The sequence below is a fragment of the Pseudothioclava arenosa genome, assembly GCF_002358085.1.
In the GTDB taxonomy this organism is placed as follows: Bacteria; Pseudomonadota; Alphaproteobacteria; order Rhodobacterales; family Rhodobacteraceae; genus Pseudothioclava; species Pseudothioclava arenosa.
Window position 1 is genome coordinate 219,093 of sequence record NZ_NTJD01000003.1, and the last position, 110,748, is coordinate 329,840.

Below are 110,748 nucleotides of genomic sequence, written 5' to 3' on the forward strand. Positions count from 1 at the left end.
CCGAAGAGCGTTATGTGCAGATCTACGGCCACCCAAGCGCCGAGGAAGAGGGTGTCACCGTCGCGCTGATGTACAAATACACCTTCTGCCCGGTCACGCTGGAAGTGCCGCTGGGCACCACGGTGCGCTGGGTCAATGTCGACAAGCGCACCTCGCATTCGACCTGGTTCCGCGACGAGGGCCAGCCCGAGAGCGAGCGCCTCTTTCCCGAGGAAACCGCCGAGCAGACCTTCGATGTGCCGGGCGAGTGGGGCTATCTTTGCGGCCCGCATTGGGAAAGCCACGACATGATCGGCAAGGTGATCGTGCTGCCGCAATAGCGGGCAGGTCCATCAATCTCCTTTTTGCGGCGCTGAATCACATAAGTTTGACTTCCGTCAATATATGGGCGCGCCCGTTTTGGCAGAGTCGACGCATGACGCTGCCGAAAGAAAAAGGAGATTGGCATGGGTAACATCGGGACAGTTACGCTTGTCGGCGCCGGCCCCGGCGATCCCGAGCTCCTGACGCTGAAGGCGGCGCGCCTGATTCAGAGTGCCGAAGTGGTGGTGTTCGATCGGCTTGTGGCCCCTGAAATCCTGGCGATGATCCCGGCTGATGCCGAGCGCGTCGATGTCGGCAAGCGCACCCATCACCACCCCGTGCCGCAAGAAGAAATCAACGAGATTCTCGTGCGTTACGCGCAGGCCGGGCGCAATGTGATCCGGCTGAAAGGCGGCGATCCGTTCATCTTCGGGCGTGGCTGCGAGGAAACCGCGCGGCTGGCCGAGGCGGGCGTGCCCTTTGCCGTCGTGCCCGGCATCACCGCCGCGCAGGGCGCCTCGGCCTCGACTGGCGTGCCGCTGACGCATCGCGGAATCGCGCGCTCGGTGCGCTACATCACCGGCCACTGCAAGGCCGACGAGATGCTGAATCTGGACTGGGCCGGGCTGGCCGATCCGGAGACCACGCTGGTCTTCTACATGGGCAAGGCGACGATCCGTTTCATCGCGCAAAAGCTGATGGCGCATGGGATGGCGGGGGCGACGCCGGTGATGGCGGTGGCCTCGGCCACGACCTCGCAGGAACGGCGCCTCAGCTCGCAGCTCGACCAGATCGAGGGCGACATGGCCGAGGCGGGGCTGGAAAGCCCGGTGATCTTCATCATCGGCGAGGTGGCCGCGCTGGCCGATCGCACCACGCCCTTTCGCCTGATCGCCGAAGCGCGCGCGCAACGCCTTCAGGAGCGCTGCCATGCCTGATCCACGCGCCCTGGCGTCGATGCTCGCGCTGGTGCTGGCAATGCCCGCCGCGGCCGAGGGGATCGACGCCGAGAAGCAGCATGAGCTTGAACATCTGGTGCTGCAGGATTGCGGCTCGTGCCACGGGCTGACCCGCAAGGGCGGCCTTGGCAGCCCGCTCACCCGCGAGGCGCTGGAGGGGATGGACCGGCAGGTGATCGCCGAGATTATCCTCGACGGAATGCCCGGCACGGCGATGCCGCCCTGGCGCCCGCTGATGACCGAAGAAGAAGCCTATTGGATCGCCGATTACCTGCTGGAGACCGAAGAATGACCCGTCTGGCCGCCCTGTTCCTGTGTTCCGCCCTGGCGATGCCCGCGCTGGCCGACGATCTGCGCGCAACCGGCGATCTGGGCGTCGTGGTCGAGCGCGCGACCGGCTCGGTGCTGATCGTCGATCAATCCGAACATGCCGCCATCGGCCGCATCGAGGGCTTGGGCGACCTGTCGCATGCCTCGCTGGTGTTCTCGTCCGACGAGCGGTTCGCCTATGTCTTCGGCCGCGATGGCGGGCTGACCAAGATCGACATCCTGACCCAGAAAATCGTCAACCGCGTCGTGCAGGCGGGCAATTCGATCGGCGGCGCGATTTCCGACGATGGCAAGCTGGTGGCAGTGGCGAATTACGAGCCGGGCGGGGTCAAGATTTTCGACGCCGACACGCTGGCCGAGCTTTATCACATCCCCGCCGAGGGCAAGGCGCTGGGCCTTGAAGACGCGCCGGGCCGCCGTTTTGTCTTTTCGGTCTGGGAAACCGGCGAGAGCAAGATCGTCGATTTCTCGGGCGCCGAGCCCAAGGTCACCACGCTCGAAAACATCGGCGCCGAGCCCTATGACGCGCTGGTCACCGATGACGGGCGCACCTATATCGCCGGGCTTTTCGGCGAGGACGGGCTGAGCGCGATCGACCTCTGGGCCGAGGTGCCCGAGGCGAAAAAGATCCTGCCCCATTACGGGCGCGGTCAGGAGGAAATGCCGGTCTACAAGATGCCGCATCTCGAAGGCTGGGCGAAGGCGGGCGACCAGATCGTGCTGCCCGCCGTGCATCACCACGAGGTGCTCTGGATCGACTCGCGCTCGCTGGAGGAAACCGGGCGCACGCAGGTGCATGGCCAGCCGGTCTTTGCGATGGCGCGGCCGGGCGGGCGGCATGTCTGGGTGAACTTCGCCCATCCCGATAACGACACCGTGCAGGTCATCGACACGATGAGCCACGAAATCATCGGCGAGATGGTTCCGGGCCCGGCGGTCCTGCACATGGAATTCACCTCGCGCGGCACCGAAGCCTGGGTCTCGGTGCGCGACGCGAACAAGGTGGTGATTTACGACACGACCAGCCTTCAACCCATCGGCGAGATCGCGGCCGAGAGCCCCTCGGGGATCTTCTTCACCGCGCGCGCCCACAGACTGGGACTTTGATTTGATATGACGCTCCTGACGCCGCTTGACCTGAAAGTCCTCGATGAGTTCCAGCGCGATTTGCCACTGGTTTCGCGCCCCTTCGCGGCCATGGCCGAAAAGATCGGCGTCACGGAAGATGTGCTGCTGGCCGATCTGGGCCGGTTGCGGGCCGCGGGCACGATGGCCCGGGTCGGCGCGACCTGTCGGCCGAATACGGTGGGCGTCTCGACGCTTGCTGCGATTGCCGCGCCGGACTGGCAGGTCGAGGAGGTGGCGCAGATCGTTGGCGCTGAACCCGGCGTCAACCATTCCTACCTGCGCGAGGACGAGTGGAACATCTGGCTGGTGGCGACCGCCCCCGATGCCGAGGAACTCGCTGCGATGCTCGCGCGGATTTCCGAGCGCACCGGGCTGCGTGTGCTCAGCCTGCCGCTGAAACGCGCTTTCAACGTCGATCTCGGCTTCAAGCTGGCCGGGCCGCGCCACACGCTCAAGCTTGATCAGCCCGCCGATACCTCGGTGATCGAGCCGGGCGACCGCGCGTTGTTGCAATGTCTGACCGACGGCCTGCCGCTGGTCTCGCAGCCTTTCGCCGAGATCGGCGCTCGGCTTGGCATGTCCGAGGCGCAGGTGCTCGCGCGGATCGAGGTGCTGCTGGGCGCGCGGATCATCACGCGTCTGGGCGTGATCGTGCGCCACCGCGCGCTGGGCTGGCGCTCGAACGCGATGGTCGCGTGGAAACTGCCGCCCGAGCGGATCGAGGCTGCTGGCAATGCGCTGATCCGTCATCCGGGCGTGACGCTGTGCTATGAGCGCCACCTCTCCGAAGGTTGGGAAAACGCGCTGTTCTGCATGGTGCATGCGAAAAGCCGCTCGGAGGCGCTGGCCGCGATCGAAAGCGCGCGCCAACTGCCCGAGATGGAAGGCGCCGAACCGCGCATCCTGTTCTCGGTGCGCTGCTTCAAGCAGACCGGCGCGATGATCGACCGCAAGCCTGTGCTGGAGGCTGCCGAATGAGACGCGCGCCGCTGCCCGACGATGCGCTTGATGCGACCGATCGTGCGATCCTGAACGCGCTGCAAGAGGGATTCCCGATTGCCGAGCGCCCCTTTGCCGAGGCCGGCGCCGAATTCGGCCTTTCGGAAGAGGCGCTGATCGACCGGCTGGCCCATCTGCGCGAGATCGGCGCGATCACCCGTTTCGGCCCGTTTTTCGACGCGGTGGCGATGGGCGGCGCGTTCTGCCTCTGCGCGATGGAGGTGCCGCGCGCGCGTTTCGACGAAGTCATGACTTTGGTCAATGAGCATCCCGAGGTCGCCCATAATTATGAACGCGATCACCGGCTGAACATGTGGTTCGTTCTCGCGGCGGAAACGCCCGAAGGGATCACCTCTATCGCCGATCAGATCGAGCAGGAAACGGGGCTGACCGTGTTTCGGTTTCCCAAGCTCAAAGAGTTCTTCGTGGGCTTCAGGGTTGCGGTATGAGCATTGACGACATCGACAGACGGGTGATTGCCGCGACCCAGGCAGGGTTGCCGCTGTGCCCGCGCCCCTATGCGCAGATCGCGCGCCAGATCGGCATCGACGAGGCGGAGTTGCGCGCGCGCATGGCCGCGATGCTGGAACGCGGCGTGATCCGGCGGATCGCGCTGGCGCCCAACCATTACGCGCTCGGCATGGTCGCCAACGGCATGTCGGTCTGGGATGTCGAGGATGCGCAGGCCGAGGCGCTGGGCGAAAAGGTCGGCGCGCTTGAATTCGTCTCGCACAGCTACCTGCGCCCGCGCGCCGAAGGCTGGCCCTACAACATGTTCGCGATGGTCCACGGGTCCAGCCGCGAGGAAGTCGAGCGCAAACGCGCCGAAATCGCCGCTCTGCTTGGCCCTGCGTGCCGCGCGAGCGATATTCTCTATTCCACGCGCATCCTGAAAAAGACCGGGCTGCGTCTCAGAGGGGAGGGCTGAGCCCATGTTCCGCCTCACGCAATACATGCGCGAACTGATCCATCCGACGCCGGTGCGCCGCCGCGAAGGCCCGGTGAAGCCGGTGGTGATCTGGAACCTCACGCGGCGTTGCAACCTCAAGTGCCGCCATTGCTACACCACCTCGGCGGATGTGCATTTTCCGGGCGAACTGAGCCATGAGCAGGCGATGGGGGTGCTTGACGACCTGAAGGCCTTCGGCATTCCCGCGCTGATCCTGTCCGGCGGCGAGCCGCTGTCGCGTTTCGATTTCTTTGAGCTGGCCGAGCGCGCCAAGGAACTGAACTTCCGCCATCTTTCGCTGTCCACCAACGGTACGCTGATTGATGCCTCGAACGCGCAGCGCATCGCCGATCTGGGGTTTGACTACGTCGGTATCTCTCTCGACGGGATCGGCAAGACCAACGACTGGTTCCGCGGCCTCGACGGCGCCTATGACGCGGCGCTGACCGGCGTGCGCGAGCTGCTGAAACGCGACGTGAAGGTGGGGCTGCGCTTTACCATCACCGAGGATAACGCCCACCATCTGCCCGAAATGATGGACCTGTGCGACCGCGAGGGCGTCGACAAGTTCTATCTTTCGCATCTGGTCTATGCGGGGCGCGGCGACAAGCATCGCGGCGACGATACCGAACACAAACGCACCCGCGAGGCGATGGACGAACTGCTCGACCGCGCCTGGGTCGCCGTGGCCGAGGATATGCCGCTGGAAATCGTCACCGGCAATAACGACGCCGACGCGGTCTATTTCCTGCGCTGGGTGGAAAAGAACTTCCCCGAGAAGGCCGATCATATCCGCGCCCATCTCGAAGCCTGGGGCGGCAACAGCTCGGGGCTGGGCGTGGCCAATATCGACACGCTCGGCAAGGTGCATCCCGATACCTACTGGTCGGATTACACCGTGGGTTCGGTCAAGACGACGCCCTTCTCGCAGCTCTGGACGGGCGAAGACCCGATGCTGGCCACGCTGCGCCAGCGTCCGCGCCCGCTCAAGGGCCGCTGCGGCGCCTGCGCCTATAAATCGGTCTGCGGCGGCAACACCCGTATCCGCGCCCTGCAACTGACGGGCGACCCCTGGGCCGAGGATCCGGCCTGCTATCTCGGCGCGTCCGAAATCGGCATCGAGGCCGAGGCCGAGCGCGTCGCCCTCACCCCCTTCCGTGGAAAGAGCCATGACCCCGAACACCGTTTCTTCTGACCGCCCCGCCGTTTCGATGCGCCAGAAGCAACCCCGCTTTCATCGAGCTGCAAATACTCCCGCCGGAGGCTTCCTCGGCATGGTGCTTGCGGCCACGATGGGGCTTGGAGCGCCCGCCGCGGCCGAGCCCGATGCCAAGGCGCTCTTTGCCGAGCATTGCGCCGAATGCCACGCCGAGAACCGCCTTGGCGGCGTCGGCCCCGCGCTGATCCCCGAGACGCTCGGGCGGATGTGGGGGCCCAAGCTCGAAGCGGTGATCGCAGACGGTCGTCCGGCCACGCAGATGCCCGCCTTCGCGGAAACCCTCGCCACCGATCAGATCGCCGCCATTGCGCGCTATCTCGAAGAACCGCTGCCCGAAACCCCGCGCTGGAGCGTCGAGGATGCGATGGCCACGCGCGAATTGTCGGCCGAGTACAAGCCCGCCGATGCCCCCGTCTTCACCGCCGACCCGATGAACATCACGCTGGTGGTGGAAACCGGCGACCACCATGTCTCGGTGCTTGATGGCGACACGTTCGAGGTGCTCAACCGCTTTCCGACGCCTTTCGCCGTGCATGGCGGGCCGAAATTCTCGCCCGACGGGCGCTATGTCTTCGTGATGAGCCGCGACGGTTGGGTGCAGAAATACGATATCTGGTCGCTGCAGATCGTCGGGCAGGTGCGCGCGGGCCTGAACAGCCGCAACATCGCCATGTCGGGCGATGGCAAATGGCTGGCGGTCGCGAATTACCTGCCGCAGACGCTGACCATCCTCTCGACCGAGGATCTGAGCGTGCAGAAGGTGATCGACGTCACCGGGCCCGATGGCACGCCGTCGCGCGTCTCGGCGGTCTATCAGGCGCCGCCGCGCGAAAGCTTCGTGCTGGCGCTCAAGGATGTGCCGCAGGTCTGGGAGGTGTTCTACGGCGCCAACCCGCCGCAGATGGGCTTTGCCCATGACTACCGGATGGAGCCGCCGGTCAAGCCTGAGCCCTTCCCGGTGCGCAAGATCACCGTCTCCGATATCATGGACGATTTCTTTTTCGACCTCGATTACGAGCACCTGATCGGCGCCTCGCGCGATGGCGAGCATGGCATCGTGCTCGACATGGTGATCGGGCAGGAGGTGGCCAATCTCGACCTGCCGGGCATGCCGCATCTGGGCTCCGGGATCACCTGGCCCTGGCATGACACCACGGTGATGGCGACGCCGCATCTCAAGGGCAACACGATCTCGGTGATCGACATGGAAAGCTGGAAGACGGTCAAGGAAATCGAGACCCTCGGCCCGGGCTTCTTCATGCGCTCGCATTCGACCTCGCCCTATGTCTGGGCGGATGTGTTCTTTGGCCCGAACAAGGACAAGATGCATATCATCGACAAGGAGAGCCTCGAGATCGTGAAAACGCTCGATCCGGCGCCGGGTAAGGTGGTGGCGCATGTCGAGTTCACCAAGGATGGCGAGGAGGCGCTGGTCTCGATCTGGGAGGATGACGGCGCGGTCATCGTCTATGACGCCAAGACGCTCGAAGAGATCAAGCGGCTGCCGATGCGCAAGCCCTCGGGGAAATACAATGTCTGGAACAAGATCAGCTTCGAAGCCGGCACCAGCCACTGAGGCCGGGGCTGAGGGCAGAAAAGGGCAGGGGCCGCGGATTTCGCGGCTCGCGCTCCTGCTTTACCCGTTCGCGGCGGGGGCGGTGGCGATCAACCTGTTCATGCTGGGGCTGATGTGGCAATTCATCGGCCTGCCCGCGATCCCGCCGATGACGGCGCTGTACTGGTCGATCCCGCTGGGCGTGCCCGCGACCTTCCTCTTTGCGCGCTGGGTCAAGGGGCTGATCGACGAGGCCGAGGGCCGCAAGCGATAGGCCCGCGCCGCGTTCAGTCGCGCGCGGCGACCTTGCCGCCATCCTCGACGCGGTTGCCCGGATAGGCCACCACCACATCGCCCGCGGAAAGCCCTTCGGTGATCTGGGCCGTCGCGCTGTTGCGCTGGCCTACCTCAACGGGGGTCAGAACGGCGCGTCCCTCGATCACGCGAAACACCGCCCAGTCCGCGCCTTCGCGAAACAGAGCGGATTGCGGGATTTGCAGCACGTCCTCCGCCTCCCAGACGGTGATCTTTGCATAGACGCGGAACTGGTCGCCCAGGCCCGCAGCGGCGCCGTTCGGTTCATCCAGATCCAGTTTCAGCCGCACGCGCTGCTCGTCGATGCCAAGCGCCGAGGTGCGGGTGAAGGCCGCGGGCTCGATCCGGCGCAACGTCGCGGCCAGAGGCGCACCGCCCCAGCGCTCGATCGTGGCGCTTGCGCCCTGTGCAAGCTTGACGGCATCGGCCGAGAGCAGGTCGACCTCAATCTCGAGGTCCTTCAGATCGCCCAGCCGCATCAGCTCTTCGCCCGCCCCGACAAGGCGCGCGGATTCGTCCGCGATCGTCAGCACCGTGCCCGAGATCGGCGCGGCGAGGCGCACACAGCAATCGCCCGTGGCCGCGCTGACCGCCTCGGGCGACAAGAGCTGCGCCTGCGCCTTGGCGAGCGTGGCATGGGCGAGGTCGAGATCGGCGCGGGCGGCGGCGCGGGTCGCCTCGGCGGTGTCGAGCGTCTGCGCCGAGGCCTCGAGCGCGCGCGACGACAGCGTGCCGCGCGACGCAAGCTCGGTGTTGCGCACATGGTCCGAGCGGGCGAAGGCAAGGCTTGCCTCGGCCCGCGCGAGATTGGCGCCCGCGGCCTGCACGGCGGCTTCGGCTTCGGTCACGGCCGCCTCGGCCTGCGCGCGCGAGCGGGCATCCAGAAGGGCAGGTTCGGCGGGCCGGATCTCGGCCAGGACCGAGTTGCCGCGCTCGACCGCATCGCCCACCTCGACGCTCACCCGCGACAGCGTGCCCGCGATCGGGGCGGTGACAAGATAAGGATCGCGCACGCGGGTAACGCCCTCGGCCTCGACGGTGATCCGCATCGGCGCGCGCGAGGCGGTGGCCAGATCGACCAGCACCGGCTCGGGGCGGAAGGCCCAGGCCGCCAGACCGCCGATGGCCAGCAGCGTCAGCGCGGGAAGGGCAAGGCGTTTCAGATCCATCTCGGTTCCTTTCAGTCACGCGCCTTGAGCGCCTGAACGATGTCGATGCGGTCCAGCCGACGGCGCACCGCCAGCGTCGAGACCAGCGCCGCCGCCAGCGCGATCAGCGAGGCGGTGGCATAGGTGGCGCGCTCGATCACGAGGGGCAGCGCCACGAGGTCGGTGGTGAAGGCCTGTGTCATCAGCGCGGCAAAGCCGTAGCCCGCGATCCAGCCCAGCGGGATCGCCGCCAGCGTCAGCGCCGCGGTCTCGCCTATCAGCACCATGCCGACCTCGGAGCGATGAAAGCCCAGAACGCGCAGCGAGGCCAGCTCATGCGCGCGCTCCGACAGCCGGATGCGCGCGGCATTATAGACCACGCCGACCGTGATCAGAACGCCCAGCGTGGTGTAGACGATCACCGAGATCAGCACGTTTTCCCCGATCGTCGCTTCGAACTGTTCACGCACCGCGTCCCAGGCGGTCAGCCCGGCGATCTCGGGGCGGCGCTTGGCCTCGGCGTAAAGCGCGGGCAGGGCGGGCGCGTCGACCAAGAGGTCGATCCGGTTCACCTGCGGCACCTGCCGCATCAGCGCAAACAACGCAGGCCGCGCCATATAGGCCTCCTGGCCGATGGTCTGGCGGATGGTGGCGGCGAGCGGCAGCTCCCATGTCTCGCGGGGCGGGGCGAGCGCCTCGACGCGCAGCCTGTCACCGGTGCGCAGCCCGAGCTTGTCGGCCAGCCCCTCGGGCAGCACCAGCCCCGCGTCGGGCAGGGCGACGGCGCGGCCTTCGTCGTCGATCAGCCGCGAGAGGGTCGCGCCTTCGGAAAAGGCGGTGATCGAGGTCAGCTCTTCGCGGGGCCCGACGACAAGGCGCACCGGCAAGGAAAAACTGCCCTCCGCCACCAGCACGCCGGGCAGATGCACGGCATCAAGCAGCGCGCGATCGGTCTGCGCCTGGCTCAGCGTCAGCGTCACGTTCTGGCGGTTGGCCTGATAGAAGACCTCGTCGGTCATCAGCGCCATCGCGTCCGACAGGAAGAACGAGGCGATCAGCACCGAGACCGAGGCCGAGACGCCGAACAGCGTGATCGCCGCGCGGCCGGGCCAGCGGGTGATGCCGCGCAGGATCATCATCGTGGTCTGGCGCAGGCGCAGCGCCGTGCCCAGCCCATCCACGAGCCCGCGGCGGAAGCTGGGCGGCGCGGGCGGCAGCATCGCGATCGCGGGCGAAAGCCTGACGCTCGCGCCGACGGCCCGCCAGGCCCCCGCCAGCACGGTCAGCGCCGCCAGCGCCGCCGAAAGTGCGAAGGGCCAGCTCGAGGGGTTGTAGATCAGCACCGGCAGGCGGAAGAACTCGGCATACATGCGCGTCATGCCAAGGCTCAGCCGCGCGCCCGCGCCCCAGCCGATAAGCGTGCCGATCAGCCCGATGCCGAGGCTCAGCTTCAGGTAATGCGCGGTGATCGCGGCGGTGGTGTAGCCCACCGCCTTCAGGAGCCCGATCTGCTGGCGCTCCAGCGCGATCAGCCGCGACAGCACCATGTTCACGAGGAAGGCCGAGACGGCGAGGAAGATCGGCGGCAGCACCAGCGCCATCGTGCCGAGCTGGTCGATCTCGGAGGCGAGGAAGGCATGGCTGATCTGGCCGTCGCGGTCATGCGCCCCCGCGCCGCCGAACCGCGCGAGCCGGTCGTCGAGCGCGTCGATCACCGCCTGCGCATTGGCCCCGCGCGTCAGCCCCACCATCAGCGCATTGAACGCGCCCTGCATGTCGGCTGCGCCCGCCAGCGCCTCTTCGCCCATCCAGATCACGCCATAGCGGCGGTCGTCGGGCATCATCTGGCCCGGCCCGATCGTATAGACGAACTCGGGCGATAGCACATGGCCGGTGACCAGAAGGCTGCGCCGGGTGCCCCGGATCACCGCCTCGATCTGCGCGCCGGGCATCAGCTCATGCGCCTCGGCGAAGGGGGCGTAAAGCGCCACCTCGTCGGGATGCAGCGCCGAGGGCAGCCGCCCCGTCACCAGAAGCGGCAGGTTCAGCGCGGGCTCGCCCGAGGCTGGCAGCGAGAGGACCCGCGCCGAGACCGGCTCGTCCATTTCGGGCAGGCCGATCAGCGCCGCCGCCTCGACCCGCGCGGTCAGGCTTGCCACCCCCTCGATCTCGGCCAGCTCGGGCAGGAGCGTCCGGGGCGCGCGCGTCAGCGTGGCGAAGACATCGGCAAAGCGCTGGCGCTCGTAATAGGTGTCGCGCGATTGCGCGAGCGAGCTTTGCAGCCCTTCGCCCAGCACCAGCACCATCACCCCGCAGGCCAGCACCGCGGCAATCGCCAGCACCTGCGCCCAGAGCCTGCGCAGGTCGCGGATCAGCTTGCGGTCAAGCACGCTTACCATGTGACCTCCGCAGGCAGGATCGGGGCCTCGTTGACCTCTTCGCGCGCGACCAGCCCGTCGGAGATATGGATCACCCGGTCGGCGATGCGGCGGATGCCGACGTTATGGGTGATGATCGCGGTGGCGGTGCCCAGCTCGCGGTTGACCTGATGCAGCGCCTCCAGCACCTGCACGCCGGTGGTGCTGTCGAGCGCGCCGGTGGGCTCGTCGCACAGCAGCAATTCCGGGCGCTTGGCGATGGCGCGGGCGATGGCCACGCGCTGTTGCTCGCCACCCGAAAGCTCAGCGGGGAAATGGTCGAGCCGATGGCCCAGGCCCACCCGTTCCAGCGCCTCTTCAGGGCGCATGGGGGCGCGCGAAATCTCGGTCACCAGCGCCACGTTTTCACGCGCGGTCAGCGCGGGCATCAGGTTGTAGAACTGAAAGACGAAGCCGACATGCTCGCGGCGGAACTGCGTCAGTGCGCGTTCCGAGGCATGGGTCAAGTCATGCTCGCGAAACTGCACCGTGCCCGAGCTTGGCCGGTCGAGCGCGCCAAGGATGTTCAAAAGCGTCGATTTCCCCGAGCCCGACGCGCCCAGAAGCACGACCATCTCGCCCTCGTGAAGCTCGACGCTGACGCCGCGCAGCGCCTGCACCTCGACGGAACCGGTGCGATAGATGCGCGTCACATCCTTCGCGACAAGCACGGGGGCGCTGGACAATGAGCGGGCGGGCGGAGCCATGGCGAAGCCTTGATCGTCTCGGTCGCGGACATCCTAACGCGGCGGCGGCGAAACGCCATGATCTTGCGCAAGCCGCGCCGCTGTAGGATGGTCGCGCGACGGAGGTGCGCGATGCCGATCAAGAACCGACTGGCCGAATGGCTGCCCGAGATCACCGCCTGGCGGCATGATTTCCATGCTCATCCCGAGCTGCTCTACGAGGTGCATCGCACCGCCGCGCGGGTGGCGGAGCTGTTGCGCGGCTTTGGTTGCGACGAGGTGGTCGAGGGCATCGGGCGCACCGGCGTTGTCGGCGTGATCCGCGGGCAAGGGGGCGGCGCGGGCCGCGTCGTGGGGCTGCGCGCCGATATGGATGCGCTGCCGATCGAGGAGGCGACCAATCTGCCCTATCGCTCGACCGTGACCGGCATGATGCATGCCTGCGGCCATGACGGGCACAGCTCGATGCTGCTGGCGGCGGCGCGCTATCTGGCCGAGACGCGGGCTTTCGATGGCACTGTCGTGGTGATCTTCCAGCCCGCCGAAGAGGGCGGCGCGGGCGCGCGCGAGATGCTGCGCGACGGGCTGATGGAGCGCTTCGGCATCGACGAGGTCTATGCGCTGCACAACATGCCGGGGATCCCGGTGGGGCAATTCGCGATCCGCCCCGGCGCGATCATGGCGGCGGCGGACCAGTTCGACATCGTGATCGAGGGCAAGGGCGGGCATGCCGCGATGCCGCAGCTTTGCGTCGATCCGGTGGTGGCCGCGTCGCATGTGATCCTGGCGCTGCAATCCATCGCGAGCCGCGTGGTCGACCCGCTGGCGCAGGTGGTGGTCTCGGTCTGCACGGTAAAAACCTCGTCCGAGGCGCATAACGTGATCCCGGCGCGGGTGAGCCTGCGCGGCACGGTGCGCACGATGGATACCGGCGTGCAGGACGCGATCGAGGCGCGGCTGGTGCAGATTGTCGAGACCACGGCGCTCGCACATGGCTGCCGGGCCGAGGTGGACTATCGCCGCGGCTATCCGGTGACGATGAACGACCCGGTGGCGACCGAGGCGGCGGTGGCGGTGGCCGAAGCGATATCGGGCGCGCCGGTGCCGTGCGACACCGCGCCCCTGATGGGGGCCGAGGATTTCAGCTTCATGCTGAACGAGCGCCCCGGCGCCTACATGTTCCTTGGAAATGGCGATACGGCGGCGCTGCATCACCCCGCCTATGTCTTCGACGATCAGGCGCTTCCCTATGGCGCGAGCTGGCTGATCGGCATGGCCGAGGCGCGGCTGGCGCGCTGATCGGCGCAAGGGAAAAGCCCGGCCGCAAGCGGGCCGGGCAGGCTGGGAGCATCTTGTGCGAAGCGCCCGGAGGAAACCTAGCGCATCACCATCACGGCGCAGGGCGCATGGCGCACCACGCGCGAGGCGGTCGAGCCGATCAGGTAGTCGCCGATGCCCGGACGGTGCGAGGCGATAACGACGCAATCGGCACCGGCTTCACGGGCATATTCGATGATCTCATGGGCGGCCTGCCCCTGACGGATCACCGCGACGCCGTTCTCGAACTCGTTGGCCGAGCGTTCGAGATTGGCCGCGATCGCGCGTTTCAGCTCGGCGTGATAGCCCTCGGGCATGTAGCTCATGGCGAAGCCCGGCACCTCGTCCATCACATGGAGCACGGTCACGCGTGCACCGGGCGCCGACAGCGCCCGCGCGACATTGAGCGCGGCATCGGGGTTGTGTTCGTCATCGAGGGCAAGCGGGACGATAATATTGGAATACATCGCGGAACTCCTTTTCTTACCTGATTCATCGCGCCAATTCGCAGCCTGCGCCTTGATGCAAGTCAGGTTGGTTGATGGTTGAGCCGTTTCAGCAAGGCGGCCTGCGCGACCAGTGCGCCGATCAGCAGGACGGGCGTCAGAAGCGGATCGAAAAAGGCCTGCGAAAAGGCCTCGCCCGGCAGCCAGTAGGCATTGAAATCCGCGGCAAAGCCCATGGTCAACCGGTCGGCCGCCCAATACCACCCGCCCGTCAGCACCAGAAGCGTGATCGCCCGGATCGGCCAGGGCCCGGACAGCGCCGACAGCACCACCATCGGCAGCGCCAGCGGCCAGCTTGCCCGCAGCGCCTCAAGGGCGAAAAGCACGGGCGTGTAGATCAGCGTCGGGCTACCTGCGCGGGGCTGGCCCAGCAGCCCGGCGGCAAAGCCCAGCCGCATGTGCAGCCAGAGGCTGGCCGCCACGATCAGCGCCGAGGCAATCCCGCCCAGAAGCGCCTTGATCAGCCGGGCCGGGGTCATCCGCATCGGCGCTCAGCCCCCGGTGTGGCTCATGTGGCGGCTCATCTGGCCGGCCACGCCCTGACGCGAATAGTCGAAGTCATGGCCCTTCGGCTTGCGCGAGATCGCGCCGCGGATCGCTGCGATCAGGGCGCTGTCATCGCTGGGATGGGCGCGCAGCGGCGCGCGCAGGTCGGCGTTGTCTTCTTGCCCGAGGCACATGAACAGCTCGCCCGTGCAGGTCACCCGCACGCGGTTGCAGCTTTCGCAGAAATTATGCGTGAGCGGCGTGATGAAGCCGATCCGCTGCCCGGTTTCCTCAAGGCGGAAATAGCGCGCCGGGCCGCCGGTGGTCTCGTCGGTCTCGGTCAGGGTGAAGCGCTCGGCCAGCCGTGCGCGCAGCTCGGAAAGTGGCCAGTATTGATCCAGCCGCAGCTCTTCGCCCATGTCGCCCATCGGCATGACCTCGATGAAGGTCAGGTCGTGACCCTCGCCGCCGCACCAGTCGATCAGCGAAAAGAGTTCATCCTCGTTAAAACCCTTCAGCGCGACCGCGTTGATCTTGACGCGCAGCCCTGCGCGTTTCGCCGCCGCGATGCCTTCAAGCACCTGATCGAGCCGCCCCCAGCGGGTAATCTCGGCGAATTTCTCGGGCACCAGCGTGTCGAGCGAGACATTCACGCGCTTCATCCCCAACGCGGCGAGATCCGGCGCAAACCGCGCCAGCTGCGAGCCGTTGGTGGTCAGCGTCAGCTCGCGCAGCGCGCCGCTGTCGAGATGGCGCGACATGCGTTGAAAGAACGTCATGATGTCGCGCCGCACGAGGGGCTCACCGCCGGTGATGCGCAGCTTCTGCACGCCCAGCCCGACAAAGGCCGAACACAGCCGGTCGAGTTCCTCGAGGCTCAGCAATTCCTTTTTCGGCAGGAACTGCATGTGCTCGGCCATGCAATAGGTGCAGCGGAAATCGCAGCGGTCCGTCACCGAAACCCGAAGGTAGGTGATCGGTCGGGCGAAAGGGTCGATGAGCGGCGCGTCTGTCATGGGGTGGCAAGGTAGGGCGCGGCCGGGGCGGGGGCAAGAGGGCGCGGGTGTCGCAGGCGATTGAAGCGCGCGGAGGCTGCGGCTAGGCTGGCCGCAAAACAGGAGGCGGCAATGCGGATCATCTGGCAGGCAGGACTGGGACTGGGCCTCATCGCGCTGGCGGGCTGCGCGGAGCTTGGGCTGGTCGCGAAACCCGAGGCCGTGGCGCCCGCAGTGGCAACGCCCGCCCCGGCTGAGGGTGCGAATACGGCCGAGGCGCTCGATACCACCACCGAGGCCGAGCGCGCCGCGGCGCTTGCCGAACCCGAGCCCGCCGCCGAGACCGAGCTTGGCCGCACCATCGCGAGCCTCGGCGATCCGACCGATCCGGGGTTCTGGATCAAGACGCCTTTGGTCTCTGCCCCCGCGAAGGGTCGTGCCGAGGCGGCCAATGGGCGCTCGGTTCTGGTCGATCTGATCCCGCTCGATGGCGGGGCCGGGGGCAGCCAGATTTCGTTGCCCGCCCTGCGGCTGCTGGAATTGCCGCTGACCGACCTGCCCGAACTGACGCTCTATCGCTTGTGAGGCCCGGATGCTGCGTGAGATCGAGATCCCGCCGCTTTGGCTTGCGCTCTGTGCGGCGCTCGGCTGGGGGGCGTCACGGCTGTGGCAGGTGCCGGTGCCGGGCGGGCAGGCGATCGGGCTGGTGCTGATCTTGCTGGGATGCCTGCTGATGGGGCTGGCCGCGGCGCAGATGCTGCTGGCGCATACCACGGTGATCCCGCGCCGCGATCCCAATGCGCTGGTCACCTCGGGGGCCTTCGCGCTGTCGCGCAACCCGATCTATGTCGCGGATGCGCTGATCCTCGCGGGGCTGCTGCTGTGGTGGCAGATTCTGTGGATGATGTGGCTCGTTCCGGCTTTCATGCTGGTGATAACGTTGCGTTTCATTCGCGGCGAGGAAGCCCGGCTCCGGGCCGGTTTCGGCGCCGAATACGAGAGTTATTGCGCTAACACCCGGCGCTGGATCTAGCGCGCGCAGAAAAATCTTGCTGCATTTGCAAAAGACTTTGCTGGTTTTGGGCGGGAAAACCCCCGGCAATGTCAGGATAAGTCCATGAAAAACATTGGACAATTTAGGGTTTTGCACAGTTTGCAAAGGTATACGATTGCATACCGTTTGGGATGCGACCTTTTAACAAGGTTTCAGAACGCATCGGTGCTTGTGAAACTTTATTGCGCGATGTTATTGAAGCTTTCGCTAATATGGCCCCGACGGGAGAGTTCTGTCCGGAACGGGGTATGAGAAGGGGGAATGGAACGTGAAAATCGGCGCTCCTAAGGAGATTTTCGAGGGCGAGGCGCGTGTCGCCATGACGCCCGACTCGGCGCTGCAGCTGCAGAAACTGGGTCATGAATGCTATATCGAATCCGGCGCGGGTCATCTCGCGGGGCTTGACGACAGCGCCTATGAAAAGGCGGGCGTGACGGTGATCAAGACCGCTGCCGCGCTGTTCAAGGAGGTGGATTTCGTCGTCAAGGTCCGTCCGCCGACCGACACCGAGCTGAAGCGTCTGAAGGAAGGCCAGACGCTGATCTCGTTCTTCTACCCGGCGCAGAACACCGAGCTGCTGGAGCAGGCTAAGGCCACCGGCGCGAGCGTCATCGCGATGGATATGGTGCCGCGGATCTCGCGTGCGCAGAAGATGGACGCGCTGTCGTCGATGGCGAACATCGCGGGCTACCGCGCGGTGATCGAGGCGGGCAACAACTTCGGCCGCTTCTTCACCGGTCAGGTGACGGCTGCGGGCAAGGTGCCGCCGGCCAAGGTGCTGGTTGTGGGCGCGGGCGTGGCCGGTCTGGCCGCGATCGGGGCTTCGACCTCGCTCGGCGCGATCACCTACGCGTTCGACGTGCGTCCCGAAGTGGCCGAACAGATTGAATCGATGGGCGCCGAGTTCGTCTATCTCGACTTCGCCGAAGAGCAGACCGATGGCGCCGCCACCGGTGGCTATGCCGCGCCCTCGAGCCCGGAATTCCGCGAAGCGCAGCTCAAGAAGTTCCGCGAACTGGCCCCCGAGGTCGATATCGTCATCACCACCGCCCTGATCCCCGGCCGCGACGCGCCGATCCTGTGGACCAAGGACATGGTCGAGGCGATGAAGCCCGGCTCGGTCATCGTGGACCTTGCCGCCGAGCGTGGCGGCAACTGCGAACTGACCAAGATGGACGAGAAAGTCGTGACCGCGAACCGCGTCACGATCATCGGCTACACCGACTTCCCGTCGCGCATGGCGGCGCAGTCGAGCCAGCTCTATTCGACCAACATCCGCCACATGATGCACGACCTCACGCCGGGCAAGGACGGCGTCGTCAACCACAACATGGAAGACGACGTGATCCGTGGCGCGACCGTGGCCCATCACGGCGAGATCACCTTCCCGCCGCCGCCGCCCAAGATCAAGGCGATCGCGGCGCAGAAGCCGAAGGAAAAGGCCAAGGAGCTGACGCCCGAAGAGATCAAGGCGCGCGACCGCGCCGCCTTCCAGAAGCAGACCCGCAATCAGGTCGCGCTGCTGGGGATCGGGGGCGCATTGCTGCTGGGTGTGGGGCTTGTCGCGCCAGCCAGCTTCATGGCGCACTTCATCGTCTTCGTGCTGTCGTGCTTCGTCGGCTTCCAGGTGATCTGGAACGTCTCGCACTCGCTGCACACGCCGCTGATGGCGGTGACCAACGCGATCTCGTCGATCATCATCCTCGGCGCGCTGCTGCAGATCGGCTCGGGCTCGTGGCTCGTGATCGCGCTGGCGGGGCTGTCGGTCTTCATGGCCGGCATCAACATCTTCGGTGGCTTCATGGTCACCCGGCGCATGCTTGCCATGTTCCAGAAGTCGTAAGAAAGGAAGAGGATCATGGAAATCGGTTTCACCACCGCCGCTTACGTTGTCGCGGCCGTCCTCTTCATCCTGTCGCTCGGCGGTCTGTCGGGGCAGGAAAGCGCCAAGCGCGCCGTCTGGTATGGCATTGTCGGCATGGGGCTGGCTGTGGCCGCGACCCTGCTGGGGCCGGGCTCGGGCCTGTGGATCCTGTCGGCGCTGCTGATCGCCGCGGGTGGCATCATCGGCTGGATCGTCGCCAAGAAGGTCCAGATGACCGAGATGCCGCAGCTGGTTGCCGCGATGCACTCGCTCGTCGGTCTGGCGGCCGTGTTCGTGGGCTACAACGCCTATATCGAGATGGCCCGCGTGGGCGCGATGACCGAAGAGGCGCGCCATGCGCTGACCGGCTTTGCGGCGCTGATCGCGCATAAATCGCCGATCGAGCTGTCGATCCTGCGGGTCGAGCTGTTCCTTGGCGTGTTCATCGGTGCGGTGACCTTCACCGGCTCGGTGATCGCCTATGGCAAGCTGGCGGGCAAGGTCACCTCGAAGGCGATCAAGCTGCCGGGCGGCCATGCGCTGAACGCGGGCGCCGCTCTTGGCTCGCTGGCGATGCTGGTGCTGTTCATGAACGGGGCCGGCGCCTGGACGCTGATCGTGATGACGCTCCTGGCGTTCTTCATCGGCTACCACCTGATCATGGGCATCGGCGGCGCCGATATGCCGGTCGTGGTGTCGATGCTGAACAGCTACTCGGGCTGGGCCGCGGCGGCGATCGGCTTCTCGCTGGGCAACGACCTCTTGATCGTGGTCGGCGCGCTGGTCGGCTCGTCGGGCGCGATCCTCAGCTACATCATGTGCAAGGCGATGAACCGCTCGTTCATCTCGGTGATCCTCGGCGGCTTCGGCGGCACGACGGGCCCGGCGATGGAGGTCGAGGGCGAGCAGATCGCGATCGACGCGCAGGGCGTCGCCGATGCGCTGAACGAGGCCGACAGCATCATCATCATCCCGGGCTACGGCATGGCGGTGGCGCAGGCGCAGAACGCGGTGTCGGAGCTGACCTCGATGCTGCGCGGGCGCGGCAAGAACGTGCGCTTCGCCATCCACCCGGTGGCGGGCCGCCTGCCGGGCCACATGAACGTGCTTCTGGCCGAGGCCAAGGTGCCCTACGACATCGTTCTGGAAATGGACGAGATCAACGACGACTTCCCGGAAACGGACGTCGCCATCGTGATCGGGTCGAACGACATCGTGAACCCGGCCGCGCAGGACGATCCGAACTCGCCGATCGCCGGCATGCCGGTGCTGGAGTGCTGGAAAGCCAAGCAGGTCTTCGTGTCGAAGCGCGGCCAGGGCACCGGCTACTCGGGCATCGAGAACCCGCTGTTCTTCAAGGAAAACACGCGCATGTTCTACGGCGATGCGCGCAAGTCCATGGACGAACTGCTGCACCTGATCCGTACCTGACGGGTCGCGAAACAAGCGAAAGCCCCGGTCCTAGTGCCGGGGCTTTTGCGTTGCAGATCGGGCACGCTTGGCGCGGTGCACCAATGTATGCCGATAAATGCCTGTTATTGCAGGGTTTCCTCGTGTAATTCACGCCTTCACGCTGGCTTTCGCCCCGGAGACGCGCATGGCCCCGAGTTTTGACCACCCGCAGCGCTACGCGCTGGTGAACGAGCTTCACGCCCGGCCCTATCCCAAGATGGGGGTGCCTTCGCATGTGGTTTACGCCGCCTTCAAGGACCCGCGCGATGCCGCCAACCGCGACCGCGCGCGCGACTTTGCACATCTGACCGACCTGCTGACGCGCCACGGTGCGCCGAACCTGCCGACCGAAGGTGCCAGCCATTTCACCGGCCAGATCGGGCGGCACGCGCTGAAATGGGAAAGCCACACCGAATTCGTGACCTATCTGGCCCATGCGCCGGGGATCTCGACGCGCGCCTTTGACCCGGCCGAGGCCGATGTCTTTCCGGCCGATTGGCTGGAGGGCGCACCCGGCGGGCGGATCGCCGCGATCCATATCCGCATCGAGGAACTGCCCGAAGACCCCGAGGCAGTCGGGCCGATGCTCGATGACTGGTTCGTGCCCGAAAGCCTCGTCTGCACCTGGATTCTGGAAGGTGCGGCGGTGGTTGCGGGCGATTTCCGCCTCGATGCCGCCGGGCAGATGCGCTTTGCGCTGTTCGTGCGCAAGGGCACCGGGCAGGGGCGGGTCGGGCGTATCGTGCAGCGCGTCTGCGAACTGGAAACCTATCGCGCGATGTCGATGCTGGGCCTCGGGCGGGCGCGGGCATTGGCCAAGCGCCTGAACGAGCTGGAGCCGCGCCTGTCGGAGCTGGTCGAGGCGATGTCGCAGCCCCATCTCGACCCCGAGCGCACCTTGCACGAGCTTCTGCAGATCTCGGGCGAGCTGGAGACGCTGGCGGTGCAGCATAGCTTTCGCTTTGGGGCGACCGGCGCCTATGAGGCCATCCTGCGCGAGCGGGTCGAGGTGCTGCGCGAGCGGCGGTTCGAGGGGCGGCAGCTGCTTTCGGAATTCATTGCCCGCCGCTATGACCCGGCAGTGCGCACGGTGCATTCGGCCGAGGGACGGCTGCGCACGATGCTCGAACGGGCCGCGCGGACGGCAGAGCTTCTGCGCACCCGCGTCGATGTCGACCGTTCGGCGCAGAACCAGAAGTTGCTGGAAAGCATGGACCGGCGCTCGGACCTGCAGCTGCGATTGCAGCACACGGTCGAGGGGCTCTCGGTGGTGGCGATCAGCTATTACGCGGTCAGCCTTGTCGGCTACCTGATCTATCCGCTGGCCAAGCAGATCGGCGCCAGCAAGGAACTGGTGCTGGCGGGCGCGACCCCTCTGGTGATCTTTGGCGTCTGGCTGATGGTCCGGCAGATCCGCAAGGGGATGGGGCACTGAGGGGCTTGCGCGGAGGGCGCGTTTTACGCTTTCCTGCGGCTTTCTGAGGCCCTTTTATGCCCTATCATTATTCACCGCTCGACCAGAAGAATTCAGCCTGGTTTAACAACGACAACACCCGCCAGTCGCTGACAGGGATTGAGCTTGCCGGGGGGCGGATGCGCGGGCTGACACCCTTCACGCTTGAAATGCGCTATCCGATCACCGCGATTGCCGGCAATAACGGCACCGGCAAGACAACCTTGCTGGCGTTGGCAGCCTGTGCCTTCCATGCCCCGCGCAAGGGGTTCCGGCTGCCGGCGCGTAAAACAGCCTATTACACGTTCCGTGATTTCTTCGTGCAGGCCGAGGGTGAGCTTGGCCCCGAAGGAGTGGAAGTCTGGTATACGATCCGGCACGACAAGTGGCGGGGCGTGGCGCCGGGAGAGGCCAGACAGGTCCGCAAGAAAGCCAAAGGCGGCAAGTGGAATAATTACGACAGCCGCGTCAGCCGCACGGTTGTCTATTTCGGCGTGCAGCGCGTCGTGCCCTATTTCGAGCGCAGCGCGCATGTGTCCTATCGCGGGCGCTTTCAGCCTGCGGCCATGGCGCCCGAAATCCGCAGCCGCATCGCGCAGATTGCCGGGCGGATCATCGGCAAGACCTATGCCGAATTCGAAAGCTTCGAGCATGGAAAATACGCGCTGCCCAAGGTGAAGGTCGGGGCGCAGGGCTATTCCGGGTTCAACATGGGCGCAGGGGAAAGCGCGGTCTTCGAAATCCTGACGGCGCTTTTCGCGGCAGGGCCGGGATGCCTGCTGGTCATCGACGAGATTGAACTGGGACTGCACGAGCGCGCGCAGACGCGTTTGGTCGAAGAACTCAAACTGCTGTATGAAGAGCGTAAATGCCAGATCATCTGCACCACACATGCCCATGCTGTTCTGGCAGCATTGCCGCCCGAGGGGCGAGTGTTCGTGGATAACCCTGCGGGCCAGACGCGGCTTTACCCGGGGATTTCCGCAGATTGCGCCTGCGGCAAGATGGGCCGGGACGGTGCGCAGGAGTTGGATATCTTCGTTGAGGACGAGGTCGCGGCGGCAATCCTGCGCTCGGCCCTTGATGGCGAGTTGCGCGCGCGCAGCAGGATTCTCGAGATCGGCTCGCATGGCAGTCTGAAGCGGGTGATGGCCGCACGGTTCATGGAAGGCAAGAAGGATTGCCTGTGCGTGATGGACGGCGATCAGCGCGCCGGGCATGAGGCGGCGAAAGCGGCGGTCGCCAATCATTGCGACGGAAAATTCGGACAGAAACAGGCCGAAATCCGGGCTTGGGCTAACGTGCGGCTGACCTATTTGCCGGGGACTGGCTGGCCGGAGAAATGGCTGTTCGAACAGGCGCTGGCGCTTGATGAAGATATCGTTGTCGGTTGGAAGACCTCTCCGGCAACATGCTGGGGCATCGAGGAGAATGTGCTGGGTGAGATGTTCGAAACGGCCCTTGCCGCCGGGAAGCACAGCGAATTCCACGCGCTTGCGAAAAGGCTTGAGCTGCCCGAGGCGCAGGTGCGCAGCGATCTGATCGCTGCCCTGCGCGAAACCCTGCCGAAAGAATTCGAGGATCTCGCGGCAAGGGTTCGTGCGTGTCTTGCGTGATCTGGTAGGCCCGGCAGGACTTGAACCCGCAACCAAGGCGTTATGAGCGCCCTGCTCTAACCAATTGAGCTACAGGCCCACCATTGCCTTTCCCCTATCGACGGGGCAGGCGGGCGTCAAGAATCCGCGTGATCGCCCGCACATGCCGTTGCCCCGCGCGCCCCCATGGGGTAACGCTCTGCGCAACCAGAATCCCCATTTCCGGAGAGCTGCCATGAGCGAGAAGAAGAACGGTCTGACCTATGCCGATGCGGGCGTCGATATCGATGCGGGCAATGCGCTGGTCGAACGGATCAAGCCGGCGGCGAAACGCACCAAGCGCTCGGGCGTGATGTCTGGGCTGGGGGGGTTCGGCGCGCTCTTCGATCTCAAGGACGCAGGCTATAGCGACCCGATCCTGGTGGGGGCGACCGATGGCGTGGGCACCAAGCTCCGCATCGCGATCGACACCGGCAATGTCGACACGATCGGCATCGACCTCGTCGCGATGTGCGTGAACGACCTTGTGTGTCAAGGTGCCGAGCCCTTGTTCTTCCTCGACTATTTCGCGACCGGCAAGCTCGATGTCGATCAGGCCACGCGGATCATCAACGGCATCGCCGAGGGCTGCGCGCAATCGGGCTGCGCCCTGATCGGCGGCGAAACCGCCGAGATGCCCGGCATGTATCACAAGGGCGATTTCGACCTCGCGGGCTTTGCCGTGGGCGCGATGGAGCGCGGCACGGACCTGCCCGCTGGCGTGGTCGAAGGCGACGTGCTCTTGGGCCTTGCCTCGAACGGGGTTCATTCGAACGGCTACAGCTTCGTGCGCAAGGTGGTCGAGCTTTCGGGCCTCGGCTGGGACGCGGACTGCCCCTTCGCCGAAGGCTCTCTGGGCGCGGCGCTGCTGGCACCGACGCGGCTTTACGTCACCCAATGCCTCGCCGCAGTGCGCGCGGGCGGCGTGCATGCGCTCGCCCATATCACCGGCGGCGGCCTGACCGAGAACCTGCCGCGCGTCCTGCCCGAAGGCCTTGGCGCGACCATCGACCTCGCCAGCTGGCAATTGCCGCCGGTGTTCCGCTGGCTCGCGGAAACCGCCGACATGGCGGAAGGCGAGCTTCTGAAAACCTTCAACTCGGGCATCGGCATGATCGTCGTGGTCGCGGCCGATCGCGCCGATGAAATCGCGGCACTCCTGGCCGCCGAGGGCGAAACCGTGACCCGCATCGGCACGGTCACCGCGGGCGCGGGCGTGGCCTACACGGGCAAGCTCCTGTGAGCTTGCCGCGCGTCGCGATCCTGATCTCGGGCGGCGGGTCGAACATGCTCCGCCTCGTCGAGGACATGCAGGCGGGCGGCTATGCGACGCCCGTTCTGGTCGCCTCGAACGACCCGGGCGCGGGCGGGCTGGCCAAGGCCGCCGCCCTCGGCGTCGCGACGGCGGCGGTCGACCACAAGCTCTTCGGCAAGGACCGTGCCGCCTTCGAGGCCGAGCTGCTGAAGCCGATCCTTTCCGCCGAACCCGACGTGCTCTGCCTCGCGGGTTTCATGCGCGTGCTCACCCCCGAGTTCGTCACCCGTTTCGCGGGACGGATGCTCAACATCCACCCCTCGCTCCTGCCGAAATACCCGGGCCTGCACACTCACGCCCGCGCGCTTGAGGCGGACGACGCCGAGGCCGGCTGCACCGTCCACGAGGTCACCCCCGTGCTCGACGACGGTCCGATCCTCGGTCAGGGCCGCGTGCCCGTCCTCGCAGGCGACACGCCCGAGACGCTGGCCGCGCGCGTGCTCACCGTCGAGCACCGCCTCTACCCGGCCGTCCTGCGCCGCTACGTGGCGGGCGACCGCAGCCCCGTCCTGCTCTGATCCCCTTCATTTTGCCGAAAATATCCCCGCCGGAGGCTCCCCCGGCCGCCACAGGCACGACCGCGCCTATTTCACGCGGCGTCCAAGGCTTTTCTTTCTGCGCGCGGATGCGTAAAGGAAGAAAACATGACAGCGGGATGACCCCGCGCCAAGGAAGCGTGCATGAAGACCATCACCACCACCGAAGAACTGGCCGCCTTTTGCGAGAAGGCCAAGCAAGAGCCCTACGTCACCCTCGACACCGAATTCCTGCGCGAGCGGACCTATTGGTCCAAGCTGTGCCTCGTGCAGATGGCGCTGCCCAACAAGGGCAAGCAGGAGGGCGAGGCGGTCCTCGTCGATCCGCTGGTCAAGGATCTCTCGCTCGAGCCGCTCTATGACCTGTTCCGCCACCAGGCGACGGTGAAAGTGTTCCACGCGGCGCGGCAAGACCTCGAGATATTCTTCATCGAGGCGGGCGTCTTCCCCGATCCGCTGTTCGACACGCAGATCGCGGCGATGGTCTGTGGCTTTGGCGAGCAGGTCGGCTATGAGACGCTGGTGAAAAAGATCGCGCGGCAGTCGCTGGATAAAACCTCGCGCTTCACCGACTGGTCGCGCCGCCCGCTGACCGAGGCGCAGGCGAAATACGCGATCGCCGATGTGACGCATCTGCGCGTGATCTACGAATTCCTCTCTGCCGAGCTGCAGAAATCGGGCCGCGAGGCCTGGGTCATGGAAGAAGAGCAGATCCTGCTTTCGCCCGAGACCTACATCACCCGCCCGGAAGAGGCCTGGATGCGGGTCAAGACGCGCACCACCTCGGGGCGCTTCCTCGCCATCGTGCGCGAGCTTGCGCGCTTCCGCGAGGGCTATGCGCAAAACCGCAACATCCCGCGCTCGCGCATCTTCAAGGATGACGCGCTGCTGGAGCTGGCCTCGACCAAGCCCACGAGCTTCGAAGAACTGGGCAAGTCGCGGCTCCTGCTGCGCGAGGCGCGCCGGGGCGAGATTGCCGAAGGCATCCTGCAGGCGGTGAAAGAGGGACTGGAGCTGCCGCAGGACGCGCTGCCGAAGGTGTCCGAGGCCAGCACGCATCTGCAGGTGAACACGGCGCTGGCAGATCTGTTGCGCGTGCTTCTGAAGGCGAAAAGCGAAGAGGCGGGCGTGGCCGCCAAGCTGATCGCCAATGCCTCGGATCTGGACCGGATCGCGGCCGGCAAGCGCGATGTCGCGGCCCTGACCGGCTGGCGTCACGAGGTCTTCGGCAAGGACGCGCTGCGGCTTGCGCAGGGCGAGATCGCGCTGACCGCCAAGGGCGGCTCGGTGCGCGTGGTCGGCGTGTGACGGGCGCCGCGCCCGCAAGGTTCTATCTCTCGGGGCGGCTGCTCTGTGCGTCGTCTGACGAGGCGGAGATCGTGGCGCGCCATTTGACCGAACATATCTGCCTGTCGCGGGCCGAGTCGGGCTGTCTTTCGTTCGAGGTCACGCAAGAGGGCGATCCGCTGGTCTGGCGGGTCGAGGAATGTTTCACCGACCGCGCCGCCTTCGAGCTGCACCAAACACGCGCCCGCGCCTCGGACTGGGGCAGGGCGACGTCCGCGATCGCACGCGTCTATGAAAGCTGGGAAGCCCAAGCCGAAGACCCGGGCGCGGAGATCAGCGGCTGACCGAGCGGGCGTTATTCGCGCCTTCGACGACGATCTTGCTGACATCGGTAAGCCGCGCGTTGGTCAGGTAGGCCGCGACGGTCACCTCGCGCGAGGCTTCGGTCAGCACACGGTTCGCGGCGGGCGAGCCGGGCGGGGGTTCGGAAACCACGAAGCGATAGGTCACCACACCGTCTACCGGATAGCCGCTGTTCGCCGCGACCAGCTCGGCATCCCACCAACCCTGCGTCGGCGGCAGGCCCGCAGCCGAGATCACCGCGCCGGAATTGGTCTGCTTGATTTCCAGCCGGGTCACCTGCGCCACCGCGATGCGGTTGTCGCCCGCGGCCTTGGCATAGCCCTCTTCGGGCTCCAGCGTCGTCATCTCTTCTTCGGAATCGCCGAACCAGTTGAACGGGTTGAGCTTCGTCGTCTGCATCCAGCCGCAGCCCGACAGGGCGACCGACAGGGCGAGCATCGCAAGAAGAGGCGTGCGCATGGAATCTCCGTCTCAAACGGCGCCGGATCGCGCCTGCCTCTTGGGTAGCCGATTGCCGGGCTTTTGAAAAGCCGCGACTGGACATCGCCCGCCCGCTGGCGCTAGGCAGGGGCCAAGACAGCACGAAGGAGACCCCCATGGCCAGCGCCGCGTTCGAGGAAATCGCCGAGACCTTCGAATTTCTCGATGATTGGGAGGATCGCTATCGCCACGTGATCGAGCTGGGCAAGGAGCTGCCGCGGCTGGATGATGCGGTGAAGGTGCCTGCGACCAAGGTCGAGGGCTGCGCGAGCCAGGTCTGGCTCCTGCCGCGGATCGAGGGCACGGGGCCTGCGGCGCGCTTCGACTTTCAGGGCGAGTCGGATGCGATGATCGTGCAGGGGCTGATCGCGATCCTGCATGCGCTCTATTCCGGGCTCAGCGTCACCGAGGTGGGGGTGGTGGATGCACCCGCCGAACTGGCGCGGCTTGGCCTGAACGAGCATCTTTCGGCGCAACGCTCGAACGGGCTGCGCGCCATGGTCGAACGCATCCGCAAGCTCGCCAGCGAGGCGGCAGCTGCCTGACAACGGGGGCTGGGTCGCGGGCTTTGCGGACGGAGCTGCCGCCGAGCCATTGGTGGCGAATATCCGAAATGCGAAGTGATGAACCGCTCTATTCGCTTTCATTAAGGCTGATCACCTGTACCAGCTTCGCGTCCCGCGCCGTTGAAGACATCTCTGCGACCAGTAGTCGGGTTAGCCGCACGGACGGGTATCGGATTTTGGGAGCGGGATCTCGATCAGGCAGGTCGCGGGGAGTGTCATCATAGTTAATCGGCGCGTACACCAAGTGACGCGTTGCCATTGAATAGGGTCTCGAGCGATCCGGTTCGGGCAGGTACTTGATAAGTGCCTCAAACATGGGTTTGGACAAAATCAAAGACAGACGAAAGTGGCGCCCGTCCACCTCTGCCTTGAGCGCGGTGTCATAGTTCTGTTCCTCGGAGAATGAGGCGTGGCTCCGGCACGGAAATTTGCGTGCGTCTTCCTGAATGGAGAGTGCGGTTTCTCGATGCGCACGACGTGACCCCAATGCTTCTGCCAGTCCATCAGAGATGGCAGGATGATACTTGGAAGTAACCACGTATTTGTCCTTGAACCTTGGATCATAGGCGTAGGGACTGGGTTCTTTGCTGATGCCGGCTATCACGACCGCTCGTCCTTCGATGGTCGGGAGGTGTGTCGGCGTATGGTCAAATAGGGTCACCGTTGCCGGTGGTATCGCAGCTATGTCGGCGTCGATTTCCCGGATCGTCCTGTTCTTGTCGCTGATCCTCTGCTCGTCTTCAGTCCTCGGGCCCGGTAAGAACGCATCCCGCAAATATCCTCCCCAGCGTTCCTTAGTGGCCTGCTGTTCGGGTTTCGTGAAGCGCGACAAAATCGTGCTCCAGAAACGTCCCTTGTCGGGGCCATCTGTCAATCGAAGGTCTGGGATCTTTCGTGCAGCCAGCTCGCGCTCTCGCAGGAGGGAACTCAATCTCTTTTCATAATCCATGGCTGCATCTTGATTGAAGAATGTAGCAAATTTTGGACATGTGTGATTTGCGTGGCAACCGTTTGTTTGGGCTCAAAGCCGCCGTTCACGGCGTGCCGCGCGAAGGGGCGATTGGGGGATCGGCTCAGGCAGGCACCCGTTCATTGCCAGCCGAATGGCAAACCGATGCCATCTGGTGATCTGTTCGGAATTTCTGGCGAGGGGGGATGGAGCGGGTAGCGGGAATCGAACCCGCGCGTTCAGCTTGGGAAGCTGACAGGCTACCATTACATCATACCCGCAATGGCGTGCGCATCAGGTATGCGAAGCGCCCGCGCTCGTCAAGTCGCCGAATGCGGCTTAGCCGCGCCGCCTGCGCCGCCCGCCGCCCGCGCCGCCGTCTCCGCCCGTGTTGAAGCTGACCTCGGGCAGGGTGACGACCTTGGAGAGCTCGGGGAACGGGTCGGTCGCGTGGGGCAGGGCGTTGGCGGCCACGAAATGCTCCTGAAAGCGGGGCTCGATCGCGGTCTCGATCTTGGTGATGCGCTTGACCTGCCGCTCGATGTGGCGGCGCGCCTTGATCGAGCACAGCGCCATGCGCGCGCCCGTGCCCGCGGCATTCCCCGCCGAGCTGACCTGATCGAGCGGCACATCCGGGATCATCCCCAGAACCATCGCGTGTTTCGGGCTGATATGGGCGCCAAAGGCCCCGGCCAGCACCACGCGATCGACGCGCTCCACGCCCATCTCGTCCATCAAGAGCCGCGCACCCGCGTAAAGTGCCGACTTGGCCAACTGGATCGCGCGGATGTCGCCCTGCGTCACGGTGATGCGCGGGCCGGAGGGGCTGGCGTCGTGGATCACGTATTCATGCGTGCGCCCGGTCGCGGTCATGCGCGGGCTGCCGACCTGCTCGGCCGAGCCGATCAGCCCGGAGGCATCGACGATCCCCGCCATCCGCATCTCGGCCACCGCCTCGATTATCCCCGAACCGCAGATGCCGGTGATCTCGGGCGTGCCGAACTCCGGCGTGTCCGACCAGTGGTCGTTGCCGATGATGCGGAAACGCGGCTCCTTGGTGACAGGGTCGATCTCGATCCGCTCGATCGCGCCGGGCGCGGCGCGCTGGCCCGAGGAAATCTGCGCCCCTTCAAAGGCCGGGCCGGTAGGTGAGGAGCAGGCCAGAACCCGTTGATTATTCCCAAGAATGATCTCGGCATTGGTGCCGACGTCGACGATCAGAGAGAGGTCTTCTCGCGTCTCGGGCGCCTCCGAGAGCGCCACCGCCGCCGCATCCGCCCCGACATGGCCGGCGATCAGCGGCAGGATGTAGACCCGCGCCGCCGGGGCGATGCTGGTCAGCCCGATCTCCGTGGCGGCGAGCGCCAGCGCCTCCGAGGTGGCCAGCGCGAAGGGTGCCTGGCCCAGCTCGACCGGGTCGATGCCCAGCAGCAGATGGTGCATCACCGGATTGCAGACTACCGTCGCCTCGACGATCGCCTCGGGCTCGACGCCCGCCTCTTCGGCCAGGGCGCGCGCCAGATCCGCGAGCGCGGCCTGCACGGCGGCGGTCATCTCGGCCGCGCCGCCCGGATTCATCATCGCATAGCTCACCCGGCTCATCAGGTCTTCGCCAAAGCGGATCTGCGGGTTCATCAGTCCCGAACTCGCCAGCACCGCGCCATCCGTGAGGCTCACCAGATGCCCCGCGATCGTGGTCGAGCCAAGGTCGATCGCCAGCCCGTAAAGCGGCGCCTCGCGCAGCCCCGGCCAAACGGCCAGAACCTGCGGGGGGCGGCCATCGCGCGCGTCATGCACGGCCACGGTCGCCTGCCAGCCGCCCTTGCGCAGCACCGGCTGCAGCGTGCGCAACAGGGCGGGCGCGGCCTCGGCGCCTTCGATGCCCCAGTCGTCTTCGAGCACCCGCGCGAGGCGCTGGAAATCACCCGAGGGCTCGTCCATCCGCGGCTCGGGCACCTCGACGAACACCGCGCGCGTGGCCGGGTCCATCTCCATCGCGCGCTCGGTCGCGGATTTGCGGATCACCTGGCGATGCACCTGGCTTTCGGGCGGCACGTCGATCACCACATCGCTCTGGATGCAGGCCTGGCAGCCCAACCGCCGCCCCGGTTTCAGCCCGCGAATGCGGTCGTACCGCTCTTCCACCGCGTTGATCGGGGAAAGCGCATCGGGCGCGACGCTGAGGCCATGCTTGGGAAACTCCCCCACGCCCGGCGCGACCTGACATTTCGAGCAGATCCCGCGCCCGCCGCAGACCGAATCGAGATCGACCCCGAGCTTGCGCGCCGCCGCCAGCACCGAGGTGCCCTTGGCCACGCGGCCCCGCTTGCCCGAAGGGGTAAAGATCACCAGCGCGTCGTCGCTCATTCAGCTCTCCTGTCCGTTCCGCCCTTTCTAGGACGGGCCGCGCGCAAGGCAAAGACCGCAAGCGACCGCCGACCATGAGAAATCGTCATCAAGATGATGAAGGGCAGGGGGCGCTGCCCCCTCTGGCCTGCGGCCATTCACCCCCGGAGTATTTCGGGCTCAGTGAAAGGGCCCCTTCATTTTGCCGCAAATATCCCGGGGGGAGGCCGCAGGCCGGGGGGCCGCGCCCCCTCGCGCCCTTACCGCCCTTGCCGGCGCGCCATGAAGGCGAGGCGTTCGAAGAGATGGACGTCCTGCTCGTTCTTCAGCAACGCGCCATGCAGTTTCGGCAGCAGGTTCGCGCCCTCGCGTTTCAGATCCTCGGGATTGAGGTCTTCGGCCAGCAGGAGCTTCAGCCAGTCGAGCACCTCGGAGGTCGAGGGTTTCTTTTTCAGCCCCGGCGTTTCGCGGATGTCGTAGAACTCGCTCAGCGCCGCCGAAAGGAGCGCGGGCTTGATGCCGGGGAAGTGGACCTCGACGATGTCGCGCATCACGGCCGCCTCGGGGAACTTGATGTAATGGAAGAAACAGCGGCGCAGGAAGGCGTCGGGCAGTTCCTTTTCGTTATTCGAGGTGATGATGACCACGGGGCGCTGACGGGCGCGGATGGTTTCGCCGGTCTCGTAGACGTGGAACTCCATTTTATCGAGTTCCTGCAAGAGGTCGTTCGGAAACTCGATATCGGCCTTGTCGATCTCGTCGATCAGCAAGACGACCTTTTCGTCGGCCTCGAAGGCGTCCCAGAGCTTGCCCTTGCGAATGTAATTCTTGACGTCATTGACCCGCGCATCGCCCAGCTGGCTGTCGCGCAACCGGCTGACGGCATCGTATTCGTAAAGCCCCTGCTGCGCCTTGGTGGTCGACTTGATGTTCCATTCGACCATGCGCAGCCCGAGCGAGGTGGCGACCTGCTTGGCCAGCTCGGTCTTGCCGGTGCCCGGTTCGCCCTTGACCAGAAGCGGACGCTCCAGCGCCACGGCGGCGTTCACGGCAAGCGTCAGATCGGGCGGGGCAACGTAATCCTTGGTCGATTGGAAGCGCACGGGCAGGTCTCCGTAGGTTGAAGCGGCGCCACCCTAGCGGCGCCCTTCGCCCGCCGCAACCCGGGCGCAATGCGGGCGTTGCGGCAATCGGGGGCGTGACAACCCTCGCGCCATGCGGTATGGGAGCGCCCGAGAGTGCCCGTTTGCAGTTTTGTGATTGAGTGGGGCACATGAGGAAAGGGCGCCGGATGAAAGTCGAAACGTTTCTCCCCGATGATTACCGTCCCGCCGAGGACGAACCCTTCATGAACGAGCGTCAGCTCGAATATTTCCGCCGTAAGCTTCTGGCCTGGAAGGGCGAGCTGCTCGAACAATCCGCGGAGACCCTTGAAGGGCTGGCCGATTCGGCACGCAACGTTCCCGATCTGGCCGACCGCGCCAGCGAAGAGACCGACCGCGCGCTTGAGCTGCGCACCCGCGATCGTCAGCGCAAGCTGGTCGCCAAGATCGACAGCGCGCTGCGCCGCATCGACAATGGCGAATACGGTTATTGCGAAGTGACCGGCGAGCCGATCTCGCTCAAGCGCCTCGATGCGCGTCCGATCGCGACGATGACGCTGGAGGCGCAGGAGCGTCACGAGCGCCGCGAGCGCGTGCATCGCGACGACTGAGCCGCGCGCGGGCGGTTGATTTCGCTCAAGGACATTCCACACCGGCGCCCGCAAGGTGCCGGTGTTGTTGTTTGCGGGAGGGGGCAAAGGTGCTGATCGGCAAGCAGATCACGGTTCTGGGCGCGGGTGTCGCCGGGTTGACGGTGGCGCGTGCGCTCGCGCTGCGTGGAGCCGAGGTGACGGTGCTCGAACAGGCTGAGGCGATCCGCGAGGTGGGCGCCGGGCTGCAGATCTCGCCCAATGGCGCGCGCGTGTTGCATGCGCTGGGTCTTGGCGAGGCGCTGGCCAGGGCCGGGCCGCAGGCCGAAGCGGTCGAGCTGATCGACGGCGAGACCGAAACCTTGGTGGCGCGGCTCGACCTCGCGCGCCATCGCCCTGGCGCGGAATACCGGTTCCTGCATCGCGCGCGGCTGATCGACCTGCTGGCCGAGGGCGCGCGCGAGGCGGGCGTCCATATCCGGCTTTTGCAAAAGATCGACGCGGTCGATCTGTCTGGGCCGAAGCCGCGCCTGACCACGCATCAGGGCGCCACGATCGAATGTGATTTTCTGGTCGGCGCGGATGGGCTGCATTCGGTGCTGCGCAAGGCGCTGAACGGCGATGCGGCGCCCTTCTTTACCCACCAGGTTGCCTGGCGTGCGCTTGTCCCTGCGCGCGAGGACGAGCCGAACCGGGCGCAGGTCTTCATGGGGCCGGGGCGTCATCTGGTCAGCTATCCGCTCGGAAACGGGCTGCGCAACATCGTCGCCATCGAAGAGCGTCGCCGCTGGGTCGAGGAAAGCTGGACGCTGCATGACGATGCGCTGTCTCTGAAAACAGCCTTCGAGAGCTTTGGCCCGACCGTGCAGAACTGGCTCGACGAGGTGGAAAACCCGTGGCTCTGGGGTCTGTTCCGTCACCCCGTGGCCGATCATTGGTACGGGCGCCATTGCGCTATCCTGGGCGACGCCGCCCATCCGACGCTGCCCTTCCTCGCGCAGGGCGCGGTGATGGCGATCGAGGATGCCTGGGTGCTGGCCGAGTGCCTCGCAACCCATGACAGCGAAGAGGCCGCGCTGGCCGCCTATCAGGCCGCGCGCCGCCCGCGCACCGCGGCGATCGTCGAAACCGCGAACCAGAACGCGCGTAATTATCACCTGACCGGGATCAAGCGCATGGTCGCCCATCTGGGGCTGCGGATGGCCTCGCGGATGGCTCCCGCGCAACTTCTTGGCCGCTTCGACTGGGTCTATGGCCATGATGTGACGGCGGGCGCGGAGGGTTAAGCGCGGAGGGGGCGCTGCCCCCGCCCGTTCCGGGCCCCCCGGAGTATTTTTCGCTCGATGAAAGGGGCCGGGCTTTCATTTTGCCCGAAATATCCCGGGGTGAATGGCCGCAGGCCAGAGGGGCCGCGCCCCTCACGCTCAGGCGTCGAGTTCGATCCAGACCGGCACGTGATCCGAGGGTTTCTCGCGGGCGCGGATGTCCTTGTCGATACCCACGTCGCGTAGGAGATCCGCAGCTTGCGGGCTCAGCAGCAGGTGGTCGATGCGGATGCCGTTGTTCCGCTGCCAGGCGCCGGCCTGGTAATCCCAGAACGAGTAATGGCCGGGGCCGGGGACGCGGGTGCGGAAGGCCTCGGTATAGCCGAGGTTCAGGATGCGCCGGAAGGCCGCGCGGCTCTCGGGCAACGCGAGCGCATCTTCGCGCCAGGCTTCGGGTTTTGCGGCATCCTCGTCTTGCGGGATGATGTTGTAATCCCCCGCGAGGATCACCGGCTCTTCGCTGTCCAGCAGTGCCTCGGCATGGGCGCGCATCCGCTCCATCCAGGCGAGTTTGTAGTCGTATTTCGGGCCGGGCGCGGGGTTGCCGTTGGGCAGGTAGAGGCACGCCACACGCAGCGCGCGCTGCCCGATCACGGTGGCCTCGATCCAGCGGGCCTGTTCGTCCGTCTCGTCACCCGGCAGGCCGCGCGTGACGTCTTCAAGCGGCAGGCGCGAGAGGATCGCGACGCCGTTGAAGCTTTTCTGGCCATGGGTTTCGACGCGGTAGCCCATCTCTTCGAAGATTTCGCGCGGGAAACCCTCGTCGACGGATTTGATCTCTTGCAACAGCGCGACATCGGGCTCGGCCTCGCGCAGCCAGTCCTGCAGCGCTTCGAAGCGCGCCTTGATGCCGTTGATGTTGAAGGTCGCGATTTTCATGGGCACACTCCCGGTCAGGGTCGTGACGGGTGTAGCGGTTTTGCCGCGCCCGGAAAAGGGAATGCGGGAGAAAAGCGATGATCGTGCATCAGACATGCCCGGTGCTGCGCATCGAAGACGCGCGCGAAGCCCTTAATTTCTGGTGTGAAACCGCCGGTTTTGCCAAGGATTGGGAGCACCGTTTCGAGCCGGGCTTTCCGCTTTATGTGCAGGTGTCGCGCGGCGGGCTGGTGCTGCATCTGTCGCAGCATCAGGGCGATGCCCCGCCCGGCGGGCTGGTTTTCGTGCGCCTCGAAGGGCTGGCGGCGTTTTGCACCGAATTGCAGCAGGCCGGGCTGGCGGTCGCGATCAGGGATCAGGATTGGGGGCAGGAGATGGAACTGCGCGACCCGTTCGGCAACCGCATCCGCTTTTGCGAGACACCGCCGGCGGGCTGATCACATCGAAAACGAAATCCCGCAGCCGCAGCTCGCGCTCGCATTCGGGTTTTGCACCACGAAGCGCGCGCCGATCAGCTCGTCGGTGAAGTCGATCGTCGCGTTTTCCAGGAACGGCAGCGAGACCGGGTCGATCAGCACGCGCTGGCCCTGACCTTCGAGGATCAGGTCATCCTCTGCGGCGGCCTCTTCGAGCTTGAGGTCATATTGAAACCCCGAGCAGCCGCCGCCCTCGACGGCCACGCGCAGCGCGCGCGGCGCGGCGGCGCCGGTATTGATCTCGGCGAGCCGGGCGAAAGCGCGCGGCGTCACTTGCGGGGGCAGGGCAATGCTCATCACTCACCTGTTCTTTGCGTCACAATCCTATATAGAGGTGGAAAAAGGCGCCACAAGGCGCGCGTTAAGGATGTGAGGGACAGATCCTTGAGTTTGAAACCCTATGCCTGCCATCCGGAGGCAAGCCGCGGGCGCTTGTGTCACGAAAGCTATTCGACCTTTCGCTCGCCGTTTCAGCGCGATCGCGACCGGATCATCCATTCTTCGGCGTTCCGGCGGCTCAAGCACAAGACGCAGGTCTTCGTCGAGCACGAGGGCGATTATTATCGCACCCGGCTGACCCATACGATCGAGGTGGCGCAGGTGGCGCGCACGATCGCGGGGGCCTTGGGGCTGAACACGGATCTGGCCGAGGCGGTGGCGCTGGCACATGACCTTGGGCACCCGCCTTTTGGGCATACCGGCGAGGATGCGCTGGCGCTGCTGATGGAGCCTTACGGCGGGTTCGATCACAACGCGCAGGCGCTGCGCATCGTGACCAAGCTGGAAAAGCATTACGCCGATTTCGACGGGCTCAACCTGACCTGGGAGACGCTGGAGGGTATTGCCAAACACAATGGCCCGGCGATTTCCGACAAGGGCGGCTCGCACAGCTATCCCTCGCGCGACCAGCTGCCCTATGCGCTGGCCGAGGTCGATGCGATGTGGGACTTGGAACTGGACACCAATGCCTCGGCCGAGGCGCAGGTGGCGGCGGTCGCCGATGATGTGGCCTATAACCACCACGATCTGCATGACGGGCTGCGCGCAGGGCTGTTCGACGAGGCCGACCTGATGGAGCTGCCGACGATCGGCGAGTGTTTCCGCGCGGTCGACCAGATCTATCCCGGCCTCGATCCGATGCGGCGCCGCCACGAGGCGCTGCGGCGCGTCTTTGGCGTGATGGTCGAGGATGTGATCGCGGTGGCGCAGAACCGGCTGATCTCGCTCAATCCGCAAAGCGTCGACGACATTCGCGCGATGGAGGGGCCGATCATCCGGTTCTCAAAGCCGCTCTATCAGAACATCAAGGCGATCAAGGGCTTCCTGTTCACGCGGATGTATCGCGCGCCCACCGTGGTGGTCGAGCGCAAGCGCGTGACGCAGATGGTAAACGCGCTGTTCCCGCTGTTCCTTGACCAGCCCGAGCTGCTGCCCGAGGACTGGCACGACGAGGTCGCGCGGGCCCGGGCGAAGGGCAACGAGGGGCGGACCGAGCTGGCGCGGGTCGTGCTGGATTACGTGGCCGGGATGACCGACCGCTTCGCGATCCAGGAATACCACCGCCTCATCGACCCCGATCTGTAAGCGCGGAGCGCAGGGCACAAAAAAAGGGCGCGGAAATTGCGCCCTTTTGTTTGTCTGGCTAGACCTTGGCTCAGCCGCCCATGCGGCGGAAGCTGGTGCGGTTGTCGGGGCCCAGCCCGAGCCAGCCCGCGATCGTCGCCGAAATCTGCGCGACATTGGCCTTGCGCTGGGTCTTGCCCTGCGCCTGTTCCTGCGCGCCGGCTGCGCCGGTCAAGGCGGGCGCATCGGCACGGATCAGTTGATCGGGAACGAGGACGGCGCCGGTGCGGGCGTCCACGATCCGCGCCACGAAGGCGATGTCATAGACGCCGGTGCCGGCGGGTGCCGAGTAGCGCGATTTCATGTTGAGTGCGTGGAATTTCTGCACCACGGCCTCAATGCGGACCGGGGTCGCGCCGCGCAGACCCGAGGCGCCGGCAGAGATGCCCTCTTCGAAGATCGCCTTGACCTGCGCCCGGCGATCGCCCGCGGGCTCCTCGACCCAGACGATATCCGCCTTGGGCACATAGACTGTTTCGCTTTCGGAAACAGTCAGCGTATTCGGCACGGTCACCGAAACGGCTGCGAGCCGGAAATTCGCGGCCGGGGCTGCGACGGGGGTGTAGCTGGTTTCCCAATTGCCGCCGCCACAGGCCGCGAGGCCGAGGGTCGCCGCAATGAGAAGGAGGCTGTTGCGCCGCGTAAGCATGGGCAGGGCACCTTTCACTCAAGAGGAGTTTGGCCGAGTCCTAGCGTAATTTCATTGAAAATACATGGGAATTTTGGGATGTTTCTCCCAAAATGCGAACAATTGACGTGAGGGTCAGCGTCTGTCACGCCGGCGGCAACGGCGCGCCGGCGTCGAGCCCCTGATCCATCATCGCGGCGCGGGCAGATTCGACTCGGGCCCAGATCGCGGGGTCGGTGCTTTCGCCCTGCCAGACGCCGGTCAGCGCGAATGCCACGCGCGGCGCGCGGCGCGCCTGATCTTCGAGCCGGTCGATGACGGCCGCGCCATGCTGCGCGATCAGCTCTTCGAGCGGGCCCGCCGCCAGAAGCCCGACCTGCCAGGGCGTCTCGGCCTTGCGGATCGCGCGCAGCAGGAAGGCCAGCAGCACCTCGGGATGGGCGTCGAGTTCGAAGACGCAGAGGTCCGACCAGGTCGGCTCCTCGGGGTCGCCCTGATCCTCGCGGTGATCGGCGAGCCACAGATCGGCCAGCGCCTCGACGCTGTGCAGGCCCTCGGGCGCACCAGCGGCCTCGGCCAGACGGGTCACCAGATCGGGCGGCAGCGGCGTCACTGCATCATCTCCTTGGTGGCCGAGAGCGTCACGCCCTCGTAATCGCGCACGACCCGGTCGATGTCCCATTGCAGGCGGGTGAGGAAGACGATGTCGCCGTCGTGGTCGGTCGAGATATGCTGCTTGTTGGCGTTCACCAGTTTCTCGACCAGGTCCTTCGGCCCCTGCACCCAGCGCGCCGAGGTGAATTGCGTGGGCTCGAAGCGCACCGGGATGCCGTATTCGATCTCGATCCGCGAGGCGAGCACGTCGAATTGCAGCGCGCCGACGACGCCGACGATGAAGCCCGAGCCGATCGAGGGTTTGAACACCTTGGCCGCGCCCTCTTCGGCGAATTGCATCAGCGCCTTTTCGAGGTGCTTGCCCTTCATCGGGTCGGTCGCGCGCACCGCCTGCAGCAGTTCGGGCGCGAAGCTCGGGATGCCGGTGAAGCGCAGCGTCTCGCCCTCGGTCAGCGCGTCGCCGATGCGCAGTTGCCCGTGGTTCGGGATGCCGATGATGTCGCCGCCCCAGGCCTCGTCGGCCAGTTCACGGTCGGCGGCGAGGAACAGCACCGGGTTCGACACCGCCATCGGTTTCTTGGTGCGCACATGCATCAGCTTCATGCCACGGGTGAAATGCCCCGAGACCATACGCACGAAGGCCACGCGGTCGCGGTGTTTCGGGTCCATGTTGGCCTGCACCTTGAAGACGAAGCCGGTGACCTTTTTTTCGCCCGGCGCCACGGCGCGCTCGGCGGCTTTTTGTACCTGCGGCTCGGGGCCAAACTCGCCGATCCCGTCCATCAGCTCCTTGACGCCGAAGCTGTTGATCGCCGAGCCGAACCAGATCGGGGTCATGTGGCCCTCAAGGAAGGCCTGACGGTCGAAGGTGGGCAGCAGTTCGCGCGCCATCTCCAGCTCTTCGCGCAGCTGCGCGAGCTGGGCGGCGGGCACGTGATCGGCCAGCTTGGGGTCGTCGAGACCGGTGATCTTGATCGATTCCGCGACCTTGTTGCGATCGGCGCGGTCCATGATTTCAAGCCGGTCATGCAGCAGGTCATAGGCGCCGACAAAGTCGCGCCCCATCCCGATCGGCCAGGACACCGGCGCCACGTCGATCGCCAGGTTCTCCTGAATCTCGTCGATGATTTCGAACGTGTCGCGGGATTCGCGGTCCATCTTGTTACAGAAGGTCAGGATCGGCAGATCGCGCAGGCGGCAGACCTCAAAGAGCTTGCGGGTCTGGCTTTCGACGCCCTTCGCCCCGTCGATCACCATGATCGCCGCATCCACCGCCGTCAGCGTGCGATAGGTGTCTTCGGAAAAGTCCGAGTGGCCGGGCGTGTCGACGAGGTTATAGCGGAACCCCTTGTATTCGAAGGACATCGCCGAGGCCGAGACCGAGATGCCCCGGTCCTGTTCGAGCTTCATGAAGTCCGAGCGCGTGCGCCGCGCCTCGCCCTTGGCGCGCACCTGGCCAGCCATCTGGATCGCGCCCCCGAACAGGAGGAACTTTTCCGTCAGCGTGGTTTTTCCGGCGTCGGGGTGCGAGATGATCGCAAAGGTCCGGCGGCGGGCGATTTCGGCGGGCAGGGCGGCGGTCTGGGTCATGGGCGCCCTTTACCGCGCGGGCGCGCGCGGAGCAATGGGCTTGCGTGGGGGCGGCGTGCGCACCTAGTCCTCGCGGGGGCGAAACAGGGTCTCGCGCCCGATCCGGTCGAGCAGGTCACGCCCGGCCTCGGTGCCGAAATGCGGGCGATGGGCCAGGCCCGGCAGTCGCTCGGCGATCTTGCCGCGTAATTCCTCGGGCAAAAGCGATAGCGTCGCCTCGTTCACCATCAGGCTTTCGCAGGGGATGCCCTCGGCATAGATGATCTCGTGATTGTCGAAGACCAGCGCGTAATAATCGACCGTGCCGCCCTCGCGCCGCCAGATATGTTCGCCATCGACCAGATGTTTAGCCTGCACGAGGATTTCGGACGTATCCGCGATGCGACGCGCGCCGCTCCGGTAAAGAAACACCCGGTGATGGGGCGAGACCACCAGATCGCCGTCATTGCCCAGCGTTCCGGCCGAGATCACCACCGGCGCGAAGCTGCCGCGCGCGCGCATCGTGGCCTTCGCCACCAGCCGCAGCGGTTGCGTGCCGGAATCGCGGGTCAGGATGCGGTCGCCGGGCTTCAGCGCCTCGATCGGGCGTTGCGCGCCGCCGGCGAGGGTGATCATCGTGCCCGTGGTGAAGGCTACGCAGACCAGATCGCTCAGCATCACCTCACCGGGTTTCTCGAAGGCCTCGATCAGCGTGTAGTCGATCCGCGCCGCGATCGGCGACAGTGGCATCGCCAGCAGCGCGCCGCTGGCCTCGTGGCGCAAAAGCAGCATGTCGACCGCCTCGCCCTCGGGGTCCATGAAGACATGGCGCGAGACGAAAGCCAGCGCGTCGCCCGGCTCGCCGAAATCCGATCCGGCAGCAAGGCGCGGTGGGCTGGCCTGCGGATCCAGCCAGAGCCGCAGCGCCTGCGCGCCGAGCTCGAGTTGATAGATGTCGCCCGGCTGGCACGCCTCGGCGGGCCCCAGCCCGTCGCCCTGATTGGCCCCGGCCGTGACCCAGAACAGCTCCGCGTCATAGACGTGGATTGGGCGGGGCGGCGGGGAAGGCGGGTGTTCGGACATTTCTACTATTGGCAAAGCGTGGCGATGTGCCCAGAGACACTAGCTCTGTTCCGGTTAAGGAAGCTTTTCGTTTGCGTCAAGAAAGGCCTCGGCCCGCAGGAGCATTTACCGGGGCGGATGCCGGCTGCGTCAGTCCGGGCGCTTGCACCGGCAGGCCGGGCCTGCTATCCGGGGCAAAACGCCTGAGCGATTTGATCGGATAACGCGTGACGCCTGCCCAGACCTCTCCTGCCCCCAGTTCCGCGCCCCGCAAGGCCGAGCCGCCGCGCCTCGAGGTGCAGGGGCTCAAGCGCGTGTTCGACGGGCAGATGGTGGTGGATGACGTGTCCTTCTCGATCCCGGCGGGGCAGGTGACCTGCCTGCTCGGCCCCTCGGGCTGCGGCAAATCGACGACGCTCAGGATGATCGCCGGTGTCGACATGCAGGACGAGGGCAAGATCTTCGTCGATGGCAGCTTGGTCTGCGACACCGTGTTCCGTATCCCGCCCGAGCGCCGCGCCATCGGCCTGATGTTTCAGGATTTCGCGCTGTTCCCGCATCTGTCGGTCGCCGATAACGTGGCTTTCGGGCTCAAGGGCTCCAAGGCCGAAAAGCGCGCGCGCGTCGAAGACCTGCTTGAACGCGTGCACCTCGCCAAGCATATCGACAACTTCCCCCACGCGCTCTCGGGCGGCGAGCAGCAGCGCGTGGCGCTCGCCCGCGCGCTCGCCCCGAGCCCGCGCATCCTGCTGATGGACGAGCCGTTTTCGGGCCTTGACGAGCGTCTGCGCGACGGTATCCGCGACGAGACGCTCGCGCTTCTGAAAGAGGAGGGCACCGCCGTGCTCCTGGTCACGCATGAGCCGCATGAGGCGATGCGCATGGCCGACGAAATCCTCTTGATGCGTGGCGGCAAGATCGTCCAGCGCGGCGCGCCCTACAACCTCTATAACGCGCCGGTGGACCGCGCCGCCGCCGCCTTCTTCAGCGATATCAACGTGCTGCAAAGCACGGTGCAAGGGGCGCTGACGGCGACGCCCTTCGGCGACTTCCTGATGCCGGGCCATCCCGACGGCACGCAGGTCGATATCGTGATCCGCCCGCAGCACCTCAAGATCGACTTCGACCGCAACGGACGTGGCCCGAACCCGACGGTGCAAGACGGCACGCCCGCGCGCGGCGTGGTCGAGCGTGCGCGCTTCATGGGCCGCGAAAGCCTGGTGGAGTTCCGCATGGATTTCGACGGATCGATCCTGCGCGTGACCGTGCCCAATGTGTTCCTGCCGAAACCCGGCACGCCGATGTGGCTGATGATCCGCCGCGATCGCTGCTTCGTGTTCCCGCGCAAATAACCCGCGCTTTCATTTTGCCGGAAATATCCCGGGGGTGAATGGCCGGAGGCCAGAGGGGGCAGCGCCCCCTTACCCCTCTTGCCGCCCGGCGCGACCGCCGCGGCGCTTTTGCAGCCGGGGCGCGCGGTCGGGCAGGGCGTCCATGATCGCGCGGCGCTCAGAAGGCGCCATGCGTGACCAGCCGGTGATCTCGGCGATGCTGCGATAGCAGCCGACACAGATCTTTTCCTCGGGATGGATCGCGCAGAGCTTGACGCAGGGGCTCTCGATCTCGTCGCGTTTCCAGATCTCGTCGCTCATTCGGCGCGCCCCAGATAGCCCAGCCGGTCCAGCGCGCCCTGCAGGATGAACCCCGCCGCGACATGGTCGATACGCTCGGCGCGTTGCTTGCGCGAGAGGTCCGCCTCCAGCATCGCGCGCTCTGCGGCGACGGTTGAGAGCCGTTCGTCCCAGAAAGCGATCGGCAGCGGCGTCAGCTTTTCGAGGTTGCGCGCAAAGGCCCGCGTCGATTGGCAGCGCGGCCCTTCCGAGCCGTCCATGTTCATCGGCAGTCCCAGCACCAGCCCGCAGATCGCGCGCTCCGAGGTGATCTTGAGCAGCGCCTCGGCGTCGAGGGTGAATTTCTGGCGCCGGATCGTCGAAAGCGGCGTCGCGACCGAGCGGAACCCGTCCGAGACCGCGACGCCGATGGTTTTCGTGCCAAGGTCCAGCCCCGCCAGCGCGCCGGTGGCGGGCAGGGCGGCGGCGAATTCCTCGATCGTGGCGCAGATCACTCGGCGATCCCCGCATTGGCGGCGGCTTCACGGACGAGGGCCAGCTCGCCCTCGTTGCCCGCCAGTGCGGATTTGGCCTTGGCGTAGATCTCGGTGGCGCGTTCGGCCTGGCCCAGCGTTGCCAGAGACGACACCGCGCGGCCCCATTCGGCGCCCGAGCCGCCCTCGGACTCGAGCCGGTCCACCAGACCGTTGACCATGCCGAGGATCATCTCCTGGCGTTCTTCCGGGGTCATCTCTTCGGCGGCCTGCACCTGCTCGGCGGTCGGGCCCGGCGCATCGGCGTCACCTGTGCCCGGCCATCCTTCTTCGGCAGCCAGGCGCACGGTTTCGAGCATCTCGGGACGGTCGGCAAAGACCTTCTGCGCTTCGCCCCAGACCGCATCCGCACGCTCGCCCTGACCCAGCAGCTTGAGCCCGGCGATGAGCATCGCCCAGTCTTCGGGCGCGCCGCCTTCGGCCGCCATCTTGTCGTTCAGCGCCGCGAGTTTCGGGCCAAGGATCGCCTGACGCGCCTGCATCATCGGCGCGCGCGCCGCCTGCTGCAGATCGGCGATCGTGGGGGCGCCAGCTTGCGGCTCGGGCGGGGTGTAATTGCGCTCACCCGCGATCCAGGCGAGTTCCCCGATATTGGCCATGATCATCGGCACCCAGGGGTCGTCGGCCTTGGACAGGCGCAGGAGCGTATCCCAGATGTCAAAGGCGCGGTCGCCGCGCGCGTTCTGCGCCATCATCAGGCCCAGATAGTAGAGCGCGAGCCCGTTCTTCGGGTCTTTTTCCAAAGCGGAGGCAAAGGCTTGCTCGGCTTCGGCGGTGATCAACCCGCCCGCCGCGACGACCTGCAATTCGCCGAGCGTGGCGTAATCTTCGGCATCCGCTGCGTCGCCTTTGACCGCGATCAGGCGGCGCTGGGTTTCCCAGCCGGCGCGGAAATTGCCCACGGCCGCCTCGTTGCGGGCCAGCAGTTCAAGTCCGCGGATTTCGTTCGGGCGCTCGGCCACGGCCTGACGCAGACGCTCCATCAGCGCATCCACCTGCGGATCGGCCTCGGGTTGCGGGGCATCGGCGCGCTTGGCGGCGGCGTCTTTCTCGGCCTCGTCCTGCGAGGGGCGGCTTTCATAGATTTCATCGGCCATGGCGAGGCGGCTCGAAACCGGCAGGTCTTCGTAGCCCGGCGCGCCGAGGCGTTGATACAGCAGGAAGGCCCCGCCCATCGTCGCGGCAACAAGCACAAGCCCTGCGATCAGCGCGCCTTGCGGGGCGCGGGGCGCGGCGGCTTCGGCCTTCATCACGCGGTCGGCTTCCAGCATACGGCGCGAGATTTCGAGCTTCGCGCGCTCGGCTTCCTCGGAGCCGACGACACCGCGCGCGGCGTCTTTCTCGATCTCGGCGAGCTGGTCGCGATAGACCTGCAGGTCATAGGCGGCCCCCGAAGTTGCATCGGCGCCCCGGCGCAGCAGCGCGAGGACGAACAGGGCGGCAACAAGTACGACCAGCGCAGTGGTCAAGATCCAGAAAAGCATGGTGTCTCCTACTCCTTGGCGACCCATTTAGGCGGATTGGGCCGGGGGGGGAAGTCTCAACCGCGTGAGCGGGCGCATTGTCGCGGCTCGATGTCGGTTTTTTCCCTCGAATGCCGCTTAGGGGTGGAAATCGAGCGCCGGGCGGGTCCATCAATCAGTAAAGTCCCGCGCTGTCCGGATTCGGCGCAGCCTCGGGGCAGGCGCGCGCAACGGAGGGCCAGATGGGCATGAGACGTTATTCGATGTTTGCCGTGGCACGCGAGGCCTTGCGCTTTCACGCCGGATGGGAACGCGCCTGGAAAAGCCCCGAACCGAAAAGCCATTACGACGTGATCGTCGTCGGCGCGGGCGGGCATGGCCTCGCCACTGCCTATTACCTCGGCAAGGTTCATGGCATCCGCAATGTCGCGGTGATCGAAAAAGGCTGGCTGGGCGGCGGCAACACCGGGCGCAACACCACGATCATCCGCTCGAACTACCTGCAGGACCCGTCAGCGGCGATCTACGAAAAGGCGCGCTCGCTCTACGAGGATCTCTCGCAGGACCTGAATTACAACGTGATGTTCTCGCCGCGCGGGCTTTTGATGCTGGCGCAATCCGAGCATGAACGCCGCGGCTATCAGCGCACCGTCTACGCCAACAACCTGCAAGGCATCGAGACCGAGTGGATCACCCCGCAGAAGGTGAAGGAACTGGTGCCGATCCTGAATATCGAGGGGCCGCGCTACCCGGTTCTGGGCGCGCTGTATCAGGAACGCGGCGGCACCGCGCGCCATGACGCGGTGGCCTGGGGCTATGCGCGGGGCTGCTCGGCGATGGGGATGGACATCATCCAGCAATGCGAAGTCACCGGCGTGCGCACCGAAGGTGGCAAGGTTGTCGGCATCGACACCACCAAGGGCGCGATCGGCTGCTCCAAGCTCGCGATGGTCGTCGCGGGCCATTCGAGCGTGCTGGCCGAGATGGCGGGCTTCCGGCTGCCGATTGAATCGATGGCGCTGCAGGCCTGGGTCTCGGAGCCGATCAAGCCCGCGATCGACGTGGTGGTGATGGCGAACCTCGTGCATGGCTACATGTCGCAATCCGACAAGGGCGAGCTGGTGATCGGCGGCGGCACCGACGGGTTCAACAACTACACTCAGCGCGGCTCGTGGCATCACGTCGAGGAAACCACCCGCGCTCTGGTCGAGACCTTCCCGATCATCTCGCGGCTCAAGATGCTGCGCCAATGGGGCGGCATCGTCGACATGACGGGCGATCGCTCGCCCATTCTGTCGAAAACCCCGGTCGAGAATATCTTTGTCAACTGCGGCTGGGGCACGGGCGGCTTCAAGTCGATTCCGGGGTCGGGCTGGGCGATGGCGGAACTTGTCGCCAAGGGCGAACCGGGGCCGCTGGCCGCCGAATTCGGGCTGATCCGTTTCCGCGAAGGCCGCTTCATCGACGAGAGCGTGGCGGCGGGGGTGGCGCATTGATGTCAGTCGCGCCAGTAATCCCATTTCGCGCCGCCACCCTTGGCGCGATTGTTGGTGTCGTCGGGGGGCGTGCGAAAGCCTCGCCAGACCAGAAGGCTGGCCACTGCGAGCATCCCGCCCAAGATCGCGATACCCCCCCAGAATCCCATGCGCGTCACCTCCGTGCTCAATCCAAGATGGGGACGCACGGCTACCCTGAAAAGGGGCTCGTCGAAGGTTTCATCGAGCTTGAAATACTCCGGGGGAGCCCGCAGGGCGGGGGCGGAGCCCCCTCTTGCCGCGCCCTCTCCATCCGAAAGGTCCGCTGACATGCTGATACTCCATTGTCCCTATTGCGGCGTCGATGCCGAGGAATCCGAGCTCGCCCCGGGCGGCGAGGCGCATCTGAAGCGGTTCGGGCCGGGCTCGTCGGACGAAGACTTCGAGGCCTATATGTTCGCGCGCAAGAACCCCAAGGGCGTGCATTTCGAACGTTGGCGCCATGCCTATGGCTGCGGCAAGTGGTTCCTGGCCGCGCGCTGCACCGCGACGCTTGAGGTGTTCGGCACCTACAAGGCGCAGAACCCGCGCCCGCATCCTGACATCGTCGCTGCCGTGAAGGCGAAGCGACCCGGCTGGGAGGGCTGGAAATGAGCCTGCGTCTGACCAAAGGCGGCCGCCTGATCGACCGCTCGAAACCGCTTGGCTTCCGCTTCAACGGCCAGCCGATGCATGGCTTTGCCGGTGACACGCTGGCCTCGGCGCTTCTGGGCGCGGGGCAGGCGATGGTGGGCCGCTCGTTCAAATATCACCGCCCGCGCGGCATCGTCGCCTCGGGCGTCGAAGAGCCGAACGCGCTGTTGGGTCTGGGCACGGGGGCGCGGTTCGAACCCGACCAGCGCGCCACCACGACCGAACTCTTTGAAGGCGCCACCACCACCAGCCAGAACCACTGGCCGAGCCTCAAGTTCGACGTGGGCGCGATCAACGACAAACTCTACCGGTTGTTCCCGGCGGGGTTCTACTACAAGACCTTCATGTTCCCGCGCTTTGCCTGGAAACATGTCTTCGAGCCGATCGTGCGGCAATCGGCGGGGCTTGGCGAAGTGCCGAAAGATGCCGATGTGGACCGTTACGAGCAGGCCTATGGCTATTGCGACGTGCTGGTCGCGGGTGGCGGTGTCGCGGGTCTTGCGGCGGCGCTTGAGGCCGGACGCAAGGGCCAGCGCGTGATCGTTCTTGAACAGACCCCGCATTGGGGTGGGCGCGCGATGGTCGATGGCGGCCAGATCGACGGCCATGACGCGGCCGACTGGGTCGCGGCGGCGCTGGCCGAGCTGAAGGCGATGGCGAATGTCTCGCTGCGCAACCGCACGATGGTGTCGGGGGTCTTCGATCATGGCTATGTGATCGGCTATCAGCGCGTCGGTGACGCCGAGCCGGGCAGCGACAAGCCGCGCCATCGGCTGTGGCGCATTCGCGCAGGGCAGATCGTGGTCGCGTCGGGCGCGATCGAGCGGCCGATTTCCTTTGCGGGCAATGACCTGCCGGGCGTGATGCTGGCAGGGGCGGTGCGCGATTACATCATGAACTGGGCAGTGGCGCCGGGGCAACGCCTCGTGGTCGTGACCAACAATGACGACGCCTATCGCACCGCTCTGGCCGCGCTCGATGCGGGGCTTGAGGTGGCTGGTGTGGTCGATGCGCGTGAAGCCGCGAGTGGCCCGCTGATCGACGCGGTGAAGGCGCGCGGCGTCCGGGTCTACGAAGGCCACGGGATTGCCAAGGTCAAGGGCCGCGCCGAAGTCACCGGGGTCGAGCTGTGCCGTCAGGCCGGTGAAGGCACGGTGGTGATGGAGCTGGCCTGCGACGCGGTGGCGATGTCGGGCGGCTGGTCTCCGGCGGTGCACCTGTGGTCGCATTGCGGCGGCAAGCTCTTTTGGGACGAGGCGGCGGTGATGTTCCGCCCCGATCATGCCCGCCCGCCGACCGGCGCCGATGGCGAGGCGATGGCGCGGATCGTCGGTGCGGCCGACGGCAAGCTGCGTCTGTGCGAGATCATGGAAGAGTTCGGCCTTGGCGCCGTTGCCGACGAGGAAAGCGCGATCGAGCCGGTCTGGCTGATGCCTGCGCGCGCGCCCGATGCGCTGCGCTTCAAGGCCTTCCTCGATTACCAGAACGACGTGAAAGTCTCCGACGTGCAGCTGGCTGCGCGCGAGGGCTATGAATCGGTCGAACATACCAAGCGCTACACCACGCTCGGCATGGCGACGGATCAAGGTAAGCTGAGCAATATCAATGGCTTGGCGATCCTGTCGGATGCGCTGGGGCGGCCGATCCCGGCCACCGGCACGACCACCTTCCGCCCGCCCTACACGCCGATCAGCTTCGGCGCGATCACCGGCGAGGCGCGCGGCGAGCTGTTCCAGCCGCTGCGGCGCACGCCCATTCAGGGTTGGCACGCGGCGCGCGGCGCGCATTGGGAACCCGTCGGCCAATGGCGCCGCCCCTATTGCTACCCGCGTTCGGGCGAGGCGCATGGCGATGCCGTCAAGCGCGAGATCCTGACCACCCGCGAAAAGGTGGGGATGCTCGACGCCTCAACGCTGGGCAAGATCGTGGTCAAGGGGCCCGATGCGGGGCGCTTCCTCGACATGCTCTACACCAACCTGATGAGCACCCTTCCGGTCGGCAAATGCCGCTACGGGCTGATGTGCAACGAGAACGGCTTCCTGATGGATGACGGGGTGGTGGTGCGTCTGTCGGAAGACAGCTGGCTGTGCCACACCACCTCGGGCGGGGCTGATCGCATCCACGGCTGGATGGAAGACTGGCTGCAATGCGAATGGTGGGACTGGAAGGTTTACACCGCCAACCTCACCGAGCAATTCGCGCAGGTCGCGGTGGTCGGCCCGAAGGCGCGCGCGGTGCTGGAAAAGCTGGGCGGCATGGATGTCTCGAAAGAGGCGCTGCCCTTCATGACCTATGTCGAGGGCGAGCTGGGCGGCTTCCGGGCCCGCGTGTTCCGGATCTCCTTCTCGGGCGAGCTGAGCTATGAAATCGCGGTGCCGACCAGCGAAGGCCTTGCCTTCTGGGAGGCCGTGGCCGAGGCGGGCGCCGAATTCGGCATCACGCCTTACGGCACCGAGGCGCTGCACGTGATGCGCGCCGAGAAGGGCTTCATCATGATCGGCGACGAGACCGACGGTACCGTGATCCCGCAGGATCTGGGGCTGGGCTGGGCGATCTCGAAGAAGAAAGAGGATTATCTCGGCAAGCGCGCGCAGCAACGCTCGTACATGACCGACCCCGATCGCTGGAAGCTGGTGGGGCTGGAAACGCTCGATGGTTCGGTGCTGCCCGATGGCGTCTATGCGGTCGACGCAGGCCACAACGCGAACGGCCAGCGCAATGTGCAGGGCCGCGTGACCTCGACCTATTTCTCGCCGACGCTGGGTAAGGGCATCGCCATGGGCCTCGTGCGGCGTGGGCCGGACCGGATGGGCGAGGTGCTCGACTTCCCGGGCGATAACGGCGCCATCCACAAGGCGCGGATCGTCGATCCGTGCTTCTACGACAAGGAAGGGGAGAAGGCCAATGTCTGAGGCGGTATCCGCGCTGGGCGGGAAATCGGTCAAGGGCTTTGCCGATGTGGCCGAAGCAGGGCTGGTCGGCATGGTCACGATCCGCGCCGATCTGGGCACGAAGGCGCTGGCCAAGGCGCTGAAGGCGCTGGGCCTGCCGGTGCCGGGCCAACGCCGGATCGAAAGCGCCGAGGGGCGCCAGATCGCCTGGATGAGCCCCGACGAGCTTTTGCTGATCTGCGCCTATGCCGAAGCACCCGCGCTGGTCGCGCAGCTCTCGGAGGCGCTGGCGAAAGAGCATGCGCTGGTGGTCGATGTCTCGGACGCGCGCGCGCTGTTCCGGGTGAACGGCACCAAGGCGGATCAGGTGCTGACCAAGCTCTGCCCGGTCGATTTCGCGCTCTTGCCCGACGGAGAGATCCGCCGCACCCGCGCGGCGCAGGTGGCGGTCGCGCTCTGGCGCTCGGACGAGGCCGAGATCTCGCTGATCTGTTTCCGCTCGGTCGCGGGCTATGTGTTTGACCTGCTCGAGGTCTCGGCGCGCAAGGGGGGCGAGCTGTCCTGATCCCTTGCTTGCGGTGCCTGCCGATTTGCGGCAGGGAAGAGGGACCGCAGCAGGAGAGACGCGATGGATTACAGCAAATCGGGCGGGCCGAAACAGGGCAAGAACGCCCCGCGCCACACCGAACACAATATCAAGGGCTCCGAGAAAAACCCCTACGGTGTCCGCGCCCCCAAGGCAGAACTGCTTGCCCGGATGAAGGCGGCGGCGAAAAAGACCGATCCGAAAGGCTGAGGGGGCTTTGCCCCCGCCCGCCTGCGGCGGCCTCCCCCAGAGTATTTCCGGCTCAGTGAAAGGCCGGATCTCTCTTTTCATCGAGCCCAAAATACTCCGGGGGTGAATTGGCCCTCAGGCCAAGAGGGGGCAGCGCCCCTTTCGCCTTTTTTCGATCCGCCCGCCCTTGACCTCTGGCGTGGGCGCGCTTCTATAAGGGTCAACATGCGAACCCATTGAAGGACGAGACTTATGGCTTTCGAACTCCCCGATCTTCCCTATGCCCATGACGCGCTCGAAGCGCTTGGCATGTCGAAAGAGACGCTGGAATACCACCACGACCTGCACCACAAGGCCTATGTCGACAACGGCAACAAGCTGATCGCTGGGACCGAATGGGAAGGCAAGTCGCTCGAAGACATCGTGCGCGGCACCTATCAGGCCGGCGCGGTTGCGCAGAACGGCATCTTCAACAACGCCTCGCAGCATTGGAACCACGCCCAGTTCTGGGAAATGATGGGCCCGGGCGGCAAGGCGATGCCGGGCGAGCTGGACAAGGCGATCGTCGAGAGCTTTGGTTCGGTCGATAAATTCAAGGAAGATTTCGCCGCCGCGGGCGCGGGCCAGTTCGGCTCGGGCTGGTGCTGGCTGGTGAAGGACACCGACGGCGGCCTCAAGGTCACCAAGACCGAAAACGGTGTGAACCCGCTTTGCTTCGGCCAGACCGCGCTTCTGGGCTGCGACGTGTGGGAACACTCCTATTACATCGACTTCCGCAACAAGCGTCCGGCTTACCTGTCGAACTTCCTCGACAAGCTGGTGAACTGGGAAAACGTGGCTTCGCGCCTCTGATCCCGCCCGGAACGACAGTTTCGATGGCCCGCCGCATCCTCGGCGGGCCTTTTGCGTTTTTGGCCCGGCTTCTGGTAAAACCGGGCTCCGACCCCCATCTTGAAGGCTGAAGCAAGACAAGAGGAGGTCGTCATGCTGCTGTCCAAAGGACTCTGGATTGTTGTCGCGGATTCGGAAAAGGCCCTGGTCCTGAAGAACGAGGGGACGGGGCTTGATCCGAAGCTGAGCTTTGTGCGCCGTGAGGAGGCGCCCGAGGTGGTGATCGCCTCGGATGCGCCGGGGCGGCGGGCCGATGTCGGTGCGGGTCAGCGTTCGGCAATGGAGGTGCCCGATTACACGCGTCTCAATGCCGAAGGGTTCATGGCCGATCTGGCCGGGGATCTGGCGCGGGCGCAGGTGAGGGGCGCCTTTGACAAGCTGGTTCTGGTCGCGCCGCCACAGGTTCTGGGGGCTTTGCGCGCGGCGATGCCCGAGGGGCTTGCGGCCCATGTCGTGGCCGAGATCGACAAGACCCTGACCAAGCATCCTCTGCCCGAGATCGGCAAGATCGTCGCGCGGGAAATCGACACGCTCTGATCGTCTCCGCCCCTTTCCTTTCCCGGCGCTTTCGGTCAGCGTGGCGCCGGGAAACCCGGGGCAGGCGTGATGCAAGAATCGACCAAAGGTACGGTGGCGATGGTTCTGGCCTGCGTGGTCTGGGGGCTGTCGGGGCTGTATTACAAGGCGCTCTCCGAGGTGCCGCCGCTTGAGGTTTTGGCGCATCGCACGCTTTGGTCGATGGTGTTTCTGGGCGTGGTGCTCGCGCTCAAGGGGCGGTTGGACGAACTGGTCTCGGCGCTGCGTTCCAGCGCGATCTGGCGGCTTCTGGCCACTGCGGTGCTGATTTCGGTCAACTGGTTCGTGTTCATCTGGTCGGTGCAGGAAGGTCACGCAATCGAGGCTTCCTTCGGCTATTACATCTTTCCGCTGGTCGCGGTGGCGCTGGGCTGGATGGTGATCGGCGAAGAGATGAGCCGGGGGCAATGGGCCTCGGTGGCGCTGGCGGGGACGGGGGTTGCGGTGCTGGGCCTGGGCCTTGGCGTCGCGCCCTGGATCCCGCTGATCCTGGCCACCACCTTTGGCGCCTATGGGCTGATCAAAAAACGCCTCTCGATCGGCTCGGCAGTCTCGGTTCTGGGCGAGACCCTGTTGCTGGCACCGGCGGCTTTTGCGGTGCTCTGGGCGCTGCATGAGGGCTGGATGGGCGACGGGCAGGGCGGGCATTTCGGCCGCGAGATTGGCCAGTCGGTGATGCTGGCGTTTTCGGGCGTGCTGACGGGCGGGCCGCTGATGCTGTTTTCCTATGCCGCGCAGCGGGTGCGGATGGCCACGGTGGGGCTGGTGCAATACCTCAACCCGACGCTGCAATTTGCCGTCGCGGCGCTGGCCTTCGGCGAGCCGGTCACGGTCTGGCACGCGATCGCATTGGGGCTGATCTGGGCCGCGATCGCGATCTATTCGGTGCTGAGCCTGCGCGGGCGGCCCCGCCCCGCGCGGGCCTGATCAGGACAGCGCCTCGGTCAGCCGCGCTTCAAGCGCGGGCACATCGGGCGCGCTGATGACCAGATCCATCAGGCTTGGGTCGGCGAAACCCTCGGCGATCACATGCTCGACGAGGCGGATCAGGGGCTGCCAGTAACCATCCGTATCCAAAAGGAAAATCGGCTTCTTGTGGAGGCCGATCTGGCGCCAGGTCAGGACCTCGAAGAATTCATCCAGCGACCCCGCGCCACCCGGAAGCACTACGATCGCGTCCGAGTTCATGAACATCACCTTTTTGCGCTCGTGCATGTTCTCGGTGACGATGAAGGACGACAGGTCGCGCTTGCCGACCTCGCGCGGAAAGAGATGCTCGGGGATCACGCCGAAGGTCGCGCCGCCCGCAGCCTGCGTCGCGCGGGCGACCTCGCCCATCAGGCCCACATCGCCCGCGCCGTAAACCAGCCGCCAGCCACGCATGGCCAGCATCGCGCCGGTCTCGCGCGCGGCTTCGGTGTAGCTCGGGCGGGCGCCCGCGCGCGAGCCGCAGAAAACACAGACGGAACGCTGGGATTGGGTCATGGGGGCTCCTTATGTCGCATGAGCGGAGTTCTTGAGAGGTGATAGCCGGGTTGCTACTGTGCCTCAAGGCGCGTGACGCCGCGATGACAACGAAACGACAGGGGCGACGCATGAGCAAGCGATCGGGTGGTATGTTCGCAGGGATTGCGACGGGAGTTCTGGCCGTGGTGGCTGTCATTCTGGGATGGCTGGTCTGGAGCGGGCAAAAGCCCGCGCCCGAAGCGATGGCGCCCGAGCCGGTCGCGGCAGTCGCGCCCGAGCCCGAGCCCGCGCCGGTCGAACCGGCCGCAGTGCCCGATGCGACGGCGGAGCCTGCTGTCGAGGTTGCGGCGGACCCGGCGCCCGCGGAGGCGCCCGATCTGGCCGAGACGCAGTTCGATCTGTTGCGCGGGGCGCCCGACGGTGGCCTTGTGGTCGCCGGCACGGCCGAGCCCGGCGCGCTGGTCGAGGTGATGCTGAACGGCGCCAAGATCGGTGAGGTCCGGGCGACCGAGCGGGGCGAGTACTCGATACTTCTGGAGGCGGGCGCTTCGGCGGACGATCGCCTGCTCACGCTGCGCGTCACTGGCGCCGATGGCGTCGCGCGCGAAGGCGCCGAAAGCCTTGTGGTCGAGGCTGGCGGGACTAGCGGCAAGGTTCTGGTCGCGGGGGCCGATGGCGTGCGGGTGCTGGCGGCTGCCGCCGAAACGCTGGTGATCGACACGCTCTCGAATCTGGCGGGAGCAGGGCAGGTGATCGCGGGGCGCGGTGCGCCCGCGGGCGCGGTTCTGCGCGCCTATCTCGACAATGCCGAGGTCGGTCTGGCCGCGCCGGATGCGGAGGGCGCTTGGCAGATCGAGTTGCCCGCTTTTGGTGCCGGCGCGCATCTGTTGCGCGTCGATGCGCTGGATGCGGCGGGCAAGGTGATCGCGCGGGCCGAAACCGAGGTTGAAGGCGTCGCGGCGGAGCCGGACGTGGCGCCCGAAGCCATGCCAGTACCTCTCAGCGCGATGGCCGAGGACCGGCTGGCCGCACGCGCCGAGGCCGAGGCCCAAGGGCTTCAGGCGGTCACGGGCGCGGGATCGGGGGCGACCCGCCCGGCGCTCGACGCCAGCGCCGAGCCTACCGTCGAGTCCACCGTCGAAGCCGCGCCGGACAGCGCAGAGGCGGCTCCCGCCACCATGGCCGAGCCGGGCGCAGACCCGGAGCGGGCCGCGCTGCGCCGGGTCACGATCTCCGAGGGCAACACGCTCTGGGCGATCGCGCGCGAGGCCTATGGCGATGGCTTCTTCTATGTGCGTGTCTTCGAGGCGAACCGCGATCAGATCCGCGACCCCGACCTGATCTATCCGGGGCAGGTCTTCACTTTGCCGCAATAAGCGGGGCTTCGGGGCTGGTCTCGGCCTGCCCGAGCGATTAGGTTGCGCAAGGCCCGGGCAGACCCCCGGGCCTTTTCGATTGCCGATGCCAGCCAAGAGGCCAGCCATGCCCCCCAATACGATCACCGTTTCCGGCAAGATCGACGCGAGCGAACGCGCGCGCAGCCTGCGCACGATCCGCGCCGTTGCCCCCTATCTCTGGCCGCAGGACGCGCCGTGGGTGAAGAAACGCGTGGTTCTGGCACTGGGCGCGCTGGTGCTGGCCAAGGTGATCTCGGTCATGATGCCCTTCCTCTACAAGGCGGCGGTCGATGTGCTGGCGGGCGAAGCCTCGGGCACGATGGCGCTGGCGGTGGGGGCGATCGCGCTGACGGTCGCCTACGGGCTCGCGCGGATCATGACCGTGGGCTTTGGCGAATTGCGCGACGCGATTTTCGTGCGCGTGGCGCAACGCGCGCTGCGGGCGCTGGCGCTTGAGACCTTCACCCATATCCACCGCCTCAGCATGCGCTATCACATCACGCGCAAGACCGGCGGCCTCAGCCGCATCATCGAGCGCGGGGTGAAGGGCGTCGAGTTCCTGCTGCGCTTCATGCTGTTCTCGGTCGGACCGCTGATCCTCGAGCTGACCTTCGTCTCGATCATCTTCCTGATCGTCTTCGACTGGCGCTATGCGCTGGTGGTGCTGGTGACGATTGCGGCCTATGTGGCCTTCACCTTCAAGGTCACTGAATGGCGCGTCTCGATCCGCCGCCAGATGAATGAGGCCGACACCCAGGCCAACCAGAAGGCCATCGACAGCCTGCTGAACTTCGAGACGGTGAAATATTTCAACGCGGCGAAGCGCGAGGCGGAACGCTATGACGCCTCGATGGAGGGCTATGAGGCGATGGCGGTGAAAACCGGGCAGAGCCTCGCGATCCTGAACTTCGGGCAGGCGCTGATCATCTCGACGGGTCTGATCGGGGTGATGGTGATGGCGGCACTGGGCGTGCAGCAGGGCAAGCTGACGGTCGGCGATTTTGTCATGGTGCAGACCTACATGATCCAGATCACCATGCCGCTGGGCTTCCTTGGCACGGTCTATCGCGAAATCCGCCAGGCGCTGGTCGATATGGGCGAGATGTTCGATTTGTTGCATCAACCCGCGGAAATCGAGGATAAACCCGGTGCAAATGCTCTGAAAGTGCAAGGCGGTGCGATCAGCTTCGACAAGGTCGAGTTCCATTACGACCCGTCGCGCCCGATCCTGAAGGGGGTCTCGCTGGAGGTTCCGGCGGGGCAGACGGTGGCGCTTGTCGGGCCCTCGGGCTCGGGGAAATCGACGATCGGGCGACTGATGTTCCGGTTTTACGAGGTCACCGGCGGGGCCATTCGCATCGACGGGCAGGATATTCGCGACGTGACGCAGGACAGCCTGCAGGCCGCGATCGGGGTGGTGCCGCAGGACACGGTGCTGTTCAACGACACGATCCGCTACAACATCGCCTATGGCCGTGATGGCGCGAGCGAGGCCGAGATCATCGCCGCCGCCAAGGCCGCCAAGATCCATGACTTCGTGATGAGCCTGCCCGAGGGCTACAACACCGCCGTGGGCGAGCGCGGGCTGAAGCTGTCGGGCGGTGAAAAGCAGCGCGTGGGCATTGCCCGCACGATCCTGAAAAACCCGCCGATCCTGCTTCTGGACGAGGCGACCTCGGCGCTCGACACCCAGACCGAGCGCGACATCCAGACCAGCCTGAAGGCGATGGGCGAGGGGCGCACGGTGATCACCATCGCGCACCGGCTCTCGACCATCGTCGATGCCGATTGCATCGTGGTGCTGGAAAAGGGCGAGGTGGTCGAGCGTGGCCGCCACGAAGAGCTTCTGGCGCACAAAGGGCGCTATGCGCAGATGTGGGCGCGCCAGTCCGCCGAAGAGGAAGAAGAGGCGGGCGAGGCTGCCGAGTAAGCGGCCAGCCCCCGGAACTGCAAAGGCCCGCGTCATCAGGACGCGGGCCTTTTTGTTACTCGGCCGCCTGCGAGGGGCGGTGTTTCTGTGGCGCGTCGGGCTCGACGGGCCAGAGGATCTCGGTGCCTGCCAGCCGCCGTGCGGCACGCTCCAGCGCAAGGTCGCGCGCCGCCTGGCTGTCGGTCCCCTGCATCAGCGCCGAGAGCGCCTTGACCGAGCGATAGGCCCCCGCGTTGAACCAGACCCGCAGCGCCAGGAGCGCAGGCGTCAGGATCAGCGTCAGCAGTGTCGCGGTGCCAAGGCCAAAGACCACCGCGGTGGCAAGCTGCTTCCACCAAAGCGCGGTCGGGCTGTTCACAGAATAGCCGCCGTTCAGGAAGTCGAGGCTCAGCCCGAACATCATCGGCGACAGCCCCGCCATCGTGGTGATCGTGGTCAGCGCGACCGGGCGCAGGCGCGCCTCGGCGGTGCGGGTGATCGCCTCGAGCTGGGGCATGTAGCGTTGGAATTCCTGGAACGTGTCGATCAGGATGATGTTGTTGTTCACCACGATCCCGGCGAGCGCGACGATGCCAACCCCGGTCATGATGATCGAGAAGGGCTGCCCCATCACCAGCATCCCGACCAGCACCCCCGCCGTCGACAGGATCACCGCCAGCAGCACCAGCACCGAATTGTAGAAGCTGTTGAACTGCGCGAGCAGGATCACGAACATCAAGGCCAGCGCCCCCGAGAAGGCCTTGGCAAGGAAATCGGCGCTTTCGTTCTGCTCGACCAGATCGCCCGACCATTCGGCCTCGACGCCGCGGGGCAGGGTGGCCTCGGTCTTGAGCCACTCGTCGATGCGCGCGATGCGTTCGTTGCCGTTGATCGGCTCGCCCTCCTCGTTCACCAGCCCGTCGCGGACATCGGCCTTGACGTCGTAGAAGCGGGTCTGGTCGACGCGGTCGATCACGTCGCGCTTGGGCACCGGCGTGCGGGTCACGAAATTCGCCAGCGGCACCAGCCCGTTCGCGGTGCGCACCTTCAGCGTGTCGAGGGTCGAGAGCAGGCGGAACTCTTCGGGCAGGCGCACGCGGATCTCGATTTCCTCGTCCGAGCTGTCGACCCGCATCGTGTGCAAGAGGATGCCGCGCGTGACCAGTTGCACCATGCCGCCCACCGTCGCCACATCGGCGCCAAAGCGGCCCGCGCGGGTGACATCGACGTCGATCTCCCAGTCGATGCCGGGCAGGGGGCGGGTGTCTTCGATGGCAAAGACGCCTTCCATCGTCGCCAGATGTGCTGCGACATAGTCGACCGCTTCGGAGATCGCGTCGAAATCGTCGCCCTTCAGCCGCAGCTGGATCGGCTTGCCCTGCGAGGGGCCGCGCGCCTGCGCGAGGAACTCGGCCTTGATGCCTGGGATGGTCTGAATGCGGGCCAGGATGGAGTCCATGATCTGCTGGCCGGTGGCCAGGTCCGGGTGGTCCTTGCGCTCTTCCCAGGGCAGCATTTCGACCTGGATCTGACCGATCGTGTCGCGTGGCGCCACCGCGCCGCCGGTGTTCTGGTTGAGCCCGCCTTCGCCCGCGAAGGAGAACACCGCGCCGACACCCGGCGTGCCGATCACCTCGGCCTCGGCGCGTTTCACCAGCGCGTCCTTTTCGGCAAGGCTCAGGTTCCCGCGCGCGCGGACATAGACGATGCCCTGCTCGACCTCGGTATCGGTAAAGAACTGCGTGCCGTTGTTATGCTTGCCGTACAGGCTGAACACGCCGATCACGAGGCCGATGATGACCGCGAAAGTGACCACGGGCATCACCGGGTTGCCGGTGATGAAGGCGATGACATGGCCGAAGGGGCGGCGGCGATAGCCGGCCTCGACGGGGCGGGGGCCGCGTTTCGGGCGCGCCGCCGTCAGCGTGATCGAGGTCAGGAGCGTCGCGATGACGAACAGCACCACGCCCGGGAGCGAGGCCGCAAAACTGCCCGAGGGCAGGCGTGTGCCGCTGAGATAGCCGGGGTTGAGCGTGAGCATCGCGCCCAGAAACACCAGCGCCGCCGAGGCCAGCGCCAGCGTCACGCGCAGCCAGAGCGGCCAGTTCTCGATGACCTTGGCGCCCTGATCGAGCCTGCGCGAGACGCGCCCCGCGACACCGCCCACGATCGGCACATAGATCAGCGCAACGACAAGGCTCGCCGAGAGCACGAAGATGATCGTGACCGGCAGCATTCCCATGAACTCACCCGGCACGCCCGGCCAGAACAGCATCGGCAAAAAGGCGCAAAGCGTCGTCGCGGTCGACGAGATCACGGGCCAGAACATGCGCTTGGCGGCTTCGGTATAGGCGGCCATCGGGCCTGAACCTTCGGCGATCCGCTTGTCGGCATATTCCACCACCACGATCGCGCCATCGACCAGCATCCCGACCGCAAGGATCAGGCCGAACATCACGATATTCGAGATCGGCACGCCCATCGCACCCAAGAGCAGGAAGGTCAGCAGGAACGAGGTCGGGATCGAGAAGCCGACCAGCAGCGCCGAGCGTGTACCCAGCGTCGCCAGCACCACGATCATCACCAGAGCGATCGCGGTCAGCACCGAGCCTTCGAGCTGGCTGACCATCGCCCCCACCGTGCGCGACTGGTCGAGCGAGATGCCGACCTCGACCGCCTCTTGCAGGGGCAGGGGCCAGTTCGCCTCGGCCTTCGCCATGGTCTCGCGCACGAGGTTGACGGTGTCGATGATGTTGTAGCCCTTGCGTTTGACGACCTGCAGAGCGACCGTCGTGCCGCCGTTGAAACGTGCGGTGCCGGTGCGGTCCTCGAAGGTCAGGCGGATCTCGGCCAGATCGCCCAGCGTCACCACCCGCTCGCCATTGACCTTGACGGGCAGGGCGTAGACATCGGCCGCGCTGTCGAAACTGGCCGGGATTTTCACCGAAAAGGCGCCCGCGTCGGTTTCCACCTCGCCCGCCGCCACCAGCAGGTTGTTCGACTGCACGACATTGATCAGCTCGCCCGCCGTGACGTTGTAGCTTTCCAGCCGGAGCGGGTCGATCACCACCTCGAGCATCTCGTCGCGATGCCCGGCCAGCGAGGCCTCCAGAACCGGCTCAAGCCCCTCAAGTTCGTCTTGCAACTCTTTTGCAAGGCTCAGCAATTTCCGTTCCGGCGCGGCGCCCGACAGGGTCACGATGACAATCGGGAATTCCGAGAAATTGATCTCGTTGATCGAGTATTTCTCGAAGCCGTCGGGGAATTTCCCCTCGGCGGTGTTCATCGCGTCGCGCACATCGGCGATGATCTTCGTCTTGTCCCAGCCGAAGTCGAATTCCAGCATCACGCCCGCGTAATTCTCGCGCGCGACGCCCGACATCTTGTCGAGCCCCTCAAGGTCGGCCAGCTCGGTCTCCATCACCTTGACCAAGAGCTTTTCGGAATCGCTGGCCGAGATGCCGGGGAAGGGCACCGAGACGAAGAGCATCGGGATCTCGATATCGGGCTCGCCCTCTTTCGGCAGGGCGAGATAGGCGGTGAGCCCCGCGATGATTGTCATCGCGATGAAGGCCATAACCATGCGTGCGCGATCGGCGGCCCAGTCGACGATGCCGATCATTGCGCGGCGCCTCCGAAGCCCGGCACATCGGTGGCGGGATGGGCGATGACGGCGGCGCCTTCGGTCACATAATCCTGGCCGACGACGATGACCTCGGCGGTTTCGGGCAGGCCGGCGACCCAGACGCCCTCGCGGGTGTCGCGCAACAGTGTGACGGGGGCAAAGCGCGTGATGCCCTCGACCGCAAGGCGTACGCCAAGCCGCCCGTCGTCATCCAGCGTCAGCGCGGAGGCGGGCAGGAAATGGCCCTTGGTGCCCTCGGCCGCGATCAGCATTTCGAGGGTCTGCCCCTCGCGGATCGAGAGATCGGGGTTGGGCAGTTCGGCCTCGACGCGGAAGGTGCGCGTGGCGCTGTCGGCCGAGCGCGCGACAAAGGTCAGCCGTCCCAGAACCTCTTGGCCGGTGGTCAGTCGCGCGCCGACGCGTGCGCCCGGCGCGACCCGGCCCAGCTCGGTTTCCGGCACGAAGCCCACCAGCTTGATCGGATCGAGCGCGATCACCGTCGCGCACAGCCCGCCCGAAGACAAAAGCGCGCCCAGCTCGGCGCTGTCATCTTCAAGGATGCCCGCGAAAGGGGCGGTGATATTGGCATGGGCCAGCTCCTGCTGGGCGGCGTCCAATGCGGCGGTCGCAGCCTTGAGCGCGGCCTGCGCGCCAGCAGCGGCGGTGTCCGAGCGATAGCCGCCCTGTTGCAGCTTGGTCGCGGCATTGGCGGAAAGTTCGGCCTCTGCCAGCGCGGCCTCGGCCTGCGCCAGCGCGGCAAGGCGGCTGCCCGGATCAAGCTCGCACAGGATATCGCCTGCCGCGACGCTCGCGCCCTTGCGCAGCGGCTCCGAGATCACCCGCGCGCTCGTTTCTGCGCGCATCTCGACGCGCCGCGCCGCCTCGGTCTGGCCGCGCGTCAGCACCCCCTGATCGACCGCCGCCGCAACGGCATGGAGCACCTGCACATCGACGGCGCCCGCGCTTGCCTGCGCGGCCTCGGGGGCGGCTTCGGCCTGCTCCTGTCCGGCGAACCCCATCAGCCGTTCGCGCTCGAATACCAGCAGGTACAGCGCGCTGGTGACCAGAACGGCGTTGACGATGGGGACGATCTTCATCGGGAGCCTCAGTTTCGTTGGGCCGGGGCTGCGGAATGCACCGGGTGTCAGTGAACGATCCGGTTCAAAATACGGGGACAGGGCGGGCCACTCAAGATCATTCTGGGGGATGTGGCAATGCCGCACGGCCTTGGCAGAGCTGACCAAGCCATGTAAGACGGGCGGGACGAGGCGCCCCGACGGGGGGCGCGGCAAGAAAGGCGAGCGACCCGTGAGCGAAATCGACAGCTTCATTGAGGAAGTCACCGAAGAGGTGCGTCGCGACAAGCTTTTCGCCCTGCTCAAGAAATACGGCTGGATCGGCGTCGTGGTGATTCTCGGGATCGTCGGCGGCGCGGCCTATACCGAGTGGTCGCGCACCCAGGCCGAGAACGCCGCGCAGGCCTTCGGCGACCAGCTTCTGGCGGCGGTTCAGGCCGAGAATTCCGTTGCGGCACTTGGCGCGATCGAGGCGAGCGATGCGAACCGCGCGGCGCTGACCGGGCTTTTGCTGGCTGGCGAGGCGCAATCGGCGGGCGATAGCGACGCCGCGTTGGCGGCGTTGAAGACTGTGGCGTCGGATGCCGCGCTGCCGCCCAGCCTGCGCGAGCTTGCGCTGCTGAAATCGGTGATCGTGGCGGGCGCGGGCATGGACCCGTCTGAGCGCGCGGCGGCGCTGGCCGATCTGGCCCGCCCGGGCGCGCCCTATCGGCCGCTCGCGCTGGAACAGCAGGCGCTCCTGGCGCTTGAGGCCGGGGACCGCGAGGGCGCGATCGGGCTCTTGCAGCAGATCTCGGGCGAAGCGGGGATCACGCCGGGCTTGCAACAGCGGGCGACAGAGTTGATGGTGGCGCTGGGGGCTGAACCGGCGGTTCAGTAACCACGCAAGGCCCGGCGGATAACCGGGCGCGGTAAGGCAGGGGGACAGAGGCGGTGAAGCTGATCCACGCGATTGCGGTTCTGGGCATGGCGGCCACGGTCGCGGCCTGTGAGAAAGAAATCATCCTCGAAGGTGACCGGATCGACCCGCGCGATGTGCTCTCGGGGGCCGACATGGCCGAGGCGCCGCCGGTGCCGTTGCAGGTCGCGCTGAGCCTTCCGGGGCAGGTTGCGAATGCCGATTGGCCGCAGCGCGCGGGCGGGCCTTCGCACGCGCTGGTCAATGCCGCGATCGGCGATGGGCTGACGCAGCAATGGGCGGCCTCGATCGGGCAGGGCAGCGACCGTAAGCACAAGGTTTCGGCCTCGCCGGTGGTGGCCTCCGGGCGCATCATGACCCTCGACAGCCGTGCGCGCGTCACCGCGACGGGCGTGAATGGCGCGACGCTCTGGCAGGCCGATCTGACGCCGGCCGCGGACCGTGCCGATGACGCCTCTGGCGGCGGGCTTGCCGCGGCCGATGGCAAGGTTTTCGTGACCACCGGCTTCAGCCAGCTGGTCGCGCTGGATGCGGCCACGGGCAACACGCTCTGGGTGCAGAAATTCGATGCCGCCGTGGGCGGTGCGCCGACGGTTTCCGAAGGCGTGGTCTATGTGGTGGCGCGCGACGCCTCGTCCTGGGCGATCGACGCCAATACCGGCAAGGTGATCTGGCAATTGCCGGGCGTGCCGGGCCGGGCTGCGATGATGGGCGTTTCGGCGCCTGCCGTGACCGACAAGGCGGTGATCTTCCCCTATTCGGGCGGTGAGCTTGCGGCTGCGCTAAAAAAAGGCGGGCTGCCGATGTGGCAAAGCGCCGTTCCGGGCGCGCGTCCGGGCCGGGCCTATGCCAGCATATCGGACCTCACCGGCGATCCGGTGGTGACCGGTGGCACGGTTTATGCGGGCTCGTCGGCGGGCAAGCTCTCGGCGATCGACCTTGAGACCGGCGAGCGGGTCTGGACCGCGACCGAAGGTGCGACCGCGCCGGTGCAGGTTGCGGGCGGCTCGATCTTTGCGGTGACCGACGAAGGACGCCTGGTGCGGCTCTCGGCCTCGGACGGCGCCGAGATATGGGCGGTCGAACTGCCCTATTACGTTAAGGACAAGATCAAGAAGCAACAGCGCATCCATGTGCATTACGGCCCGGTTCTGGCCGGCGGCAAGCTGTTCGTGGCTTCGTCCGATGGGCTCCTGCGGGTCTACGATCCGGCGTCGGGTGCGCAGATCGGCTCCGCCGAGATCCCGGGTGGCGCCGCAGCCGCGCCGGTTGTTGCGGGGCGGACACTCTATGTCGTGACGGCGGCAGGCAAGCTTCTGGCTTTCCGTTAAGGGCCCGAACGTGTAAAGGGGGCGATCCGAATCCCCCTCGCGCCCTCAGGAGGCGAAGATGAGCTTTACGCTGGCCATTGTTGGCCGCCCCAATGTCGGGAAATCGACGCTGTTCAACCGCCTTGTCGGCAAGCGCCTCGCGCTGGTCGATGACACGCCGGGCGTCACCCGTGACCTTCGCGAGGGCGACGCGCGTCTGGGCGACCTGAAATTCATCGTGATCGACTCGGCTGGTCTGGAACTGGCCGAGGATGACAGCCTGCAGGGCCGCATGCGCCGCCTGACCGAGCGCGCCGTGGAAGAGGCCGATATCTGCCTGTTCCTCGTCGATGCGCGCGTGGGCGTGACGCCCGCCGACGAGATTTTCGCCGACATCCTGCGCCGCAAAAACGCGCATGTGATCCTTGCCGCGAACAAGGCCGAGGGCCGCGCGGGCGAGGCCGGTGCGCTCGAAGCCTGGAGCCTCGGGCTGGGCGAGCCCCTGCAAATCTCGGCTGAACATGGCGAGGGGCTTGACGACCTTTACAGCGCGCTTCAGCCGTTGGCCGAGGAATTCGCCGAGAAACGTGCCGCTGACCTGCCCGAGGTCGATGTCGAGATCGAGGAAGACAGCGAGGACGAGGGCGTCTATCAGGCGCCGACCCGTGAAAAGCCGCTGCAACTGGCGGTGATTGGCCGCCCGAACGCGGGCAAGTCGACGCTGATCAACAAGATCCTCGGCGAAGACCGCCTGCTGACTGGCCCCGAAGCCGGGATTACCCGCGATGCGATCTCGGTCACCGCTGATTTCAGCGGCACCCCGATGCGGATCTGGGACACCGCCGGCATGCGGAAGAAGGGCAAGGTCAACGACAAGCTCGAGAAGCTCTCGGTCGCGGACGGTCTGCGCGCGGTGCGTTTTGCCGAAGTGGTCGTGGTGCTGCTCGACGTGAATATCCCGTTTGAAACGCAAGACCTGCGGATCGCGGATTTCGCCGAAACCGAGGGCCGCGCCGTGGTGGTGGCCGCGAATAAATGGGACCTCGAAGAGGACAAGCCCGAAAAGCTCAAGGAGCTGCGCGAGGCGTTTGAGCGCCTGCTGCCGCAGCTGCGCGGCGCGCCGCTGGTCACCGTATCGGCCAAGACAGGTAAGGGGCTTGACCGGCTCCATGCCGCGATCCTGAAGGCGCATGAGGTCTGGAACCGCCGGATCTCGACCGCCAAGCTGAACAACTGGCTCGGCGCCATGACCGAGGCCCATCCGCCGCCCGCGCCGGGTGGCCGCCGGATCAAGCTGCGCTATATCACGCAGGCCAAGACCCGCCCGCCGGCCTTCGTCATCAAGGCGACCCATACCGACAAGATTCCGGAAAGTTATGAGCGCTACCTGATCAACGGGCTGCGGAACGACTTCGATATGCCGGGCACACCGATCCGCATCTACCTGCGCGATCAGGGCAAGACAAACCCTTACAAAGACAAGAAAAAGTCAATCCCGTCGCGGCTCAAGAAACACGTGGACGCGAAGAAACAGGCCGCCCACAAGGCTGCAGCCGCCGCGAAGCGCAGCACCCGGAAGTCCGACGGTTAAGCGCTTGGCGCGCGGCGCTTTTGCGTATTTGCGCCAAGAAGAAACAGCAGAAACAAGAAACCCGCGCCCCGGAGATCGAGGCGCGGGTTTCTTCTTGGATCAAATACGCCCCCGCCAGCGGCGGCGGCGCGCGGTCTCAGGCCAGATCGCCGTTCACGAGGCGCGTCTTGCCGCCGAGATAGGGGTGCAGCGCGGCGGGCAGGGTGACCGAACCGTCTTCTTCCTGGCCGTTTTCAAGCACCGCGATCAGGCAGCGCCCGACCGCCAGCCCCGAGCCGTTCAGCGTCGCCACGAACTCGGGCTTGCCACCGGCGGCGGGTTTGAAGCGGGCGTTCATCCGCCGCGCCTGGAACTGGCCGCAGGTCGAGACCGAGGAGATCTCGCGGTAGGTGTTCTGGCCGGGAAGCCAGACTTCGAGGTCATAGGTTTTTTGCGCGCCAAAGCCCATGTCGCCGGTGCAGAGCACGATCTTGCGATAGGGCAGGTTCAGGCCCTGCAGGACGGCCTCGGCGCAGGTGACCATGCGCTCGTGCTCGGCCAGATGCTGGTCGGCGGCGCAGATCGTCACCATCTCGACCTTCTCGAACTGGTGCTGGCGCAGCATACCGGCGGTGTCCTTGCCGGCCGAGCCCGCCTCGGAGCGGAAGCAGTTGGTATGGGCGACCATGCGGATCGGCAGCACGGCTTCTTCCAGCACCGATTGCGCCGCGAAATTGGTCAGCGTCACCTCGGCGGTCGGAATGAGCCACCAGCCGTTCGTGGTCTGATAGCTGTCCTCGGCGAATTTCGGCAGTTGCCCGGTGCCCAGCATCGCCTCGTCGCGCACCAGCACGGGGGTGATGTTTTCGGTCAGGCCGTGGCTGTCGACATGCAGGTCGAGCATGTATTGCGCCAGCGCCCGGTGGACGCGCGCGACCCCGCGCTTGAGCACCACGAACCGCGCGCCCGAAAGCTTGGCCGCGGTCTCGAAATCCATCTCGGAGCCGACGCCGGAAAGCTGGTAATGTTCTTTCGGATCAAAGCCATAGGCCTTGGGTGTGCCCCAGCGCGAGACCTCTTGGTTGTCGTCCTCGTCGGCGCCATCGGGCACTTCGTCGAGGGGCGCGTTCGGGATCGTCAGCAGCAGGTCGCGTTGTTCGGCATCGAGGCGCGAGGCCTCGGCCTGCATCGCCGAGACTTCCGTTTTCTTCTCGGCGACCAGCGCGCGCAGGCGCTCGAATTCGGCCTCGTCGCCCTTGGCCTTGGCGGCGCCGACCAGCTTCGAGGCGGCGTTCTGATCGGCCTGGGCGGTCTCGGCGGCGTGGATCGCGGCGCGGCGCGCCTCGTCGAGCGCGAGAATCTGCGCCGACATCGGTTCGGCCCCCCGGCGCTTGAGCGCCGCGTCGAAGCTGTCGGGATTTTCACGGATCGCGCGAATGTCGTGCATGTCGGAACCTCTTCTTTGCGCCCCGAGGTGTAGCGCATCGTTTGGGGGCGCGAAAGCCTTGAAAGACAGGGGCGGAGAGTGGCACAAATCAAAGCGGAAAGGCTTGCTCGGGAGCGATTTTTTCGGTAAGTCCAATACATTCAAAAACCGGAATATTATAGGCGTCTCGCCGGCCGGAAGGGAAGGACGATCAGATGAAGCTCAAGCTCCTGCCAGTTGCGCTCTGGGCGCTGTGTGTGCCGATGGCGGCCCATGCCGAAACGACCTTCGTGGCGGAAAAGACCGTCGTGACCGACTGGAAGGCCGTTTACGGCTCGGTCGAGGCCAAGGATACGATCCCGGCGCGCGCGCGTCTGGGCGGCACGTTGGTCGAGCTGAGCGTCTCTGAAGGGGATCAGGTGCAGTCGGGGCAGGTGCTCGGGCAGATCGTCGATGAAAAGATCGCCTTCCAGCTTGGCGCGATCGACGCGCAGCTGGAATCGCTGACCGCGCAGCTGACCAACGCGCAGGCCGAGCTGGCGCGGGCCGAGGCGCTTCTGGATCGCGGCGTGACCACCAAGCAGCGGCTTGATGCGCTGCAGACGCAGGTCGATGTGGTGATGGGGCAGATCGAGGCGCAGAAGGCGCAGCGCCGGGTGATCGAGCAGCAATCGGCCGAAGGTCAGGTGCTGGCGCCGATCTCGGGGCGGGTGCTGGCGGTGCCGGTGGCCAAGGGCGCGGTGGTGATGGCGGGCGAAAGCGTCGCCACGGTGGGCGGCGGCGGGTTCTTCCTGACGCTTGCGGTGCCGGAGCGTCACGCCGCCTCGCTGGTCGAGGGCAACAAGATCACCATCGAGACCCGCGACGGCGACCGGGATGGCACGCTGGCCAAGGTCTATCCGCAGATCGAGAACGGCCGCGTCGTCGCCGATGTCGATGTGCCGGATCTGGATGCGGCTTTCGTGAATGCGCGGGTGCTGGTGCGCCTGCCGATGGGCGCGCGTGAGGCCGTGGAAATCCCCGCAGCGATGATCCGCAGCCATTCGGGGCTGGATTTCGTGCTGGTGCAGGACGGCGCCGAGACCTTTGAACGCGCCGTGGTGCCGGGTGAGCGCCGCATGGTCGAGGGCGTCGAGATGATCGAGGTCCTCTCGGGGCTGACGGGCGGCGAAACGGTGGTGGCCCATGAGCACTGATCACGCAACCGATGGGCAGGACCTGCCCGAGGCGAAGCTCGGCATCGCCGGCAAGCTGACGCGCGCCTTCATCCAGTCGGCGCTGACGCCGCTGATGGTGCTGGCGGCGCTGGCGGTGGGGCTTGTCGCGCTTCTGGCTCTGCCGCGCGAGGAAGAGCCGCAGATCTCGGTGCCGATGGTGGATATCCACATTCAGGCGCCCGGTCTGAAGGCCGAAGACGCGATGAAGCTCGTGACCGAGCCGATGGAGACGATCGTCACCTCGATCAACGAGGTCGAGCATGTCTATTCGCAGACCTCGGACGATTATGCGCTGGTGATGGCGCGGTTTGTCGTGGGCACCTCGTCGGATGCCGCGATCCTGCGCGTGCATGAAAAGGTGCGCGCGAATCTCGACCGCATTCCCACCGGCATCCCCGAGCCGATGATTGTCGGGCGGGGCATTGACGATGTGGCGATCGTGTCGCTGACGCTCTCGGGCAAGGGCGGGCATGACGTGCCCGCGAACGAGCTGACGCGGATCGTGCGCGAATTGCAAACCGAGGTCACCAAGATCGAGAATGTCGGGCTGACCTATATCGTGGGCGAGGGCCGCGAGGCGATCCGGATCGAGCCCGATCCCGAGAAGCTCGCGCTTTATGGCATGACGCTGCAGCAGCTGAGCTACAAGGTCCAGCAGGCCAACCGCGCCTTTTCCACCGGCAACCTGCGCGACAAGGGCGAGCAGATCGCGCTGGTCGTGGGCCAGACGCTGACGGCGCCTTCCGAAATCGGGAACCTGCTGTTGACGGCGCTTGATGGTCGCCCGGTCTATGTGGCCGATGTGGCCAAGGTCTCCTACGTGCCCGACACGACCGAGCATCTGGTGGCCAATGTCTATCGCGACGACACCGGCGCGTTGCAGCGTCATCCGGCGGTAACGCTGGCGATTGCCAAGCGCGCGGGCGCCAATGCCGTGGTCGTGGCCGAGGATATCCTGCACCGGGTCGAGGAGCTGAAAGGCAAGCTGATCCCCGAAGATATCGAGGTTCAGATCACCCGCGATTACGGCGAAACCGCGAACGAAAAGGCCAACGAGCTGCTGTTCCACCTTGGCCTCGCGACGGTCTCGATCATTGCGCTGGTGCTGTTTGCCATCGGCTGGCGCGAGTCGATCGTGGTGGCGATCGTGATCCCGGTGACGATCCTGCTGACGCTGTTTGCTGCGCATATCATGGGCTACACGCTGAACCGCGTGTCCTTGTTCGCGCTGATCTTCTCGATCGGGATTCTGGTCGATGACGCGATCGTGGTGATCGAGAATATCGCGCGGCACTGGGGGCTCAAGACGCCGGGCAACCGGGTGCAAAAGGCGATCACCGCCGTGGCCGAGGTGGGCAACCCCACCATCGTCGCGACGCTGACGGTGGTTGCTGCACTTCTGCCGATGCTCTTCGTGTCGGGGCTGATGGGGCCCTACATGTCGCCGATCCCGGCGAATGCCTCGGCGGCGATGATCTTTTCGTTCTTTGTCGCGGTCATCATCACGCCCTGGCTGATGGTCAAGATCGCTGGCAATGCGCCCTTGCATCACGATGACGAGCATGGCCATGGAGGCAAGCTGGGGGCGCTTTATGCGCGCGTGGCCAAGCCCGTTCTGGCGACCAAGAAGGCCTCGTGGATCTTCTTGCTGGCGACGGTGGTGCTGTCTTTCGGCTCGCTCGGGCTTTTGTATACCAAGCATGTGACGGTTAAGCTCCTGCCCTTCGACAACAAGTCGGAGCTGGCGGTGGTGATCGACCTGCCCGAGGGCGCCTCGGTCGAGGCGACGGATGCGGTGGCGCAGCGCGTGGCGGCGGTGGTGACCCAGTTGCCCGAGGTGCTGACCGTGCAGACCCATGCAGGCACCGCCGCGCCCTTCAACTTCAACGGTCTGGTGCGCCACTACTACCTGCGTAACCAGCCGCATATGGGCGATGTGGCGATCAACCTCGCGCCCAAGGGCGAACGCGACCGCAGCTCGCATGAGATCGCGCTCGAGGTCCGCGAGAAGATCGCCGGCATCGAGATGCCCGAGGGCACGGTGCTGAAAACCGTCGAGCCGCCGCCCGGCCCGCCGGTGATCTCGACGCTCCTGGCCGAGGTCTATGGCCCCGATCCGGAGACCCGCCGTGCCGCCGCGACCAAGATCCGTTCGGCCTTTGAATCGGTGCCCTTCATCGTCGATGTCGACGACAGTTTCGGCACGCAAGCGCGGCGCCTGCGCGCGACGATCAATTCGGACGACCTTGAGTTTTTTGAGGTTTCCGAAGGCGATGTGTTCGACACGCTCGGGCTGCTGAACGGCTCGACCACGGTCGGCTATTCGCATCGCGGCGAGGGGCGTGCGCCGCTGCCGATCGTGATGGAGCGCTCGAAAGGCGCCAAGGTCATGGACGAGGCGACGCTGTCGACGCCGATCCCGGCCAGCCTCCTGCCCGGCGCACGTGGCGTGGTCGAGCTGGGCGACGTGGTTTCGATCCGCGAGGAACGCGCGAGCTTCCCGATCTTCCGCCACAACGGGCGCGAAGCCGAGATGGTGCAGGCCGAGCTTGCGGGCGAATTCGAGGCACCGCTTTACGGCATGATCGCGGTGGGCGACGCGCTCGAGGGCATCGACTGGGCCGAGGGTGAAAAGCCCGTGGTCAGCCTGCACGGCCAGCCCGCCGACGAGGGCCACGTGACGCTGTTGTGGGATGGCGAATGGGAAGTGACCTGGGTCACCTTCCGCGACATGGGGGCGGCCTTTGGCGTGGCGCTCCTGGGGATCTATATCCTCGTGGTCGCGCAATTCGGCTCGTTCCGCCTGCCGCTGGTGATCCTGACGCCGATCCCGCTGACCTTCCTTGGGATCATGGCGGGGCACCTGATCTTTGGCGCGCCGTTCTCGGCGACCTCGATGATCGGCTTCATCGCGCTGGCGGGGATCATCGTGCGCAACTCGATCCTGCTGGTCGATTTCATCCGCCACGCCGATCGCACAGGCAAGTCCGAGATCGACATCCTGATCGAGGCCGGCGCGATCCGCTTCAAGCCGATCCTGCTGACGGCGGTGGCGGCGATGATCGGGGCGGTGGTGATCTTGGCAGACCCGATCTTCCAAGGGCTTGCGATCTCGCTGCTGTTCGGTTTGCTCAGCTCGACGCTGCTGACGGTGCTGGTGATCCCGGCGATCTACCGGATCTTCAAGACCTGATCGGAGCAGCCCTTCGCGACATGAAAAACGCGCCCTCTCGGGGGCGCGTTTTGCTTTGGTGTATCTGCGTTGGGGTAGGGGGCTCGGGCCCGCCGGTTCGCCTAGCGTGGCTGGTAGCCGTGGATCAGGCGGCGCAGCCCCAGAAGCCCGCCGACCATGATCGCGATCAGGGTAACGGGTGCCGAGAAGGCCAGCACCGACATTGCCGACACGCCCTGACCGACCGAGCAGCCCAGAGCGACCGTGCCGCCGATCCCCATCAGCGCGCCGCCCCAGACCTGCCGGCCCAGCTCGCGCGGGTCGTCGCAGGCTTCCCACTGGAACAGCCCGCGAATGGCCGAGCCGATGAAGGCGCCGCCCAGAACCCCCGCGACCAGCCCCACCGAGAAGGTGATGCCGCCCGCCGTCGAGGTCATGAAATAGAGGATCGTGCGCCCGAGCGGTGCGGTGAACGAGGGCGCCTCGACGACGACCTCGCCAAAGCTCTCGGCCGAGAGGTAGCTGGTGGCGACAAGGCACCAGACCACCGCCAGCCCGGCGGCGGCCCCCCAAAGCAGGCGGCGCTTGTCCTGGCGCAGCGGGCCATAGGCGAGCGCCCAGATCAGGAAGGCCGCGGCGATCGGCAGCGCAAAGGTCAGCGGCGGCAGCTCGGTGCGGGTCGACAGCCAATGCGCGATGCCTTGCGGGGTGGTCGCTTCAACCTGTGGGAACAGCATGATCCGCAGCGGCGCGAGTGGCCCCGAGAGCGTGACGAAGGCGAAGATCCCCATCACCACCACCACGACCATCGATCGCAGGTCGCCGCCGCCGAAGCGGGCCAGCGCGCCAAAGCCGCAATTTCCGGCCAGCGCCATGCCATAACCGAACATCAGCCCGCCGAAGATCGAGGCCAGCGGGTTCCATTCGATCATGTGATAAAAGGTGGCGTTGAGATCGGCGAGGCCGGCGGCTTCGGCGAGAAAGGCGCCGCTGATCGCGATCGCCAGCACCACGCCCCAAAGCCGCAGCCGACGCTGGTCGCGGCCGTAGGCGGCGCTTTCCAGCGCGCCCAGCGTGCAGAAATCGCCCAGTCGCGCCGCAAGGCCCAGAACAAGCCCGCCGATCAGCCCGACAAGGGCCGCAAGCACGTCACTCGACAGCGTCTCCATTCCCGTTCTCCCTCAGCCGGTCCGCGCCCGCGCGCCGACTTTCTCCACGGATGCGCGCGCCATAGCTTAGTGCTGTGCGCAAAACATGTCATAAACAAGCGCGACGACGCGCTGGGCGCGTGGGTCGCTGAGCGAATAGTAGATCGCTTTGCCTTCGCGTCGACAAGACACCAGCCCTTCGAGGCGCAGCCGCGCGAGTTGCTGGCTGACCGCCGCCTGGCGCGATTCCAGCAGGTTTTCCAGTTCGGTCACGGATTTTTCGCCCGACGACAGATGACACATGATCATCAGTCGGCCTTCATGGGCCAGTGCCTTGAGCAGGTTGGACGCGTCGCGGGCCCGGCCCAGCAATTCGTCAGCATCAATCACCGAGCATTGCTCGGTTGCGCTATCGACCTGATCGCGCAGGGGCGTATCTCCACCGTCAGGTGCCATCGGACCCGCATTCGCAGTTATATGCGGCGAAGTGTCAGCTTCGCCTTGGGTTAACTGTGCCATAGCACGAACGATTCGCGACCGTAAAGGGCGACGAAAGTGCTCTGTTATTGCGGCTGGGGCAGGTCGGCGCCAGCGGAACGCAGCGCCATTCCCAAGAGTCCCCAGAAGAAATCTTCGCCCGGATAGCCCTCTATGCGGCCGACCTCGCGGGTTCCTTCCAGCAGGATGAAGGTCGGCGTGAACACCGGGCGTGGGCCGATCTCAAGACCGGAATCCCAGTCCGAGCGCAGTTGAACATGCTCAAGCGGCGCCAATTTCCCTTCGGGCGTCTTGGGATAGATCGGCCCGAGGTCGGCATTCCACATCCGGCAATAGGCGCATCCGTCCTGCTCGACCATCAGCAGCCGGAACGGGGCCTCGGCCTGTTCTGCGGGCGTTTCGGGGGCGGCTGCGCCCTGATCGAGCGCGCGTGCGGACAGGGGGCTGAGCGTCAGACCCAGCGACAAGACCACCGCCAATTTTGTCGCGATATCAATTCGCATGATTGACGCACCCCCCTTTACATATAAAGATCGTAATATGTTTTTGGGTGTGGCGCAACGCGCGCTGCAAGGGAGCCCAACGGGAGGATAGATGTTCGTTGACCCGACCTACGGGGGCGCGCTTCTGGCGGGTCTCCTGTCTTTTCTGACGCCCTGCATCCTGCCGATGGTGCCGTTCTACCTGTCTTACATGGCGGGGATCTCGATGGCCGAATTGCGCGGCGGCGGCCAGATCGCCCCGGGTGCGCAGCGGCGCCTGTTCGTGTCTGCCGTGGCCTTTGCGATGGGTGTGACCACGATCTTCATGCTGATGGGGATGGGGGCGACCGCGCTGGGGCAGGCGTTCCGCGCCTGGATGGAGCCGCTGAGCTATGTGGCGGCGGCGGTGCTTGCGCTCTTCGGGCTGCATTTCCTGGGCATCCTGCGTATTCCCTTCCTCTATCGCGAAGCCCGGCTTGAGTCGAAATCCGACCCTAGTACGGTGTTTGGCGCCTATGTGATGGGGCTTGCTTTCGGCTTCGGCTGGACGCCCTGCGTGGGGCCGGCGCTGGCGGCGATCCTGATGGTGGCCGCGGGGAGTGGTGATATCAGCCGCGGCGCGATGCTCCTGTTTTTTTACGGCGTCGGCATGACCGCGCCCTTCATCGTGGCGGCGCTGTTCGCGCGGCCGTTCCTGGGCTGGATGAACCGCCACCGCGCCAAGCTCGCCTATGTCGAGAAGGCGATGGGGGTGATGCTGATCGTCTTCGCGATCCTGATCGCGACCGGCTGGCTGAGCTATCTGGCCGATTTCCTGATCCGGGTAATGCCCTCGTCCGGGACGTTGGGCTGATTTCAAGGGAGAGTATGATGCGGAAATTCCTGATTGCGACGATCGCGGCCCTGTCGATGGCCCTGCCGGGCCTTGCCGCTGAGCTGGGCGAGGACGGGCTGCACAAGGAAAGCTGGATGCGCGAGACCTTTCGCGACATGGCCGAAGACCTTGCCTCGGCCAATGAGGAGGGTAAGCGCCTGATGGTGATCTGGGAGCAGCGCGGCTGCATCTATTGCAAGAAGATGCACGAAGAGGTGTTTCCCGATCCTGAAATCCGCGCCCTGATCGAAGAGCATTACTTCGTCGTGCAGATGAACCTGTTCGGCGATATCGAGGTGACTGACTTCGACGGTGAGACCCTGCCCGAGAAGGATATGGCGATGAAATGGGGGGTGATGTTCACCCCCACGATGATGTTCTTCCCCGAGGAGGTGCCTGAGGGATCGGCCGCCAATCGCGTGGCCGTCGCCCAGATGCCGGGGGCATTTGGTAAGGGAACGACCAAGGCATTGTTCACCTGGGTGCGCGACCATGGCTACGAGAGCGGCGAGAACTTCCAGAAATTCGTCGCGCGGCAGGTCAATCCGCAATAATCCGCCGAGGACTTTCTGCGCGGCAGCGTAAAATCTCCAGCTGTCGTTTTTAAATACCCAATTTTTTCGAATGCCTTACGTGGCGAACCTCAAGTGCCTTGGCTGCGCTTGACGATACGTCACGCCGCGCTGCGGAATAAGTATGCGAATATTTGAATTTATTAGTTGCGCTGTTCTGTCGCACTCGTCTAAAACGGATTCGGGAGAAGAAGAGGGAGGTCTTCGATGAAACGCCAAGCCATTTTGGCCACCGCTTTTGCATTTGCCGCGACCGCGGCTTTTGCCGAAATCGCACCGACTGCCGTGACCTTTGCCGAGGACGGCTCGATCGCCGAGTCGCTCACCGGCGTGCCGGGCAATGCGGAAGAGGGCGCGAAAGTCGCCTCGACGCGCCCGCTGGGCAACTGCGTGGCCTGCCATGTGGTCTCGGCGCTGACCGCCGATTTCCAGGGCGATATCGGCCCGGAACTGAACGGCGCCGCCGACCGCTGGACCGAAGCCCAGCTGCGCGGCATCGTGGTCGATGCGAAACACACGTTCGAGGGCACGATGATGCCGGGCATGTACAAGACCGGCCCGTTCATCCGCCCGGGTGACGCCTACACCGGCAAGGCCGCTCCGGCCGAACTGCCGCCGATCCTGACCGCACAGCAGGTCGAAGATGTGGTCGCTTTCCTGCTCACTCTGAAAGAGTGACGGACGCGCGATCGAACTAACCCCGAGAGGAGTAGAGAGATGAACCTTTCCAGACGTGACGCGCTGGTGCTGGCAATGGGCGGCGTCGCTGCCTCGTTCCTGCCCCAGGCTGCCCTGGCGGATGCCGCCGCCGATGCGATCGCCGCCTTCACCGGTGGTGCCGCCACCGCGACCGACGGCATCAAGCTTGATGCCCCGGAAATCGCCGAGAACGGCAACGGCGTTCCGGTTGGTGTGGACGCGCCCGGCGCGGTTTCGATCGCGATCTTCGCGACCGGCAACCCGACCCCCGGCGTCGCCACCTTCAACTTCGGCCCCGCTGCGGGCTCGCAATTCGCCTCGACCCGTATTCGCCTGTCGAAGACCCAGGATGTGGTCGCGATCGCGAAAATGGCCGACGGCTCGTTCAAGCAGGCGCAGGCGACCGTGAAGGTCACCATCGGCGGCTGCGGCGGCTAATTCTGGATTTCGAGGAGAAACACCATGGCTAACGACGTCAAACCGCGCGTGAAAGTGCCGAAGAAAGCTTCGGCTGGCGAAGTCGTCACGATCAAGTGCCTGATCACGCACCCGATGGAATCGGGTCAGCGCAAAGACAAGGACGGCAACCTGATCCCGCGTTCGATCATCAACCGTCTGACCTGCGACCTCGGCGACCAGAACGTGATCGACATCACGCTGGAGCCGGCCGTCTCGACCAACCCCTACTTCGAATTCACCGCCAAGGTCGACGCCTCGGGTGAGTTCAAGTTCACCTGGTACGATGACGACGGCTCGGTCTACGAGGACGTGAAGGCGATCGAGGTCGCCTAAGGCCTCGACCGGCGCGTGAGGGAGCGCGCCCAAGATAAGGAAAGCCCGCGCCTCGGGGAGTAGGGGCGCGGGGAGACCAACCAGGGAGGAATCAGGAATGATGCAGCGCATGAGCCGCACCACCTTCGCCGCCGCCGCAGCTCTGATGCTCGGCTTCGGCCCCGCCGTTGCCGGACCGGCCGAAGATGAGCTGGTCGTCAACGACGAAATCACCATCACCACCGTGGCGCCCGCCGCCGCCCATCTCGAAGGGCATCTCGATACGGTCTATTCGGGCTGGCTGTTCCGCACCGAAGACAGCCGCGCGATGCAGAAGGATGACTTCGAGAACCCGATGTTCATCTATGTCGAGCGTGGGCTTGAAGCCTGGGACATGGCGGATGGCTCGGAAGGCAAGTCCTGCGCGGATTGCCACGGCTCGATCGAGGAAGGCATGAAGGGCGTGCGCGCCAAGATGCCGAAGGTCAATGCCGGTGGCGCGCTGTGGTCGATGGAAGACTACATCAACTCGTGCCGCACCGAGCGCATGGGTGCCGAGGCCTGGAAATGGAACTCGGGCGAGATGAAAGACATGACCTCGGCGATTTCGCTGCAATCGCGCGGCATGCCGGTTGACGTTGCCATCGACGGCCCGGCCGCCGAATTCTGGCAGCGCGGCAAGGACATGTACTACACCCGCTACGGCCAGCTCGAACTGTCCTGCGCGAACTGCCATGAAGACAACTATGGCAACAACATCCGCGCCGACCACCTCAGCCAGGGCCAGACCAACGGCTTCCCGCTCTATCGTCTGAAAGACGGCGCGGCGGTGTCGATCCACCAGCGTTTCGTCGGCTGTGTGCGTGACTCGCGCGCCGAGACCTTCGCCGCTGGCAGCCAGGAGTTCCGCGAGCTGGAGCTCTACGTCGCTTCGCGCGGCCTGGGCCTGCAGATCGAAGGCGTCGCGGTTCGTCCGTAATATCTCCGGGGGCGGGACCGGCGCAGGCTGGACCCGCCCCTGCTGCATTCAGACATATTCAATAATCGCTATCTGTCGGCATTCGTTAGGCAATTTACCGGTTGAAGACGCGCCCCGGGCGGGGCGGAACAAGGAGAAGTGAGCATGATTTCCCGTCGGGAATTTATTCAGGCGAGCCTTGCCGCCTCGACGATCCTGGGCGCCTCGGGCCTCAGCCGCTGGTCGCGCGCGATGGCGCAGCAGTCGCTGACGCAAGACCAGCTCTTGGAGTTCGACACCTTCGGCAATGTCACGCTGATCCATATCACCGACATTCACGCCCAGGCGAAGCCGATCTATTTCCGCGAGCCGGAAATCAACCTCGGTGTGGGTGACGCGCTTGGCCAGCCTCCGCATGTGGTCGGCAAAGACTTCCTGAAGATGTTCAACATCGAACCGAACACGCCCGAAGCCTATGCGCTGACCTATGACAACTTCTCGGATCTCGCGAAGGCCTATGGCAAGATGGGCGGCATGGACCGGGTGGCGACGGTGGTCAAGTCGATCAAGGCCGACCGCCCCGACGCGCTGGTGCTGGACGGTGGCGACACCTGGCATGGCTCGATGACCTCGCTGCTGACCAAGGGTCAGGACATGGTCAACATCATGAACCAGCTCGGCACCGATGCGATGACCTCGCACTGGGAATGGACCTTTGGCCAGGACCGCGTGAAGGAAATCGTCGAAGGGCTGCCCTTCCCGTTCCTCGGCGCGAATATCTTCGACGTCGAATGGGACGAGCCGGCTTTCGAGCCCTACAAGATCTTTGAGCGCGGCGGCGTCCGCGTCGCGGTGATCGGCCAGGCCTTCCCCTACATGCCGATCGCGAACCCGAAATGGATGTTCCCCGATTTCTCCTTCGGCATCCGCGAAGAGCGCATGCAAGAGGTCGTCGACGAGGTCCGCGCCGAGGGCGTCGATCTGGTCGTCTGCCTCTCGCACAACGGCTTCGACGTCGACAAGAAGATGGTCAGCCGGGTGAAGGGCATCGACGTGATCCTCACCGGTCACACCCATGATGCCTGCCCCGAACCGATCCTCGTGGGCGACACCATCCTGATCGCCTCGGGCTCGAACGGCAAATTCGTCAGCCGCGTCGATCTCGACGTGCGCGACGGCCAGATGATGGGCTTCCGCCACAAGCTGATCCCGATCTTCTCGGACGTGATCACGCCGGACGCCGACATGGCCGCCCTGATCGACAACGAGCGCGCGCCCTACAAGGAGCAGCTCGAGGAAGTCGTCGGCCAGACCGAGGACCTGCTCTATCGTCGTGGCAACTTCAACGGCACCTGGGATGACCTGATCTGCGAGGCGATCCTGTCGGAGCGCGACGCCGAGATCGCGATGAGCCCGGGCGTGCGCTGGGGCACGACGCTGCTTCCGGGCGACAACATCACCCGCGAGGACATCCACAACGCGACCTCGATGACCTATGGCGCCTGCTACCGCACCGAGATGACCGGCGAGACGATCCACACCATCCTCGAGGACGTGGCCGACAACATCTTCAACACCGACCCCTATTACCAGCAGGGCGGCGACATGGTGCGCATCGGCGGCATGGGCTACCACATCGACGTTTCGAAGCCGATCGGCGAGCGGATCTCGAACATGACGCTGCTGAAAGACGGCTCGGAAATCGACCCGGCCCGCAGCTATGTCGTGGCCGGCTGGGCCTCGGTCAACGAAGGCACCGAAGGGCCGCAGATCTGGGACGTGATCGAGAACCACGTCAAGAAGATTGGCACCGTGAAGCTTCAACCCAACACCTCGGTCGTCGTCACCGGCGTCTGAGCGCCTGCGACCGGAACAGATTGAACCTTGAAGGAGAGAAACATGGACGAGAAGGAACGCGCGATCACGCCCGCCACCGACTCGGGCCTGGCGCTGAGCCGCCGCGGCTTCCTGCGTGCAGGCGCAGCCGCAGGCGCGATGGCTGCCGGCACCGGAGCCGCGCTGGCCGAGGGCACGCCCGACCCGCTGATCACCGAAGTTCAGCCCTGGGCGCAGGGCTGGGGCGACGGGGTGGATGCCACCCCCTACGGCCTGCCGATCCGCTTTGAAGGCGACGTCGTGCGCCGCAACGTGGGCTGGCTGACGGCGGATGTGATTTCGTCGATCAACTTCACGCCGATCCACGCCCTCGACGGCACGATCACCCCGGCGGGTTGCGCGTTTGAACGCCACCACTCGGGCGCGATTGAGCTGGCCAAGGAAGATTATCGCCTGATGATCCACGGCCTCGTCGACAAGCCCCTGGTCTTCACCTACGCAGACCTCGAGCGTTTCCCGCGTGTGAACCGCACCTATTTCCTCGAATGCGCGGCCAACACCGGCATGGAATGGGCGGGCGCGCAGCTGAACGGCGCGCAGTTCACCCATGGCATGATCCACAACATGGAATATTCGGGCGTCACGCTGCGCACGCTTCTGGAAGAGGCGGGCGTGAAGCCGGAAGGCAAGTGGATCTATGTCGAGGGCGCCGATGCCTCCTCGAACGGCCGCTCGATCCCGCTGGAAAAGGCGCTCGATGACTGCCTCGTGGCCTTCAAGGCCAATGGCGAGGCGCTGCGCAAGGAGCATGGCTACCCGGTCCGTCTGTGCGTTCCCGGCTGGGAAGGCAACATGTGGGTGAAGTGGCTGCGTCGCATCGAAGTGACCGAAAACGCGGTGGAAAGCCGCGAGGAAACCTCGAAATACACCGACACGCTGGAAGACGGCACCTCGCGCAAATGGACCTGGGTCATGGACGCGAAATCGGTCGTCACCTCGCCCAGCCCGCAAGCGCCGATCAAGCACGGCAAGGGTCCGCTGGTCATCACCGGGCTTGCCTGGTCGGGCCGTGGCGCGATCACCGCGGTCGACGTCTCGATCGACGGCGGCAAGACCTGGACCGAGGCCCGTCTGGCCGCGCCGGGGCAGGACAAGGCGCTGACCCGCTTCTATCTCGACATCGAGTGGGACGGTTCGGAGATGTTCCTGCAATCGCGTGCGACCGACGAAACCGGTTACGTCCAGCCGACCAAGAACCAGCTGCGCGAAATCCGCGGCGAGAACTCGGTCTATCACAACAACTGCATCCAGACCTGGTGGGTCAAGGCGAACGGGGAGGCAGAGAATGTCGAAGTTTCGTAATCTGGTGATCGGGGCGGCGCTGGTCGCACCGCTGGCCACCCCGGTTCTGGCCGAAGGCTACGGCCTTGGCCGTGAAGCCCTGCCCGAAGAGATCGCGGCCTGGAACCTCGATGTCTCGCCCGATGGCACCGGCCTGCCGGTGGGCTCGGGCTCGGTCGAGGATGGCGAATACCTGTTCTCGGATAATTGCGCGGTCTGCCACGGCGAATTCGCCGAGGGTGTCGACAACTGGCCGAAACTGGCTGGCGGCGACGGCACCCTGGCGCGCAAGGACCCGGTGAAGACCGTGGGCTCCTACTGGCCCTATCTCTCGACGCTGTGGGATTATGCGCACCGCTCGATGCCCTTCGGCAATGCGCAGTCGCTTTCGGTCGACGAGACCTATGCGATCGTGGCCTACATCCTCTACTCGAACAACCTGGTCGAGGATGATTTCGTGCTCTCGAACGAGAACTTCCTCGAAGTCGAGATGCCGAATGCCGATGGCTTCATCGTCGATGACCGTGAAACCACCGAATACCCGATCTTCACCAACCGCTGCATGGAGAACTGCAAGGAGAGCGTGGAAATCACCATGCGCGCCGCGGTTCTCGATGTGACGCCGGAAGAAGAAGGCGGCGAAGCGGCGGCGGCCGAGGAAGCCCCGGCAGCGGAAGCAGCAACCGAAGTGGCGGCTGAACCGGCTGCGCTTTCGGCCGATCCGGCGCTGGTCGAAGCGGGCGAGGGCGTGTTCAAAAAGTGCAAGGCTTGCCACCAGGTGGGCGAGGGCGCTCAGAACAAGGTCGGCCCGGTGCTGAACGGCCTCGTGGGTCGCGCGGCGGGTTCGGTCGAGGGCTTCAAATACTCGAAGCCGATGTCCGAAAAAGGCGCCGAAGGTCTGGTCTGGGACGAGACCACCATTGCTGAATATCTGAAAGATCCGAAGGGCTACATTCCGAAGAACAAGATGTCCTTCGCTGGCCTGAAGAAGGACGAGGATATCGCTGCGGTGATCGCCTACATCGAGGCCCAGAGCAAATAATAACCCCGCCGGGCGGGCAACCGCCCGGCTCTTCCCCAGCCTGTGGGGGCCTTCCGCTCACAGGTTCAACGCGCTCGTGCTCCCCACGGGCGCGTTTTTCTTTTCGGGGCAATGGGATGGGGGGCGGTCTTGAACCTGCGTCAGATCAGTTCTGCGACGCTTTTTTCTTCGCGGTAGCGGCGTTCGAGGGCAGGAAACGGAGCAGTTCACGCAGCGCGATGCAAGCGATGAGGGTCATGGCGATCGTGTCGAAGCTGAACATTGTCCTCTCCTTTTCTGATGCTCCCAGATAAGGCGAGGAATCCGGCACAATCGTGACGGGCGCCGGGCGGGGGCGGGGCATCTCCGGGGCGTTTCTCGGGTCAGCGTTCGAGGATCAGCTGGTCGCGGCTCAACTCGACGCGGGCGAAGCGGGTCAGGTAGGCCATGCCCATCAGCGACTGGTCCATCTCGCCGCCATTGACTACGGCGCGCAGGTTTTCATCGTGGATCGGGCCGAGGTCGAGCGAATTCAGCACCACGGGCGCGGTGGCGACGGTGCCATTCGCCGTGCGCGCCTGGCCGAAATAGCTCAGGCCGTCCGGGTTCAGCCCAACACGCGCCGCATCCTGTCGCGTCAGCACGATATCCGAGGCGCCGGTGTCCACCATGAAGCGCACCTTGGTACCGTTGATTTCGGCGGTCAGGTAGTAATGCCCGTCGGGCGCGAGCGGCGCGACGATGCGCCCGTCCTCCAGCACCTCCTGACGGCCAAGCGCCTCGCGCGAGATGTCCTGCCACATTCCGGCCGCGCCCATCAGGCCGATGAAGATGAAGGCCCAGATCAGCATCTGTTGCGCGGCCTGGCCGGGGCGGCGAACGAATTGCGTCACCGCGTAGCCGCCCACCGCCAAGAGCAGCAGGCCGAAATACATCGCCCGTCCGGTCAGATCGCCATCCATGCGCACCTCCTGCGGGGGATATGGGGTGGGCGGGCGCCGCTGTCACCCGGTATCGCGCGATCTCGCGCCATTGTGTCGGCGTCAGAACAGGCCCGCACCGCGCAGCCCGTCAAGAATGAACTGAATGGAGAGCGCCGCGAGCAGCATCCCGAAGAGCCGCGTCACTACCATCACGCCGGTGCGGCCCAGCACATGCTCGATCGGGCCGGCGAGGAAGAACATGAACAGCACGCAGGCCAGCACCGCCAGCATCACCAGATGCACCAGCGCGATCTCGGCCCACTCCAGCCCCGGTTGCCCGGCCAGAAGAATCATCGTGGCCATCGCGCCCGGACCCGCGATCAGGGGCGTCGCCAGTGGAAACACCGAAGGGTCATCGGCGGGGCCGGGCTCGTGGCTTTCGCGGCGCTGGGTGCGACGCTCGAACAGCATCTCGAGCGCGGTCAGGAACAAGAGCACCCCGCCCGCGATCCGGAAGGCGGGCATCGAGATGCCGATCGCCGCCAGCAGCTTGTCGCCGAACAGCCCGAACAACGTCAGCAAGATCGCCGAGAGCCCGACCGCGCGCAATGCGATGCGGCGGCGTTCTGCCCCCTTTGCGCCATGCGTCAGCGCGACGAAAAGCGGCGCCAGCCCGATCGGGTCGACCACCACGAAAAGCGTCACGAAAGCGCTGATATATTCGGTCAGGTTCATGGGGCGACCTTAGCGGCGGAATGCCGCGGGCGAAACCCCGCCGAAATGGCCTTCAGGGGCGAAATTTTACGCCCCTTCGGTCGATTGGGTCTTTGATTGCCCCGGTGCATTTCTTAAATGGTAAGGCTGAAACACAAGGCGCGGGAGTGGACCCGCACCGGGGAGAGAACAATGCTCAACAATATCGGCCTTCCGGGTCTTCTTCTGATCGCAGTGGTGGTTCTGGTTCTGTTTGGTCGTGGCAAGATTTCCTCGCTCATGGGCGAAGTCGGCAAAGGCATCACCGCCTTCAAGAAAGGCGTGAAGGACGGCACTCAGGAAATCGAGGATGCCTCGAAAGAGGCGCGTGACGTCACGCCCGAATCCGAAAAAGACAAAGCCTGATCGGACGGGGCCCTGCGCGCTGCAAGGCGCGGGGGCGGGTGAACCATGTTCGATATCGGCTGGAGCGAACTTCTTCTGATCGGCATCGTCGCGCTGATCGTGGTGGGCCCGCGGGACCTGCCCGGCATGTTTCGCGCGCTCGGTCGCCTGACCGCGAAGGCCCGCGCGATGGGGCGCGAGTTTTCGCGCGCGATGGAGGATGCGGCGAAGGAAAGCGGCCTTGATGAGGCCGCCGGTGACCTGAAGGATCTGAAAGGGCTGGCCTCGAAGAAATCGCTCGGTCTCGATGCGCTGGAAAAGGCGACCGAGAAATTCGAGAAATGGGAGCCCAAGATCAACTCGGCCAAGACTGCGGCTGCGGCGCTCGCGCCCGGTGCGGCGGCGGCAGGCACGCCCTCTCCCGAAGAGCTTGAGGATGAGCCCGAGCCGCCCAAGCCCGCGAAAGCGGCGAAGAAACCCGCGAAGGCCGAGAAACCGGCCAAGCCCGCGAAAGCGGCCGAAAAGCCAGCGGCGAAACCCGCGGCCAAGAAACCGACCGCGCGCAAGACCGCCGCAAAGACCACAGCGAAATCGGATAAGGCATGAGCACCGGCGACCAGATCGAAGACACGTCCGCGCCGCTGATCGAGCATCTGGCCGAACTGCGCACGCGCATCCTTTACTCGCTTGCCGCCTTCATCACGGCGATGGTGGTCTGCTACGCGATCTGGAACCCGATCTTCAATTTCCTGACACAGCCGATCTGCCACTCGCTGGCCGAGCGGGGCCAGCAATGCGGGCTCTACCTGATCAAGCTGCAAGAGGGTTTCTTCGTCGCGATCAACATCTCGTTCCTCGGCGGCTTTGCTCTGAGCTTCCCGGTGATCGCCTATCAGATGTGGCGCTTCGTGGCGCCGGGGCTCTATAAATCCGAGAAATCGGCCTTCCTGCCGTTCCTCGTCGCCTCGCCGGTGATGTTCTTCCTGGGCGCGGCTTTTGCCTATTACGTGATCCTGCCGCTCGCTTTCACCTTCTTCCTGGGCTTCCAGCAAGGCGGGCTCGATGCGGCGGATGCGGCCAACGAGATGGCCGCGATCGGCTTCCAGGGCTCGGTGCAGGAATATCTCTCGCTGACCATTAAGTTTGTGATGGCCTTCGGGATCTGCTTCCAACTGCCGGTCCTCCTGAGCCTGATGGGCAAGGCGGGGCTGGTCTCGGCCAAGGGGCTTGCGGGCGTACGCAAATACGCCGTCGTCGCGATCCTCGTCGTGGCCGCGGTCGCCACGCCCCCCGATGTGATCAGCCAGGTGATCCTGTTCACCGTGGTCTACGGGCTCTACGAGGTCTCGATCCAGCTTGTCGCGCGTATCGAGAAGTCCCGCGAGGCGCGGATGCGCGCCGAGGGCACCTGGGTCGATGACGAAGACTGGGACGAGGACGAAGAGCCCGAGGAGACGCCCGAGGCCAAGGCATGAGCGAGCTCGACCTCGCCCGCATCGCCGACGCGCTCGAACGCCTTGCTCCGGCGCCTCTGCCTGCGCCCGATTTCCGTGAGGCCGATGCCTTCCTGTGGCAGACCGTGCCTGACCGGCTGGTCCCGGTGCCGAGGGTCAACCGCGTGGATCTGGCGCTTTTGCGCGGAATCGACCGCTCGCGCGACACGCTTTTGGCCAACACGCTGCAATTCGCGCGCGGGGCTGCCGCGAATAACGCGCTGCTCTGGGGCGCGCGCGGGATGGGGAAATCCTCGCTGGTGAAGGCCGTGCATGCGGCGGCGCTGGCCGAGGGCCTGCCGATCAAGCTGGTGGAGCTGTCGCGCGAAGATCTGCCCACGGTGGGGCGGCTTCTGACCCATCTGCGCGCCGCGCATCAGACCCGCTTTATCCTGTTCTGCGACGATCTCTCGTTCAGCCACGATGACCAGCATTACAAGTCGCTCAAGGCCGTGCTGGACGGCGGTATCGAGGGCCGCCCGGCCAATGTGATCTTCTACGCCACCTCGAACCGGCGCCACCTGATGCCGCGCGACATGATCGAGAACGAACGCTCCACCGCGATCAACCCTTCCGAGGCGGTTGAGGAAAAGGTCTCGCTCTCGGATCGCTTCGGGCTGTGGCTGGGATTCCACCCCTGCAGCCAGGACGAGTATCTCGCGATGATCCGGGGCTATTGCGACAGCTACGGGGTTGATATCTCGGACGCGGATCTGCGTGCCGAGGCGATCGAGTGGCAGGCCACACGCGGTGCGCGTTCGGGCCGCGTGGCCTGGCAGTATTTCACCGATCTTGCGGGCCGGCGCGGCATCGCTCTCTAGGCGGATTGGGGACGCTGCCCCCTCTTTTTCTGCGAAAAATTCACCCCCGGGATATTTCCGGCAAAATGAAGGGGCCCTTCATCGAGCGGAAAATACTCCGGGGGAGCCCGAAGGGCGGGGGCGGAGCCCCCCAATCCTTATTGCAGGTAGGGCATCGGGTCGACGCTGTCGAACCCCTTGCGGACCTCGAAATGCACGAAGCCCGGGTCGCTGTTGCGGACCTTGGCGATGCTTTGGCCGCGCTTGACCGATGCGCCTTTGGCGACGGTGATCCCGTCGATATTGGCATAAACGGTCATCAGGCCGTCAGCGTGGCGCAGCACCAGGATCGGCACTTGCTCGGTGTCGCGGGTAATCGCGGCGACGGTGCCATCGGCGGCGGCATGGACCGCGGTACCGGCGGCGGCCGCGATATCGACGCCGTCGTTCTTACCCTTGGAATAGGGGCGGATGATCGCGCCCGAGACCGGCATCGTCATGCGCGCGCTTGAGGTGGTGACCTGTTTGCTCATGTCCGGAACGCTGGAGATGTCGACAGGGGCGCTGGCCTTGGGCGGGGTCTCGCTCGGCAGGGGTTTCGAGGCCGAGGGCGGCTCGGGCGTGGCGGAGCCCGCGCCCGGGACGCTGGTGGCGGCGCTCGGCGCCTTGCCGGAGGTGACCGGGATCAGCAGGTATTGGCCTTCGCGCACGCTCATGTCGGCGGGCAGACCGTTCCAGTCGGCCAGCGAGCGCACGCCGACATTGTAGTAGCGCGCGATCGAATAGGCGGTCTCGCCGCGGGCGACCTTGTGGCGCACGGGCTCGGGTCCGGCCGGTGCGGCTGCGGCGGGTGCCGTGGCGACGGGCTTGCCGGCCTCGGCACGATCAATCGCATCTGAGGCGAGCGAGGTGATGTCGATCTCTTCGCTTTGCAGCGCGCCGGTGCCCGTGGTGGTGGCGGGCGCGGCGGCGACGCGGCTCGGCAGCGCGAGGATTTCGTCCTTGTTCAGCCGCATGTCGGGCGAAAGCGCATTGTAGCGCGCGAGTGTGCCCGCATCGACGCCCACGCGGGCGGCGACATCGGCGACGGTGTCGCCCTTGCGGGCCACCGCGACCTGATAATTCGGATAGGAGATCACGCCACGGCTGTCGGGCGCGGGGCGGTTGAGCGTCGCGGCCCGCGCGGCGGCGGTGGTGTCAAAGCCGATCTTGCCGAAATTCCGCAGATCGGGGTCGAAGGTGCCATCGGGATCGCAGGCGGCCAGCGCCATCAACGCGACGCCCGCGCCAAGAACAAGCCGCAGGCGGGGCAGGGAAGGGGAGATCATCATCAACTCGTCCTCATCGGTTTTCGCGAGCCCTGTTTGCCGGGCCCTTTGGTGGCGGCTGCCTTAGTCGCTTGCCATACCTTCGACAAGCGGCACGAACCGCACGGAACGCAATTCCTCGTACTCGAACCCTTCGCCGGTCCGCGTGACGCGGATCAGGCTCTGAACCGCATCGGACTGGCCCACGGGCACGATCATGATACCGCCGATCTTGAGTTGCGACAACAGCGGGCCGGGGGGGTCTTCGGCGGCGGCGGTCACGATTATTCTATCGAAGGGCGCCTGATCGGGCAGCCCGCGCGAGCCGTCGCCCGCGATCGCGGTGATGTTGGGCAGGCCAAGCGCACGAAACAGCGCTTCGGCCTCGCGCACGAGGCGGCGGTGGCGGTCGACCGTGTAGACGCGGCGGGCGAGGCAGGCGAGGATCGCCGCCTGATAGCCCGAGCCGGTGCCGATCTCGAGGACGGTATCGCGCGGGCCGACCTGCAGCGCCTGCGTCATCAGCCCGACGACCGAGGGCTGCGAGATGGTCTGGCCGCAGGCGATCGGCAGGGGCATGTCTTCATAGGCGCGTTCCGAGAACAGCCCGCGCACGAAATCGCCGCGGTCGATGCGCTCCATCGCGCCAAGCGTGCGGGCGTCGGTGATCCCTTTTGAGCGCAGCGCGAAGAGAAAGCGCATCTTGCGCTCGGCCAGCTCTTCGGCGCTCAGCGGGATGCCCGGCGCGTCGCTCATCCCAGCCGCGCCTCAAGCTCGGCCAGCACGTCATGGGCGGTCAGGTCGGCGCGCATCGGCGTCACCGAGATATAGCCTTCAAGGTTCGCCGCCGCATCGGTGCCGGGGGCGGTCGGCTCGTGCTGCGGGCCGCCCTTGATCCAGAGGAACCGGCGCCCTTGCGGGGAGTGATGCGCCTCGACGGAAAAGAAGCTGTTCGAGCGGTAGCCCTGCGCGGTGACGCGTGCGCCCTTGACGCCCGCAGCCAGAACCGGCGGAAAATTCACATTGTAGAACACGCGGTAGGGGCCATCGTCCCAGACGCCGTTTTCCCACAGGTTGCGCACCAGTGCGGGGCCGTGGACGCGGGCGGCCTCGAACATATCGGGCGATTGCATGATCTCGGGGCCGAGGAATTGCGACAGCGCGATCGCCGGAATGCCTTGCAGCGCCGCCTCCATCGCGCCGCCCAAAGTGCCGGAATAAAGCGCGTTATCGGCCGAGTTGTTGCCCCGGTTCACGCCCGACAGCACCAGATCGGGGCGGCCGTGCTGCATAACGTCGTAAAGCCCGGCGAGGACGCAATCGGCGGGGCTGCCCTCGGCGGCAAAGCGGCGCTCGCCGAGGCGCGCGATCATCATCGGATGGGTGTAGCTGATGCAATGGCCGACGCCGGATTGCTCAAACGCGGGCGCGACCGTCCAGACCTCGCCATCGGGGCCGGCCAGATCGGTGGCGATATCATGCAAGACCTGCAGGCCGGTCGCGTTGATGCCATCGTCATTGGTGATGAGAATGCGCATGTGGTCCCCCTTTTGGCCGTGCTTTGCCCTGCTTAGCGCGGGGCGGCGGGGGGCGGCAAGCGCATGCCGCCTGGCGGGGGTGTTTCTGGGCGCGGGCGAGTCCCGCGCGCCACAGATCAGAGCGCGGCGACGATCCGGGCCGCCTCGACGCGGCAATCGGTGAGGGCCGCGCGATCTTCGCCGGGGAAGAAGCGTGCGCGCACCGCGGTCGGCATCGGCGCAGGGCTGTCGATGACCACACGCGGGCCGATCTTTTCACCCTCTTGCTGCCAGCTGCGCGCCATCGCGATCTGTGCGGCCTTGGTCGCGCCATAGGTGCCAAAGAATTTCTGCCCGGCCCGGTTGTCGTCGAAGAACAGCGCCGTGCCTTCGCGCGCGCGCAGGAGCGGGTCGATCAGCGGAATCAGCGTCGCGGTTGCGGCCACGTTCAGCTTGATCGAGGGTTCCATATCCGACTTGTCGATATGCGAGGCCGGCGTCAGCGGCGCGGCATGGATCGCGGTATGCGCCCAGAGGTCGAGCCCGCCCCAGCGCCCGGCGATCGCGTGCGCCAGATGCTCCATCTGCTCGCGCTCGGTCACATCCAGAGGTGCTAGCGTGGCTGAGCCACCGGCTTTCTGGATCCGGTCGTCCAGCTCTTCGAGCGCGCCCACGGTGCGCGCCACTGCCATCACGTGCCAGCCGTTGCGCGCCAGCTCTTCGGCCAGCGCCGCGCCAAGACCGCGCGAGGCGCCGGTGATCAGGGCAAGTTTCTTTTCCATGTGCAGCCTGCTCGCGGTTCAGAAAATCCTGCGCGGTCTTTGGCAGACAGGCTTCGCGGGCGCAAGGGAAACTGCGGCGGATGCGACGATCCGGCACCATTGACTTTGCAAAACGACCCCTGGAGAGCGCTGCAAATTTTGCAACATTGCGCGTGACACATCGTCGCATCGCTGACATATTTTGCAGCGGCGCGGCAACAGCGCCAAGAGATATACCAACCAACAGGTCCGATCATGACTCTTTCGAAGGCTCTTGTGCCCTCCAACTCGATCGCAACCCGCGCCGCGATGGTGCTGGGCGGCACCGCGCTTCTTGCCGCGGCTTCGCAAATCTCGGTGCCGATGTTCCCGGTTCCGATGACCCTGCAGACCCTCGCCGTGCTGGCGATCGGCATGACCTTCGGCGCGCGCATGGGCGTGGCCACCGTCGCAGCCTGGCTGCTCGAAGGCGCCGCCGGCCTGCCGGTCTTCGCCAATGGCGGCGCGACTGCGGCCTTCTTCGGCCCGACCGTCGGCTTCCTCTTCGGCTTCCTCGCGATGGTCGCGATCGTCGGTTTCGCGGCTGATCGCGGCGTGAAGTCGGTTGTCGGCCTCGCCATCGCGGGCCTCATCGCCTCGGCAGCGCTCTATGTTCCGGGCCTCGCGGTTCCGGCGATCGCCTTCGGCAAGACCATGCCCGAGCTGCTCAGCGGCTGGATGCAGCCCTTCCTGATCGGCGATGCGGTCAAGGCCGTGCTGGCTGCGCTGATCGTCTCGGGGGGCTGGTCCTTCCTCGCCAAGCGCTGATCCTCGGCGACAAGACGACAAGAGCGCCGTCCTTCGGGGCGGCGTTTTTCTATGCGCGGCTCCGCGCCTTCAGTCGCGCCAGCGCCGCCTCGCACATGCCCAACTGCAGCCACTGACAGGGCGCGCAGATCTCTTGCAGCGCGTCTTCTGACAGCGCCTGCATCCGTGCCAGCGCCTCACCCCAGCTCAGCCGGTCTCCGGGCGAGACCCCCAGCGCGCGGGCATGGGCCGCGTCGAGCCGGGCGATCTTGTGGTTGTTCGCGCAATCCCGCCCGCGCCGCGAGGGGCAGGGGGCACAGATCGTATCCGCCCCTGCGATGACCTCGATCAGCACGCGCTCACCGCCCGGCACGCGCAGCGCGCCCTCGACCAGCGTCGCCATATTGGCGGTGAATTCCTCGGAATAGCCCTTCCCCTCGAAGCCGAGGGCGCAGAGGAAATGATGCGGGCGAAACTGGATCTGCTCTTTCATCGAGCCCAAAATACTCCAAGGTGAATTGGCCGCAAGGCCAAGAGGGGCAGCGCCCCTGCCTGCAATGCAAAAGGCCGGGGTTTCCCCCGGCCTTCCAATCTGGTGTCGCCTGGATCAGGCGCGGTCGTCGACCTCGACATAGTCGCGGGCCGGCGCGCCGGTGTAGAGCTGGCGCGGGCGACCGATCTTGCCGGCCGGATCGCCGATCATCTCTTTCCACTGCGAGATCCAGCCCACGGTGCGCGAGAGCGCGAAGATCGGGGTGAACATCGAGGTCGGGAAGCCCATCGCTTCGAGGATGATGCCCGAGTAGAAGTCCACGTTCGGGTAGAGCTTCTTCTCTTTGAAGTAGGGATCCTCAAGCGCGATTTTCTCAAGCTCTTTCGCGACTTGCAGGGTCGGGTTGTTGTGGACGCCGAGCAGCTCCAGAACTTCGTCGGCCGATTCCTTCATGACCTTCGCACGCGGGTCGAAGTTCTTGTATACGCGGTGACCGAAGCCCATCAGCTTGAAGGGATCGTTCTTGTCTTTCGCGCGGGCGATGAATTCCGGGATGCGATCGACGGTGCCGATTTCACGCAGCATCTCGAGGCAGGCCTGGTTGGCGCCGCCGTGGGCCGGGCCCCAGAGGCAGGCGATGCCGGCCGCGATACAGGCGAAGGGGTTGGCGCCCGACGAACCGGCCAGACGCACGGTCGAGGTCGAGGCGTTCTGCTCGTGGTCCGCATGCAGGGTAAAGATGCGGTCCATGGCTTTCGCCAGCGCCGGCTCCACGTGATAGGGCTCGGCCGGGACCGAGAAGCACATGTGCAGGAAGTTCGACGCATAGTCGAGATCGTTGCGCGGATACACGAAGGGCTGGCCGATCGAGTATTTATAGGCCATCGCGGCGATCGTCGGCAGTTTCGCGATCAGGCGCATCGAGGCCACTTCGCGCTGCCACGGATCGTTGATGTCGAGCGAGTCGTGGTAGAAGGCCGACATTGCGCCGACCACGCCGACCATGGTCGCCATCGGGTGGCTGTCGCGGCGGAACCCACGGAAGAAGTTGTGGATCTGCTCGTGCAGCATGGTGTGGCGGGTGATACGGAATTCGAAATCTTCCATTTGCTGGCGGTTCGGCAGTTCGCCGTTCAGCAGCAGGTAGCAGACTTCGAGATAGTGCGATTTCTCGGCCAGCTGGTCGATCGGATAGCCGCGATACAGCAGCTCGCCCTTGTCGCCGTCGATATAGGTGATCGCCGAGTCACAGGCCGCGGTCGAGGTGAAACCGGGATCGTAGGTGAACACGTCGCCCTGGGCGTAGAGCTTGCGGATATCAAGGCAATCCGGGCCCACGGTGGGCGAAAGGATCGGAAGTTCGACCGTCTTGCCTTCGAAGGTAAGCGTCGCGGTTCTTTGTTCAGCCATGGCAGTCCCTCTCTGTCGTCCGGCGGGGCCGCGCCGGGAAGTCATCCGGGAAAACCCCGGGTGGCACCGGCGGCCAGGCCTCAGGCCGCCTGTTCCTGGAGCCGGGCAAGAGTTTCCTCCTGTCCCAGAACCAGCATCATGTCGAAGACGCTCGGCGTTGCCGCACGTCCGGCAAGTGCTGCACGCATCGGGGCTGCAAGCTTGCCAAAGCCGATTTCATGAGCTTCGGCCACGCCGTTTGCACATTGTTCCAGCTTGTCTCGCGTCCAGCTAGCATTTTGCAGCTGCGACGTCAATTCATTCAGTATACCACGGGATACCGGATCAAGTGCCTTGGCCGCCTTTTCCTCGATCTCGAGAGGCCTCTCGGCGAAGATAAAGTGAGCTTTCTCAAGGAGTTCCGGGAAGGTCTTGGCGCGCTCCTTAAGGCAGTAAAGCCCCTTTGCAAGCCGCTCACGCTGCAACTCGGTCAGGGAGGGGCGTTCGGAAGCCGTGATAAATGCCTCAATTTCAGGCAGAAGGGTTTCATCCGCGCTGGCCGCGATGTGCTGACCACAGATATTTTCCAGTTTCTTGAAGTCGAGCCGCGCCGGCGAGCGCCCGATTCCCTTCAGGTCGAACCATTCGAGCGCCTGCGCGTCGGTGAAGAATTCATCATCGCCATGGCTCCAGCCGAGGCGGCAGAGGTAGTTGCGCATCCCCGCCGCCGGGTAGCCCATGGCCTGATATTGTTCGAGCCCCACCGCGCCGTGGCGCTTCGACAGTTTCTTGCCGTCGGGGCCGTGAATCAGCGGGATATGGGCGAACACCGGGATCTTCCAGCCCATCGCGTTATAGACCTGAACCTGCCGCGCGGCATTGGTCAGGTGGTCATCCCCCCGGATCACATGGGTCACGCCCATGTCGAAATCATCGACGACAACGGCCAGCATGTAGGTGGGGGTACCATCCGAACGTAAACACACCATGTCATCGAGCTGGTCGTTGCGGAAGGTCACGTCGCCCTGCACCTCGTCCTGAATCACCGTGGCGCCTTCGCGCGGGGCCTTGAGGCGGATCACATAGGGCGCGTCGGGATGGGTCGCCGGGTCGGCGTCACGCCAGGGCGACTGGAACAGCGTCGAGCGCCCTTCGGCGCGGGCGGCCTCGCGGAAGGCCTCGATTTCTTCCTGCGTCGAAAAGCACTTATAGGCCGCGCCACGGGCCAGCATCTCGCGGGCGACCTCGGCATGGCGGTCGCGCCGGGCAAACTGGCTGATCGGCTCGCCGTCGAAATCGAGCCCGAGCCACTGGATGCCCTGCAAGATCGCGGCGGTCGCTTCGGGGGTCGAGCGTTCGCGGTCCGTATCCTCGATGCGCAGCAGGAACTTGCCGCCGCGCCCGCGCGCGTAAAGCCAGTTGAACAGCGCCGTGCGCGCGCCGCCGATATGCAGATAGCCGGTCGGCGAGGGGGCGAAGCGGGTGACGATTTGGTCGCTCATCGAAGCAGCCTTTCCTGCGCCCTTAACCTTTGCTCAGGCGCATTAACCTTTCGGAAACCTTGTAGCCCGTAGGCTCTCGGAGTGGATGCATACGCAGGCTTGCGCGGAGAAACAAGCGTGGGACGGGAATATCAGGCGGCACCGGGGGCGGTGAGGCGCCCGCGCGCCTCCGGGCGCGGTGCCGCGCGATTGCACGCGTGGGCCCGGGCGGCCGTGGCGGGGCTGGACGATCTGCCCGCTGCGATGGCACGCGCGCAGCTCGATCTGGTGCTCTGGATGCCGGTGGCGCTGGGGCTCGGGATCGGGCTCTATTTCCTTGCGCCGCAAGAGCCGGGGCCGGTGGTCTATGCTGTCGCGGCGGTGCTGTGCATTCCCACTGGCTGGAGTTGGCTGCGCGGGCCCGAGGGGGCGCGTTTTCCGGCGGCGCTGGTCACGCTGGCGCTGCTGGGGTTCGTGCTGGCGGGGCAACGTGCGCATCAGGTCGGCGCGCCGGTTCTTGGCTTTCGCTATTACGGTCCGATCGAGGGGCGGATCGTCGCCATCGACCGCTCGGGGAGCGACCATTTGCGCCTCACGCTGGACCAGCTCCGCCTGGACCGCATCGCGCCCGAGCGGCGGCCCGGCAAGGTTCGGGTCTCGCTCCATGGCGATCAGGCGCATCTGCACCCCGAGCCCGGCCAGCGCGTCGCCCTGACCGGGCATCTGCAGCCGCCGAACGGCCCCGCCGAGCCGGGGGGCTTCGACTTTCGCCGCCTTGCCTGGTTTCAGGGACTGGGCGCGGTGGGCTACACGCGCAGCCCGGTCCTGCAACTCGCGCCGCCTGACCCGTCGGACTGGCAGCTGGCGGGGCACCGGCTGCGCATGCGGTTGTCAGCCGGCCTTCAGGCGCAACTGCCGGGGCAGGCGGGGGCGGTCGCCGCAGCCTTGCTGACGGGCGACCGCTCGGGGATTTCGGACGCGACGATGCAGGCGATGCGCGATTCGAACCTTGTGCATGTGATCTCCATCTCGGGACTGCACATGGGGATGGTCGCGGGGTTTGTCTTTGCGGCGGTGCGCCTTGCGCTGGTGGCGGCGGGGCGTGTGGCGCTGGTCTGGCCGGTGAAAAAGATCGCTGCCTGCGCCGCCCTCGTGGCCGCGACGCTTTATCTTTGGGTCGCCGGGCCGCAGGTCGCCACGCAGCGCGCCTATATCATGGCGGCGGTGATGCTGCTGGCGGTGCTGCTGAACCGGCGCGCCTTCAGCCTGCGCACTCTGGCGCTGGCCGCGGTGATCCTGCTTGTCTGGGAGCCCGAGAGCCTGACCGAGCCGGGGTTCCAGATGTCCTTCGCCGCGACCATCGCGCTGGTGCTCAGCCTCGGGCCATGGGCACAGATCGGGCCACGCCTGCCGAAATGGGTGCGCCCGATGGCAATGCTGGTGCTGACCTCGGTCGTGGCGGGGCTGGCAACGGCGCCAATCACCGCCGCGCAATTCCATCGCATCTCGGAATACGGATTGCTCGCAAACCTGCTGGCGGTGCCGGTGATGGGGGTGCTGGTGATGCCGATGGGGGTGATCGCCGCAGTCGTGGCGCCGCTGGGGCTCGAGGCCTTGCCGCTCTGGCTGATGGGGCAGGGTGTGGCCTGGATGATCGCCGTGGCCGAAGGCGTCGCGGCGCTCGACGGCGCGGTGGTCGCCATCGCAGCTCCGGCACGCGCGGTGCTGCCGCTTCTGGGGTTTGGCGCCTGCATCGCGGTCTTGGCGCGCGGGGCAGGCAGCAGCTTCGGCGTCCTGATCCTGATCCTCGGCGCGCTCCTGTGGTTCACGACACCGCGCCCCTTCCTCCTGATCGCGCCCGAAGGTGAACTGGTCGGGGTGGTGACCGACGAGGGCCGCGCGCTGTCCAAATCGGGCGCAAGCTTCATCGCCGGGCGCTGGCTCGAGGCCGATGGGGATGAAGCCTCGGCCGAAGACGCCGCGGCGCGCCCGGGTTTCGAGGGGCCGCGCGGCGCGCGCAAACTGCAGGTCTTTGGACGTCGACTGTGGCATCTGACGGGGAAATCTGCGGGGGCGGTACTCCTCGAAGCCTGTACCGCAGACGCGCTTGTTATCCTCGATCGCGCGGCCCCGGAGGGTGATTGGCGCGGCTGTGACTTATGGGACCTGCCGCGCTTGCGTCGGAGCGGAGCGCTGGCCTTTGACGCGGAGGGCCTCCCAACCACCGCCAATCAGGCCGTAGGGCAGCGGCTCTGGAGTGGGCGTTAACCCTTTCATCGAGCCCCAAATACTCCCGCCGAAGGCGCCGCGCGCATGAAAAAGGCGCCCGTCAGGGCGCCCGTTCCAAGCCTTCGCAATCATTCAGTAGCTGCGGATCAGCCCCACGAGCCGCCCTTGCACCTTGACCTGATCGTCGCGCAAGAGCCGCGTTTCATAGGCCGGGTTCGCCGCTTCCAGCGCGATCATCCCGTTGCGGCGATAGAACCGCTTCAGCGTCGCCTCATGGTCTTCGACCAGCGCCACCACGATATCGCCATTATCGGCGGTGGATTGTGTGCGGATCACCACCACATCGCCATCGTTGATCCCTGCCTCGATCATGGAATCGCCTTTGACTTCAAGGGCATAATGCTCGGCGCGCCCCGAGACCATCGAGCCCGGCACCGCCACATGATGCGAGACCTCGGAAATCGCCTCGATCGGCACGCCCGCCGCGATCCGGCCCATCACCGGCAGCTCCAGCGCGCCTGCGGCTTCGACCGCCAGCGCCCCGCGCGGCGGATCGACCTTGTCGCCTTCGATCACGCGCGGCGCGAAGCCGGTCTTTTTCTCAAGCGCCTCGGGCAGTTTCACGATCTCGATCGCGCGGGCGCGATGCGCCAGCCGGCGGATGAAACCCCGCTCTTCGAGCGCGGTGATCAGCCGGTGAATCCCCGATTTCGAGCGCAGATCCAGCGCGTCCTTCATTTCGTCGAACGAAGGCGGAACGCCATCCCGGTCCATCCGCTTCTGAATGAATTCCAGCAATTCCAATTGCTTGCGCGTGAGCATCGACAGTCCTCCGAAGATTGGCCGCCCAAAGGTTCACTTGATGTTCTAAAGCTGTTCCGTTTTCGTGTCAACAACGCCCTGCGCGTAGCCTTAACGAAGCGGCAGATACTCGACAATCTCGCCCGCCTTGCGCGGCCCGTCGCCCAAGGGGCGGATCAGGAGCGCGTCGGCCTCGGCGAGGACGCTCAGCATCGCCGAATCCTGATTGGCGAAAGCGGTGATTTCGGGAAGTCCCTCGGTTTCGCGCAGGCGCGCGCGCATGAAGTGGGTGCGCGGGCCGGTCGGGCCGACATCCTCCGCCAGCATCGCGCGGCGCGGCGCGTGGGTGGCGGGCAGGCCCTGCATCTTCTGCAGCATCGGCACCAAGAACAGATGCGCGCAGACCGTGGCCGAGACCGGGTTGCCGGGCAGGCCTAGCATTGCGGCCGCGCCCATCTTGCCCGCCATCAGCGGCTTGCCGGGCCGCATCGCGATCTTCCAGAAACTGCGTTCCAGCCCCAGTTCGGCCGCGACCTGCCCGACCAGATCGTGGCTGCCGACCGAGGCGCCGCCCGAGGTCACAACCAGATCGGCGCCCTCGGCCAGCGCAAACACCCCGCGCAGGCTGTCCTCGGTGTCGCGCGCGATCGGCAGCATGCGCACGCGCGCACCCGCGGCCTCGGCGATGGCGCCGACGACGAAATTGTTCGAGCAGAGGATCTGGTCCGGGCCCGGTGCCTCGCCCGGCATCACCAGCTCGTCGCCGGTGGCGATCAGCGCGATTTCCGGGCGGCGATAGACCGAGACCTCGGCCACGTTCATCCCCGCCAGAAGCCCCAGATCGGCGGGCGTCAGCGGGCGGGCGGGGCAGAATTCGGCGCCTTCGGCGAAATCCTGGCCGCGCGGGCGGATGTTGTCGGTCTCGGCAAGGGTGTCGGGCAGGGTGATCGCGTCGCCCGCGCGGGTCACGTTTTCCTGCAAGACCACGGTGCCGCCATCAGCGGGCACGGGTGCGCCGGTGAAGATGCGGATGCACTGGCCTGCGGCCAGCGTGCCGCCAAAGCTGCGCCCGGCGGCGGATTCGCCTACCACCGTCAGCGTCGCGCCGGGGCGGTGATCGGGGGCGGCCAGCCAGTAGCCATCCATCGCCGAGGCGGAAAACGGCGGCTGCGTCAGCCCCGCGCGTGCGGGCGCGGCCATCACCCGGCCAAGGGCCGCGCGCAGCGGCACGGTTTCGGCAGGCAAGGGCCCGACCAGTTCCAGAACCTTGGCCAGCGCCTCTTCGACCGAAATCATCGCCCTCTCCTTCGTCAGTCCGCCTCGTAGCGGCCCGATTTGCCGCCATCTTTCAGGGTCACGCGGATGCCTTCGATCCGCATGGATTTCTCGACCGCTTTCAGCATGTCATAGACCGTCAGCGCCGCCGCCGAGACGGCAGTGAGTGCCTCCATCTCGACGCCGGTCTGGCCCGAGGTCTTTACCGTCGCCGAGATCCGCACGCCCGGCAGTTCGGCATCGGGCGTCAGATCGAGCGCGACCTTGGTGATCGGCAGCGGGTGGCAGAGCGGGATCAGATCGGAGGTCTTTTTCGCCGCCATGATCCCCGCGACCCGCGCGATGCCCAGCACATCCCCCTTTTTCGCGGTGCCTTGCAGCACGTAGTCCAGCGTCTCGGGGGCCATCACCACGCAGCCCTCGGCGGTCGCTACGCGGTCGGTCACCGACTTGCCCGAGACATCGACCATATGCGCCTGACCCTGTTCGTCGAAATGCGTCAGGCTCATGCCAGCAGCTCCTTGGTGGCGGCTGCGACATCGGCCTGCCGCATCAGGCTTTCGCCGATCAGGAAGCGGCGCGCGCCGACACCGGCCATGGCGGCGAGGTCTGTAGGCGTGAAAATCCCGCTCTCGCAGACCAGATCGCGCCCTTCGGCGAGGATCGTGGGCGCCAGCTGGCGCGTCACATCGAGCGTCACCTCGAAGGTCTTGAGGTTACGGTTGTTCACCCCCAGGAGCGGCGATTTCGTGACCTTCAGCGCACGGTCCAGCTCTTCGGCGTCATGCACCTCGACCAGCACATCCATGCCCCAGTCATTGGCGGCGGCCTCCAGTTCGGTGGCCAGAGTATCCTCGACCGAGGCCATGATGATCAGGATGCAATCGGCGCCCCAAGCGCGGGCCTCGGCGACCTGATAGGTGTCATAGAGGAAATCCTTGCGCAGCGCCGGGAGCGTGCAGGCCGCGCGCGCGGCGATCAGGAACTCGGGCGCGCCCTGAAAGCTGGGCGTGTCGGTCAGCACCGAGAGGCACGCCGCGCCGCCCTGTTCATAGGCTTGCGCCAGCGCGGGCGGGTCGAAATCGGGGCGGATCAGCCCTTTCGAGGGCGAGGCCTTCTTGATCTCGGCAATCAGCCCATAGCCGGTTTCGGCCTTGGCACTCAGCGCGCGGGCAAAGCCGCGGGTGGAGGCCTGCGCGCGGGCCTCGGCCTCGATGCTCGCCAGGGGGCGCGCGGCCTTGGCGGCGGCGATTTCCTCAAGCTTGTAGGCCTTGATCTTGTCGAGAATGTTCATGCGCGCGCCTCTTGCGTGATCCGCGCCAGCGTCTCGACCGCGCGGGCGGCAGCGCCACTGTCGATGGCGGCGGCGGCGATTTCGACGCCCGATTTCAGGTCCGCGGCCTTGTCGGCCACCACCAGCGCCGCAGCGGCATTCAGCAATACGGCATCGCGATAGGCCGATTTTTCGCCCGCAAACAGCGCGCGGATCGCGGCGGCGTTTTCCGCAGGCGTTCCGCCCACGATGTCCTTGAACGGATGCACCGGCAGGCCGGCATCCTCGGGGTGGATCGTCATCCCGGTCACCTTGCCAGCATCCAGCACCGCGACTTCGGTCGTGCCGGTGATGGTGATCTCATCGGTGCCGTCCGAGCCATGCACAAGCCAGGCCTTTTCCGAGCCCAGCATCCCCAGCGTTTCCGCCATCGGAAAGATCAGATCGGGCGCGAAGGCCCCGGTCAGCTGGCGCTTCACGCCTGCCGGGTTGGTCAGCGGCCCGAGGATGTTAAAGATCGTCTTGCAGCCCAGCTCCATCCGCACCGGCATCACGTGTTTCATCGCCGGATGGTGGATCTGCGCCATCATGAAACCGATATTCGCCTCGGCAAGGCCACGCTCGGTGGCGGCGGGGCCGGCCATCACGTCGATGCCGAGTTCCGTCTGCACATCGGCTGTGCCCGAGCGCGAGCTGGCCGCGCGGTTGCCGTGTTTCGCGACGGGCACGCCCGCGCCCGCGACGACGAAGGCGGTGGCGGTCGAGATGTTCAGCGTATGCATGCCGTCGCCGCCGGTGCCGACGATATCCATCGCGCCCTCGGGCGCCGTCACCGGCACGCATTTCGCGCGCATCGCGGCGGCTGCGGCGGCATATTCGGCAACGGATTCGCCCCGCGCGCGCAGCGCCATCAGCAGCCCGCCGATCTGCGCGGGCGTCGCCTCGCCGTTGAACAGGATCTCAAACGCGGCCTCGGCCTGGGCGCGCGACAGTGGGCCTTCGGAGGCAGCAAAAATCAGCGGTTTCATCGCATCGCTCATGCGCGCACCTTCACTTTCGCTTCGTCGAGGAAATTACGGATCATCTGGTGGCCATGTTCCGAGGCGATCGACTCGGGGTGGAACTGCACGCCCTCGATCAGCTTTTCGCGGTGGCGCAGCCCCATGATCATGCCGTTTTCCAGCCAGGCGGTGACCTCGAGGCAATCGGGCAGGGTTTCGCGCTCGACGATCAGCGAATGGTAGCGCGTGGCCTCGAAGGGCGAGGGCAGGCCGCGGAACACGCCTTTGCCCTCGTGATAGATCGTGCCCATCTTGCCATGCACTATTTCGCCCGCGCGCACGACTTTGCCGCCAAAGGCCTCGCCGATGGTCTGGTGGCCAAGGCACACGCCCAGGAGCGGCAGGCCTGCCTCGGCGGCGGCCAGCGTCAGCGGCAGGCAGATCCCCGCCTGCGCCGGATCGCAGGGTCCGGGCGACAGCACGATTGCCTCGGCGCCCATGCCCATCGCCTCCTGCACGTCGAGCGCATCATTGCGCACCACCTTCACATCGGCGCCCAGTTCGCCGAAATAATGGACAAGATTATAGGTGAAGCTGTCGTAATTATCGATGAGCAGCAGCATGGCGTCGGCTTTCGTCTGGCCCGCGGGCGCGGAATGGGGGAGCCTCGGTATTTCAGGGGTGAACCGGGCTTTCGGTCGCGCTATAGATGTTCAGAGGCCCGCGCCGGGGTCAAGGGCAGAAGCCCCGCAAGCGCGCGGAAGAGCAGGCTGAAGGGCCGGCACGTCAGAGGCAGGGGAAACGATGCGTGGTCTGATTGCGGGAATGGTGAGTGGTGGCGTCGTGGCGGCACTGGGTCTTGGGGCGGTGTCGATGGTGACGCCTCTGCCCGAAACGCCGGGCGCGCATCTGGCGTCCGTTCTGGCCGCAGGGCGCGCGCCGCAACTGGTGCCGCCCGCCGAGACGCCCGCGCCGCAAGTCGTGGCGCAGGCGGAACCTGCACGCGAACCCGCGCCCGAGCCCGCCCCGCAACCCGCGCCGGAACCGGCTCCTGCGCCGGAACCCGCGATGCCTGAAACGAGCCCGGCGCCGCAGCCTATGCCCGTCGAGGAGCCCGCTCCGGCCCCTGTTGCCGAGACCCCGGAGCCCGCTGCGCCGGAGGCTCCCGCGCCGGAACCCCGCGAAGTCGCGCAATTGCCCGAGGCCGCGCCTCCGGCTGAGCCGGTGCTTCCGATCGAGCCCGAGGTCGCGCCCGAGCCCGCGATGCCTGAGCAAGAAACGCAGGCCGAGGTTGTGCCCGAACCCGAGCCCCAAGATGAACCTGCCGCCGAAGCGGCCCCGGAACCCGAACCCGCTCCCGAAAAGCCGCGTATCTTCGCGGCGGGGGAAAATCGCATGGCGCTGGGGCAGAAATCCGCGGGCTTCGGTCAGCCTGCCGGGGCGATGCCGCAAGGGGCCGAGCCCGGCGCGAAACCGGCGGTAATCTCGGGGCGGCTGCCGCAGATCGGTGGCAAGGGGGGCGACGCGGGCAAGCGCCTTGAGGCGCCCGGTGCCGCTGCTGGCGCCACGCCGCTTGCGCAGAACGCGATGCCCTTTGTCGCGCCCGAGGGCGCGCTCCTTTATTCGGTCGTGCTGATCGATCCGGGCGTTGCCGCTGGCGGGCTGGACCGCGCTACGATCACCGCGCTCGGTTTTCCGATGACCATCGCCATCGACCCGACGCGCCCCGACGCGCCCGAGGCCGCGCGCGCCTTCCGCGACGCGGGGCTTGAGGTCGCGATCCTTGCCGCCGACATTCCCGAAAGCGCGAGCGTCACCGACCTTGAGGTGATCGTCGAGGCTTGGCGGCAGGCGGTGCCCGGTGCGATCGGCGTGGTCGACGGGCCAGCGGCGCAGTTCCGTCAGGACCGCGCGCTGGTGCAGCCGATGGTCGAGATCCTTGCGCGCGACGGGCTGGCGGTGATCGCGATGGAGGAAGGCCTGAACCCGGCCGAGCATCTCGCGCAGGCGCAAAAGGCGGGCTACGTCGGGCTTTGGCGCGAGATCGACGCCGAGCGCGAGCGCGGCGCGGTGGTCGAACGGATGCTCTCGCGCGCGGCCTTCGAGGCGCAGCGCAGCGGTGCGGTCGCGGTGGTGCTGAGCGCCTGGCCCGAAACCGTCGCCGGGCTGCAAAGCTGGGAGCCGGTGGCCTCGCGTTCGGTGACGCTGGCGCCGGTCTCGGCACTGGCGCTGCGCTCGCTCGCGCCCTGATCCAGACACGCAATCCGAAATGCAAAACGGCGCGGAATGCCCCGCGCCGTTTGCTGTTTCTGGCGTCCGCGCTTAGCTGTTGCCGTGGCGCACGAACAGGCCCGCATCCTCGGCCGCTTTGCGCAAGGCATTGGACTTGTTGACGGTTTCCTGGAACTCGCCCTCGGGCGAGCTGTCATAGACCACGCCGCCACCGGCCTGGATATAAAGCGTCTGATCCTTGAGCACGGCCGTGCGCAGCGCGATGCACATGTCCATCTCGCCATTGGCGGCGAAATAGCCGACGCCGCCGCCATAGATGCCGCGCTTCTCGGGCTCGAGCTCGTCGATGATCTCCATCGCGCGCACCTTGGGCGCCCCCGACACCGTGCCCGCCGGCAGCCCGGCCAAGAGCGCCGACAGGGCGTCTTCGCCATCGGCCAGCTCGCCCACCACGTTCGAGACGATATGCATCACGTGCGAATAGCGCTCGATGATGAATTTCTCGGTGGGTTTGACGGTGCCGATCTTGGCCACACGCCCGACATCGTTGCGCCCGAGATCCAGGAGCATCAGATGCTCGGCCAGTTCCTTCTGGTCCGAGAGCAGGTCTTCCTCCAGCGCCTTGTCCTCGGCGGGGGTGGCGCCGCGCGGGCGGGTGCCCGCGATCGGGCGGATCGTCACCTCACCCTCGCGCAGGCGCACGAGGATTTCGGGGCTTGCGCCGACGATCTGGAAACCGCCGAAGTTCAGAAAGAACATGAAGGGCGACGGGTTGGTGCGCCGCAGCGAGCGGTAGAGCGCGAAGGGCGGCAGCGGGAAATCGGCCGACCAGCGCTGCGCCGGGACAACCTGAAAGATGTCGCCCGCGCGGATATATTCCTTGGCCTTCTCGACCGCGGCCATATAGCCCTCGCGGGTGAAGTTGGACTTCATCTCGCCGACCTGCGCCACTTCGCCCAGATCGCGCTGTTGCGCGGGGGCACGGTCGAGGTCGCGTAGCGCGTCCATCACGCGCTCGGCGGCCTGCGCATAGGCCGCGCGCGCCGAGAGCCCCGAGCTTTGGAACGCGGGCGCACACAGGATCACATCGCCCTTCACGCCATCCAGCACCGCCACCAGCGAGGGGCGCATCAGCACCGCGTCGGGCACGCCGATCGGGTCGGGATTGACGTCGGGCAGATGCTCGACCAGCCGGATCATGTCATAGCCGAGATAGCCGAACAGCCCGGCGGCGGCCGAGGGCAGGCCCTCGGGCATCTCGATCCGGCTTTCGGCGATCAGCGCGCGCAGGCTCTCGAACGGATGGCCGGGCAGGTCGATGAAAGTCTCGTCAAAGCGGGCGTTGCGATTGATCCGCGCGCGCTCGCCCCGGCATTCCCAGATCACGTCGGGTTTCATGCCGACGATCGAATAACGCCCGCGCACCTCGCCGCCGGTCACCGATTCCAGCATGAACGAGTTCTTTTGCGCATCCGCCAGCTTGAGCATCAGCGAGACGGGCGTATCCAGATCGGCCGCGAGACGGGCGAAGACCAGCTGGTTCTCACCGCGCGCCCAGGCCGCTTCGAAGGCCTCGAAACTCGGGGACAGGGCAACCATTTCGCGTCTCCTTACTGCATCTGCGCCTGCACCGCGTTGATCGCGGCAGGGTCGAGCTGAATGCCGGCCTCGGTCTCGATGGCGCGGGCGTAATAGTCGAGCACATCGGCCGCGAGCGACTGCGAGAGCTGACGCTCGACGACATCGCGGATCTGCAGGACCCGGGCGTCTTCCATGTCGGCGGCATTGATCGACTTGAGTTCGACGATCGCGACGCGGCCCTGATCGGCGACGATCTGACGCTCGCCGGGCGCCTTCATCGCGAAGGCGAGATCGGCGATGCCTGCCGGGGCGCCGGGCACGAAGCCGCCGCGCGCCAGCTCGGGCTGTTGCGTCACGATCAGGCCGCTCGCGGCAAGATCCTTGCCCTCGCTGGCCAGCGTGGCCAGAAGTTCATCGGCGCGGGCGGTTTTCTGCTGCGCCAGCGCATCGGCGCGCCAGGCCTCGGTCACGGCCTCGCGGGCTTCGTCAAGCGGGATCACCGCTGCCGGGGTCACGCCATCGAGGCGCAGCGCAAAGACGCCGCCATCGTCGAGATTGCCGAGCTCGGGGAAGTCATCGGCGGTGGCCTTGGAGGCGGCCTCGCGGAACGCCTCGTAGCCCATGATGTCATCCTCGGCGGCAGGCCCGAACGACACGGTGCCCAGCTCCATCGCGGTTTCCTCGGCCATCTGTTCGAGTGTGGCGCCGCCTGCCAGCAGGTCTTCGAGCGAGTCGGTCATGTCGCCGATCGCGCGGCGGGCACGGTCGGTGCCGACCTCGGCGCGCAGCTCGTCGCGGACCTCTTCGAAGGTGGTTTCCTGCGGTGCGATGATCACGTTCATCTGAAACAGTGCCGGGCCGAAATCGGTTTCGATCGGGCCGACGACGCCGGGCGTTTCCAGCGCGAAGACGGCTTCGCCCGCAGCGCCCAGATCGGCCTTGGTCGGCTCGCCCAGATCGGCGTCTTCCAGCGTCAGACCGCGCTCGGCGGCCAGATCGGCAAAGCTCGCGCCCGCCTCATATTTCGCCAGCGCCGCCTCGGCCTCGTCGAGCGTCGGATAGACCAGCCGCTCGACCATGCGCTTTTCGGGCTGCACGAACTCGTCGATGCGCGCGTCATAGGCGGCACGCAGCGTGGCCTCGTCGATCTCGATCTGCTCGAGCATCATCTGCGGCGTGAGCCAGAGATAGGTGATCTCGCGGGTTTCGGCGCGGGTGAACAGCTCGGGGTGGTCGGCGTGGAAGGCGGTCAGCTCGGCCTCGGTCGGCTCGGGCAGGGCCTCGGCCAGATCTGCCTCGGTCACTTCGGCCCAGGCGATGTCGCGGCTCTCGGCGATATAGCCCAGATAGGCCTCGGTCGCGGTATCCTGCGCCGGAACGCCCGCCGCCACCGCGCCTTGCACGATCGAGCGGCCGATATCGGCGCGCACGCGGCTTTCGAACTCGGCCTCGGTGAAGCCCTCTTGCTGGATCGTCAGGCGATAGGCTTCGCGGTCGAACTTGCCGTCCATGCCCTTGAAGGCCTCGGCCGAGGTGATCTCGCGGTGCAGCTCCTGATCGCCCACCGAGACGCCGATGCGGCGCGCGGCCTCGGTCAGCGCGGCCTCGCCGAACAGGAGCGCCTGCACGCGCTGTTCAAGGCCCATCGCGCGCGCCTCGGCCATGCCGATCGGGCGGCCCTGCTGGGCGCCCAGATCGTTCATCTGGCGCTGCAGCGCGCGGGCGTAATCGCGGGTGGAAATCTCGGTGTCGCCGACCATGCCGATGGCCTCGATGCGGCCGCCGAAATTGCTGATCCCGAAGCCCCCGAGGCCCAGCACCAGCATGCCCAGGAGCACCCAGACGATCATGTTTTTGCCGTGGCTGCGCAGCTTCAGGGACATGGGGGTCCTCCCGTATTTCAGGCCGTTTGAGGGTGTTTAGGGCTTTGGGCAGAGGGCCGCAAGGCTCAGCGCACGCGGGCGCGCAGCCTTTCGGCCAATTCCGCGATGCCGGTGGCGTCGATATTGGCGAAGGCGATGCGCATCTGGCGCCGCGCCTCGGGTGCGTCTTCGGGCATGAACATCGTGCCGGGAAGCATCAGAACACCCGCCTCGCGCACCAGAGCGCGGGCGAATTCGGGGGAGGGGCGCGGGTCGGGGTGGGTGGCATAGGCGAAATAGGCGCCGCAGCCCAACAGATACCAGCCGGGCAGATCGGCCATCGCGGCCTCCATCGCGGCACGCCGCGCGAGGATCTCGGCGCGTTCGCCCGCGAGCCAGTCGCCCAGGTTGCGCATCCCCCAAAGCGCGCCGATCTGGCCCAGCTGGTTCGGGCAGATCGCGACGGTATCGAGGAATTTCTCGACCTCGGCGAGGCGCGCGGGCGCGGCCACAATCGCGCCGACGCGGTGGCCGGTCAGGCGGTAGGCCTTGGAGAAGCTGTAAAGCTGGATCAGCACCTCGTCCCAGTCCGGGTCGGCGAACAGGTCATGCGGCGCGCCCTCGCGCGCGTCGAAATCGCGATAGGTCTCATCGACGATCAGCGCGAGGCCGCGCGCCCGCGCCAGATCGAGGAAGGCCGCGACCAGCTCGGCGGGGTATTCCACGCCGCCCGGATTGTTCGGGCTGACCAGCACGATGGCGCGGGTACGCGGCGTGATGCGCGCCGCCGCCTCGTCGGGGTCAGGCAAGAGCCCCGCGCCGGGCGCCAGCGGAACGGCCCGCACCCCCGCCATGTCGAGCCACATTTTATGGTTGAAATACCAAGGTGTTGGCAGAAGAACTTCATCCCCCGCGCCGGCCAGCGTCGCCATCACGGCGCAAAAGGCCTGATTGCAGCCCTGGGTGATCGCGACCTGTTCGGGCGCGACCGCGCCGCCATAGGCGCGGCTCCACTGCCTCGCCACCTCGGCGCGCAATTCGGGCAGGCCCAGCACGGGGCCGTAAAGATGGGCGGCGGGGTTTTCCAGCGCGGCCTCGGCGATGGCGCGGCGCAGCCCTTCGGGGGGGGCGGCGACCGGCGCGGCCTGACTGACGTTGATCAGCGGGCGTTCGGGCGGAAAGGTCACCCCCTCGATCCAGCGCCGCGCCTCCATCACCGGCGGCGGGAAGGTGGCGGCAAAGGCAGGGTTGAGGGGCAGGGGCATCGTGCTCTCCGGGGTTGCGGCGCCCAGATCAGCACCCCGCGCGCGGCTTGGCAAGCGGGGCTGTGCGTATTTTCGCCAAGAAGAAGGGGGCCCAGAAAGCCCCCCGGTTTCTTCTTGGTCTAAATACGCCCCCGCCGGAGGCGGTGCGGCTCAGTCGGTGCCGCGATAGGGCTGGACGTATTGCAGCGCCATGTCCCACGGGAAGAAGATCCAGGTGTCCTGGCTGACTTCGGTGATGAAGGTGTCGACCTGCTCGCGGCCCTTCGGCTTGGCGTAGACGGTGGCGAAATGCGCCTTGGGATAGAGCTTGCGCACCAGTTCCAGCGTTTTGCCCGAGTCGACCAGATCGTCGACGATCAGGACCCCCTCGCCATCGCCCATCAGCTCGGCCTGCGGTTCCTTGGTGACCAGTGCCTCTTTCTGGGTCTGGTGCGAGTAGCTTTTTACCGAGATCGTGTCGACGACGCGGATATCAAGCTCGCGCGAGACGATCGCCGCCGGCACGAGGCCGCCACGGGTGATGCCGACGACCGCTTTCCACTGGCCGTTGTCCGGGCCCTTGCCGTCGAGCCGCCACGCCAGCGCGCGCGCGTCGCGATGCAGTTGATCCCAGCTTACGTGGAAGCCTTTTTCATGGGGCAGACGATCCACCATTTCTGTCTCCTCAGGTCAATGCGAGTTTCAGGCCGAGCGCGGCCAGAAGACCGCCAAAGATGCGGTCGATCACGGTTTTCAGGTTCAGATAGCCGCGCCGCGTGCGTTCGAGCGAAAAGATCCGCGCGACGATCACGTTCCAGCCGGCATCGTTGAAGAAGATGATGCCCAGAATCACCAGATAGACCCAGAGGGGCGCGACCGGGGGCACGAAAGTCAGGAAGATGGTGCCGAAGAACACCGCCGGTTTCGGGTTGGCCAGCTGCGTCGCGATGCCGAGCCACACAAGCCCCAGCGCCGAGCGCGGAGCGCGGCCTTCGGGCAGGGTCATGTCCATCGGTTCGGGCGCGTGGCGCCACATTTTCCAGGCCAGATAGAGCAGATAGGCGGCGCCCGCGAATTTCAGCGCGGTCAGCAGCGCCGGTGCGATCTTGAACAGAACCGCCAGTCCGAAGAAGGCCGCGACCGCCCAGATGCACGCGCCAAGGCCGATGCCCACCGCCAGCCAGGTGCCGCGGGCAAAGCCTTCGAGCAGGCTGGTGCGCGCGGCCAGCAGCACGGCGGGGCCGGGGCTGATCGCGGCGGCGAGATGGACGAAATAGATCGCGGCAAAGGCGGCGAGCGTCATGGAAATCTCCGGAAAGGGGCCGGTGGCCCGCGGCGGACATGAAAAACGCGGCCCGAAGGCCGCGTCAAGCGCAAAGGCATCCGCCCGGGGGCGGGTGGTGCGCGGTCAGTCCTTGCGGCCGGTGACCACGTCGATGTCGGGCGCATCCACCGCCTTCATGCCGACGACGTGATAGCCCGCGTCCACATGCAGGTTTTCTCCCGTGGTGCCCGAGCCGAGGTCGGACAGCAGATAGAGCGCGGCTTTGCCGACCTCTTCCTGCGTCACGTTGCGGCGCAGCGGCGAGTTCAGCTCGTTCCACTTCATGATATAGCGGAAATCGCCGATCCCCGAGGCCGCCAGCGTCTTGATCGGACCGGCCGAGATCGCGTTGCAGCGGATGCCGACCTTGCCCAGATCCTCGGCGATATATTTGACCGAGGCCTCCAGTGCCGCTTTGGCCACGCCCATCACGTTATAATGCGGCATCACCTGCTCGGCGCCGTAATAGGTCAGCGTCAGGAGCGAGCCGCCCTCGGGCATCAGGGCTGCGGCGCGCTGGCACACGGCGGTGAAGGAATAGACCGAGATGTCCATCGTCATCATGAAATTATCGCGCGAGGTGTCGACATAGCGGCCGCGCAGCTCGGCCTTGTCCGAGAAGCCGATCGCATGGACGAGGAAGTCGATCTTGCCCCAGCGTTTCTCGATCTCGGCAAAGAGCGCGTCGACCGAGGCCATGTCGGAGACGTCGCATTCGAGCAGGAAATCCGAGCGCAGCTGTGCCGCCAGCGGCCCGACGCGCTTTTTCAGCGCCTCGCCCTGGTAGGAAAAGGCCAGCTCCGCGCCCGCTTCGGCAAGCTGCGTGGCAATGCCCCACGCGATGGATTTGTCATTGGCCAGGCCCATGATCAGGCCGCGCTTGCCGGCCATCAGGTTGTTCGACATGAGGCTTTCCCCGTTTCCCTAAAGTAAGTGCGAAAGCTTTATTGGAAAGCGCGCAGGGCATCAAGGCTGTGAAACGCACAAGCCCCTGTGCTTTGACACTGGCGGTGTCCGGGGGGCGGTCCTATCTTGCTGGAAAGCAAGGAGGCCGAGATGAGCGACAGACAGGGTATTTTCGCGGGCGACGACCCGTTCCGCATCGCGCAGGACTGGCTTGACGAGGCGACCGAGACCGAACTGAACGACCCCAATGCAATCGCGCTGGCGAGCGTCGATGCCGAGGGGTTGCCGAATGTGCGGATGGTTCTGCTGAAAGAGATCGAGCCGAGTGTGGCGCCCTCGGGCGGGGCCTTCCTGTTCTACACCAATTACGGCTCGGCCAAGGGGCAGGAGATCGCGGCCTCGGGCAAGGCGGCTTTCGTGATGCATTGGAAAAGTTTGCGCCGGCAGATCCGTGTCCGGGGCATTTGCACCCGCGAAGAGGGGCCGCAGGCCGACGACTATTACGCCTCGCGTTCGCTCAAGTCGCGCCTGGGCGCCTGGGCCTCGCATCAGAGCCAGCCGCTGTCCTCGCGCACGGCCCTGATGGCCGAGGTGGCGCGTGTCACCGCCCAGCAGGGGCCGCTGCCGAAACGCCCTCCGTTTTGGGGTGGTTTCAGGATTTCGCCTTTGGAGATTGAGTTCTGGGCGGATGGCGCCTTCAGGTTGCACGATCGCTTCCGGTGGCGTCGCGTCAATCTTGACGCACCCTGGGAGATCACCCGATTGAACCCTTGAGATTTGCGGGTCGCAAATTGCGAGAGGTATGGATTTCCCTACTTTTCTACTTGAACCCTGTGGATAAACCATGAGAGGGATGGGGCCGGAAACGGCATTGGTTGCAAAATGAGAACGACGCAACAGGAGACCCTCGGGCAGATGCGAGTCGCAGGTAAAGTGAAGTGGTTCGACCCGGTGAAAGGGTTCGGTTTCATTATCGATCCCGAGGGCGGGGCGGACATCCTTCTGCACGCGAATGTGCTGCGCAACTTCGGGCAATCCACGGTCGCGGATAATTCTCTGATCGACGTCACGGTGCAGACGACCCAGCGCGGTGTGCAGGCGGTCGAGGTGCATGCGATCGAGCCGCCGGCGGCCGAGGGGCTGGCGCCGCTTGATGCGCTGACCGACGCGACCCCCGAAGAGATCAGTGCGCTGCCTCTGGAACCCGCGCGGGTGAAATGGTTCGAAAAGGGCAAGGGCTTTGGTTTTGCCAATGTCTTTTCGCGCCCCGAGGATGTATTCATCCATATGGAAGTGCTGCGGCGCTCGGGCTTTGCCGATCTGGCGCCGGGCGAGGCGGTGTGTTTGCGCGTGGTTGAAGGTAAGCGCGGCCGGATGGCGGCGCAGGTGTTGTCATGGGACGCAGCCCTGAAGGACAAGGACTGAGCCGCGGCTTTGGCCGTGGGCTGGCGCCTCTGGCGCTGGTCGTGGCCTTGTGCGGCGCGGGGCAGGCGGGGGCGGGGCCCATCACCTGCCGCGAGGATCGCGCGCTTCTTGTCTATCCGGCCGGGCAGGCGCAATTCACCGTCGAAATTGCCGATACCGAAGAGGAACGCGCGCGCGGGCTGATGCAGCGCGCCTCGATGCCGCGTTCGGAGGGGATGCTGTTCATCTATCCCGATGAGGCCGAGCGTGCCTTCTGGATGAAGAATACGCTGATCCCGCTCGACATCCTGTTCTTCGATGAGGCGGGGGTGCTGGTCGGCCTGCAGGAAAATGCGCGCCCCTTCGACCTGACGCCGCTGCGCTCGAACGGGGCGGCGCGTTTCGTGCTTGAGATCAACGGCGGGCTGGCGGCGAAGCTGCGGATCGCCAAGGGCGCGCATCTCGCCCATCCGGCGATTGACCCCACCGTCGCCGTTCAGCCCTGCGAGTGATCCGAGAGGGCTTTTCCTCGGCCCGTGCGCCCGCTAGAGAGAGCCTGTCGGGGCGTAGCGCAGCCTGGTAGCGCGTCTGTTTTGGGTACAGAAGGTCGTGAGTTCGAATCTCGCCGCCCCGACCATCCCCTGAAAGATTACTATATCTTGTGTGTTTGGCCCGGTTTCATGGCTGGAGTCGGGCTTATTTGGGGTATTGCCTAAAATTTGGGCGAACTTGTCCCTGCGACAGTTTTTTCATGCCGCGACGCGGCGCGATTCTGCTGCACTGCAGGGTCGGCTCGGAGCCTGTGGATAGTTTCTCTGTGGGCGGCGGACAAATCCCAGAAAAAACCGCAGTTTGGCAAGGAATCCTCAGG

Annotated in this window: 109 protein-coding genes and 3 tRNA genes (1 of these 112 cut by a window edge); 62 read left to right on the plus strand and 50 right to left on the minus strand. The window is 65.9% G+C overall.

The features are described 5' to 3' along the window. From CLN94_RS05345 to CLN94_RS14235, 10 genes are all read left to right on the plus strand, one after another. Positions 1–320 carry the 3' portion of a cupredoxin domain-containing protein gene (locus CLN94_RS05345; RefSeq protein WP_143598877.1) on the plus strand. Its footprint begins 103 nt before the window's first position, so only the last 320 of its 423 coding nucleotides appear in the window; its start codon lies beyond the left edge, outside the window; its stop codon occupies positions 318–320. 126 nt (positions 321–446) lie between these two features. Continuing rightward, on the plus strand, positions 447–1,241 hold the full coding sequence (cobA, locus tag CLN94_RS05350; protein WP_096431912.1) for a uroporphyrinogen-III C-methyltransferase: 795 nt from the start codon (positions 447–449) through the stop codon (positions 1,239–1,241). Next, the gene (locus CLN94_RS05355) at positions 1,234–1,554 is read left to right on the plus strand and encodes a c-type cytochrome (RefSeq protein WP_096431914.1); all 321 of its coding nucleotides are present in this window, start codon (positions 1,234–1,236) and stop codon (positions 1,552–1,554) included. The genes cobA and CLN94_RS05355 overlap by 8 nt, the downstream gene beginning before the upstream one ends. Next, the gene (locus tag CLN94_RS05360; protein ID WP_096431916.1) at positions 1,551–2,699 is read left to right on the plus strand and encodes a cytochrome D1 domain-containing protein; all 1,149 of its coding nucleotides are present in this window, start codon (positions 1,551–1,553) and stop codon (positions 2,697–2,699) included. Before CLN94_RS05355 ends, CLN94_RS05360 begins: the two co-directional genes overlap by 4 nt. Positions 2,700–2,705: 6 nt before the next feature. Next, on the plus strand, positions 2,706–3,698 hold the full coding sequence (ahbB, locus tag CLN94_RS05365; protein WP_096431918.1) for a siroheme decarboxylase subunit beta: 993 nt from the start codon (positions 2,706–2,708) through the stop codon (positions 3,696–3,698). After that, positions 3,695–4,168 (plus strand): Lrp/AsnC family transcriptional regulator, encoded by a 474-nt coding sequence (locus tag CLN94_RS05370; RefSeq protein ID WP_096431920.1) that lies wholly within the window; start codon positions 3,695–3,697, stop codon positions 4,166–4,168. Before ahbB (CLN94_RS05365) ends, CLN94_RS05370 begins: the two co-directional genes overlap by 4 nt. Next, the gene (gene ahbB, locus CLN94_RS05375; protein ID WP_096431922.1) at positions 4,165–4,647 is read left to right on the plus strand and encodes a siroheme decarboxylase subunit beta; all 483 of its coding nucleotides are present in this window, start codon (positions 4,165–4,167) and stop codon (positions 4,645–4,647) included. The genes CLN94_RS05370 and ahbB (CLN94_RS05375) overlap by 4 nt, the downstream gene beginning before the upstream one ends. Before the next feature lie 4 nt (positions 4,648–4,651). Then, on the plus strand, positions 4,652–5,863 hold the full coding sequence (gene nirJ / locus CLN94_RS05380) for a heme d1 biosynthesis radical SAM protein NirJ (RefSeq protein WP_096431924.1): 1,212 nt from the start codon (positions 4,652–4,654) through the stop codon (positions 5,861–5,863). A 79-nt stretch (positions 5,864–5,942) separates the two neighbouring features. Beyond that, positions 5,943–7,463, plus strand: coding sequence for a cytochrome D1 domain-containing protein (locus CLN94_RS05385; protein ID WP_096431926.1), 1,521 nt, complete (start codon positions 5,943–5,945; stop codon positions 7,461–7,463). An 82-nt stretch (positions 7,464–7,545) separates the two neighbouring features. Continuing rightward, positions 7,546–7,716, plus strand: coding sequence for a hypothetical protein (locus tag CLN94_RS14235; protein ID WP_342744527.1), 171 nt, complete (start codon positions 7,546–7,548; stop codon positions 7,714–7,716). A gap of 13 nt (positions 7,717–7,729) precedes the next feature. Here the strand turns inward: CLN94_RS14235 and CLN94_RS05395 are convergent, their stop codons facing one another. From CLN94_RS05395 to CLN94_RS05405, 3 genes are read right to left on the minus strand one after another with little or no spacing between them, the layout of a single operon-like run. Beyond that, the gene (locus tag CLN94_RS05395) at positions 7,730–8,926 is read right to left on the minus strand and encodes an efflux RND transporter periplasmic adaptor subunit (protein WP_096431928.1); all 1,197 of its coding nucleotides are present in this window, start codon (positions 8,924–8,926) and stop codon (positions 7,730–7,732) included. 11 nt (positions 8,927–8,937) lie between these two features. Next, a complete protein-coding gene (locus CLN94_RS05400; protein ID WP_096431930.1) occupies positions 8,938–11,304 on the minus strand; it encodes an ABC transporter permease in 2,367 nt (788 codons plus the stop codon). Continuing rightward, on the minus strand, positions 11,298–12,029 hold the full coding sequence (locus CLN94_RS05405; protein ID WP_096431932.1) for an ABC transporter ATP-binding protein: 732 nt from the start codon (positions 12,027–12,029) through the stop codon (positions 11,298–11,300). Before CLN94_RS05405 ends, CLN94_RS05400 begins: the two co-directional genes overlap by 7 nt. Positions 12,030–12,140: 111 nt before the next feature. On the opposite strand from CLN94_RS05405, the gene CLN94_RS05410 reads away from it, so the two are divergent. Continuing rightward, positions 12,141–13,307 carry a M20 aminoacylase family protein gene (locus CLN94_RS05410; protein ID WP_096431934.1) on the plus strand — a complete coding sequence of 389 codons (1,167 nt, stop codon included), beginning with the start codon at positions 12,141–12,143 and terminating at the stop codon, positions 13,305–13,307. Between the two features lie 77 nt (positions 13,308–13,384). On the opposite strand, the gene CLN94_RS05415 is transcribed toward CLN94_RS05410, so the two are convergent. The 3 genes from CLN94_RS05415 to moaA form a co-directional block, all read right to left on the minus strand. Beyond that, positions 13,385–13,792, minus strand: coding sequence for a universal stress protein (locus CLN94_RS05415; protein ID WP_096431936.1), 408 nt, complete (start codon positions 13,790–13,792; stop codon positions 13,385–13,387). 62 nt (positions 13,793–13,854) lie between these two features. Beyond that, positions 13,855–14,316 carry a hypothetical protein gene (locus CLN94_RS05420; protein ID WP_096431938.1) on the minus strand — a complete coding sequence of 154 codons (462 nt, stop codon included), beginning with the start codon at positions 14,314–14,316 and terminating at the stop codon, positions 13,855–13,857. Between the two features lie 6 nt (positions 14,317–14,322). Continuing rightward, positions 14,323–15,333, minus strand: coding sequence for a GTP 3',8-cyclase MoaA (gene moaA / locus CLN94_RS05425; RefSeq protein ID WP_096431940.1), 1,011 nt, complete (start codon positions 15,331–15,333; stop codon positions 14,323–14,325). 111 nt (positions 15,334–15,444) lie between these two features. On the opposite strand from moaA, the gene CLN94_RS05430 reads away from it, so the two are divergent. From CLN94_RS05430 to CLN94_RS05455, 6 genes are all read left to right on the plus strand, one after another. Then, positions 15,445–15,897: a D-galactarate dehydratase gene (locus CLN94_RS05430; protein WP_096431942.1), complete on the plus strand. Its 453-nt coding sequence runs from the start codon at positions 15,445–15,447 to the stop codon at positions 15,895–15,897. A gap of 7 nt (positions 15,898–15,904) precedes the next feature. Beyond that, complete coding sequence (locus tag CLN94_RS05435) at positions 15,905–16,345, plus strand: methyltransferase family protein (protein WP_245845108.1); 441 nt, start codon at positions 15,905–15,907, stop codon at positions 16,343–16,345. A gap of 289 nt (positions 16,346–16,634) precedes the next feature. Continuing rightward, entirely contained in the window at positions 16,635–18,209 is a 1,575-nt protein-coding gene (locus tag CLN94_RS05440) for a Re/Si-specific NAD(P)(+) transhydrogenase subunit alpha (protein WP_096431944.1), read from the plus strand. 15 nt (positions 18,210–18,224) lie between these two features. Then, positions 18,225–19,661, plus strand: coding sequence for an NAD(P)(+) transhydrogenase (Re/Si-specific) subunit beta (locus CLN94_RS05445; protein WP_096431946.1), 1,437 nt, complete (start codon positions 18,225–18,227; stop codon positions 19,659–19,661). 166 nt (positions 19,662–19,827) lie between these two features. Beyond that, entirely contained in the window at positions 19,828–21,117 is a 1,290-nt protein-coding gene (locus CLN94_RS05450; protein ID WP_096431948.1) for a DUF3422 family protein, read from the plus strand. Between the two features lie 56 nt (positions 21,118–21,173). Then, a complete protein-coding gene (locus CLN94_RS05455) occupies positions 21,174–22,751 on the plus strand; it encodes an ATP-dependent nuclease (protein WP_096431950.1) in 1,578 nt (525 codons plus the stop codon). Between the two features lie 2 nt (positions 22,752–22,753). Here the strand turns inward: CLN94_RS05455 and CLN94_RS05460 are convergent. Continuing rightward, a tRNA-Ile gene (locus tag CLN94_RS05460) sits at positions 22,754–22,830 on the minus strand. Positions 22,831–22,965: 135 nt separating this feature from the next. Between CLN94_RS05460 and purM the strand changes: the two genes are divergently transcribed. From purM to CLN94_RS05480, 4 genes are all read left to right on the plus strand, one after another. After that, positions 22,966–24,012, plus strand: a complete 1,047-nt coding sequence (purM, locus tag CLN94_RS05465; protein ID WP_096431952.1) for a phosphoribosylformylglycinamidine cyclo-ligase — start codon at positions 22,966–22,968, stop codon at positions 24,010–24,012. 2 nt (positions 24,013–24,014) lie between these two features. After that, entirely contained in the window at positions 24,015–24,602 is a 588-nt protein-coding gene (gene purN / locus CLN94_RS05470; RefSeq protein WP_096431954.1) for a phosphoribosylglycinamide formyltransferase, read from the plus strand. 162 nt (positions 24,603–24,764) lie between these two features. Continuing rightward, the gene (gene rnd / locus CLN94_RS05475; protein WP_096431956.1) at positions 24,765–25,928 is read left to right on the plus strand and encodes a ribonuclease D; all 1,164 of its coding nucleotides are present in this window, start codon (positions 24,765–24,767) and stop codon (positions 25,926–25,928) included. Then, the gene (locus CLN94_RS05480) at positions 25,925–26,251 is read left to right on the plus strand and encodes a putative quinol monooxygenase (RefSeq protein WP_096431958.1); all 327 of its coding nucleotides are present in this window, start codon (positions 25,925–25,927) and stop codon (positions 26,249–26,251) included. Before rnd ends, CLN94_RS05480 begins: the two co-directional genes overlap by 4 nt. On the opposite strand, the gene CLN94_RS05485 is transcribed toward CLN94_RS05480, so the two are convergent. Beyond that, positions 26,241–26,729 (minus strand): hypothetical protein, encoded by a 489-nt coding sequence (locus tag CLN94_RS05485; protein WP_096431960.1) that lies wholly within the window; start codon positions 26,727–26,729, stop codon positions 26,241–26,243. The genes CLN94_RS05480 and CLN94_RS05485 overlap by 11 nt on opposite strands. Positions 26,730–26,866: 137 nt before the next feature. Here CLN94_RS05485 and CLN94_RS05490 point away from each other — a divergent pair, with 137 nt between their 5' ends. Next, entirely contained in the window at positions 26,867–27,295 is a 429-nt protein-coding gene (locus CLN94_RS05490) for a SufE family protein (protein WP_096431962.1), read from the plus strand. Positions 27,296–27,383: 88 nt separating this feature from the next. Here the strand turns inward: CLN94_RS05490 and CLN94_RS05495 are convergent, their stop codons facing one another. From CLN94_RS05495 to CLN94_RS05510, 4 genes are all read right to left on the minus strand, one after another. Further along, entirely contained in the window at positions 27,384–28,265 is an 882-nt protein-coding gene (locus tag CLN94_RS05495) for a hypothetical protein (protein WP_096431964.1), read from the minus strand. A 207-nt stretch (positions 28,266–28,472) separates the two neighbouring features. Beyond that, positions 28,473–28,546 (minus strand) — tRNA-Gly (locus tag CLN94_RS05500). Between the two features lie 58 nt (positions 28,547–28,604). Continuing rightward, positions 28,605–30,632 carry an ASKHA domain-containing protein gene (locus CLN94_RS05505; protein ID WP_096431966.1) on the minus strand — a complete coding sequence of 676 codons (2,028 nt, stop codon included), beginning with the start codon at positions 30,630–30,632 and terminating at the stop codon, positions 28,605–28,607. 239 nt (positions 30,633–30,871) lie between these two features. Continuing rightward, positions 30,872–31,714 carry an AAA family ATPase gene (locus CLN94_RS05510; RefSeq protein ID WP_096431968.1) on the minus strand — a complete coding sequence of 281 codons (843 nt, stop codon included), beginning with the start codon at positions 31,712–31,714 and terminating at the stop codon, positions 30,872–30,874. A gap of 188 nt (positions 31,715–31,902) precedes the next feature. On the opposite strand from CLN94_RS05510, the gene dksA reads away from it, so the two are divergent. Both dksA and CLN94_RS05520 read left to right on the plus strand, forming a co-directional pair. Continuing rightward, on the plus strand, positions 31,903–32,325 hold the full coding sequence (gene dksA / locus CLN94_RS05515; RefSeq protein WP_096431970.1) for an RNA polymerase-binding protein DksA: 423 nt from the start codon (positions 31,903–31,905) through the stop codon (positions 32,323–32,325). Between the two features lie 89 nt (positions 32,326–32,414). Then, complete coding sequence (locus CLN94_RS05520) at positions 32,415–33,590, plus strand: FAD-dependent monooxygenase (protein ID WP_096432227.1); 1,176 nt, start codon at positions 32,415–32,417, stop codon at positions 33,588–33,590. Between the two features lie 138 nt (positions 33,591–33,728). Here the strand turns inward: CLN94_RS05520 and xth are convergent, their stop codons facing one another. Continuing rightward, the gene (gene xth / locus CLN94_RS05525; RefSeq protein ID WP_096431972.1) at positions 33,729–34,508 is read right to left on the minus strand and encodes an exodeoxyribonuclease III; all 780 of its coding nucleotides are present in this window, start codon (positions 34,506–34,508) and stop codon (positions 33,729–33,731) included. A 77-nt stretch (positions 34,509–34,585) separates the two neighbouring features. Between xth and CLN94_RS05530 the strand changes: the two genes are divergently transcribed. Further along, positions 34,586–34,945, plus strand: a complete 360-nt coding sequence (locus CLN94_RS05530) for a glyoxalase superfamily protein (RefSeq protein WP_096431974.1) — start codon at positions 34,586–34,588, stop codon at positions 34,943–34,945. Here CLN94_RS05530 and CLN94_RS05535 read toward each other — a convergent pair whose 3' ends face one another. After that, complete coding sequence (locus CLN94_RS05535) at positions 34,946–35,281, minus strand: HesB/IscA family protein (RefSeq protein WP_179300241.1); 336 nt, start codon at positions 35,279–35,281, stop codon at positions 34,946–34,948. An 87-nt stretch (positions 35,282–35,368) separates the two neighbouring features. On the opposite strand from CLN94_RS05535, the gene CLN94_RS05540 reads away from it, so the two are divergent. Beyond that, positions 35,369–36,568, plus strand: a complete 1,200-nt coding sequence (locus CLN94_RS05540; RefSeq protein ID WP_179300242.1) for a deoxyguanosinetriphosphate triphosphohydrolase — start codon at positions 35,369–35,371, stop codon at positions 36,566–36,568. Positions 36,569–36,638: 70 nt separating this feature from the next. Here the strand turns inward: CLN94_RS05540 and CLN94_RS05545 are convergent, their stop codons facing one another. The 4 genes from CLN94_RS05545 to CLN94_RS05560 form a co-directional block, all read right to left on the minus strand. Further along, entirely contained in the window at positions 36,639–37,256 is a 618-nt protein-coding gene (locus tag CLN94_RS05545; protein WP_143598878.1) for a DUF6778 family protein, read from the minus strand. A 124-nt stretch (positions 37,257–37,380) separates the two neighbouring features. After that, positions 37,381–37,848 (minus strand): DUF6869 domain-containing protein, encoded by a 468-nt coding sequence (locus tag CLN94_RS05550; protein WP_096431980.1) that lies wholly within the window; start codon positions 37,846–37,848, stop codon positions 37,381–37,383. Next, on the minus strand, positions 37,845–39,440 hold the full coding sequence (locus tag CLN94_RS05555; RefSeq protein WP_096431982.1) for a peptide chain release factor 3: 1,596 nt from the start codon (positions 39,438–39,440) through the stop codon (positions 37,845–37,847). The genes CLN94_RS05550 and CLN94_RS05555 overlap by 4 nt, the downstream gene beginning before the upstream one ends. 63 nt (positions 39,441–39,503) lie before the next feature. Beyond that, positions 39,504–40,502: a Hint domain-containing protein gene (locus tag CLN94_RS05560; protein WP_096431984.1), complete on the minus strand. Its 999-nt coding sequence runs from the start codon at positions 40,500–40,502 to the stop codon at positions 39,504–39,506. A 308-nt stretch (positions 40,503–40,810) separates the two neighbouring features. Here CLN94_RS05560 and CLN94_RS05565 point away from each other — a divergent pair, with 308 nt between their 5' ends. After that, positions 40,811–41,833 carry an ABC transporter ATP-binding protein gene (locus CLN94_RS05565; protein ID WP_096432231.1) on the plus strand — a complete coding sequence of 341 codons (1,023 nt, stop codon included), beginning with the start codon at positions 40,811–40,813 and terminating at the stop codon, positions 41,831–41,833. Between the two features lie 69 nt (positions 41,834–41,902). Here CLN94_RS05565 and CLN94_RS05570 read toward each other — a convergent pair whose 3' ends face one another. Genes CLN94_RS05570 through ccmI form a run of 3 tightly spaced genes read right to left on the minus strand, consistent with a single transcriptional unit; the run spans position 41,903 to position 44,129 of the window. Then, complete coding sequence (locus CLN94_RS05570) at positions 41,903–42,133, minus strand: DUF1289 domain-containing protein (protein ID WP_096431986.1); 231 nt, start codon at positions 42,131–42,133, stop codon at positions 41,903–41,905. Continuing rightward, on the minus strand, positions 42,130–42,606 hold the full coding sequence (gene ruvX, locus CLN94_RS05575) for a Holliday junction resolvase RuvX (protein WP_096431988.1): 477 nt from the start codon (positions 42,604–42,606) through the stop codon (positions 42,130–42,132). The genes CLN94_RS05570 and ruvX overlap by 4 nt, the downstream gene beginning before the upstream one ends. Continuing rightward, positions 42,603–44,129: a c-type cytochrome biogenesis protein CcmI gene (ccmI, locus tag CLN94_RS05580; protein WP_096431990.1), complete on the minus strand. Its 1,527-nt coding sequence runs from the start codon at positions 44,127–44,129 to the stop codon at positions 42,603–42,605. Before ccmI ends, ruvX begins: the two co-directional genes overlap by 4 nt. 227 nt (positions 44,130–44,356) lie before the next feature. Between ccmI and CLN94_RS05585 the strand changes: the two genes are divergently transcribed. After that, the gene (locus CLN94_RS05585) at positions 44,357–45,604 is read left to right on the plus strand and encodes a sarcosine oxidase subunit beta family protein (protein ID WP_096431992.1); all 1,248 of its coding nucleotides are present in this window, start codon (positions 44,357–44,359) and stop codon (positions 45,602–45,604) included. Positions 45,605–45,606: 2 nt separating this feature from the next. Here CLN94_RS05585 and CLN94_RS13950 read toward each other — a convergent pair whose 3' ends face one another. Further along, positions 45,607–45,753 (minus strand): hypothetical protein, encoded by a 147-nt coding sequence (locus CLN94_RS13950; protein WP_179300243.1) that lies wholly within the window; start codon positions 45,751–45,753, stop codon positions 45,607–45,609. A 160-nt stretch (positions 45,754–45,913) separates the two neighbouring features. Between CLN94_RS13950 and CLN94_RS05595 the strand changes: the two genes are divergently transcribed. From CLN94_RS05595 to rarD, 7 genes are all read left to right on the plus strand, one after another. Then, positions 45,914–46,237 carry a sarcosine oxidase subunit delta gene (locus tag CLN94_RS05595; RefSeq protein ID WP_096431996.1) on the plus strand — a complete coding sequence of 108 codons (324 nt, stop codon included), beginning with the start codon at positions 45,914–45,916 and terminating at the stop codon, positions 46,235–46,237. Beyond that, positions 46,234–49,188 (plus strand): sarcosine oxidase subunit alpha family protein, encoded by a 2,955-nt coding sequence (locus CLN94_RS05600; RefSeq protein ID WP_096431998.1) that lies wholly within the window; start codon positions 46,234–46,236, stop codon positions 49,186–49,188. The genes CLN94_RS05595 and CLN94_RS05600 overlap by 4 nt, the downstream gene beginning before the upstream one ends. Next, positions 49,181–49,732: a sarcosine oxidase subunit gamma gene (locus CLN94_RS05605; RefSeq protein ID WP_096432000.1), complete on the plus strand. Its 552-nt coding sequence runs from the start codon at positions 49,181–49,183 to the stop codon at positions 49,730–49,732. Before CLN94_RS05600 ends, CLN94_RS05605 begins: the two co-directional genes overlap by 8 nt. A gap of 63 nt (positions 49,733–49,795) precedes the next feature. Beyond that, positions 49,796–49,963, plus strand: a complete 168-nt coding sequence (locus CLN94_RS13955) for a hypothetical protein (protein ID WP_179300244.1) — start codon at positions 49,796–49,798, stop codon at positions 49,961–49,963. A 231-nt stretch (positions 49,964–50,194) separates the two neighbouring features. After that, entirely contained in the window at positions 50,195–50,794 is a 600-nt protein-coding gene (locus tag CLN94_RS05610; RefSeq protein WP_096432002.1) for a superoxide dismutase, read from the plus strand. 132 nt (positions 50,795–50,926) lie between these two features. Beyond that, positions 50,927–51,370 carry a baeRF12 domain-containing protein gene (locus tag CLN94_RS05615; protein WP_096432004.1) on the plus strand — a complete coding sequence of 148 codons (444 nt, stop codon included), beginning with the start codon at positions 50,927–50,929 and terminating at the stop codon, positions 51,368–51,370. 69 nt (positions 51,371–51,439) lie between these two features. Continuing rightward, positions 51,440–52,336: an EamA family transporter RarD gene (rarD, locus tag CLN94_RS05620; RefSeq protein WP_096432233.1), complete on the plus strand. Its 897-nt coding sequence runs from the start codon at positions 51,440–51,442 to the stop codon at positions 52,334–52,336. On the opposite strand, the gene CLN94_RS05625 is transcribed toward rarD, so the two are convergent. Further along, entirely contained in the window at positions 52,337–52,894 is a 558-nt protein-coding gene (locus tag CLN94_RS05625) for an LOG family protein (protein WP_096432006.1), read from the minus strand. 110 nt (positions 52,895–53,004) lie between these two features. Here CLN94_RS05625 and CLN94_RS05630 point away from each other — a divergent pair, with 110 nt between their 5' ends. Continuing rightward, a complete protein-coding gene (locus CLN94_RS05630; RefSeq protein ID WP_143598879.1) occupies positions 53,005–54,252 on the plus strand; it encodes a LysM peptidoglycan-binding domain-containing protein in 1,248 nt (415 codons plus the stop codon). Positions 54,253–54,358: 106 nt separating this feature from the next. Beyond that, the gene (locus CLN94_RS05635) at positions 54,359–56,203 is read left to right on the plus strand and encodes an ABCB family ABC transporter ATP-binding protein/permease (protein WP_096432010.1); all 1,845 of its coding nucleotides are present in this window, start codon (positions 54,359–54,361) and stop codon (positions 56,201–56,203) included. A 55-nt stretch (positions 56,204–56,258) separates the two neighbouring features. Here CLN94_RS05635 and CLN94_RS05640 read toward each other — a convergent pair whose 3' ends face one another. Beyond that, entirely contained in the window at positions 56,259–59,804 is a 3,546-nt protein-coding gene (locus tag CLN94_RS05640) for an efflux RND transporter permease subunit (protein ID WP_096432012.1), read from the minus strand. Further along, positions 59,801–60,904 (minus strand): efflux RND transporter periplasmic adaptor subunit, encoded by a 1,104-nt coding sequence (locus CLN94_RS05645; protein WP_096432014.1) that lies wholly within the window; start codon positions 60,902–60,904, stop codon positions 59,801–59,803. Before CLN94_RS05645 ends, CLN94_RS05640 begins: the two co-directional genes overlap by 4 nt. 211 nt (positions 60,905–61,115) lie before the next feature. Between CLN94_RS05645 and CLN94_RS05650 the strand changes: the two genes are divergently transcribed. From CLN94_RS05650 to der, 3 genes are read left to right on the plus strand one after another with little or no spacing between them, the layout of a single operon-like run. Continuing rightward, positions 61,116–61,763, plus strand: a complete 648-nt coding sequence (locus tag CLN94_RS05650; protein ID WP_096432016.1) for a tetratricopeptide repeat protein — start codon at positions 61,116–61,118, stop codon at positions 61,761–61,763. 53 nt (positions 61,764–61,816) lie between these two features. Continuing rightward, on the plus strand, positions 61,817–63,133 hold the full coding sequence (locus tag CLN94_RS05655) for a PQQ-like beta-propeller repeat protein (protein WP_245845110.1): 1,317 nt from the start codon (positions 61,817–61,819) through the stop codon (positions 63,131–63,133). Between the two features lie 58 nt (positions 63,134–63,191). Next, positions 63,192–64,703 (plus strand): ribosome biogenesis GTPase Der, encoded by a 1,512-nt coding sequence (der, locus tag CLN94_RS05660; RefSeq protein ID WP_096432018.1) that lies wholly within the window; start codon positions 63,192–63,194, stop codon positions 64,701–64,703. Between the two features lie 136 nt (positions 64,704–64,839). Here der and serS read toward each other — a convergent pair whose 3' ends face one another. Further along, positions 64,840–66,129 carry a serine--tRNA ligase gene (gene serS / locus CLN94_RS05665; RefSeq protein WP_096432020.1) on the minus strand — a complete coding sequence of 430 codons (1,290 nt, stop codon included), beginning with the start codon at positions 66,127–66,129 and terminating at the stop codon, positions 64,840–64,842. A 194-nt stretch (positions 66,130–66,323) separates the two neighbouring features. On the opposite strand from serS, the gene CLN94_RS05670 reads away from it, so the two are divergent. Continuing rightward, the gene (locus CLN94_RS05670) at positions 66,324–67,304 is read left to right on the plus strand and encodes an efflux RND transporter periplasmic adaptor subunit (RefSeq protein ID WP_096432022.1); all 981 of its coding nucleotides are present in this window, start codon (positions 66,324–66,326) and stop codon (positions 67,302–67,304) included. After that, positions 67,294–70,518: an efflux RND transporter permease subunit gene (locus tag CLN94_RS05675; protein ID WP_096432025.1), complete on the plus strand. Its 3,225-nt coding sequence runs from the start codon at positions 67,294–67,296 to the stop codon at positions 70,516–70,518. The genes CLN94_RS05670 and CLN94_RS05675 overlap by 11 nt, the downstream gene beginning before the upstream one ends. A gap of 101 nt (positions 70,519–70,619) precedes the next feature. On the opposite strand, the gene CLN94_RS05680 is transcribed toward CLN94_RS05675, so the two are convergent. The 3 genes from CLN94_RS05680 to CLN94_RS05690 all read right to left on the minus strand — a co-directional run bounded on the left by CLN94_RS05680 (position 70,620) and on the right by CLN94_RS05690 (position 72,646). Next, positions 70,620–71,666 (minus strand): YeeE/YedE family protein, encoded by a 1,047-nt coding sequence (locus tag CLN94_RS05680; protein WP_179300245.1) that lies wholly within the window; start codon positions 71,664–71,666, stop codon positions 70,620–70,622. Positions 71,667–71,732: 66 nt separating this feature from the next. Next, a complete protein-coding gene (locus tag CLN94_RS05685; RefSeq protein WP_096432027.1) occupies positions 71,733–72,101 on the minus strand; it encodes an ArsR/SmtB family transcription factor in 369 nt (122 codons plus the stop codon). 107 nt (positions 72,102–72,208) lie between these two features. Continuing rightward, complete coding sequence (locus CLN94_RS05690) at positions 72,209–72,646, minus strand: thioredoxin family protein (RefSeq protein WP_245845112.1); 438 nt, start codon at positions 72,644–72,646, stop codon at positions 72,209–72,211. Between the two features lie 91 nt (positions 72,647–72,737). Between CLN94_RS05690 and CLN94_RS05695 the strand changes: the two genes are divergently transcribed. From CLN94_RS05695 to CLN94_RS05735, 9 genes are all read left to right on the plus strand, one after another. Next, entirely contained in the window at positions 72,738–73,478 is a 741-nt protein-coding gene (locus CLN94_RS05695; RefSeq protein WP_096432029.1) for a cytochrome c biogenesis CcdA family protein, read from the plus strand. A 17-nt stretch (positions 73,479–73,495) separates the two neighbouring features. After that, positions 73,496–74,053 carry a thioredoxin family protein gene (locus CLN94_RS05700; protein WP_096432241.1) on the plus strand — a complete coding sequence of 186 codons (558 nt, stop codon included), beginning with the start codon at positions 73,496–73,498 and terminating at the stop codon, positions 74,051–74,053. Between the two features lie 225 nt (positions 74,054–74,278). Further along, positions 74,279–74,749 (plus strand): sulfur oxidation c-type cytochrome SoxX, encoded by a 471-nt coding sequence (soxX, locus tag CLN94_RS05705; RefSeq protein WP_096432031.1) that lies wholly within the window; start codon positions 74,279–74,281, stop codon positions 74,747–74,749. 39 nt (positions 74,750–74,788) lie between these two features. Further along, positions 74,789–75,208 (plus strand): thiosulfate oxidation carrier protein SoxY, encoded by a 420-nt coding sequence (soxY, locus tag CLN94_RS05710; RefSeq protein ID WP_096432033.1) that lies wholly within the window; start codon positions 74,789–74,791, stop codon positions 75,206–75,208. 24 nt (positions 75,209–75,232) lie between these two features. Further along, the gene (gene soxZ, locus CLN94_RS05715; RefSeq protein WP_096432035.1) at positions 75,233–75,562 is read left to right on the plus strand and encodes a thiosulfate oxidation carrier complex protein SoxZ; all 330 of its coding nucleotides are present in this window, start codon (positions 75,233–75,235) and stop codon (positions 75,560–75,562) included. 100 nt (positions 75,563–75,662) lie between these two features. Beyond that, on the plus strand, positions 75,663–76,520 hold the full coding sequence (gene soxA / locus CLN94_RS05720) for a sulfur oxidation c-type cytochrome SoxA (RefSeq protein WP_096432243.1): 858 nt from the start codon (positions 75,663–75,665) through the stop codon (positions 76,518–76,520). A 144-nt stretch (positions 76,521–76,664) separates the two neighbouring features. Next, positions 76,665–78,356 carry a thiosulfohydrolase SoxB gene (soxB, locus tag CLN94_RS05725; protein ID WP_096432037.1) on the plus strand — a complete coding sequence of 564 codons (1,692 nt, stop codon included), beginning with the start codon at positions 76,665–76,667 and terminating at the stop codon, positions 78,354–78,356. A gap of 42 nt (positions 78,357–78,398) precedes the next feature. Continuing rightward, positions 78,399–79,697, plus strand: a complete 1,299-nt coding sequence (gene soxC / locus CLN94_RS05730) for a sulfite dehydrogenase (protein ID WP_096432039.1) — start codon at positions 78,399–78,401, stop codon at positions 79,695–79,697. Then, positions 79,681–80,718 carry a c-type cytochrome gene (locus tag CLN94_RS05735; protein ID WP_096432041.1) on the plus strand — a complete coding sequence of 346 codons (1,038 nt, stop codon included), beginning with the start codon at positions 79,681–79,683 and terminating at the stop codon, positions 80,716–80,718. Before soxC ends, CLN94_RS05735 begins: the two co-directional genes overlap by 17 nt. 362 nt (positions 80,719–81,080) lie before the next feature. Here CLN94_RS05735 and CLN94_RS05740 read toward each other — a convergent pair whose 3' ends face one another. Together CLN94_RS05740 and CLN94_RS05745 are read right to left on the minus strand one after the other, a co-directional pair. After that, the gene (locus tag CLN94_RS05740; protein WP_096432043.1) at positions 81,081–81,659 is read right to left on the minus strand and encodes a retropepsin-like aspartic protease family protein; all 579 of its coding nucleotides are present in this window, start codon (positions 81,657–81,659) and stop codon (positions 81,081–81,083) included. Between the two features lie 81 nt (positions 81,660–81,740). Beyond that, entirely contained in the window at positions 81,741–82,355 is a 615-nt protein-coding gene (locus CLN94_RS05745; RefSeq protein ID WP_096432045.1) for a MarC family protein, read from the minus strand. Between the two features lie 171 nt (positions 82,356–82,526). Between CLN94_RS05745 and tatA the strand changes: the two genes are divergently transcribed. From tatA to CLN94_RS05765, 4 genes are read left to right on the plus strand one after another with little or no spacing between them, the layout of a single operon-like run. Then, a complete protein-coding gene (gene tatA, locus CLN94_RS05750; protein WP_096432047.1) occupies positions 82,527–82,739 on the plus strand; it encodes a twin-arginine translocase TatA/TatE family subunit in 213 nt (70 codons plus the stop codon). A gap of 45 nt (positions 82,740–82,784) precedes the next feature. Continuing rightward, positions 82,785–83,324, plus strand: a complete 540-nt coding sequence (gene tatB, locus CLN94_RS05755; RefSeq protein WP_096432049.1) for a Sec-independent protein translocase protein TatB — start codon at positions 82,785–82,787, stop codon at positions 83,322–83,324. Beyond that, a complete protein-coding gene (tatC, locus tag CLN94_RS05760) occupies positions 83,321–84,193 on the plus strand; it encodes a twin-arginine translocase subunit TatC (RefSeq protein ID WP_096432051.1) in 873 nt (290 codons plus the stop codon). The genes tatB and tatC overlap by 4 nt, the downstream gene beginning before the upstream one ends. Then, positions 84,190–85,032, plus strand: a complete 843-nt coding sequence (locus CLN94_RS05765; RefSeq protein WP_096432054.1) for an ATP-binding protein — start codon at positions 84,190–84,192, stop codon at positions 85,030–85,032. Before tatC ends, CLN94_RS05765 begins: the two co-directional genes overlap by 4 nt. A gap of 137 nt (positions 85,033–85,169) precedes the next feature. Here the strand turns inward: CLN94_RS05765 and CLN94_RS05770 are convergent, their stop codons facing one another. The 4 genes from CLN94_RS05770 to CLN94_RS05785 form a co-directional block, all read right to left on the minus strand. Continuing rightward, positions 85,170–86,339: a LysM peptidoglycan-binding domain-containing M23 family metallopeptidase gene (locus CLN94_RS05770; protein WP_096432245.1), complete on the minus strand. Its 1,170-nt coding sequence runs from the start codon at positions 86,337–86,339 to the stop codon at positions 85,170–85,172. Between the two features lie 63 nt (positions 86,340–86,402). Continuing rightward, positions 86,403–87,074, minus strand: a complete 672-nt coding sequence (locus CLN94_RS05775; protein WP_096432056.1) for a protein-L-isoaspartate(D-aspartate) O-methyltransferase — start codon at positions 87,072–87,074, stop codon at positions 86,403–86,405. Continuing rightward, positions 87,071–87,856 (minus strand): 5'/3'-nucleotidase SurE, encoded by a 786-nt coding sequence (gene surE / locus CLN94_RS05780; RefSeq protein WP_096432058.1) that lies wholly within the window; start codon positions 87,854–87,856, stop codon positions 87,071–87,073. The genes CLN94_RS05775 and surE overlap by 4 nt, the downstream gene beginning before the upstream one ends. Positions 87,857–87,972: 116 nt before the next feature. Continuing rightward, a complete protein-coding gene (locus tag CLN94_RS05785; protein WP_096432060.1) occupies positions 87,973–88,617 on the minus strand; it encodes an SDR family NAD(P)-dependent oxidoreductase in 645 nt (214 codons plus the stop codon). A gap of 234 nt (positions 88,618–88,851) precedes the next feature. Between CLN94_RS05785 and CLN94_RS05790 the strand changes: the two genes are divergently transcribed. Further along, positions 88,852–89,403, plus strand: coding sequence for a biotin transporter BioY (locus CLN94_RS05790; protein ID WP_096432062.1), 552 nt, complete (start codon positions 88,852–88,854; stop codon positions 89,401–89,403). Between the two features lie 49 nt (positions 89,404–89,452). On the opposite strand, the gene CLN94_RS05795 is transcribed toward CLN94_RS05790, so the two are convergent. The 3 genes from CLN94_RS05795 to gltX all read right to left on the minus strand — a co-directional run bounded on the left by CLN94_RS05795 (position 89,453) and on the right by gltX (position 92,766). Next, the gene (locus CLN94_RS05795; RefSeq protein ID WP_096432064.1) at positions 89,453–89,875 is read right to left on the minus strand and encodes a DUF1284 domain-containing protein; all 423 of its coding nucleotides are present in this window, start codon (positions 89,873–89,875) and stop codon (positions 89,453–89,455) included. Positions 89,876–89,989: 114 nt separating this feature from the next. Further along, positions 89,990–91,285 carry a citrate synthase gene (locus CLN94_RS05800; RefSeq protein WP_096432066.1) on the minus strand — a complete coding sequence of 432 codons (1,296 nt, stop codon included), beginning with the start codon at positions 91,283–91,285 and terminating at the stop codon, positions 89,990–89,992. Between the two features lie 80 nt (positions 91,286–91,365). After that, positions 91,366–92,766, minus strand: a complete 1,401-nt coding sequence (gltX, locus tag CLN94_RS05805; RefSeq protein WP_096432068.1) for a glutamate--tRNA ligase — start codon at positions 92,764–92,766, stop codon at positions 91,366–91,368. Between the two features lie 189 nt (positions 92,767–92,955). Here gltX and CLN94_RS05810 point away from each other — a divergent pair, with 189 nt between their 5' ends. Beyond that, positions 92,956–95,013 carry a ComEC/Rec2 family competence protein gene (locus tag CLN94_RS05810; protein WP_245845113.1) on the plus strand — a complete coding sequence of 686 codons (2,058 nt, stop codon included), beginning with the start codon at positions 92,956–92,958 and terminating at the stop codon, positions 95,011–95,013. 93 nt (positions 95,014–95,106) lie between these two features. On the opposite strand, the gene lexA is transcribed toward CLN94_RS05810, so the two are convergent. From lexA to CLN94_RS05840, 6 genes are all read right to left on the minus strand, one after another. Further along, positions 95,107–95,796, minus strand: coding sequence for a transcriptional repressor LexA (gene lexA / locus CLN94_RS05815; protein ID WP_096432070.1), 690 nt, complete (start codon positions 95,794–95,796; stop codon positions 95,107–95,109). Between the two features lie 90 nt (positions 95,797–95,886). Next, positions 95,887–97,071 (minus strand): molybdopterin molybdotransferase MoeA, encoded by a 1,185-nt coding sequence (locus CLN94_RS05820; protein ID WP_096432072.1) that lies wholly within the window; start codon positions 97,069–97,071, stop codon positions 95,887–95,889. Positions 97,072–97,085: 14 nt separating this feature from the next. Beyond that, a complete protein-coding gene (gene moaC, locus CLN94_RS05825) occupies positions 97,086–97,559 on the minus strand; it encodes a cyclic pyranopterin monophosphate synthase MoaC (RefSeq protein ID WP_096432074.1) in 474 nt (157 codons plus the stop codon). After that, positions 97,556–98,344 (minus strand): indole-3-glycerol phosphate synthase TrpC, encoded by a 789-nt coding sequence (gene trpC, locus CLN94_RS05830; protein WP_096432076.1) that lies wholly within the window; start codon positions 98,342–98,344, stop codon positions 97,556–97,558. The genes moaC and trpC overlap by 4 nt, the downstream gene beginning before the upstream one ends. Continuing rightward, complete coding sequence (trpD, locus tag CLN94_RS05835) at positions 98,341–99,363, minus strand: anthranilate phosphoribosyltransferase (protein WP_096432078.1); 1,023 nt, start codon at positions 99,361–99,363, stop codon at positions 98,341–98,343. Before trpD ends, trpC begins: the two co-directional genes overlap by 4 nt. Beyond that, positions 99,360–99,947, minus strand: coding sequence for an anthranilate synthase component II (locus tag CLN94_RS05840; RefSeq protein WP_096432080.1), 588 nt, complete (start codon positions 99,945–99,947; stop codon positions 99,360–99,362). Before CLN94_RS05840 ends, trpD begins: the two co-directional genes overlap by 4 nt. 181 nt (positions 99,948–100,128) lie before the next feature. On the opposite strand from CLN94_RS05840, the gene CLN94_RS14200 reads away from it, so the two are divergent. Beyond that, positions 100,129–101,574 (plus strand): divergent polysaccharide deacetylase family protein, encoded by a 1,446-nt coding sequence (locus CLN94_RS14200; RefSeq protein WP_096432081.1) that lies wholly within the window; start codon positions 100,129–100,131, stop codon positions 101,572–101,574. Positions 101,575–101,646: 72 nt separating this feature from the next. Here the strand turns inward: CLN94_RS14200 and trpE are convergent, their stop codons facing one another. The 6 genes from trpE to fabI form a co-directional block, all read right to left on the minus strand. Then, complete coding sequence (gene trpE, locus CLN94_RS05850; protein ID WP_096432083.1) at positions 101,647–103,155, minus strand: anthranilate synthase component I; 1,509 nt, start codon at positions 103,153–103,155, stop codon at positions 101,647–101,649. Between the two features lie 11 nt (positions 103,156–103,166). Beyond that, positions 103,167–105,020, minus strand: coding sequence for a SurA N-terminal domain-containing protein (locus CLN94_RS05855; RefSeq protein WP_096432085.1), 1,854 nt, complete (start codon positions 105,018–105,020; stop codon positions 103,167–103,169). Between the two features lie 65 nt (positions 105,021–105,085). After that, entirely contained in the window at positions 105,086–106,264 is a 1,179-nt protein-coding gene (locus CLN94_RS05860; RefSeq protein ID WP_096432087.1) for an aminotransferase, read from the minus strand. A 150-nt stretch (positions 106,265–106,414) separates the two neighbouring features. After that, positions 106,415–106,918, minus strand: coding sequence for a xanthine phosphoribosyltransferase (gpt, locus tag CLN94_RS05865; RefSeq protein ID WP_096432089.1), 504 nt, complete (start codon positions 106,916–106,918; stop codon positions 106,415–106,417). A 10-nt stretch (positions 106,919–106,928) separates the two neighbouring features. Continuing rightward, entirely contained in the window at positions 106,929–107,546 is a 618-nt protein-coding gene (locus tag CLN94_RS05870; protein WP_096432091.1) for a LysE family translocator, read from the minus strand. Positions 107,547–107,651: 105 nt separating this feature from the next. Beyond that, positions 107,652–108,473: an enoyl-ACP reductase FabI gene (gene fabI / locus CLN94_RS05875; protein ID WP_096432093.1), complete on the minus strand. Its 822-nt coding sequence runs from the start codon at positions 108,471–108,473 to the stop codon at positions 107,652–107,654. A 150-nt stretch (positions 108,474–108,623) separates the two neighbouring features. Here fabI and pdxH point away from each other — a divergent pair, with 150 nt between their 5' ends. The 4 genes from pdxH to CLN94_RS05895 all read left to right on the plus strand — a co-directional run bounded on the left by pdxH (position 108,624) and on the right by CLN94_RS05895 (position 110,514). Next, positions 108,624–109,247, plus strand: a complete 624-nt coding sequence (gene pdxH / locus CLN94_RS05880; RefSeq protein ID WP_096432249.1) for a pyridoxamine 5'-phosphate oxidase — start codon at positions 108,624–108,626, stop codon at positions 109,245–109,247. A 141-nt stretch (positions 109,248–109,388) separates the two neighbouring features. Next, a complete protein-coding gene (locus CLN94_RS05885) occupies positions 109,389–109,898 on the plus strand; it encodes a cold-shock protein (RefSeq protein WP_245845115.1) in 510 nt (169 codons plus the stop codon). Then, entirely contained in the window at positions 109,868–110,389 is a 522-nt protein-coding gene (locus CLN94_RS05890) for a DUF192 domain-containing protein (RefSeq protein ID WP_096432095.1), read from the plus strand. The genes CLN94_RS05885 and CLN94_RS05890 overlap by 31 nt, the downstream gene beginning before the upstream one ends. A 48-nt stretch (positions 110,390–110,437) precedes the next feature. Next, a tRNA-Pro gene (locus tag CLN94_RS05895) sits at positions 110,438–110,514 on the plus strand. The last annotated feature ends 234 nt before the right edge of the window (positions 110,515–110,748 follow it).

Coding starts and splice junctions, on each gene's coding strand:
- cobA (WP_096431912.1), top strand. CDS start 447: ATGGGTAACATCGGGACAGTTACGCTTGTCGGCGCCGGCCCCGGCGAT.
- CLN94_RS05355 (WP_096431914.1), top strand. CDS start 1,234: ATGCCTGATCCACGCGCCCTGGCGTCGATGCTCGCGCTGGTGCTGGCA.
- CLN94_RS05360 (WP_096431916.1), top strand. CDS start 1,551: ATGACCCGTCTGGCCGCCCTGTTCCTGTGTTCCGCCCTGGCGATGCCC.
- ahbB (WP_096431918.1), top strand. CDS start 2,706: ATGACGCTCCTGACGCCGCTTGACCTGAAAGTCCTCGATGAGTTCCAG.
- CLN94_RS05370 (WP_096431920.1), top strand. CDS start 3,695: ATGAGACGCGCGCCGCTGCCCGACGATGCGCTTGATGCGACCGATCGT.
- ahbB (WP_096431922.1), top strand. CDS start 4,165: ATGAGCATTGACGACATCGACAGACGGGTGATTGCCGCGACCCAGGCA.
- nirJ (WP_096431924.1), top strand. CDS start 4,652: ATGTTCCGCCTCACGCAATACATGCGCGAACTGATCCATCCGACGCCG.
- CLN94_RS05385 (WP_096431926.1), top strand. CDS start 5,943: ATGGTGCTTGCGGCCACGATGGGGCTTGGAGCGCCCGCCGCGGCCGAG.
- CLN94_RS05395 (WP_096431928.1), bottom strand. CDS start 8,926: ATGGATCTGAAACGCCTTGCCCTTCCCGCGCTGACGCTGCTGGCCATC.
- CLN94_RS05400 (WP_096431930.1), bottom strand. CDS start 11,304: ATGGTAAGCGTGCTTGACCGCAAGCTGATCCGCGACCTGCGCAGGCTC.
- CLN94_RS05405 (WP_096431932.1), bottom strand. CDS start 12,029: ATGGCTCCGCCCGCCCGCTCATTGTCCAGCGCCCCCGTGCTTGTCGCG.
- CLN94_RS05410 (WP_096431934.1), top strand. CDS start 12,141: ATGCCGATCAAGAACCGACTGGCCGAATGGCTGCCCGAGATCACCGCC.
- CLN94_RS05415 (WP_096431936.1), bottom strand. CDS start 13,792: ATGTATTCCAATATTATCGTCCCGCTTGCCCTCGATGACGAACACAAC.
- CLN94_RS05420 (WP_096431938.1), bottom strand. CDS start 14,316: ATGCGGATGACCCCGGCCCGGCTGATCAAGGCGCTTCTGGGCGGGATT.
- moaA (WP_096431940.1), bottom strand. CDS start 15,333: ATGACAGACGCGCCGCTCATCGACCCTTTCGCCCGACCGATCACCTAC.
- CLN94_RS05430 (WP_096431942.1), top strand. CDS start 15,445: ATGCGGATCATCTGGCAGGCAGGACTGGGACTGGGCCTCATCGCGCTG.
- CLN94_RS05435 (WP_245845108.1), top strand. CDS start 15,905: ATGCTGCGTGAGATCGAGATCCCGCCGCTTTGGCTTGCGCTCTGTGCG.
- CLN94_RS05445 (WP_096431946.1), top strand. CDS start 18,225: ATGGAAATCGGTTTCACCACCGCCGCTTACGTTGTCGCGGCCGTCCTC.
- CLN94_RS05450 (WP_096431948.1), top strand. CDS start 19,828: ATGGCCCCGAGTTTTGACCACCCGCAGCGCTACGCGCTGGTGAACGAG.
- CLN94_RS05455 (WP_096431950.1), top strand. CDS start 21,174: ATGCCCTATCATTATTCACCGCTCGACCAGAAGAATTCAGCCTGGTTT.
- purM (WP_096431952.1), top strand. CDS start 22,966: ATGAGCGAGAAGAAGAACGGTCTGACCTATGCCGATGCGGGCGTCGAT.
- rnd (WP_096431956.1), top strand. CDS start 24,765: ATGAAGACCATCACCACCACCGAAGAACTGGCCGCCTTTTGCGAGAAG.
- CLN94_RS05485 (WP_096431960.1), bottom strand. CDS start 26,729: ATGCGCACGCCTCTTCTTGCGATGCTCGCCCTGTCGGTCGCCCTGTCG.
- CLN94_RS05490 (WP_096431962.1), top strand. CDS start 26,867: ATGGCCAGCGCCGCGTTCGAGGAAATCGCCGAGACCTTCGAATTTCTC.
- CLN94_RS05495 (WP_096431964.1), bottom strand. CDS start 28,265: ATGGATTATGAAAAGAGATTGAGTTCCCTCCTGCGAGAGCGCGAGCTG.
- CLN94_RS05505 (WP_096431966.1), bottom strand. CDS start 30,632: ATGAGCGACGACGCGCTGGTGATCTTTACCCCTTCGGGCAAGCGGGGC.
- dksA (WP_096431970.1), top strand. CDS start 31,903: ATGAAAGTCGAAACGTTTCTCCCCGATGATTACCGTCCCGCCGAGGAC.
- xth (WP_096431972.1), bottom strand. CDS start 34,508: ATGAAAATCGCGACCTTCAACATCAACGGCATCAAGGCGCGCTTCGAA.
- CLN94_RS05530 (WP_096431974.1), top strand. CDS start 34,586: ATGATCGTGCATCAGACATGCCCGGTGCTGCGCATCGAAGACGCGCGC.
- CLN94_RS05535 (WP_179300241.1), bottom strand. CDS start 35,281: ATGAGCATTGCCCTGCCCCCGCAAGTGACGCCGCGCGCTTTCGCCCGG.
- CLN94_RS05545 (WP_143598878.1), bottom strand. CDS start 37,256: ATGCTTACGCGGCGCAACAGCCTCCTTCTCATTGCGGCGACCCTCGGC.
- CLN94_RS05555 (WP_096431982.1), bottom strand. CDS start 39,440: ATGACCCAGACCGCCGCCCTGCCCGCCGAAATCGCCCGCCGCCGGACC.
- CLN94_RS05560 (WP_096431984.1), bottom strand. CDS start 40,502: ATGTCCGAACACCCGCCTTCCCCGCCGCCCCGCCCAATCCACGTCTAT.
- CLN94_RS05565 (WP_096432231.1), top strand. CDS start 40,811: ATGGTGGTGGATGACGTGTCCTTCTCGATCCCGGCGGGGCAGGTGACC.
- CLN94_RS05570 (WP_096431986.1), bottom strand. CDS start 42,133: ATGAGCGACGAGATCTGGAAACGCGACGAGATCGAGAGCCCCTGCGTC.
- ccmI (WP_096431990.1), bottom strand. CDS start 44,129: ATGCTTTTCTGGATCTTGACCACTGCGCTGGTCGTACTTGTTGCCGCC.
- CLN94_RS05585 (WP_096431992.1), top strand. CDS start 44,357: ATGAGACGTTATTCGATGTTTGCCGTGGCACGCGAGGCCTTGCGCTTT.
- CLN94_RS13950 (WP_179300243.1), bottom strand. CDS start 45,753: ATGGGATTCTGGGGGGGTATCGCGATCTTGGGCGGGATGCTCGCAGTG.
- CLN94_RS05595 (WP_096431996.1), top strand. CDS start 45,914: ATGCTGATACTCCATTGTCCCTATTGCGGCGTCGATGCCGAGGAATCC.
- CLN94_RS05600 (WP_096431998.1), top strand. CDS start 46,234: ATGAGCCTGCGTCTGACCAAAGGCGGCCGCCTGATCGACCGCTCGAAA.
- CLN94_RS05605 (WP_096432000.1), top strand. CDS start 49,181: ATGTCTGAGGCGGTATCCGCGCTGGGCGGGAAATCGGTCAAGGGCTTT.
- CLN94_RS13955 (WP_179300244.1), top strand. CDS start 49,796: ATGGATTACAGCAAATCGGGCGGGCCGAAACAGGGCAAGAACGCCCCG.
- CLN94_RS05610 (WP_096432002.1), top strand. CDS start 50,195: ATGGCTTTCGAACTCCCCGATCTTCCCTATGCCCATGACGCGCTCGAA.
- CLN94_RS05615 (WP_096432004.1), top strand. CDS start 50,927: ATGCTGCTGTCCAAAGGACTCTGGATTGTTGTCGCGGATTCGGAAAAG.
- rarD (WP_096432233.1), top strand. CDS start 51,440: ATGCAAGAATCGACCAAAGGTACGGTGGCGATGGTTCTGGCCTGCGTG.
- CLN94_RS05625 (WP_096432006.1), bottom strand. CDS start 52,894: ATGACCCAATCCCAGCGTTCCGTCTGTGTTTTCTGCGGCTCGCGCGCG.
- CLN94_RS05630 (WP_143598879.1), top strand. CDS start 53,005: ATGAGCAAGCGATCGGGTGGTATGTTCGCAGGGATTGCGACGGGAGTT.
- CLN94_RS05635 (WP_096432010.1), top strand. CDS start 54,359: ATGCCCCCCAATACGATCACCGTTTCCGGCAAGATCGACGCGAGCGAA.
- CLN94_RS05640 (WP_096432012.1), bottom strand. CDS start 59,804: ATGATCGGCATCGTCGACTGGGCCGCCGATCGCGCACGCATGGTTATG.
- CLN94_RS05645 (WP_096432014.1), bottom strand. CDS start 60,904: ATGAAGATCGTCCCCATCGTCAACGCCGTTCTGGTCACCAGCGCGCTG.
- der (WP_096432018.1), top strand. CDS start 63,192: ATGAGCTTTACGCTGGCCATTGTTGGCCGCCCCAATGTCGGGAAATCG.
- serS (WP_096432020.1), bottom strand. CDS start 66,129: ATGCACGACATTCGCGCGATCCGTGAAAATCCCGACAGCTTCGACGCG.
- CLN94_RS05670 (WP_096432022.1), top strand. CDS start 66,324: ATGAAGCTCAAGCTCCTGCCAGTTGCGCTCTGGGCGCTGTGTGTGCCG.
- CLN94_RS05675 (WP_096432025.1), top strand. CDS start 67,294: ATGAGCACTGATCACGCAACCGATGGGCAGGACCTGCCCGAGGCGAAG.
- CLN94_RS05680 (WP_179300245.1), bottom strand. CDS start 71,666: ATGGAGACGCTGTCGAGTGACGTGCTTGCGGCCCTTGTCGGGCTGATC.
- CLN94_RS05685 (WP_096432027.1), bottom strand. CDS start 72,101: ATGGCACCTGACGGTGGAGATACGCCCCTGCGCGATCAGGTCGATAGC.
- CLN94_RS05690 (WP_245845112.1), bottom strand. CDS start 72,646: ATGCGAATTGATATCGCGACAAAATTGGCGGTGGTCTTGTCGCTGGGT.
- CLN94_RS05695 (WP_096432029.1), top strand. CDS start 72,738: ATGTTCGTTGACCCGACCTACGGGGGCGCGCTTCTGGCGGGTCTCCTG.
- CLN94_RS05700 (WP_096432241.1), top strand. CDS start 73,496: ATGCGGAAATTCCTGATTGCGACGATCGCGGCCCTGTCGATGGCCCTG.
- soxX (WP_096432031.1), top strand. CDS start 74,279: ATGAAACGCCAAGCCATTTTGGCCACCGCTTTTGCATTTGCCGCGACC.
- soxY (WP_096432033.1), top strand. CDS start 74,789: ATGAACCTTTCCAGACGTGACGCGCTGGTGCTGGCAATGGGCGGCGTC.
- soxZ (WP_096432035.1), top strand. CDS start 75,233: ATGGCTAACGACGTCAAACCGCGCGTGAAAGTGCCGAAGAAAGCTTCG.
- soxA (WP_096432243.1), top strand. CDS start 75,663: ATGCAGCGCATGAGCCGCACCACCTTCGCCGCCGCCGCAGCTCTGATG.
- soxB (WP_096432037.1), top strand. CDS start 76,665: ATGATTTCCCGTCGGGAATTTATTCAGGCGAGCCTTGCCGCCTCGACG.
- soxC (WP_096432039.1), top strand. CDS start 78,399: ATGGACGAGAAGGAACGCGCGATCACGCCCGCCACCGACTCGGGCCTG.
- CLN94_RS05735 (WP_096432041.1), top strand. CDS start 79,681: ATGTCGAAGTTTCGTAATCTGGTGATCGGGGCGGCGCTGGTCGCACCG.
- CLN94_RS05740 (WP_096432043.1), bottom strand. CDS start 81,659: ATGGATGGCGATCTGACCGGACGGGCGATGTATTTCGGCCTGCTGCTC.
- CLN94_RS05745 (WP_096432045.1), bottom strand. CDS start 82,355: ATGAACCTGACCGAATATATCAGCGCTTTCGTGACGCTTTTCGTGGTG.
- tatA (WP_096432047.1), top strand. CDS start 82,527: ATGCTCAACAATATCGGCCTTCCGGGTCTTCTTCTGATCGCAGTGGTG.
- tatB (WP_096432049.1), top strand. CDS start 82,785: ATGTTCGATATCGGCTGGAGCGAACTTCTTCTGATCGGCATCGTCGCG.
- tatC (WP_096432051.1), top strand. CDS start 83,321: ATGAGCACCGGCGACCAGATCGAAGACACGTCCGCGCCGCTGATCGAG.
- CLN94_RS05765 (WP_096432054.1), top strand. CDS start 84,190: ATGAGCGAGCTCGACCTCGCCCGCATCGCCGACGCGCTCGAACGCCTT.
- CLN94_RS05770 (WP_096432245.1), bottom strand. CDS start 86,339: ATGATCTCCCCTTCCCTGCCCCGCCTGCGGCTTGTTCTTGGCGCGGGC.
- CLN94_RS05775 (WP_096432056.1), bottom strand. CDS start 87,074: ATGAGCGACGCGCCGGGCATCCCGCTGAGCGCCGAAGAGCTGGCCGAG.
- surE (WP_096432058.1), bottom strand. CDS start 87,856: ATGCGCATTCTCATCACCAATGACGATGGCATCAACGCGACCGGCCTG.
- CLN94_RS05785 (WP_096432060.1), bottom strand. CDS start 88,617: ATGGAAAAGAAACTTGCCCTGATCACCGGCGCCTCGCGCGGTCTTGGC.
- CLN94_RS05790 (WP_096432062.1), top strand. CDS start 88,852: ATGACTCTTTCGAAGGCTCTTGTGCCCTCCAACTCGATCGCAACCCGC.
- CLN94_RS05795 (WP_096432064.1), bottom strand. CDS start 89,875: ATGAAAGAGCAGATCCAGTTTCGCCCGCATCATTTCCTCTGCGCCCTC.
- CLN94_RS05800 (WP_096432066.1), bottom strand. CDS start 91,285: ATGGCTGAACAAAGAACCGCGACGCTTACCTTCGAAGGCAAGACGGTC.
- gltX (WP_096432068.1), bottom strand. CDS start 92,766: ATGAGCGACCAAATCGTCACCCGCTTCGCCCCCTCGCCGACCGGCTAT.
- lexA (WP_096432070.1), bottom strand. CDS start 95,796: ATGCTCACGCGCAAGCAATTGGAATTGCTGGAATTCATTCAGAAGCGG.
- CLN94_RS05820 (WP_096432072.1), bottom strand. CDS start 97,071: ATGATTTCGGTCGAAGAGGCGCTGGCCAAGGTTCTGGAACTGGTCGGG.
- moaC (WP_096432074.1), bottom strand. CDS start 97,559: ATGAGCCTGACGCATTTCGACGAACAGGGTCAGGCGCATATGGTCGAT.
- trpC (WP_096432076.1), bottom strand. CDS start 98,344: ATGAACATTCTCGACAAGATCAAGGCCTACAAGCTTGAGGAAATCGCC.
- trpD (WP_096432078.1), bottom strand. CDS start 99,363: ATGAGCGATGCGATGAAACCGCTGATTTTTGCTGCCTCCGAAGGCCCA.
- CLN94_RS05840 (WP_096432080.1), bottom strand. CDS start 99,947: ATGCTGCTGCTCATCGATAATTACGACAGCTTCACCTATAATCTTGTC.
- CLN94_RS14200 (WP_096432081.1), top strand. CDS start 100,129: ATGCGTGGTCTGATTGCGGGAATGGTGAGTGGTGGCGTCGTGGCGGCA.
- trpE (WP_096432083.1), bottom strand. CDS start 103,155: ATGGTTGCCCTGTCCCCGAGTTTCGAGGCCTTCGAAGCGGCCTGGGCG.
- CLN94_RS05855 (WP_096432085.1), bottom strand. CDS start 105,020: ATGTCCCTGAAGCTGCGCAGCCACGGCAAAAACATGATCGTCTGGGTG.
- CLN94_RS05860 (WP_096432087.1), bottom strand. CDS start 106,264: ATGCCCCTGCCCCTCAACCCTGCCTTTGCCGCCACCTTCCCGCCGCCG.
- gpt (WP_096432089.1), bottom strand. CDS start 106,918: ATGGTGGATCGTCTGCCCCATGAAAAAGGCTTCCACGTAAGCTGGGAT.
- CLN94_RS05870 (WP_096432091.1), bottom strand. CDS start 107,546: ATGACGCTCGCCGCCTTTGCCGCGATCTATTTCGTCCATCTCGCCGCC.
- fabI (WP_096432093.1), bottom strand. CDS start 108,473: ATGTCGAACAACCTGATGGCCGGCAAGCGCGGCCTGATCATGGGCCTG.
- pdxH (WP_096432249.1), top strand. CDS start 108,624: ATGAGCGACAGACAGGGTATTTTCGCGGGCGACGACCCGTTCCGCATC.
- CLN94_RS05885 (WP_245845115.1), top strand. CDS start 109,389: ATGCGAGTCGCAGGTAAAGTGAAGTGGTTCGACCCGGTGAAAGGGTTC.
- CLN94_RS05890 (WP_096432095.1), top strand. CDS start 109,868: ATGGGACGCAGCCCTGAAGGACAAGGACTGAGCCGCGGCTTTGGCCGT.